Here is a 110,835-nt window from a genome sequence, read left to right as displayed (position 1 = left end):
TCGCCCCGGTGCAGGGCCAGCACCTCGGCCGCCCAGGGCGCCACCACGAGGTGCGCGGTGGTCGCCGCGTCGAAGAAGGCGAACATGATGCCCTCGGTGACCGGGAGCCGTGCCGGGTCCCCGTCCCAACGCCCCACGAACACCGTGGTGTTGTTGATGACCGTGAACCGGGTCAGCCCCTCGATCACCAGCCCCGTCTCCTCGAGGAGCTCCCGGGCGATCCCCTCCTCCGGTGTCTCGTCGCCCTCGCGCGCGCCGCCGGGCAACGACCAGGTGCCCGGATCCCAGATCGCCTTGTACGCGTCCCGCAGATGCAGCAGGTACTGCCCCCGCTCGTTGACCAGGAGTGCGGCCGTCTGGCTCGGCTCGGTGTCCATGGGATCCCCCCTCGTATCCAAGGTGCCGTAGATCGTGTTACGAAGAACCATGCCTGCTCACGAGGGACACCACACCTACGACGCCGTAGTCGTCGGCGGCGGACACAACGGCCTGGTCGCCGCCGCCTACCTGGCCCGGGCCGGACGGTCCGTGCTGGTGCTGGAACGGCTCGACCACACCGGCGGCGCCGCCGTCTCCACCCGCCCCTTCGCCGGCGTCGACGCCCGGCTGTCGCGCTACTCCTATCTGGTCAGCCTGCTCCCGCAGAAGATCGTGCGGGACCTCGGCCTGCGCTTCCGCGTCCAGGGGCGCACGATCTCCTCGTACACCCCCGTCGAGCGCGGCGGACGGCCCACGGGACTCCTCGTGGGCGGGGGAGAGGAGCGCACCCGGGAGGCCTTCGCGCGGCTGACGGGCGGGGAGCGCGAGTACGCGGCCTGGCAGCGCTTCTACGGCATGACCGGGCGCGTCGCCGAGCGGGTCTTCCCCACGCTCACCGAACCCCTGCCCACCCGGGACGAACTGCGCCGCCGCGTCGACGACGAGGAAGCCTGGCGGCTGCTGTTCGAGGAGCCCATCGGGACGGCGGTGGAGGAGAACTTCTCCGACGACCTCGTCCGGGGTGTGGTCCTCACCGACGCGCTCATCGGCACCTTCGCCGACGCCCACGACGCCTCCCTCAAGCAGAACCGCTGCTTCCTGTACCACGTCATCGGCGGCGGCACCGGCGCCTGGGACGTGCCCGTCGGCGGCATGGGCGCCCTGACCGACGCACTGGCCGCCGCCGCGCGGGACGCGGGCGCCGTCCTCGCCACCGGACACGAGGCCGTACGGATCGAGAGCGACGGCCGCACCGCCGAGGTCACCTACCGCACCGCCGACGGCGAGGGCGTCGCCACCGCCCGGCACGTCCTGGTGGGCGCCTCCCCGCAGGCGCTCGCCGCGCTCACCGGCGACGAGCCGCCCGCCCCCGCCGAGGGCGCCCAGCTCAAGGTGAACATGCTGCTCAAACGGCTGCCGAGGCTGCCGGACCGGTCCGTCGACCCGCGCGAGGCGTTCGCCGGCACCTTCCACATCGCCGAGGGCTACGAGCAGCTCGCCACCGCCCACGCCCAGGCCGCCGCCGGTGAGCTGCCCACCGCCCCGCCGTCCGAGATCTACTGCCACTCCCTGACCGATCCCACGATCCTCGGCCCCGACCTGGTCGCACAGGGCTACCAGACCCTGACCCTGTTCGGGCTCCACACCCCCGCCCGGCTCTTCGAACGCGACAACGACTCCGTACGCGACGAACTGCTCAAGGCCACCCTCGCCCAGCTCGACGCCCACCTCGCGGAACCCCTGGCCGACTGCCTCGCGTCGGATTCCGACGGGAGCCCCTGCATCGAGGCGAAGACCCCGCTCGACCTGGAACGCGACCTCGGCCTGCCCGGCGGCAACATCTTCCACCGCGACCTGTCCTGGCCGTACGCGGACGAGAGCACCGGCCGCTGGGGCGTGGAGACCCCGCACGCGAACATCCTGCTGTGCGGCGCGGGCGCGGTGCGCGGCGGAGGGGTGAGCGGAGTGCCGGGGCACAACGCGGCGATGGCGGTGCTTCAGGCCCCGGAGGGTCAGCGGTCGCGGTGAGAATCTGACGGGGTATCAGAAAACCCCTTCCGTCGTCGCACCGGCTGCGGCATCCTGCGCCCATGCAGACGGAGCTGAGCAAGCAACTGGGAGTCGAGCACGCCGTCTTCGGCTTCACGCCGTTCCCCGCCGTCGCCGCGGCCATCAGCCGCGCGGGCGGCTTCGGCGTGCTCGGCGCGGTCCGCTACACCGCCCCCGACGACCTCAAACGCGACCTCGACTGGATCGAGGCGCATGTCGAGGGACGGCCGTACGGGCTCGATGTCGTGATGCCCGCGAAGAAGGTCGAAGGCGTCACCGAGGCCGATGTCGAGGCGATGATCCCCGAGAGCCACCGGCAGTTCGTGCGGGACACCCTCGCCAAGTACGGGGTGCCCGAACTGGCCGAGGGCGAGGCGTCCGGCTGGCGCATCACCGGCTGGATGGAGCAGGTCGCCCGCAGCCAGCTCGACGTCGCGTTCGACTACCCGATCCGGCTGCTCGCCAACGCCCTCGGCTCCCCGCCCGCCGACGTCGTCGCCCGCGCCCACGAGCGGGGCGTCCTGGTCGCCGCGCTCGCCGGGAGCGCCCGGCACGCCCGCAAGCACCAGGAGGCGGGCATCGACATCGTGGTGGCGCAGGGCTACGAGGCCGGCGGCCACACCGGCGACATCGCCTCGATGGTGCTCACCCCGGAGATCGTGGACGCCGTCGACCCCCTCCCCGTCCTCGCCGCCGGCGGTATCGGCAGCGGGCGGCAGATCGCCGCCGCCCTCGCGCTCGGCGCCCAGGGCGTCTGGCTCGGCTCCCTCTGGCTGACCACCGCCGAGGCCGACCTGCACTCGCCCGCCCTCACCCGCAAGCTTCTCGCGGCCGGCTCCGGCGACACCGTCCGTTCCCGCGCCCTCACCGGGAAGCCCGCCCGTCAGCTCCGTACCGAATGGACCGACGCCTGGGACGACCCGCACGGACCCGGCACCCTCCCCATGCCCCTCCAGGGCCTGCTCGTCGCCGAGGCCGTCTCCCGCATCCAGAAGTACGAGGTCGACCCGCTGCTCGGCACACCCGTCGGCCAGATCGTCGGCCGGATGAACGAGGTCCGAGGCGTCCAGGAGGTCTTCGACGACCTCACCCGCGGCTTCGAACAGGCCGTGGACCGCGTCAACCGCATCGCCGGAAGGAGCGGCCAGTGACGAGCACGAGCACACCCCCCACGGGCTTCTGGGCCCAGGCCACCGCCGACCCCGACCGCACGGTCCTGATCGCGCCGGACGGCCGGGAATGGACCGCCGGACGTCTGCACGCCGCCGCCAACCGGCTCGTGCACGGACTGCGCGCCGCCGGGATGGAACGCGGCGACGCCTTCGCGGTCGTCCTGCCCAACTCGGCCGAGTTCTTCACCGCCTACCTCGCCGCCACCCAGGCCGGCTTCTACCTCGTCCCCGTCAACCACCACCTCGTCGGCCCCGAGATCGCGTGGATCGTCTCCGACTCGGGCGCCAAGGTCCTCGTCACCCACGAGCGGTTCGCCGACGAGGCCTGCCGCGCCGCCGACGAGGCCGGCCTGCCCACGAGCCACCGGTACGGCGTCGGCGAGGTCGAGGGATTCCGGCCCTACGCCGAACTCCTCGACGGGCAACCGGAGTCGGCGCCCGCCGAGCGGACCCTCGGCTGGGTCATGAACTACACCTCGGGTACGACGGGCCGTCCGCGCGGCATCCGGCGCCCGCTGCCCGGAAAGCTCCCCGAGGAGGCCTATCTGGGCGGCTTCCTCGGCTTCTTCGGCGTACGGCCGTTCGACGACAACGTCCATCTGGTCTGCTCACCGCTCTACCACACGGCCGTACTCCAGTTCGCGGGCTCCTCCCTGCACATCGGGCACCGCCTGGTCCTGATGGACAAGTGGACCCCCGAGGAGATGCTCCGGCTGATCGACACCCACCGCTGCACGCACACCCACATGGTCCCGACCCAGTTCCACCGGCTCCTGGCCCTTCCCGAGGCCACCCGGCAGGCGTACGACGTCTCGTCCATGCGGCACGCCATCCACGGCGCCGCGCCCTGCCCGGACCACGTCAAGCGCGCGATGATCGACTGGTGGGGCGAGTGCGTCGAGGAGTACTACGCGGCCAGCGAGGGCGGCGGCGCCTTCGCGACCGCCGAGGACTGGCTGAAGAAGCCCGGCACGGTCGGCAGGGCCTGGCCCATCAGCGAGCTGGCGATCTTCGACGACGACGGAAACCGGCTCCCGCCCGGTGAACTCGGCACGGTCTACATGAAGATGAGCACCGGCGGCTTCTCGTACCACAAGGACGAGACGAAGACGCGGAAGAACCGCATCGGCGACTTCTTCACGGTCGGCGACCTCGGTGTCCTTGACGAGGAGGGCTATCTCTTCCTCCGCGACCGCAAGATCGACCTGATCATCTCCGGCGGCGTCAACATCTACCCCGCGGAGATCGAGTCCGCGCTTCTCGCGCACCCGGCCGTCGCCGACGCCGCCGCCTTCGGCATCCCGCACGACGACTGGGGCGAGGAGGTCAAGGCGGTCGTCGAACCGGCCCCCGGCCACGAGCCGGGCCCGGACCTCGCCGCCGCCCTCCTCGCCCACTGCGCCGAGCGTCTCGCCGGCTACAAGCGCCCCAAGTCCGTCGACTTCATCACCGAGATGCCCCGCGACCCCAACGGCAAGCTGTACAAGCGGCGGCTGCGGGAGCCCTATTGGGAGGGACGCACGCGGCCGGTGTGATCCCGCCGTGGCCCTGTTCGCAGCGCCCCCTTCGACTAACCTGGTGTGACGTGACGTCAGGCGTCAGGGGGCGGCCAGGTGAGGGCGACCGGCGGACCGGGAGTGGGGGAGTGGCCCGCGCGGCTGCCGCCGGTGGCGGTCGATCTTCTGCCGGGCGTCGTCGTGCTGGCGGCGATGGTGGCGGTCCGCCTCGCGGAGGCGCCGGAGTCCGGCGGCCCCCTGCCGGCGGGCCTGGCGCTCGCCGCCGTGATCGCCGGCAGCCTGGCGGCGCGCCGCCGGTGGCCGTTGACCGCGTACGCGATCGGCACGGCGGGCCTCGCGGTGGAGGCGCTGTGGGTGGGGCCCGGTCAACTGACCCCCTTCGCGAATCTCTTCGGCGTCTACTCCCTCGGCCTGTACGCGACCCCCGGCAGGGCCGTGCTCGGCACCCTGCTCGTGCCGCCCGGGGTGCTGGCGCACTTCGCACCCCGGGACCAGAGCGCCGCGGCGCCGGTCGCCGTCGTCTTCGTGTGGCTGCTGGTGTGGGCCGTGGGGTACGGCACGGCCCGCCGACACCGGGAGGCGCGGGAGCGGCGGGCGCTGGCGCGCCGCGAGGCCGTCCTCGGTGAGCGGGTGCGGATCGCCCGCGAACTGCACGACATCGTCGGACACTCCGTGAACGCCATGCTGGTCCAGGCGGGCGCCGGGCGGATGGTCCTCGCCACCGAGCCGGAGCGCACCCGTGAGCTGCTGCTGAGCGTCGAGCGGACCGGCCGTGACGCCCTCGCCGAACTCGACCGGCTGCTCGGTGTGCTGCGCGCCGAAGAGGGTGGCGGCAAGGGCGAGGTCGGCGACGGGGTCGACGAGGACTGGGCCGGGCTCGGGCGGCTGCTGCGGCCCCTGGCCGACGCGGGACTGACGGTCCGGCTCCGGGTCGCGCCGGACGCCCGTGATCTGCCGCCGGACGTGCGGTCGTCCGTCCACCGGATCGTGCAGGAGGCGCTGACCAACGCGCTCCGGCACGGCCGCGCCCGGACCGCCGAGGTCACCGTGCGTCGGCAGGACGACGGCGACGGTCGGACCCTCCTCGTGCGGGTGGTCGACGAGGGCGACGGACCGGTGCCGCACTACCGGCCCGGCCGCGGCCTGCGGGGGATCGGCGAACGCGCCGCCGCCCTCGGCGGGCACGTGGAGCACGGCGGTGCCGTCGGCGGAGGATTCGCCCTGAGTGTCGCGCTGCCGCTGCGATGACCCTCCGCGTCCTGCTGGCCGACGACGACCCCCTGCTGCGGGTGGGGGTCGCGGTGGTGCTCGGAGCCGCCGGCATGGAGGTCGTCGGCGAGGCGGGCGACGGGGTGCGGGCGGTGGAGCTGTGCCGCGCGCTCGTCCCGGACGTCGTCCTGATGGACGTACGGATGCCCGGCTTCGACGGCATCGAGGCCACCGGCCGGATCGTCGAAGCCGGTCTGCGGACCCGGGTGCTGGTGCTGACCACGTTCCCCGACGACACCTACGTGTGGCGGGCCCTGCGCGCGGGCGCGCACGGTTTCCTGCTCAAACGTGCCTCACCCGAACGGCTGGTGGACGCCGTCCGCACGGTGGCCGCCGGAGAGACCCTGCTGGACCCCGGGATCACCCGGCCCCTCGTGGACCGCCTCGTCACCGACGAGCGGGGCCCGCGCCCGGCGGTCGACGCACCGGACCGGGACCGGCTGCGCCATCTGACCTCCCGGGAACTGCAGATCCTGCGCCTCGTCGCCGAGGGCCTGTCGAACGCCGAACTGGCCGGGCGGCTGGGCATCGCCGAGTCGACCGTCAAGACCCACGTCAAACGGATCCTGCACAAGATCGGCGCCCGGGACCGGGCCGGCGCCGTCGTGATCGCCTTCCGCAGCGGCCTCGTATGACCCCTGCCGTACCCCCGTGGGGGTACGGCGCGCCACCCCACCGGAGGGACGCCTCACGCCGGGGCCCGCCCTACCGTCGGCACGCAGAGTCACACGACGCGGGGGTGCGCATGGCTGTTCCGGGTGTTGTCGCGGGCGAGGTGTGGCGCGCCGTGCGTCCCGTCGACCGGTACCAGCGGCTGCTGTGGTGGTGCGGGACCGCGCTGGTGGCCTCCGGTGCGGTGCACGGCGTCGTGGCCGTCGTCGACTTCGAGCCCTGGTGGGGGCCGGTGTCCTGGCGCAAACCGGTCGTGTTCGGGCTGTCGTTCGGCCTGCTCGTGTGGACCGTGGTGTGGATCGTGCGGCACCTGCCCGCGCGCTGGTGGGCGCGGGTCGCGGCGGGGCTGGTCGTCTTCACCTCCGTGACCGAGGTCGCGCTGATCACGGCGCAGCGCTGGCGCGGCACCGCGTCCCACTTCAACCAGTCCACCGGCACCGACTCCGCCATCTGGTCCGTGATCGGCACCCTGACCCTGCCGCTGATCCTCGGCATCCTCCTGCTGCTGGTCTTCGCGTTCTTCCGGTTCGACGGCGGCGCCGCTTCCAAGATCGCCGCGCTCGTGGGGCTGACCGCCGTGCTGGTGGCCGGGGCCATCGGCCAGAAGATGGCCGCGATCGGGGAGCGGACCTTCGACGAGACGGGGCAGGTGCCCTACGAGCTGGTCTTCGGCGCCGCGGGCAGCGCCAAACTCGCCCACGCCGTCGGCCTGCACGGCCTGCAGTTCCTCGTCCTGCTGGCCGTCCTGTGCGAGGCGGGCCGGCTGGGCACCCGTGCGGCGGCCGCCGTGCTGGGCGCGGCGGCTCTCGGATACGCCGCCACCTTCGGCGCGATCACCGCGACGGCCTACGCCGGGCGCGGGCCCCTGCACCCCACCGCCCCCATGGCGGTGCTGCTGGGCACCGGGCTCCTGACCATGGCGGGGACCACGATCGTCGCGGTCCTGAAGGCGTCCTGGAAGCGCGGGGCTCAGTCGCGCTCCGCGTCCACCTCCGCCTCGTACGCGAGCAACGTGTCGACGAACACCCGCCGCTGATCCGGCGTCAGCGGCGCCAGCGCCCTGCGCCACGCCGTCGCCCCCGGCGCGAGCCACGCCGAGATCGCCGGCTCGTGGTCGGCCGCGAGGGCGACGATCCGCCGGCGCCGGTCCCGCTCGTCCTCCCGCCGCTCCAGGATCCCCTTCCGGCTGAGGTCGCCGATCAGCAGGCTCACGGTGGTCGGGGCGACCTCCAGCCGGGCGGCGAGTTCGTTGACCGTCATCGGCCCGTCGAACAGCAGACACGCCAGCAGCGAGAGATGGCGCGGGGCCAGCGAGAAGGACCGCAGCGCCTCCGGCACCGGGATCCGCTTCGCCCTGCCCACCAGCCGCGGCATGAGCAGCAGCAGCTCACGGACGGTCGCGTCGACGCCGTCGTCGGCACCGGAGGCGGGCATGGACATCGGACACCCCTCGCATTACCTTTGTGAGTAAAGGCTTTGTGGTCAAAGCTGTTTTGTCCAGCAAGTCGAATCGCCATCGTACGCATCGAAGCGAACGGAGATCCGCATGCCGCACTACACCGTGCACCTCACGGAGGACGCCCTCGACGGCACGGTCGAGGCCGAGTTGATCCGTGCCCTGGCCGACGCCGTGGGATCGGTCTACGGAGAGCGCCTCCGCGGTCTCGTCGGCGTGGACCTGATCGGCATCCCCCGGCACCGGCGGGGCATCGGAGGCATCCCGACCGACAAGATCGCCCCCTCGGTCACCCTCAGCATGCGCGAGGCCGCCTACCACCTGCCCCAGGTCCCGGACGCCGTCCCCCGTCTCATCGGCGCCACGACCGACGCGGTGGCCGCCGTCCTGGGCGAGGACGTCCGCGCGCAGACCATCGTCAGCATCGCCGGCGTGCCCGACGGGCGCACGGGCGTGGCGGGCGCGGTCGCCTGACACCGGCACGGGGCCACGCGACTTGACCTGCCCGGGCGGCCCCCCGAGGATCATGTGCCATGACGCCCGGACACGGCAGTACGGTCGACGGCGTGCTGCGGCGCAGCACCCGCCGCACCCCGGCACGCGTCGCGGTCGAGTACCGCGACCGCACCTGGACCTACGAGGAACTCGACGACGCCGTCTCGCGCGCGGCGGGCCTCCTGCTCGGCGAGGGGCTCGCCCCCGGCGACCGGGTCGGCGCCTACGGCCACAACTCCGACGCCTACCTCATCGCCTTCCTCGCCTGCGCCCGCGCCGGGCTGGTCCACGTCCCCGTGAACCAGAACCTCACCGGCGACGACCTCGCGTACATCGTGGCGCAGTCGGGCAGCGCCCTCGTCCTGGCCGATCCGGACCTCGAGGACCGACTCCCGGACGGCGTACGGACGTTGCCCCTGCGCGACGCCGACGACTCGCTCCTCGCCCGGCTGGCCGCCACCGAACCGTACGACGGCCCCGAGCCGCGCACCGAGGACCTGGTGCAGCTGCTGTACACGTCCGGAACGACGGCACTGCCCAAGGGCGCGATGATGACCCACCGGGCGCTGGTGCACGAGTACCTCAGCGCGATCACCGCCCTCGACCTGAGCGCCGGCGACCTCCCCGCGCACTCCCTCCCGCTGTACCACTCGGCGCAGATGCACGTGTTCCTGCTGCCGTACCTCGCGGTCGGCGCCACCAACCTCATCCTCGACGCACCGGACGGGGAGCGGCTCTTCGACCTGATCGAGGCGGGCCGCGTCGACAGCCTCTTCGCCCCGCCCACCGTGTGGATCGGCCTCGCGAACCGCCCCGACTTCACCACTCGCGACCTGAGCGGGCTGCGCAAGGCGTACTACGGGGCCTCGATCATGCCGGTGCCCGTCCTGGAACGGCTGCGGGAACGCCTTCCGAAGCTCGGCTTCTACAACTGCTTCGGGCAGAGCGAGATCGGCCCGCTCGCCACCGTGCTCGCCCCGGACGAGCACAAGGGCCGTATGGACTCCTGCGGCCGCACGGTCCTGTTCGTGGACGCCCGGGTCGTGGACGAGGAGGGCGAGGACGTCCCCGACGGCACGCCCGGTGAGATCGTCTACCGCTCCCCGCAGCTGTGCGAGGGCTACTGGGAGAAGCCCGAGGAGACCGCCGAGGCCTTCCGGGACGGCTGGTTCCACTCCGGGGACCTCGCCGTGCGCGACGCCCACGGCTACTTCACGATCGTCGACCGGGTGAAGGACGTCATCAACTCCGGTGGCGTGGTGATCGCCTCACGTCAGGTCGAGGACGCCCTCTACGCGCACGGGGCCGTCGCCGAGGCCGCGGTGATCGGGCTGCCCGACGAGAAGTGGATCGAGGCGGTCACCGCCGTGGTCGTCGCGCGCGAGGAGGTCACCGAGGACGAACTCATCGCCCACGCCCGGGAGAAGCTCGCCCCCTTCAAGGCCCCGAAGCGGGTGCTGTTCGTGGACGAGCTCCCGCGCAACGCCAGCGGGAAGATCCTCAAGCGGGAGCTGCGCGACCGGTTCGGGTCATGACTCCTTCGGGCGCTCGTCCACGATCCGCCTGATCTTCCCCACCGACCGCTCCAGCGACTCCGGTTCGACGATCTCGACGGCCACCGACACCCCGATGCCGTCCTTCACGGCCGCCGCGACAGCGCGCGCGGCCGTGTCGCGGTCCTCCGGGCCGGCGCCGGGGCGGGCCTCCGCGCGGACCGTGAGGGCGTCCAGCCGGCCCTCGCGGGTCAGCCGGAGCTGGAAGTGCGGTGCGACGCCCGGCGTGCGCAGCACGATCTCCTCGATCTGTGTCGGGAAGAGGTTCACCCCGCGCAGGATGACCATGTCGTCGGTGCGCCCGGTCACCTTCTCCATCCGGCGGAAGACGCGCGCCGTCCCGGGCAGCAGCCGGGTCAGGTCCCGCGTCCGGTAGCGGACCACCGGCATCGCCTCCTTGGTGAGGGAGGTGAACACCAGCTCGCCCTCCTCGCCCTCCGGCAGCACCTCGCCCGTGATCGGGTCGACCACCTCCGGGAAGAAGTGGTCCTCCCAGATGTGCAGCCCGTCCTTCGTCTCCACGCACTCCTGCGCGACCCCCGGACCCATCACCTCCGACAGCCCGTATATGTCGACCGCGTCGATCGCGAACCGCTCCTCGATCTCCTGACGCATCCGCTCCGTCCACGGCTCGGCGCCGAAGATCCCCACGCGCAGGGAGGTGGCACGCGGATCGACGCCCTGCCGCTCGAACTCGTCCAGCAGGGTCAGCATGTACGACGGGGTCACCATGATGATCCGGGGCTCGAGGTCCTGGATCAGCTGGACCTGACGGGACGTCATGCCGCCGGACGCGGGGATCACCGTACAGCCGAGGCGTTCGGCGCCGTAGTGCGCCCCCAGGCCACCCGTGAACAGGCCGTAGCCGTACGCCACATGGACCGTGTCGCCAGGGCGGCCGCCGGCCGCGCGGATCGACCGGGCCACCAGGTCCGACCACAGGGACAGGTCGCCTTCCGTGTAGCCGACGACCGTGGGGCGGCCCGTCGTGCCGCTGGAGGCGTGGATGCGGCGGACGCGGTCGCGGGGGACGGCGAACATCCCGTAGGGGTAGTGCGCGCGCAGGTCCGCCTTGGCGGTGAACGGGAAGCGCGCCAGATCGGCGAGGGAGCGGCAGTCGTCGGGGTGGACGCCCGCCTTGTCGAAGGACTCCCGGTAGAAGGGCACCTGTGCGTACGCGTGCCGGAGCGTCGCCCGCAGCCGCTCCAGCTGCAGCGCCCGCAGCGCGGCCCCGTCGAGGCGCTCGCCCTCGTCCAGCAGGTCCCTCGCATCCGCCATGGAGTCCTCCCTCACCGAAAACCGTACCAATCCGGGCGACCGATCATTCGGTCGAGCTATTGGTGATCAGTAATCCAGGCCGACGGGCGCCGAGCAAGGGGTCGGTCACGGATTTCCGTTGCGGTCCGGCGGGCGGGATGCCGAGGATCGGGGCATGCCGACCTTCACCGCGCCCGACGGAACCCGCCTCGCCTACCACGTCCGGGGTGAGGGCGAGCCCCTCGTCGTCCTGCCCGGCGGGCCCATGCGGGCCTCCGCCTACCTCGGCGACCTGGGCGGGCTCACCGCCCACCGCCGGCTGATCCTCCTCGACCTGCGCGGCACCGGCGGCTCCGCGGCACCGGCCGATCCGGCGACGTACCGCTGCGACCGGCAGGTCGACGACGTCGAGGCACTGCGCGTCCACCTCGGGCTGGAGCGCGTCGACATGCTCGCGCACTCGGCGGGCGGGAGCCTCGCCCTGCTGTACGCGGCGCGCCATCCCGACCGGGTGGCCCGGCTCGCGCTGATCACCGTCACCCCCTGGGCCCTGGGCGGGCGGGCCACGGCGGAGGACCGGCTCGCGGCGGCGCGGCTGCGCGAGGACGAGCCCTGGTTCGCGACGGCCTTCCCGGCGTTCGAGGCGTGGCTGGCCGGCGCGGACGACCCGGACTGGGCAGCCTTCGCCGGCTTCTTCCACGGCCGCTGGGACGACACCGCCCGCGCCCTCGAGGCCGCCACCGACGAGCAGACGAACGAGGAGGCGGAGGCACGCTTCCTCGACCCGGAGGCCTTCGACCCGCCGGCCCTGCGAGCCGCCCTCGCCGAGGTGACCGCCCCGGTCCTCGTGCTCGCCGGAGGGCTGGACGGCGGGCCCCGCCCGGAGCTCGCCCGGCTGGTCGCCGACGCCTTCCCGGGCGCCGAGTTCGCCGTGCAGCCGGGCGCCGGCCACTATCCGTGGCTGGACGACCCGGAGTGGTTCGTCGGCCGGACCCGCGCCTTCCTCGACGGGGCCGCTCTGCCCTCGGCAGAGCGGGCCGCGAGGTGAACGGCCCGCTGGATAGCGTGCTCGGCATGCACACGATCAAGGCCAACGGAGTCTTACTCGCCTACCGCGTCCGGGGCCCCGAGGACGCTCCGCCCGTCCTCCTGCTGCACTGCCGGGGCGCCGACGGCGCCGACTGGACGACGGTCGCCGAACGACTGGCCTCGGAGCCGGGAGCGCGTCGCGTGTACGCGCCCGACCTGCGCGGACACGGGCACAGCGAGCGGCTGGGGGACACTCCGGGGGCGTACGGGTACGAGGCGATGAGCGACGACATGCGCGAGTTGCTCGCCGCCCTCGGCATCGAACGCGCCGACGTGGTCGGCCACTCGCTGGGCGGCATCGTGGCGTACCTGCTGGCGCAGCGCTCCCCGGACGTCGTACGGCGACTCGTGCTGGAGGACGTGCCCGCGCCGTTCCCCTTCGACCCGCCCCGGCCGCCCACCCCGCGGCCGGACGGGGAGCTGTCCTTCGACTGGGCGATGGTCCCCGCCACCGACGCGCAGGCCAACAGGCCGGACCCGGTGTGGTGGGAGCGGATGGCGCGGATCGCCGCACCCACGCTGGTGGTGAGCGGCGGTCCGGCGAGCCACGTTCCGCAGGACCGGGTCACGGCGGTCGCCGAACGGATCCCCGGCGCCCGGCTGGTGACCGTGGACGCGGGCCACCTCGTGCACGAGACCCGGCCGCAGGAGTTCCTCGAGGCGGTGGAGGGCTTCCTCGCGGAGTGAGACCGCTCAGCGGCTCTCCGCCACCGCCACCTCCCGCGCCCACCGGTAGTCCGCCTTCCCGCTCGGCGAACGCCGGATGGCGTCGGCGATCACCAGCTGGCGCGGGATCTTGTAGCCGGCGAGCCGGGCCCGGCAGTGGGTCTGGATGTCCTCCAGGGAGGGGCGCGGCGCCCCGGCGCGCACCTGCACCACGGCCGCCACATGGTTGCCCCAGGTCGCGTCGGGCACCCCGGCCACCAGGGCGTCGTACACGTCCGGATGCGACTTCAGCGCCTGCTCGACCTCCTCGGGATACACCTTCTCGCCGCCGGTGTTGATGCACTGGGAGCCGCGGCCCAGGACGACCACGACGCCGTCCTCGTCGACGGTGGCCATGTCGCCGAGCAGCACCCAGCGCTCGCCGTCCTTCTCGAAGAAGGTCTCAGCGGTTTTCGCCGGGTCGTTGTAGTAGCCGAGCGGGACGTGGCCGTGCTGGGCGACCCGGCCGACCTCACCCGGGGCGATCGGCTCATGGGTCACCGGATCGACCACCTGGGTACGGGAGTTGACGCGGATACGGAAGCCGCGCTCGGGGCCGGAGTCCTCCGTCGCGGTGCCGTTGAAGCCGGACTCGGAGGACCCGAAGTTGTTCAGCAGCATCGCGTTCGGCAGCAGCGCCCGGAACTGGCGGCGGACCGTGTCCGACATGATCGCCCCGGACGAGGACACGCTGAACACCGACGAGCAGTCGGTGCCCTTCATCGGCCCCTCCAGCGCGTCGATCAGCGGCCGCAGCATCGCGTCGCCCACCAGGGAGATGCTGGTGACCTTCTCCCTCTCGATGGTCCGCAGCACCTCCTCGGGCACGAACTTGCGGTGGATCACGACCCGTTGGCCGAAGTTGAAGGCGATGAAAGCGGTGAGGGTGGACGTGCCGTGCATCAGCGGGGGAGTGGGGAAGAAGGTGATGCCCGTGCCGCCGGCCGCCACCCGCTCGGCGATCTCCTGCGGCTTCTTCACCGGCTCCCCGGTGGGCGCGCCCCCGCCGAGCCCCGAGAAGAACAGGTCCTCCTGGCGCCACATCACACCCTTGGGCATGCCGGTCGTGCCACCGGTGTAGATGATGAACTGGTCGTCGCCCGAGCGGGCCGGGAACCCGCGCTCCGGTGAGCCGCCCGCCTCGGCGTCCGTGAAGCCGGTGACCGCGGTGAGGCCGTCCTGCGCCGGTCCCACCTGGATCAGGTGTCGCAGCGCCGGAGCCTGCGGCAGGGCCGCCGCCACCCGGTCCGTGAACTCCGCGTCGAAGACCAGCCCGACCAGATCCGCGTCCCGGTAGAGATAGACCAACTCCTCTTCCACATAGCGGTAGTTGACATTGACCGGAACGATCCGGGCCTTCAGGCAGCCCAGTACCGTCTGCAGGTACTCGACGCCGTTGTAGAGATGCAGGCCGACGTGCTCGCCCGGGCGGATCCCGCTGTCGAGGAGGTGGTGGCCGATCCGGTTGGCCGCCGCGTCCAGTTCCGCGTACGTCAGCCGGTGCTCCGTGCCCGTGCCCGGATGGTCGACGTACACGAGCGCCTCGCGGTCCGCCGCCACGTCGACGACCGACTCGAACAGGTCGGCAAGGTTGTACTCCACCGCTCCTCCTGACCTTCGGTGCCCGGCTCCACCAACGGTTCGCCGGTCATCAGAGCAAAGGGGGCGCCAAGTGGGAAGGGTTCGCGTCCTAAAATCTGACTGTCAGTCAGAAATAGAAATCTGACTGAGTGTCAGAAAACCCTTGAAGTGCCTCCTCGCCTCCTGCAACCTGTTCTCGTTCTTTCCGAGGGGAGATGGGTGATGGGCGGAACCGAACACCTCACCGTGCAGCGCGAAGGCGCCACACTCGTACTCACGCTCAACAGGCCGGAGGCGAAGAACGCGCTCTCGCTCGCCATGCTCGTCGGCCTGTACGACGGCTGGATCGAGGCCGACGAGGACGACTCGGTCCGCTCGATCGTCTTCACCGGCGCGGGCGGCACCTTCTGCGCCGGCATGGACCTCAAGGCCCTCGCCGGCAAGGGCATGGAGGGCGAGCACTACCGCGACCGGCTCAAGGCCGACCCCGACCTGCACTGGAAGGCGATGCTGCGCCACCACCGGCCGCGCAAGCCCGTGATCGCCGCCGTCGAGGGGTACTGCGTGGCCGGCGGCACCGAGATGCTCCAGGGCACCGACATCCGCGTCGCCGGCGAGTCCGCCACCTTCGGCCTCTTCGAGGTGCGGCGCGGACTCTTTCCGATCGGCGGCTCCACCGTCCGGCTGCAACGCCAGATCCCGCGCACCCACGCCCTGGAGATGCTGCTCACCGGACGCCCGTACAGCGCGCGGGAGGCCGCCGACATCGGCCTGATCGGCCACGTCGTCCCGGACGGCACGGCCCTGGAGAAGGCCCTGGAGATCGCCGAACGGATCAACGCCTGCGGTCCGCTGGCCGTCGAAGCGGTCAAGGCGTCGGTGTACGAGACCGCCGAGATGACCGAGACCGACGGTCTCGCCGCCGAACTCGTCCGCGGCTGGCCGGTCTTCGACACCGCCGACGCGAAGGAAGGCGCCCGTGCGTTCGCGGAGAAGCGGGCGCCTGTCTACAAGCGGGCGTAGCGCTCCGCCGGGTTCGGCCGTTTTTGACGCTGCGGGCCGTCCGTGGCTGGTCGCGCAGTTCCCCGCGCCCCTGGGGTGGCTCACTCACCGACCCTGCTCAGGCACCGCCCCCGCCGTCCCTCAAGGAGGCAAGCACCCGATGCCCGAAGTCCTCAAAGCTCCCCTCGTCGTCGAGTTCCCCTTCACCCGTTCCCTCGGGCCTGTCCAGAGCGCCTTCCTCACCGGGCTGCGTGAACAGGTCGTCCTCGGGGTGAAGACCACCGACGGCCGCACCCTGGTCCCGCCCGTCGAGTACGACCCCGTCACCGCCGACGAGCTGCGTGACCTCGTGGAGGTCGCGCCCACCGGCACGGTCACCACCTGGGCCTGGAACCACGAGCCCCGCCGCGGTCAGCCCCTCGACACGCCCTTCGCCTGGGTCCTGGTCCGCCTCGACGGCGCCGACACCGCCCTCCTGCACGCCCTCGACGCCCCCGGCCCCGAGGCCGTCCGCACCGGAACGCGGGTGCGGATCCGCTGGGCCGAGGAGCGGACCGGCGCCATCACCGACATCGCCTGCTTCGAGCCGTACGACGGGGAGGCGGCCCGGCCCGCGGGACACACGGGGGAGTTCGAGGACGCGGTCGCCGGGATCGTCGCCCACGCGCGCCTCGACTACACCTACTCGCCCGGCCGCGCCCAGACCGCCTACATCAACGCCCTCGCGGAGCACCGGGCCGTCGGCGAACGCTGCCCCTCCTGCCGCAAGGTGTACGTCCCGCCCCGCGGCGCCTGTCCCACCTGCGGCGTGGCCACGGCCGAGCAGGTCGAGGTCGGGCCGGGCGGCACCGTCACCACCTTCTGCATCGTCAACATCAAGGCGAAGAACCTCGACATCGACGTCCCGTACGTCTACGCCCACATCGCCCTCGACGGCGCCGGCCTCGCGCTGCACGGACGCATCGGCGGCATCCCGTACGACCAAGTGCGGATGGGGCTGCGGGTGGAGCCGGTGTGGACCGAGGGCGGCCGCTACCCGGACCACTACCGGCCGACCGGCGAGCCCGACGCGGACTACGAGACGTACAAGGAGCTGCTCTGATGCGGGACATCGCCGTCGTCGCCTTCGCCCAGTCCGACACCCTGCGCACCAGCGAGGAGATGTCCGAGGTCGAGATGCTCATGCCGGTGCTGCACGACGTCCTCGCGCAGACCGGCCTGAAGACCGCCGACATCGGCTTCACCTGCTCGGGCTCCAGCGACTACCTCGCGGGCCGTGCCTTCTCCTTCACCCTCGCCCTCGACGGTGTCGGCGCCTGGCCGCCCATCTCCGAGTCCCATGTCGAGATGGACGGCGCCTGGGCGCTGTACGAGGCGTGGACGAAACTGCTGACGGGCGACGCCGACACCGCGCTGGTGTACTCCTACGGCAAGTCCTCGCCCGGGTCCGTGCGGGACGTGCTCACCCGGCAGCTCGACCCCTACTACCTCGCCCCCCTGTGGCCCGACTCCGTCGCCCTCGCCGCCCTCCAGGCGCAGGCGCTGATCGACGCGGGCGACACCGACGAGCCCGCCCTCGCCGGGATCGCCGCCCGCAGCCGGGCCGACGGGGCCGACAACCCGCACGCCCAGCTGCGGGGACCGGTGCCGCACGGCGACTATCTCGTACGCCCCCTGCGCACCGGCGACTGCCCGCCGATCGGCGACGGCGCCGCCGCCGTGATCCTCGCGGCGGGGGAGCGGGCCCGGGAACTGTGCGAGCGCCCCGCCTGGATCCGGGGCATCGACCACCGCGTCGAGGCCCACGCGCTCGGCGTGCGCGACCTCACCGACTCGCCCTCCACCCGGCTGGCCGCCGAGAAGGCCGGCGCCTTCGAACGGCCCGTCGACACCGCCGAACTGCACGCGCCGTTCACCGCGCAGGAAGTCGTCCTGCGCAAGACGCTGGGGCTCGGCGACGAGGTCCGCGTCAACCCGTCCGGCGGTGCGCTCGCCGCCAACCCGATCATGGCCGCCGGGCTCGTCCGCATCGGCGAGGCCGCCGCCCGTATCCACCGGGGCGAGTCCGACCGGGCCCTCGCCCACGCCACGTCCGGCCCGTGTCTGCAACAGAACCTGGTCGCCGTACTCGAAGGGGATCCGCGATGAGCAAGGAGCCCGTGGCCGTCGTCGGAATCGGCCAGACCAAGCACGTGGCGGCCCGCCGGGACGTCTCGATCGCGGGGCTCGTCCGCGAGGCCGCACGACGCGCCCTCGAGGACGCCGAGCTGACCTGGGCGGACATCGACGCCGTGGTCATCGGCAAGGCGCCCGACTTCTTCGAGGGCGTGATGATGCCCGAGCTGTACCTCGCCGACGCCCTCGGCGCGGTGGGCAAGCCGATGCTGCGGGTCCACACGGCGGGATCCGTGGGCGGCTCCACCGCGCTCGTCGCCGCCAACCTGGTCGCCGCGCGGGTGCACGGCACCGTGCTGACGCTGGCCTTCGAGAAGCAGTCGGAGTCCAACGCCATGTGGGGACTGTCCCTGCCGATCCCCTTCCAGCAGCCCCTGCTGGCGGGGGCCGGCGGCTTCTTCGCGCCGCACGTGCGCGCGTACATGCGGCGCAGCGGCGCGCCCGACACCGTCGGCTCGCTGGTGGCGTACAAGGACCGGCGCAACGCGCTGAAGAACCCGTACGCCCATCTGCACGAGCACGACATCACCCTGGAGAAGGTCCAGGCCTCGCCCATGCTGTGGGACCCGATCCGCTACTCGGAGACCTGCCCGTCCTCCGACGGCGCTTGCGCGATGGTCCTCACCGACCGGGCCGGCGCCGCCCGCTCGCCGCGCCCGCCGGCCTGGATGCTCGGCGGTGCGATGCGCAGCGAACCGACCCTCTTCGCCGGCAAGGACGCCGTCTCCCCGCAGGCCGGAAAGGACTGCGCGGCCGACGTCTACCGCCAGGCCGGCATCGGCGACCCGCGCCGGGACATCGACGCCGTCGAGATGTACGTGCCGTTCTCCTGGTACGAGCCGATGTGGCTGGAGAACCTCGGCTTCGCCGCCGAGGGCGAGGGCTGGAAGCTCACCGAGTCCGGCGTGACCGAGCTCGACGGCGACCTGCCCGTCAACATGTCGGGCGGGGTCCTGTCCACCAACCCCATCGGCGCCTCCGGCATGATCCGCTTCGCCGAGGCCGCCCTCCAGGTGCGCGGACAGGCCGGGGAACACCAGGTGGAGCGGGCCCGCAAGGTCCTCGGACACGCGTACGGCGGCGGCTCGCAGTTCTTCTCCATGTGGCTCGTGGGAGCGCGACCACCCGAGTCCTGAAAGGTACGCCTCACGTGCTCTGTCGGCGCCCGGTACCGATCGCTAGGCTGGCCCGCGGACGACGAACCGGGAGGAGCACGGACGTGGCCGAGAGCACCATCCAGCAGCAGCCGCTCACGGGCTGGGACAAGCCGGAGCTGGACCTCAGCAACGCCGAGTGGCAGTCCAGCAGCCGGGGGCGGGGGGATGTCCAGATCGCCTTCGTCGAGGGATTCATCGCGATGCGCAACAGCGAGCGCCCGGAGAGCCCCTCCCTGATCTTCACCCCCGCCGAGTGGGGCGCCTTCGTGTCGGGGGCACGGGAAGGGGAGTTCGACCTGACCTAGGTCGCCGGCCCGCCCGCCGAGGCGGGCCGAACGGGGGTGTTCCGCCCGTTTTTCCGGACACGCGATCCCGTACGTCCTGCTGGGGCCCCGCCTGGGCAAGGCTGGCCCCAGCAGGACGAAGGTCGCATTCCGGAGGTGAGGACCATGAGCACCCTGCCGGTCGTCGCGGCGGTCGACGGTTCCGACGACAGCCGGCGCGCCCTGGACTGGGCCCTCGACGCCGCCCGCCGCCGCGGGGCACCACTGCGCGTGGCGCACGTACGCCACCACTCCGCCTGGACGCAGTCCGGTGCCCCCGTCGTCGTCCCCCCGCCGCCGCAGGACGATCCGGTGCTGGCCGACGTCCGGGCCCGGCTCGCCGAGACCGAGGACCCGCCGCCCACGGAGTACGCGGCACTGGACGGAGCCCCCGGCGCGCTGCTGCCCGAACTGGGCGCCGCGGCACAGCTACTGGTGCTCGGCTCGCGCGGCCGCGGCGGCTTCGCGAGTCTGCTGCTCGGCTCCAACGGACTGACCGCGGCCCGGGACGCCGAGTGCCCGGTCGTGGTGGTGCCCCGGCCGGACCGCGAGGTGGACGACACCTTTCCGGCCGGGCCGGGTCCCCGCGTGGTCGTGGGCCTGAAGGTGGACGGCCCGGACGACGCCACCCTCGACCTCGCCTTCACCGAGGCCGCCCTGCGCGGCGCGCGCCTCGAGGTGGTCGCCGCCTATCCGTGGCCGATCCAGTCCTGGGCCGCGCCCGGCGACCTGGCCGCCCCGGTCTACGACCAGGAGGCCATCGAGCACGAGACCCGCACCCTCGCCGACGGCTTCCTCGCCCCGCACCGCACCCGGCACCCCGGGGTGCGCGCCGAACCCCTTCCCCTTCCCGGCGACGCGGCGGGACTCCTCGTCGCCGCCTCCAAGGGCGCCGCTCTCGTCGTCGTGGGCCGCCACCGCCGCCGACTGCTCGTCCCCGCCCGCATGCTGGGCTCGGTCACCCACGCCGTCCTGCTGCACGCGGCGAGCCCGGTGGCCGTGGTGCCCCCGGCACCGGCCGAGGAATGACAGCCGACGCTCATGGCAGGCCGGTCACCCATCGTCAGCGCCATGGAGGACGCACCCCACCGGGACACCCGGCTCGCCCTCGACCTCGCCCTGACCGTCCGGCACGACGGCGACGGCGGGATCGCCGACGACCTGGCCGACCCCGCCGGCCTCACCACCTGGGTCCGTGTCCGCCCCGAGCTCATCCCCGGCGCCGACGCGTACACCGCGGACGCCGCCGCCCTGACCGCCGTACGCGAGCTGCGCGCCGCCGTCCGCGCCCTCTTCGCCCACGCGGTACGCCCCGGCGCACCGAGCCCCGCCGACGCCCACCGTCTCCTGCCGGTGCCCGAGGCTCTGCGCCGCCTGAACGCGGCGGCCGCCATCCCCACGGTTCCCGTCCTGGCCTGGGCCGAAGGCACCGACCCCGTCCTGCACCGGCGCCCCACGGCCGCCGCTCCCGACCTCACGGCGACCCTCGCCCAGGCCGTCATCACCTTCCTCGCCGGCCCCGACCGCCCCCGCCTCCGCGCCTGCCACGCCCCCCGCTGCGTCCGCTACTTCCTCAAGGACCACCCCCGCCAGGAATGGTGCACACCGTCCTGCGGCAACCGGGCGAGGGTGGCCCGCCACCACGAACGCCACAAAGGAACGGTGAGCTGACGGCCGAGGGCCAGGTGTCTCACATAAGGGCGCGGGGCTGTGTCCATATGCGGCTCCGCCGCGTGGGCGCGAACAGCCACGAACAACCCGCACCCGAACGACGACCCCGACCCTCCCTCGGCCCCACCGCCGGACGGCACCCCGTACCATTACGGCATGTCGTTCCTCCGCCGCCGCAGCGCCACCCCCGCCGGCCCCGACTTCGACGTGCTGGCCATGGACCCGGGCGACTGGCCCGGCAATCTGGGCGCCGGCCTGCTGCCCGCCCCCGACGGCAGCTGCCAGGGCGTCTTCCTGCGCTACGACCTCTTCGGCGGCCGCGGCCCCGCGATGATCATCGGGAACCTCCCCGAGGGCTCCCCGGCCCGCGAGGTCGCCGAGGGCGAGGTCCCCTTCGAGGTGGCCCAGCTGCTGGTCGCGCTGGAGAACGACGAGGAGGTGACCGTCGTCGGCACCGAGGACATGCCGGTGATGCAGGGCGACAACCTCCTCATCGTGCGTCGGCTGAAGCTCTCCGAGGGCCGGATCTCCTGCGTCCAGTTCGACCGCAGCGACAACGTCCTGGTGACCATCGCCGCCTGGGACCGCCCCATCACCGACGACCTGTACGCCCTGCTGAAGCCGCTCCCGGCGGAGCTTTTCCAGCAGGGCTGAGGCGTCAGCCCGCCGGGACGATCGTCACGTCAGCGGCCCGGACGAACGCCACCCGGTGGCCGAACTGGATCTCGTAGTACAGGTCCCCGCCCCTGACCACCCGATGGGTGCCGATGTCGTAGCCGGACGCGTAGAAGTACTCGCCCGGCACCCGGTCACCGGCCACGTACCGCTGGCCCTGCGGCAGGGTGTACGGCAGCGGGGAGACCGCCTGGACCGGGACTCCCGCCGGGTACGCCGACGCCTCCGGATAGGCGCGCCCGTACACCGGGACACTCTCCCGGCCAGCCCGCGGGGTGATCAGCACCCCGGTCGCGGGCACCGCGACGGGCCTGTTCGGCGGGTTCCGGAACCAGGCCTTCTTCCCCAGGTACCAGATCGCCGTCCAGTTGCCCCAGGTGTCGGCGACCGCGTACTGCTGGCCGGTGGAGACCCGCGAGGAGATGTCGTTGACCCCGGGGGTCGGGGTGGTACCCAGGCCGGCGTCCTTGATCAGGGCCGCCTTCTCGTCGTGGTCGGCGTACAGCCGCACCTCGCTGGAACCGTGGACCGCGCAGGTCTGCCCCTTGACGCAGTCCTGGTACACCGGCTGGTTGGTGGCGTAGTCCGGCCGGATCGTCACGACGCCGCTGCCCGCCTGCCCGGTGGCCGTGAAGGGCCGGCCCAGCAGCTCGAAGTAGTGCTGCCAGTCCCAGTACGGGCCCGGGTCGGTGTGCATACCGGGGACGGTCGCGGCGGTCGGGCCGGGCACGGTGTCGTGGCCCAGGATGTGCTGCCGGTCCAGCGGGATGCCGTACCGCGCCGCCAGGAACGCCACCAGACGCGCCGACGACTTGTACATCGCCTCCGTGTACCAGGAGTCCGGCTGGGCGAGGAAGCCCTCGTGCTCCAGACCGATCGAGTGGGTGTTGACGTACCAGTTGCCCGAGTGCCAGGCCACGTCCTTCACCCGCACGTGCTGGGCGATGTGCCCGTCGGTCGAGCGCAGCGAGTAGTGCCAGGAGACATAGGTGGGGTCCTGGACGAGGTTGATGACCCCCTCCCAGCCGCCCTCGGTGTCATGGACGACGATGTACCGGATGGGTGAGGACGTGGGCCGGTCGGCCTCGTCGTGGTTGCCGTGGTCACCGTCGCCGAACGCCTCGTACGGTGCCGGGATCCGCTCGCAGAACACCGCCGCGGGGCACTCCGTGCCCTCGGCGGACGGCTGGCGCAGACCTGCCCGGTCCAGCTGGGCGGTCCGCGGCTCCACCCCCGGCTGCGCGGCCAGCGCCACCAGTTCCCCGGTGTCCGTGACCCGCCGCTCGCCGGTGCGCATCACCTCGTAGACGTCGTTCGCGTACACGGCGGCGGTCGCGCTGTCGTCCGCGCCCGAGAACCGCGCCACCGCCCCGTACCAGTCCGCGGGGTCCTCGCTCAGCGGCTCGCCCAGGTACTCCTGGGCGGCGGCGAGCAGGGCCGCGCCGCCCGCCACATTGGCGGCGGGGTCCGTGCGCAGTTTCTCCGCGCTCAGGCCGGTCAGCTCCGCCGCCCTGGGGAGCGTCCTGAGCCGGGCCGGGATCTCCTCGTCGGCCGGCGGCCGCACGTCGGGGTGGTGGGCCGGGCGGGCGGAGTCGCCGCGGGCGTCCTCCGTGCGCTCGCTGTGGTGCGGGACCGAGGCCAGGGCGGTGCGGACGTCGGTGAGGTGCATCGGGCCGTAGCCTCCGGTCACGCTCGGCGCGCCGCCGTGCGCGTCCCAGCGGGACTGGAGGTAGGAGACGCCCAGCAGCACGCTCTGCGGGACGTGGTACTCGGCGGCCGCGGCGGTGAAGGCCTGCTGGAGACCGCCCGCCTCCGCTTTCGCGGCTGAGGGCGCCGCGCCGAGCAGCGGCAGCAGGAGAGCCGCCGAGGCGACGGCGACGGCGGCTCTGTGGGTGTGGATGTACGGTCCTGGGGGAGTGACGGGTCCTGGCAATGCGGCCTCCTCAGTGCGCGATAACCCGTCAATAATGCGCACATAAAGGACATTTGCTCTGGCAAGGCGGTTTCGGCGAGTCCTCTGCCGCCACCAGGAGAGGGCCTGAACAGACGAAAGGGAGAGGGTCCGGACATACGGAGGTCCGCGGGGCGCCCCCTTCGGGCGCACCGCGGACCTCCGTCCCCTCAGCGAGTGCCGACCGCCGCGCGCACGGCCCGGCGGGCCAGCTGGCAGTCGTCGTGCAGCCGCCGCAGCAGCAGCCGCTGTTCCTCGCCGGACGGCGCGGCACCCGGGTGGGGCGCCCCCGGGGCCGTAGGGGCCGAGTCGTGCATCGAACGCTGCACGGCCGTCTCGTAGGTACGGATCTCCCGGGTCAGGACCAGCATCAGGTTCACCAGGAAGGCGTCCCGGGAGGCAGGTCCCGCCGACTGGGCGATCTGGCTGATCTGACGGCGCGCCACCGGCGCGTCACCGAGGACCGACCACAGCGTCGCCAGGTCGTAGCCCGGCAGGTACCACCCCGCGTGCTCCCAGTCCACCAGCACTGGACCGGCCGGTGACATGAGGATGTTCGACAGGAGGGCGTCGCCGTGGCAGAACTGGCCCATGCCCTGCCGGCCCGCGGAGGCCGCGATGCCGTGCAGCAGCTTCTGCAGGTCGCCCATGTCCCGGTCGGTGAGCAGACCCAGCTCGTGGTAGCGGGCGATCCGGGCGGCGTAGTCCAGCGGTGCGTCGAACGTGCCCGCCGGCGGCCGCCAGGCGTTCAGCCGGCAGATCGCGCCGAGCGCCGCCCTGATGTCCGCCCGCGGCGGTGCCTCGGCCGGGTGCCGCTGCAGGGCCGCCACCCGCCCCGGCATCCGCTCGATCACCAGGGTGCAGTTGTCCGGGTCCGCCGCGATCAGTCTCGGCACGCGCACCGGGGGGCGCTGCCGGACGAACGTGCGGTACGCGGCTATTTCGTGCCGGATCCGCTCGGCCCACACGGGCGAGTGGTCCAGTAAACACTTGGCGACGGCCGTGCTGCGTCCGGTCGTGCCGACCAGGAGCACCGAGCGCCCGCTGCGGCGCAGCACCTGGACCGGGGCGAACTCCGGGCAGATCCGGTGCACCGAGGCGATCGCCGTACGCAGTTGGGCGCCCTGGGGGCCGGACAGGTCGAGTCGCCCGCTGAGCGGTTGCGTGCCGAGCCCCGCGGGGCGGCGGACGCCGCCCGCGCCGAGCACGGGGGCCGCCGTTCGCGCGGGGGCGAGGTAGGGGCCGCCGCCGCCCGGGCGGGGGTGCAGCGACCGGGGCGGGGCGGACACGGAGGACGATGCTGCGTACATGGGCGGAACAGATCCCTTCGTGTGCCTTCGAGTCAAAGCGCTGCCCCGACCGACCACCCGGGTGCACCCTGGGGAATGTCCCTCGGCGACCGGGTCGGGGTGGCGCGTTCCTACCTGACACCCATGGCCCAGTGGCACACCATCTGGCGGACCCTGGCGAACCCTGGCGAATAGTCGCCCGGCAACTTTCACCGGGCTACTGTCAACTCAGCCGAGAACCTGGGGGCTTGACGTGAGCGGACAACCCAACACCCGCCTGGCGGATCTGTTCGGCCTGGCCGGCTGGTCCAAGGGTGAACTCGCGAGGCTGGTCAACCGGCAGGCGGCGGCCATGGGCCACCCCCAGCTGTCGACCGACACCTCCCGGGTGCGGCGGTGGATCGACATGGGAGAGATCCCGCGCGATCCGGTGCCGCGGGTGCTGGCGGCCCTGTTCACCGAGCGTCTCGGCCGTGTCGTGACCATCGAGGACCTCGGTCTGGTCCGGCACGGGCGTACGGGGAAACGGCCGGGCGGCGGGAGCGTGGAGCATCCCGACGGCGTGCCGTGGGCGCCCGAACGGACTGCCGCGGTCCTCACCGAATTCACGGGAATGGACCTCATGCTCAACCGACGCGGCTTGGTGGGCGCGGGTGCCGCGCTCGCCGCGGGATCAGCACTCAGCAGTGCCATGTACGAATGGCTGCACACCGACCCCACCCTCTCCGCCGACGCTCCCGTCCTCGACAACCCCCTCCATCATGCCGACCCCGCTGGGTTCGACCGCTACGAGGCCGCCCCCATCGGGACGGAGGAGATCGAGGAACTGGAGCGCTCGGTCGAGGTGTTCCGAGCCTGGGACGCGGCCCGCGGAGGCGGGCTGCAACGCAAGGCCGTCGTGGGACAGCTCAACGAGGTGGGCGGCATGCTCGCCTACCATCACCCCGGTCATCTCCAGCGGCGCCTGTGGGGCGTCGCCGCCAACCTCGCCGTCCTCGCCGGCTGGATGTCGCACGACGTCGGCCTCGAACCCACCGCCCAGAAGTACTTCGTCATCGCGGCCCATGCCGCCAGAGAGGGCGGTGACCGGCCGCGCGCCGGTGAGGCGCTCTCCCGTGCGGCCCGCCAGATGGTCCACCTCGGCCGGCCCGACGAGGCCCTGGACCTGATGAAGCTCGCCCAGTCCGGGTCCGGCAGCGCGGTGCTGCCTCGCACCCGGGCGATGTTCCACACCATCGAGGCCTGGGCGCAGGCGTCGATGGGCAAGGGCCAGGCCATGCGCCGCACCCTCGGCCAGGCGGAGGACCTCTTCGTCTCCCACAAGTCGGATGTGGAACCGCCGTCCTGGATGCAGACCTTCAAGGACGAGGATCTGTACGGCATGCAGGCCCTGGCCTACCGCACGCTGGCCGAGTTCGAGCCCCAGGCGGCCGTGCACGCCCAGTACTACGCGGAGAAGGCCCTGGCGCTGCGGGTCGACGGACGGGAGCGGTCGAAGATCTTCGACCACCTGTCCATGGCCTCCGCCTGCTTCATCGCGGACGACCCCGAACAGGCCGACCGCTACGCCCGGCTGGCCCTGATGTCGATGGGCTCGAACTCCTCCCGTCGCACCTGGGACCGGCTGCGCGAGATGTACCGGCTCACCGCGGAGTACGCGAACTACCCCAGCATCAGCGAACTGCGCGAGCAGATCAGGCTGGCGCTGCCGAAGCCGAGGGGGGGACGGGGCGGCAACACCGCCCAGGCGTGAGTGAGTTGGCGGTCGCGACCGGATGACCCAACCCCACCGGACGACCGAACCACACAGATAACGGAACCACGTTGATCACGGGGTGACCCGGGCGACGAGCACACAGGCGTCGCCGTCGCGCTCGGTCCCGCCGAACTCCTCCACGACCATCCGTACGCCGTCCTGTGCGGTGCGCGCGTCGTGGAAGCGGGGTGCGAGGTCGAGGAGTCGGTGCGCCCTGTCGCCGGGCACCAGTCCGGCGGTGTGCAGCAGGAGCAGGTCGCCCGCTTCGAGGGTCTCCTCGGCCTGCCCGTAGGAGGCGCCCGAGGTGGCGCCCAGGAGTACGCCGTCGGGTGTGCCGAGCCAGCGCCCCGTCCCGTCGCGGAACAGCAGCGGGGCGGGGTGTCCGGCCTGCGCCCAGGTCAGGGTGCGGGTGTCGGGCCGGTAGCGGCAGCACAGGGCGCTGGCCAGGGCCGGCTGGACGGTGGCGTCCAGTAACTGGTTGAGCCAGGACATCAGCTGGGCGGGTCCGGTGCCGGCCATGCCCATGCCGCGCAGAGCGCCCAGGATCATCGCCGTGTCCGAGGTGACGGCCGGGCCGTGACCGGTGAGGTCCCCGACGCTCAGCAGTGTCTGGCCGTCGGGGAGTTCGAGCGCGTCGTACCAGTCGCCGCCGATGAGCGAGCTCGTCGCGGCGGGCAGGTAGTGGGCGGCGAGGTCGAGGGACCGGGCGCCCTGGTGCGGGAGCCGCAGGGCGCCGCGCCCGGGCGGGAGCACGGCCTCCTGCAGCTCGACCGCGAGCCGGTGCTCGGTCTGCGCGCGATGCCGGTGGAGCTGCAGCGAGTCACGGGTCTCGCGCACCTCGCTCTGACTCCGGCGCAGTTCGCTGACGTCCCGCAGCACGGCCCACATCGAGGCGGTGCCGCCGTCGGCGTCGAGCACGGGCTCGCCCATCATGTGCACGGTCCGTGTCTCGCCGTCCGGGCGTACGAGGCGGAACTCGCCGTCGATGGGCCGGGCGTCCACCAGACAGTCCGTGACCATCGCGGTGAGCTGGGGCCGGTCCTCGTCGAGCACGAGGGACGGCAGTTCGTCCAGGGTGAGCGCGGGAGCGGCCGGGTCGCGGCCGAGGATGCCGTAGAGCTCCTCGGACCACACGGCGTCGTCCGTCAGTAAGTTCCACTCCGCGCTGCCGACCCGGCTGAGCAGCGAGTCCTGCCGGGCACGGGCCGGTGCGGCGGTGTGGGGGGCGGGCACCGGCGGCGGGCCGTCCCGCAGCTGGGCCAAGTGGGCGTCGAGGTCCTCGAGTTGATGCAGCGCCAGGTCGTACAGCGCGCGCTGCCAGCGGTCCTGCGGGTCCGTCGTGTCGCCGCCCTGCGCGTCCCTTCGTACGGCGTCCACGTCGCCCTTGAGCCGCCGCGTCTGCGTGATCAGCGCGTCGACCGAACCGCGCCCCGGCGGCTGGGCGGCGGGGTGGTCCGCAGAGAGATGGGACGGCATGACGTACTCCGATGCGGGGACGGTACGACGAACGGGGACGGAAGGGCCGTTACGACTGTTGCACAGCCCGCGACGCCGTGTAAGGGATTTGGCAACACACGATTCGGTGGTGTCTCTGGCATATGCCAGCGTCCCCGCGGCGGGGTCGCGGGGGTGCTGGTCGTACGCCGTCGGGGGGACCAAGTCGTAGGTGACGTACGTGACTTGGGGGACTGGGGAGGCCTGAGAGGTGACTGTCAGTCGGGTGTTCGACGGTCGTCTGTTCCATGAACCAAGGCCGTGATGCAGATCACATCAATTGGGGTCCGGTTTTGCGTAATGCGACGGGCACCTCCGAGGTCCTACAAGCATGGACATCACCCTCGAACAGTCGGTCCGCGCCCGCCTGATCACCGCGGAGGACAAGGAACTGCCCGTTCCCGCCACGCTGCGCTACGCCTCCGACGACCCGTTCGCCGTGCACCTCGACTTCCCCGCGGAGGTCTCCCTCGCCGACGAGGCCGCCACCTGGACCTTCGCCCGCGCGCTGCTGGAACAGGGACTCGGCGGTCCGGCGGGCACCGGTGACGTGCACATCTGGCCGTGCGGCCCGGTACGCACGGTGGTGGAACTGCACTCGCCGTTCGGGATGGCCCTGCTGCAGTTCGACACGCCCGCCCTGCGCCGCTTCCTGCTGCGCAGCTACGCCGTGGTCCCGGCGGGACGGGAGGACGTCGGGGCCGCGGTCGACGAGGGGCTGCAGGCCCTGCTCGGCAATGTCTGAGGCGCGCCGCCGTCAGTCGCCGTGCCCGGTGTACAGGGCCGGGCGCGCGGCGAGGACGACGTCGACGCGCCGGCCGCTCTCCAGCGCCCGGACGCCCGCCTCGGCGACGGCGGAGGCCGCGTAGCCGTCCCAGGCGGTCGGGCCGGTGACCCGACCCTGCCGGGCGGCGTCGACCCAGGTCTGCACCTCGCGGTCGTAGGCCGCCACGAAACGGACCAGGTAGTCCTGCGGCACCTCCACGGCCGCGCCGCCCCGTGCGGTCACGAGCATCCCGTGGTCGTCGCCGATGCGCGCGCTGCCCGCCTCGCACACGGCCTCGCAGCGCACCTGGTAGCCGAAGCCGCAGTTGACGAAGACCTCCACGTCGACCAGGGCGCCCCCCTCGGTCTCGAACAGCACGAACTGCGGGTCGAGCAGCCCCTGAGGGGCGCCGGACGAGGAGCGCGGCCGCACCACGGTGACCGCGGTGAGCTCCTGGCCGAGCAGCCAGCGGGCCGCGTCGATCTCGTGCGACACCGAACTGTCGATCAGCATCGCGCTGGTGAAGTCCGGCGGCGAGGAGACGTTGCGGTGCACGCAGTGCAGCATCAGCGGCCGCCCCAGCCGTCCGTCGTCCAGCAGCGCCTTGAGCCGGCGGTACTCGGCGTCGTGGCGCCGCATGAACCCGACCTGCGTGAGCCGCCGGCCGAGGCGTGCCTCCGCCTCGACGACCCGCAGGGCCCCCGCCGAGTCCGGCACCATCGGCTTCTCGCACAGCACCGGAAGCCCCCGGGCGAGCGCCGCGCGCAGGGCCTCCTCGTGCGCGGGGCCGGGCGAGGCGATCAGCACCGCCCCGACACCGGGGGCGTCCAGCGCGGCCTCCGGCTCCGTGTGGACCGAGACCCCCTCGATCCCCGCCACGGCGTCCTTCGCCCGGGCCGCGTCGGGGTCGGCCACGGCCGCCACCCTGGCTCCGCTCACCACGCGGTCGAGACGCCGTATGTGGTCGGCCCCCATGTGCCCGGCCCCCAGTACCGCGACACCCAACAGGTCACCCACGTGCCCTCTCCCTCCCGGCCGACGATCACGCCGTAGCGTACGCCGGGCGGGAGGGGGTGAGACGGGCGTGGGGCGGGCGGGCGACGGTGCCCTCCGGCGGGCCTCAGTACCGCAGGACGCCCGCGATGCCGTCCGCGTCGCCCAGGGTGCCGTCCGGTACGAAGCGCACGTCGGCGCCCGTCTCCAGGCACTGCTCGACGATCTCGTCCACGATGTCCTCGCGGGCGTCGAGATCGCCGCTCACGGCCGGGATCAGGTGGTCGCCGTCGTCGCGTACGGTCACCCGGTAGTTCTCCTCGACGGCCAGCAGCCGGACCCGGCCCTCCCGGGCGCTCTGCCACACCTCGTCGACGCCGGCCGCGAACTCCTTGCGGCCGAGGGCCGATACGAGGGCACGGCTGACCGTGTCCACGCTCCTGCGCGCCTCGGCGGCGACCGTCGGCCGCACCGCCTGCCACACCGCCTCCGGGGTGCCGTGCGACAGTCCGCCGTGCGGGATGTGCATCGCGGCCCTGGTGACGGTGCCGATCTCGTCGAGGGCCGACAGCGCCGCCTGCTCACCGGTGACGTACAGCGGCCGCGGGGCGAGCCGCAGCAGCCGGTTCATCGCCGTGTCGGCGTCGCGCAGGAAGTGACGGGTGCCCTCGTCGCGGAACATGCTCGGGGTGTCGCCGATCTGCTCCCGGCGTTCGGCGTCGAAGTTCTCCTGCGCCCTGGTCAGCGGGAAGCCGCCGGCGTGCTCCTCGGTGACCCGGTCCGGCCCGCCGCTCCACAGGGTGACGCGGTCGGCGGAGACCGACAGCACCCAGTACGGCCGCTCGGCGGCCTGCGCGGAGACCAGGTTGCGGGTGAGGAAGGTGTCCGAGAGCACGACCCGCTCCGGCACGGGGCGGGCCAGCGACCAGACCTGGTGCTCGCCCGGCGCGGCGAAGATCACCAGACCGTCCTCGGTGTACGTCAGATCGACCTCCGCGAGGGCACGGTCGAGCTGCTCGGCGACGTCGGCGCGCCGCTCACGGGTGACCGCCGGGTCGGACTCCAGCTGTTTCTTCGCGTCGGCCACGACATTGCGCAGCCGGACCCGGTCCTGGGCGTTGTCCGGCTCCCGGCGGTGCGTGGGGGTCAGCACGGACACCGCGGGATAGGGGCGCGGACGGCGCAGTTCGGAGAGGGTCGCGGGGCTGAGTGCGTGCTCCATATGAGCACCATAGGACCGTTTCCCGCATGGGGCATTCGGGGTAACCCGGGCAAAGTCGTGAGCAGGTCGTTCCGTTGGCCCAGGCGTCGGCACGCCGGCGTGCCCTTCCTCGATTTCCTCGGTGCGCGACGGTGACGACGACCCCGGCTCCCGGTTACCGTACGCGTCAGTAACCCGGACATGCCGCAGGAGGCCACCATGCCGCAGCTCGAAGTCGACGGCGCAGCCCTGACGTACGACGACGAGGGTCCGCGCGACGGCGGCGCGGTGCCCCTGGTGTTCGTGCACGGCTGGACGGCGAACCGGCGTCGCTGGGACCACCAGATCGCCCACTTCGCCGAGAAGCGACGGGTGGTCCGGCTGGACCTGCGCGGCCACGGGGAGAGCAGCGGGGCGGGCGTGAAGACCGTGGCGGAGCTGGCGAAGGACCTGATCGCGGTCCTCGACCACCTCAAGATCGAGCGGTGCGTCCTGATCGGCCACTCGATGGGCGGGATGATCGCGCAGACCGTCGCCCTCTCCCACCCCGAGCGGGTGGAGCGCATGGTCCTGGTGAACTCCATCGGCCGGATGGCGTACAACCGGGGGCGGGGCCTGCTGATGGCCGCCTCCACCCTCGTGCCCTTCAAGCTGTTCGTCGCCGCCAACATCCAGCGCGCGTTCGCACCCGGCTACCCGCGCGACGAGATCCGCGCGTACGTCAAGTCGTCGGCCGACACCCCGCGCGAGGTCGTCATGACGCTGTACGGCGCCATGCGGGCCTTCGACGTCCTGGACCGGGTCGGGGAGATCCAGGCCCCCACCCTCATGATCCACGGCTACCACGACATCCAACTGCCCGTGCAGCAGATGCTGCGGATGGCGAAGGCGTACCCGGACGCCACCGTGCGCATCCTGGACGCCGGCCACGAACTGCCCGTGGAGAAGCCGGCCGAGCTGACGGCGGCGATCGACCGCTTCGTGAGCTGAGCTGAGCTGAGCTGAGCGGAGCTTGGCCGGGCCGAGCTCCGCCCGGCCCGGCCGAGCCGATCGTCAGCCGGGGCCGTCCGGGTCCGCCGCGGCCCAGTCCGCCGCCCAGGAGGCCGGCGGCCCGGCGCGCAGGGCGCCCGGCTCCAGCCACTCGTACAGCTCGGCGTAGGAGCGGACCGTCGTCGCGTCCGTACGACGTGACAGGTGCCCGGGGGTGAGCGCCCCCGGCTCCGGTACGCCCAGCGCGGCCATGATCCGCACCGCGCTGCGGACCGTCTCCCGCTGGTAGCGGTGGACCTGCCGGGACTTGTCGCCGACGTCCAGGGCCCAGGTCCGCCACGGATCCTGGGTGGCGACGCCGACCGGGCAGGTGTTGGTATGACAGCGGCCGGCCCGGACGCAGCCGAGCGCGGACATCATCGCGCGGGCCGCGTTGGTGTAGTCGGCGCCCTGGGCGAGCCGTCTGACGACGTCCGCGCCCGTGGCGACGCCGCCGCTCGCGCCGATCCGGATCCGGTCCCTGAGACCGCTGCCGACGAGCGCGTTGTGCACGGTGATCAGCCCCTCGGTGAGCGGCATCCCCGGCCGCTTCGCGCGCCCCGGCGGCCCGGCGCCCGTTCCGCCCTCCGACCCGTCCACCACGACGAAGTCGGGTGTCACGCCCTCCGCGAGCATGGCCTTGCACAGCGCGAGGACCTGCCGCCGCGACCTCACGCACAACTTGACGCCCGTCGGCTTGCCGCCCGCCAGCTCCCGCATCCGGGCCAGGAACAGCACCAGCTCACGCGGCGTCGAGAACACCCGGTGGTACGGCGGCGACACCACCGGCCGGCCCTGCACCACGCCCCGTGCCCGCGCGATCTCCGCGCTCACCTTGGCCCCCGGCAGCACCCCGCCGCCGCCCGGACCGGCGCCCTGCGAGATCTTCAGCGACACGCACCGCACCTCGGGCAGCGCCGCCTTGTCCGCGAACTCCCGTGCCTCGAAGCCCCCGTCGGAGGTGCGGCAGCCGAAGTACCCCGTGCCGATCTCCCAGACGAGGTCCCCGCCGCCGCGCAGATGGTGGTCCGACAGCCCGCCCTCCCCGGTGTCCTGCGCGAAACGGCCCAGCGCAGCACCCCGGCTCAGGGCACGGACCGCGCGCGCGGACATCGCCCCGAAGCTCATCGCGGACCCGTTCAGCAGCGCCATGTCGTACGGCAGCCTGCAGTCGGGTCCGCCCACCCGCACCCTCGGCTCCTCCTCGGGCGGCGGGAGCGGGCTCGTCGACGGGACGAAGAACTCGTACGCGTGCCGTGCCGTGCCGGGCGGGCTCGCCGGCTCCCGCACCGGGTGGCGCAGCCGGCCGACCAGCGGATGGTTGCGCAGCAGCGCGCGCCGGCGCTGCACCAGGTCCCACGCGCCCAGGACGGCCAGGGCGAGCAGCGGACCGGCCGCGTACCACCACCGGGGGGACACGGCCGACGACGCGACCAGCGCCCCGGCCGCGCAGAGGACGACGAGCAGCCACGGCGCGTACCGGCGCACTCAGCCGCCGTCCACGTCGGGCCCGCAGGAACTGCCGCTGGGCGGCAGGGAACCGTACAGCAGGAAGTCGTCGACCTTGCGGTGCACGCACTTGGACGACCCGTAGCCGGTGTGGCCCTCGCCCTTGTTGTCGAGCACCACGGCCGAGTCGCCCAGCCGCTCGGCCGTCTCCACGGTCCAGCGGTACGGCGTCGCCGGGTCGCCCCGGGTGCCGACGAGGAGCATCTTGGGGGTGTCCAGGTCCTTCACCTCGTCGCGGATGAAGTCGGTGCCCCTGGGCCTGCCGTAGCAGAGCAGGACCTCGGTCAGGCGGTACTGGCCGAAGACCGGGGAGGCCTTGTCGTAGTCGGCGCGCAGCCGTTCGAGGTCCGAGGCGACCTGCTCGGCGCCGGGGCGGTCGGGGTTGTCGGCGCAGTTGATCGCCATGAAGGCGGCGGGCAGGTTGTCGAGGGGGATGTCCTCGGGGTCGACCAGGGGAGTGGGGGAAGGCTCGGTGCCGCCCGGGGGCCGTGTCGAGGAGGTGCCCGAGGCCCGTGTCGAAGCGGTGACCGGGGGCCGTACCGGAGGAAAGGTCATGCCGCCGGTGGCGAAGGCCATGACACCGCTGGCGTCGCCGTCCTCGACGAGCTGGGCGAGCGCCCGCTCCAGCGAGGGCCACAGCTCCTTGCTGTACAGGCCCTGCCCGAGGGCGGCCACCAGGTCCTGGCCGGTGAAGTCGGCGCCGAAGTCCGTCGGCAGCGGATCCTCGTCGAGCGAGCGGACCAGCCGGACCACCCCCTCGCGGGCCGTCCGCGCGTCCTGGCCGAACGGGCAGGCGATGTCCTTCACACACCAGTTGACGAAGTCCTCCAGGGCCACCTGCTGGCCCCGGGCGCTCGCGAGTCCCTGCTCGGCGAGCGGCTCGGTGAGGGTGTCGACGCCGTCGAGGGCCAGCCGGCCCACCTTGTCCGGGAACCGGGCCGCGTAGACCGCGCCGAGCCGGGTGCCGTACGAGAAACCCAGGTAGTTGAGCTTCTTGTCGCCCAGTGCCTGGCGCATGACGTCCATGTCCCGGGCCGCGTCGATCGTGCCGATGTGCGGCAGGACGGGCCCGGAGTTCTTCTCGCAGTCGGCCGCCGCCCGCTTCAGCTTGGCCATCAGCGCCCGGGGATCGTCGAGCGCGGAGTCGTAGTCCAGGGCGCCGAGCCCTTCACCGCCCTCCGCGTCCCCGCAGCTGACCGGTGAGGAGCGGCCGACGCCCCGGGGGTCGAAGGACACCACGTCGTAGTCGTCCGTGAGTTCCATGAACTCCTTGCCGCCGTAGGCGAGCTCGGGCACCCCGGGACCACCGGGGCCGCCGAAGTTCAGCAGCACCGAGCCCCGTTTGTCGCCGGTGGCCCGGTAGCGGGCGATGGCCAGGTCGAGGGTGCCCGCCTCGGGGTGCGCGTAGTCGAGCGGGACGGTCACCTTGCCGCACTGGAGGTCCTCGGGGGCGCCGTCGAGTTCGTCGCACGCCGACCAGGCGACCTTCTGGTCGTAGAAGCGGGACAGGCCCGAGCGGTCGTCGTCGGCCGAGGCGGCCGTCGGCAGCCTCGTGCCCACCGTCGGCAGCCCTGTGCCCAGCAGAGTCAGTGCGGCGCCCGTGGCGAGCGCGCAGCGGCGCCGTCCGGGCCGCGTCGACAGCATGGCCAGCATCAGTGCCTCCAGGGGCGCCCCGCAGCGGACCGGGATACGGCGCCCCGGCTCACGATAGGCGGCCTCCGGAGGGCTCGCCTCCGGACGGGCGGTCGCCCCGGGGGAAGACGAGGGGGACCCCTTTCCGGGCGGTGCGAGGACGTTCGACGAGAGGCGCCCGATGGGGTGAATGGTGGTTTGGGCATAACTTGGTCGGTTCGCCCGCGTTTTATCTGGTGCGGGCGAGTGCCCGCGACATGTCTGGAAGGCAGAGACCCCATGAGACGGGCTACCCGAAACGGTGTGATCGCTGTAGCAGCAGCCTCGGGCGCGATGGCCGCGGTGGCGATGCCGGCGTTCGCCGACTCCACCGCCGCCGGGACCGCGGCCGGCTCGCCCGGCGTGGCCTCCGGCAACGGCGTTCAGTTGCCGGTGAACATCCCGGTCAACCTGTGCGGCAACACCGTGAACGTGGTCGGCTTGCTGAACCCCGCGTTCGGCAACAGTTGCGCGAACAAGGGCGGCGCGCCGAAGCACGCACCGGGCTCCGGAGCCACCGCGCACGGTGACGCCAAGGGATCGCCGGGTGTGGCCTCCGGCAACGAGGTGCAGGCGCCGGTCGACGTGCCGGTGAACGCGAGCGGGAACAGCGTTGACGTCGTCGGCATCCTGAACCCGGTGTTCGGCAACGAGTCCGTGAACGGCCCGGTCGACAAGCACCCCCACCCGGGCAAGCCCGCGCCCGTGCCCCCGACCCGCCAGCCGTCGGCTCCCGAGCCGGAGCCCCAGCGTCCCGCCCCGGAGTCGGGCCCGAAGACCGTCCCGCACGCCCGGGCACCCCAGGCCCCGGCGGCCGAGCGGACCGTGTCCTCGCTCGCCCATACGGGCGCCGACGCGACCCTGCCCGCCGTCGCCGGCAGCGCGGCCATGGTGCTGGCCGGAGCGGTCCTCTACCGCCGGTTCCGGACGAGCGCGCAGAGCTGAGCCGCGGCCGAGGGATCCGCAGGCCCCCGCCGAACGGGGGACCTGCGGTCGCGCTCAGCCGCCGTGGAACCGCCGGTGCAGCGCGCGTACTTCCTCGACCAACGCCGGAACCGGCCCCTCCACGACCACCCCGGGCGCGACCTCATGGACCGGCAGGGTCCGCACCGGTGGGGCCGGCACCCCCAGCTCGCCCAGCCAGGAGGCGAGCTGGGCGGACGAGGCGACGTACACGATCCGGCCGAGGCCGACCCATGCGTGGGCCGCCGCGCACATCGGGCAGTGCTCGCCGGAGGTGTAGACGGTGGCCGCCGCCCGCTCCTCGGGCGTCAGACGGGCCGCCGCCCAGCGGGCCAGCTCGAACTCGGGGTGTCGGGTGCGGTCGCCGCCCGCCACGCGGTTGTGGTCCTCGGCGAGCACCGTGCCGTCCCCGCCGACCAGCACCGACCCGAACGGCTCGTCCCCGGTCTCCAGCGCCTCGCCGGCCAGCTCGACACAGCGGCGCAGATACGGCAGCTCGGCGTCCTCGATCATGGCGTACGGCTCTCCTCACGGCGGGGCGATCTCCGGCGCGGCCCAGCCTAGGCCGCGAGAGGAGGGGCGGGCGGCGGTAATTCCGTTGTGGGGGCGGCGCCGGGATGCTGGAGTGGCCGTATGGATCATGCCGCGATACTCGCCCTGTACGACCGGGACATGCGCGAAGGCGCCCGCCCCGAGAGCTCCGACGCCCGCGTCGAACGGATCGGCGGCGTGGTCCGCCACGTCGGCGGCGAGGGCGGCTGGAACGGCGTCCTGTGGTCGGACCTGGACGCCGCGGGCGCCGACGCGGCCATCGCCGAGCAGGTCGCCTACTTCACCGGGCTCGACAGGGAGTTCGAGTGGAAGCAGCATGGGCACGACCAGCCCGCCGACCTGGGGCGACGGCTTGCGGACGCGGGGTTCACGGCCGAGCCGGAGGAGACCCTGATGATCGGCGAGACGAGCGAACAGGTCGTCGAGGCCGCACTGCCGGACGGTGTGCGGATCGTGCCCGTGACCGACCGCGCGGGCGTCGAGCTCATGGTCGAGGCGAACGAGAAGGCGTTCGGCCATGATGCCTCCTTCCTGCGGGACCTCGTGCTCGCCCGGCTCGCCGCCGCCCCGGACGCGATCGTCGCCCTCGTCGTCCTCGCCGGTGACGAACCGGTGAGCTCGGCGCGGATGGAGCTGATCCCCGGCACACGGTTCGCCGGCCTGTGGGGCGGCGGCACCGTCCCGGCCTGGCGCGGCCGGGGCATCTACCGCGCACTGGTCGCGCACCGCGCCCGCATCGCCGCCGAACGCGGCTACCGCTACCTCCAGGTCGACGCCTCCGACCAGAGCCGGCCCATCCTCGAACGCCTCGGCTTCGCCGCGCTGACCACGACCACGCCGTACGTCTACGTGCCGTAGTGGCCTGCCGGTCTCCTCAGTGGGACCGGCGTGCGTTGAGCCGGGCGGCCTGGCGGGTCAGGTGGTCGCGTTCGGCGAGGTTGGGTGCCTTGCGGGCCGCCTCGGCGTACAGGCGTGCCGCCGTCGGCAGGTCGCCGTCGCGTTCGTGGAGGTAGGCGGCGACGGCGGTGTGGCGGGGGAGTGAGTCGTCCAGTGCCGCGAGAGCCGCCAGGCCGGCGCGGGGTCCGTCGGCCTCGCCGACGGCGACCGCGCGGTTGAGGCGGACGACGGGGCTGTCGGTCAGCCGGGTGAGCTCGTCGTACCACTCGACGATCTGCACCCAGTCGGTCTCCTCGGCGGTGGGCGCGTCGGCGTGCAGGGCGGCGACGGCGGCCTGGGCCTGGAACTCGCCCAGCCGGTCACGGGCCAAGGCGGCCTGGAGGATCTCGACGCCCTCGGCGATCGAGGCGGTGTCCCAGCGGCCGCGCTCCTGCTCGGCGAGGGGTACGAGGCTGCCGTCGGGTGCGGTCCGGGCGGCGCGCCGGGCGTGGTGGAGCAGCATGAGGGCGAGCAGCCCGGCCACCTCGGGGTGGTCGATCGCGGCCGCGAGCTGCCGGGTGAGCCGGATGGCCTCCGCGGCGAGGTCGACGTCGCCGGAGTAGCCCTCGTTGAAGACCAGGTAGAGGACGCGCAGCACGGTGGCGACATCGCCGGGCCGGTCGAACCGCACGCCGGAGACGGTGCGCTTGGCGCGGCTGATCCGCTGGGCCATGGTCGCCTCGGGGACCAGGTAGGCCTGGGCGATCTGGCGGGTGGTGAGGCCTCCGACAGCGCGCAGGGTGAGCGCGACGGCGGAGGAGGGGGTGAGGGAGGGGTGTGCGCAGAGGAAGTAGAGCTGGAGGGTGTCGTCCGCCGAGGGCGTGGGGCCGGGCGGTGGCTCCTCGTCGACGCGGTCCTCGCGTCGGCGGCGGGCGGTGTCCGCGCGGGTCGCGTCGAGGAAGCGGCGCCAGGCGACGGTGACCAGCCAGCCCTTGGGGTCCCGCGGCGGGTCGGCGGGCCAGACGCGGACCGCCTCGACCAGCGCGTCCTGCACGGCGTCCTCGGCCGCCGCGAAGTCTGCTCCGCGGCGGACGAGGATCGCCAGCACGCTCGGCGTGAGGCTCCTCAGCAGGGCCTCGTTCATCAATGGCACTCGGTGATGGTGGGCGTCGCGGTCAGGAACGGGCGCAGCTCCAGCCACTCGTGGATCGGCTTCCCGCCCGCCCCGGGGGCGGCCGACAGCTCCCCGGCCAGCTCGACGGCGCGCTCGTGGCTGTCGACGTCGATGATCATCCAGCCGGCGATGAGGTCCTTGGTCTCGGCGAACGGGCCGTCGGTGACCGGCGGGCGCCCCTCACCGTCGTAGCGGACCCAGCTCCCCTCGGGGGCCAGCGCCTGGCCGTCGACGAACTCGCCGGTCTTCTCCAGCCGGTCCGCGAAGTCCCGCATGTACTGGATGTGGGCCGAGATCTCCTCGGGCGTCCACTGGTCCATGGGGACGTCGTTGACCGGGGTCGGGGCGCCGCGGTAGTGCTTGAGCAGCAAGTACTTGGCCATGGTGGGTCTCCCTCGGTGCTGGTGCGACTCATTTTCGTCGCGTTCACAGCGGGGACGGAGCGGGCCACGGCTTCTCGACATCTCCGGCCGAAGTTTTTTTCTGGCGGATCCGCCGGATCCGGCGGATCCGGCGGCACCTGGCGGCACACGTCCGGGGTCGAGCGAGGACGGCGGTCACTCCGGGTCGTACCCCGACCGCGGGCACGCCGGGCCGACCCCGCTCGCCCGACGCCGGGTGTGCGTGACGGCGGTGCGGGCGGCGGTGTCCGGCCGGCCGGTGTCCGGCGCCGTCATCGGCGCGGCGTGGTCAGCGGCGCGCCTTCGACCGGTCCAGTGCCGTCACGCCGACCGCGGCGAGAGCGATCTGGATGAGCCACTCGACCCAGTCGACGCCCTTGGTGTCGGCCACGCCCAGGCCCGCGGCGATGGCCGAACCGATGAGCGCGGCCACGATGCCGACCAGGATCGTCCACAGGACGCCGATGCGCTGGCGGCCCGGAACGACGAGCCGGCCCAGGACACCGATGACGATGCCGATGAAGATGGCGCTGATGATGCCGTCGATCTCCATGTCCGCCCCTCCTCTGCGAGGCCCGTTGTAGTGCTCCTTGTACTTCCTGTAGTCCTTGTGCCCGCTGCGGGGTGGGGCAGTCCGTTCCGGTTGCCACCGGGGGCGATTGCCGACGGAATCGTCCGTTTCGTCGTCGGTCTCGTCGTCCGCGTTATTGCCCGCGCTTTCTGTTCACGGCCCCGCCATGCCATGTACCTTTCAATCGTTCCACGCGTGTAGAACCCTCCACTGCGGGGTCTACGCGCGCAGATCGGCGCCCGCACCCTCGTCTCCCCACCCTTCACGGAGGTTCGCCGGATGCTTGGATCACAGAGATCCCGCCGTAAGGTCACCACCGTCCTGGCCGGCTTCGGACTGCTCGTCACCGGAGCCGCCCTCCAGGTCAGCACCACCGCCACCCCCGCCCACGCGGCCACCCCCCACCGCATCCTGTTCGACAACGCCCACGCCGAGACGGCCGGCAACGCCGACTGGATCATCTCCACCAGCCAGCCCGACCCGCTCGGCGAGGACTCCTCGCCCTCCGCCGAGACCGACTGGACCGGCGCCATCTCGTCCTGGGGCGTCGCCCTGCAGAAGACCGGCGACTACAGCCTGAAGACGCTGCCCTCGGGCTCCAGCCTGACGTACGGCGGCAGCGCGACGACCGACCTGTCGAACTTCGACACGCTGGTCCTGCCGGAGCCGAACACCCTCTTCACCACCGCCGAGAAGACGGCGATCATGAACTTCGTGAAGAACGGCGGCGGCCTCTTCATGATCTCCGACCACACCGGCGCCGACCGCAACAACGACGGCGAGGACGCGGTCGAGATCCTCAACGACCTGATGACGAACAACAGCGTCGACTCCACCGACCCGTTCGGCTTCTCCATCGACTCGCTCAGCATCAGCTCCGACTACCCCTCGGCGATCAGCGACAGCAGCAACCCGGTCCTGCACGGCTCCTTCGGCACCGTCACCAAGAGCCTCATCGCCAGCGGTACGACGGCCACCCTCAAGCCGGCCGACAATTCCAGCGTCAAGGGCCTGCTCTACCGCACCGGCTACTCCGGGAACACCGGCGCCTTCTTCGCCACCAGCACCTTCGGCAGCGGCCGCGTCGCCTTCTGGGGCGACAGCTCGCCCATCGACGACGACACCGGCCAGTCCGGCAACACCCTCTACGACGGCTGGAACGACTCCGGCGCCACCAATGCCGCGCTCGCCCTGAACGCCACCGAGTGGCTCTCCGGAGCGAGCGGCGACGACGGCGGTGACGACGGCGGTTCGGGCTCCTGCACCTCCGCGCAGCTCCTCGGCAACAACGGCTTCGAGTCCGGCGCCACCACCTGGAGCGCCACGAGCGGTGTCATCACCAACTCCTCCAGCCAGTCGGCCCGTACGGGTTCCTACTACGCCTGGCTCGACGGTTACGGCACCGCCACCACCGACACGCTCTCCCAGTCGGTGACCATCCCGTCCGCCTGCACCACCGCCACGCTCAGCTTCTACCTGCACATCGACACGGCGGAGACCACCACCAGCACGGCGTACGACACCCTCAAGGTCCAGGTCCTCAACAGCTCCGGAACCGTCCTGAGCACGCTCGCGACCTACTCCAACCTCAACGCCGCCAGCGGCTACACCCAGCGCAGCTTCAGTCTGGCGAGCTACGCCGGCCAGACGGTCACCCTGAAGTTCACCGGCACCGAGGGCTCCACCCTCCAGACGTCCTTCGTCATCGACGACACGGCGCTCAACGTCGCCTGACGCGGGTCCGGTCGGGTCGTCCTACGGGGCGACCCAACCGGTGAGGGCGACCAGCTCGCGGGCGATGTCGGGGACCGACCGCCCGTCGGTCGTCACCCGGTGGGCGTCCGCGGGTGCCCGCTCGTCGAGCAGCCGCGCCTTGCGGATGCTCCCGGTCAGTTCGCTCGCCAGTTCCGATCCCAGCTCCCGCCCGGTGAGCCGCTGTTCGGCGGTCTCGTCGGTGGCGGTCAGGAGCACCCGCACGAGCCGCACGCCGTCTCCCATGGCCCGCCGGAACGAACCCGCCGACTCGTCCAGGACGCACACCGTGTTCGTGTAGACGAGCCGCCGGTGGCCGAGCTCGGCGTAGTTCCCCCACACGGCGGTCAGATTGCGCTCCCCGATGACGGCCCGGGTGGGATCACCCTCGGGGGCCGGGTGCACCTGGCCCATGAAGTCCCCGTCGATCACGGCGTGAGGGACTCCGGTCGCCCGCAGCCGCGCCGAGACCTCCCATCCCACCGTCGTCTTGCCGACCCCGGCGCGTCCGCCGATGAGCAGAGCTTCCGCATGATGCATGCGATCAGCCTGGTCGAACACTCCCGGGATTGACATGCAGGTAATTGCCTGCATAACGTTGAGTGTGCGATCGGGAGACGAGCCGGGGACGGACCCGGCCATGGACAAGGTCTTCAAGGCGCTGGCCGACGACACGCGCCGGCGCCTGCTGGACCGGCTGCACGAGCACAACGGGCAGACGCTCGGCGAGCTGTGCGAGCGGATCGACATGACACGTCAGTCGGTGACGCAGCACCTGGCCGTGCTGGAGGCCGCCAACCTGGTCGCGACGGTGCGGAGGGGGCGGGAGAAGCTGCACTACCTCAACCCGGTCCCGCTCCACGAGATCCAGGAACGGTGGATCGACAAGTTCGAGCGCCCGCGGCTGCGCGTGCTCTCGGACGTCAAGCGACGAGCCGAGGAAGCCATGACCGACAAGCCCACATTCGTCTACGTCACCTATATCGCCAGTACGCCCGAGCAGGTCTGGGACGCCCTCACCGACGCCGACCTCACCGCCGTCTACTGGGGGCACGGCAACGTCTCCGACTGGCGGCCGGGCTCGCGCTGGGAACACGTGCGCACCGACGGCTCCGGCATCGCCGACGTCGTCGGCACCGTCGTGGAGAGCGAGCGTCCGACCCGGCTGGTCACCACCTGGGCCGCGCCCGACGAGGAGGGCCGCCAGGACCGGCACTCCCGCGTCACCTTCGACGTCCGTCCGCACGCCGACATCGTCCGCCTCACCGTCACCCATGAGGACCTCAACGACGAGGGCGAACTCGCCGACGTCTCGGGCGGCTGGCCGGCGGTGCTGTCCAACCTCAAGTCGCTCCTGGAGACCGGCAGCCCGCTGCCGCAGGAACCGTGGTCGGTGCCCGGTCACTGACGCGAAATGGCGGCTCGCCGCCCCGCGTGCGCGGGCCGGCGGGCCGCCGTTCTGGTTCCGGGGGAGTGGGGGCTACGTACGCGGGGCGCTCCTCGCCGCCGTGAAGGCGCACATCATGCCCAGGATCACTGCCAGGGCGCCGATGATGATGTTGTTCACCGCCACGCCGGCGTCCGGGCTGTCCCCGACGATCCACGGCGCGATGATCATCCAGACGCCGAGCGCGCACATGGCCCAGCTCAGGCCGTACATACGGGCCGGAGCGGCGGTGAACCCGAGGGCCAGTAGACCGATCGCGACACCGACGATCAGGTTGTGGGTCATGAGGGCGGGCTGACTGCTGGAGTAGTGGAGTACCCACGGGGAAACGGCGCAGTACAGACCGAGCAGGAACACCGGTCCGTCCACGAGCGCCACGTCGCGGCCGCCGAGCATGCGCTCGTAGCGGGCCCGCATTTCGGATACGTCAGGGTGGGTCGATATGTCACTTCTTCCTGGCGAGACGTTGGCCATCACTCGTCTCCTTCGACTTGCTGGCCCGACCGCGTCTTCTGCGGTGTGCGGTAAGCGCCGCGCACCGACATTCTGCGCTTATTCCGCCTTTATGTGTAGAGGTCGGAGGGGGGTGTGGACCGTCCCCGGAGAGCACCGACCCCGACAGGTGCTTCCGCGGGGGGACGCGGTTCGGATGCGCGGAGGCGCCGGGAAGGTCACATCCGTCTGGGTGCGGGATTGCAGCGTTTGTGCGTCGAAAGTCAATTCGAGGGATGGAAGGGTGGGGGCGTCAGCCCTCTCCGGCGGGCTCCAGGCGGACCCGCAACCGCTGCATGCCGCGCCGGGCGTGGCTCTTGACGGTGCCCAGGGGCCAGCCGGTGCGCTCCGCGATCTGGGTCTGGGTGAGGTCCTCGTAGAACGTCAGCCGCAGCACGCGCTGTTGCGGCGCCGGGAGCCGGGCGAGCTCGCCGCGCACCAGGACGCGGTCGAGAGCGGCCTCGGGGCGGTCCCGGTCGGGGTCGTCGAGGACGAGCACGGAGCCGGCCGCGGAGACGAGGTGGAGGCGACGCGTCCGGGCAGCCAGGGAGTCGGCGATCCTGCGCCGGGTGATCCCCACGATCCAGCCGCCCAGGCTGCCGCGCTCGGGCCGGTAGCCCGCACGGCCCCGCCACACCCCCAGGAACACCTGCTGACTGACGTCCTCGGCCTCCTTGGCGTCCCCCAGCGAACGCCGGGCCAGCGTGAGCACCAGGGCGGACCAGCGGCGGTAGGCGGCGGCGAGACAGGCCTCGTCACCCGCCACCAGACCACGGGCGATCTCCTCGTCGGCGAGCGGCTCCCCGGCGGTCACGCGTACGGGCGGTACGGCGAGGGGTGGCTGCGGGCTCATGACGACGGCTCCTCACGTCGGGCGGCCCCTCCCCGGGCCGGTGCGGAACGTCCTGCGGGGCGTGCCCCGTGAGGTCATCGTGCGAGCCGCGCGAAGGGTGTCTCAACACGCGTCGTTTCTGCGTCGTATCGCCACCGTATGGTCGGGGTATGAGCGACTCCACCGCCTCCGACGACACCGGCCTGACCACCGGCGCCCTGGCCCGCCGCCTGGGCGTGGCACCCACCACCCTGCGCTCCTGGGACCGGCGCTACGGCATCGGCCCCGCCGTCCGCGCGGACGGACGCCACCGCCGCTGGCGGCCGGGCGACGTGGCCGTACTGGAGACGATGTGCAGGCTGACCTCGGCCGGAGTGCCGCCTGCCGAGGCCGCCCGCGCCGCGCGGGAAGGTGCCGAAGCGGCCCGCGCCGGAAAGGAGGGCGCCCGGACCGACCTCACCGGGAGGCGCGGTGCCGCGGCGCCCGCGGAGGAGCCGACAGGTGGTGCGCGGGAGCGGGCCGGGGCAGCCGGCGGGCTTCCGCTGGCCGGAGACGTCCGGCAGGAGTGCCGGGGGCTGGCCCGCGCCGCCGTACGGCTCGACGCACCGGCCGTCGCCGAGCAGCTGACCACGGCCGTCGAGCGGCACGGCCTGACCGATGCCTGGCACGAGGTGATGGTGCCGACGCTGCACGCCGTGGGACGCAAGTGGGCCTCGTCGGGCGACCGGTACGTCGAGGTCGAGCACCTGCTGTCCTGGCACGTCTCCACCGCCCTGCGCCGGGCCACCCGGCCCGCCGTACCGCGGGACGCCACCGACGGGCCGGGGCCGGTGGTCCTGGCCTGCGTACCGGGCGAACAGCACACCCTGCCGCTGGAGGCGCTCAACGCCGGACTCAGCCGACTCGACGTGCCCACCCGGATGTTCGGCGCGGCCGTGCCCGCGGAGGCACTGTCCGCGGCCGTCCGGCGGCTGGGCCCGGTGGCCGTCGTCCTGTGGGCCCAGGCCCGCTCCACCGCCAGCCTGGCCCTCGCCCGGCACGTCGCGGCGACCCGCTGGGGCGTACGCGGGGCCCGCCGCACGCCGGCCGTGGTGCTCGGCGGCCCCGGCTGGGCCGGCCGCCCCGCCCCCGGCCTGCCCCGGCCGACAGGACTGGACGACGCCCTCGACACGCTGGCCGGGGTGTACGACGCCGCGTGAGGCAGGCGGCACGAGGGCCCGTCAGCAGGCTGACGGGCCCTCGCTCGTTCATTCGTTCACCGTCAGCCCAGCTTCTTCAGCAGTTCCGCCGCGAGCGGGGCGGACGAGGCCGGGTTCTGGCCGGTGACCAGGTTGCGGTCGACGACCACGTGGGGCGCCCACGGCTCGCCCACCCGTACGTCCACGCCCGCCTCGGTCAGCCGGTCCTGCAGCAGCCACTTCGCCTTCTCGCCGAGGCCGGCCAGCAGTTCCTCCGCGTTGGTGAAGGCGGCCACCCGGTAGCCGGCGAAGGCGTTGGAGCCGTCCGGCGTCACGGCGGCCAGGAGCGCGGCCGGCCCGTGGCAGACGACACCGAGCGGCTTGCCCGAGCCCAGCGTCTCGACCAGCACCCGGCCGGAGACGGGGTCGACGGCCAGGTCCTCCATCGGGCCGTGCCCGCCGGGGTAGAAGACGGCCGCGTAGTCGGCGAGATCCACGTCCTCCAGCCGCACCGGCCGCTGCAGTTCCGTCATCCCCGCGAGCGCCCCGGCGATCCGGTCGGCCGCCTCCTGGCCGCCGTTGGCCTCGGCGGCCAGGCTGCCCTTGTCCACCGGCGGCACCACACCGCCGGGCGTGGCGACGACCACCTCGTGGCCCGCCGCGCGGAAGGCCTCGTAGGGCGTGACGGCCTCCTCCGCCCAGAAACCGGTGGGGTGCTGGGTGCCGTCGGCGAGCGTCCAGCGGTCGCTGCCGGTCATCACGAAGAGGATCTTGGCCATGGGGGTCTCCGGAAGGGTTCGGCCGGCGCTCCGGCTGTGGAGCGTCGGTGTGTGCGTACCTCGAACCTAGATCGGCGACGCATAGGAATCCAATGAGGATTTCAATGCCGGACATAGGCCAAGCTATGGCAGGAGCAGGAATAATCGGGGCCGTGGAGCACACCGACCACCTGGACCTCAATCTCCTGCGCACCTTCCTCGCCGTGTACCGCTCGGGCTCGTTCACCGGAGCGGCGCAGCTGCTCGGGCTGTCCCAGCCGACGGTGACCACCCAGATGCGCACCCTGGAACGCCAGGCCGGACGGGAGCTGTTCGAACGGCTCCCGCGCGGTGTCGCCCCGACGGCCGTCGCCGACGAGCTCGCCGCCCGGGTCGCCGCGCCCCTCGACGAACTCGCCGCCGTCACCGGCCCGGACCCGGCGCGGGCGGGCCGGGCCGACCCCGTGCATCTGGCGGGGCCGGCCGAACTGCTGTGCACCCGCGTGCTGCCCGCCCTCGCCCCGCTCGTGGCCGAGGGCGTCCGGCTGCGGGTCGCGACCGGGCTGACCGACCACCTGCTGGAGGAGCTCCGCGCGGGACGGCACGACCTGGTCGTCGCCACCCTCCGTCCCCGTGGCCGCGCCCTCACCGCCGTCCCGCTGACCGACGAGGAGTTCGTCCTGGTCGCCGCCCCGTCCTGGGCCGAACGGCTGCGCGGACGGCTCGCCGCCGAGGGACCCTCCGCACTGCACTCCGTGCCCCTGGTGACGTACGCCGAGGACCTGCCCATCGCCCGCCGCTACTGGCGGCACGTCTTCGGCCGGCGTCTGTCCTGCCCCGCCGCGCTCACCGTGCCCGATCTGCGCGGGGTACTGGCCGCGGTCGTCGCCGGCGCCGGTTTCACCGTGCTGCCCCGCTACCTCTGCCTCGACGAGCTGGCCTCCGGCGCCCTCGTCCCCCTGCACACCCCGGACGACCCGCCGATCAACACCGGCTACCTCGTCCAGCGCCCCGGCGCCGTGGAGAACCCCGACGTACGCCGGGTCCGCGAACTGCTGCTGAGCGCCGGACCCGGCTGGTGAGGGCGTACGCCCGGCGCCGGGCTCCTCAGTCGCGTCCGCGCGCCCGCTTGAAGCGGGCCAGCCCGTCGGCGAGGTCGATCACCGGGTCCGGGTAGTCGAAGGCCGCCCGCTCCAGCCCCGGCAGCTTCCACGGCTCGTGCACCGCCGGACCCTCCAGCTCCGCCAGTTCGGGGACCCAGCGCCGTACGTACGCCCCGTCGGGGTCGTAGCGCTTCGCCTGGGTGACGGGGTTGAGGACCCGGTTGGGCCGGGAGTCGGTGCCGGTGCCGGCCATCCACTGCCAGTTGAGCTGGTTGCTGGCCACGTCCCCGTCGACCAGCAGTTCCAGGAAGTGCCGGGCTCCGACGCGCCAGTCGACGTACAGCGTCTTGGTGAGGAAACTCGCCGTCAGCAGCCGTCCCCGGTTGTGCATCCAGCCCTCGTGGCGCAGCTGCCGCATCGCCGCGTCCACCACCGGGTAGCCGGTACGGCCCTCCCGCCAGGCCGCGACGTCCTCGCCGGCCGTGCGCTCGGAACGCCAGCGGTCGTGCTTGGTGCGGTAGTCCGCGGTCGCCGCGTCCGGCCGGGCCGCCAGCACCTGGCGGTGGAAGTCGCGCCAGGCCACCTGCCGTACGAACGCCTCGGCGCCCGGCCCGCCGGCCGACCGCGCCCGGTGCACGAGCTCGACGGGGGAGAGGGTGCCGAAGTGCAGATGCGGTGAGAGCCGGGACGTCGCGTCGCCGGCCAGGTCGTCGTGCCGGTCCTCGTACGCGGCGACGCCCGAACGCAGCCAGGCGGCCAGGCGCGTACGGCCCCCCGTCTCGCCGCCCGGCGCCAACGCCGACGACACGCCGGACAGGGCCTTGCGGTCGGGCAGCTCCTCCGTGCCGACGCCCTCCGGTACCCGTACGACCCTGGGCGCACCGAACGCCTCCCGCAGCCGGTGCCGCGACCAGTGCCGGAAGTAGGGCGTGAAGACCGCGAAGTGGTCGGAGGAGCCCGGGGCCAGCACACCGGGGTCCACCGCGGTCGTCACCGTGCCGTGAACGTGCAGACGCACGCCTTCCGCCTCCAGCGCGCGGCGCAGCCGCTCCTCACGGCGCTGGGCGTGCGCGCTCACGTCCGCCGCCAGGTGGACCTCGTCGGCGTCCGCCTCGCCGGCCACCCGGCACACCTCCTCCACCAGGTTCCCGGACCGCACCACCAGCCGGCCGCCCCGCTGCCGCAGACCCGCGTCGAGATCGCGCAGACAGTCGGCGAGGAAGGCGAGCCGGTTCGGAGCGGTGAATCCCGCGCGGTCCACCGCCCGGTCGCGCACGAACAGCGGCACCACCTCACGCGACCCGTCGAGGGCCGCCCGCAGCGGAGGGTGGTCGTGCAGCCGCAGGTCGGAGGTGAACAGGACGACCGAGACGTTCATGGGCGGCGCTCCGGGAGAGGGGATTTCGGACTACCTCCCGCTTCCGCCCAACGGGGTCCGGCGGATGCGCCTGCGGGCGCACGGCGTGGGTTTTCGGGCGGGCGGGTGGTGCGGGCGGGTGGCGAGGCGTGCCGCGGGGCGTCGGGCTGAGGCGGGGCGGTGAGCTGTCCGGCGAGGTGAGGTATGGGGCGGGGCCGGGCGGGAGGCTGTGGCGTATGCGGGCCTGCGGGGCGGGTGCCGGGCTGTGGCGGGGCGGGGTGTTCGCCTGTGGCGGGGGTGGTTCTCGGGCGGGGTGTTCGCCTGTGGCGGGGGTGGTTCTCGGGCGGGGTGTCCGCCTGTGGCGGGGGTGGTTCTCGGGCGGGGTGTCCGCCTGTGGCGGGGGCGGGCTCTCGGGGCGGGCGTCAGTCGGCCGGTACGCGCTGCGGTGTCGGGGGTGTCGTGTCCGCCAGGGCCGCACGGGCGATGTTGCGGGCCATGCCGCCGAACACCAGCGCGTGGAACGGCGACACGCTCCACCAGTACGCGTGGCCGAGGAGTCCGTGCGGATGGAACAGGGCGCGCTGGCGGAACCGGGTGCGGCCGGAACCGTCCGTCTCCGCGTACAGCTCCAGCCAGGCCAGTCCGGGCAGCCGCATCTCCGCCCGCAGCCGCAGCAGGCGCCCCGGTTCGATCTCCTCGACCCGCCAGAAGTCCAGCGAGTCGCCCACCCGCAGGCGCGAGGCGTCACGGCGCCCCCGGCGCAGGCCCACCCCTCCCGACAGCCTGTCCAGCCACCCCCGTACGGCCCAGGCGAGGGGGAAGGAGTACCAGCCGTTGTCGCCGCCGATGCCCTCGATCACCCGCCACAGCGAGGCCCGCGGCGCGTCCACGCACAGCTCGCGGTGGTCGGCGTAGAGGCTGCCGCCGGCCCAGTCGGGGTCGGTGGGCAGCGGGTCGCTGGGCGCCCCGGGCAGGGAGGCGGACGACCAGCGGGTGCTGACCCGCGCCTCGCGCACCCGCCGCAGGGCGAGCCGGACCGCCTCGTCGAAGCCGACCGGATGACCGGGCGGATCCGGCACGTACCGGGCGATGTCGTGCTCACGGCAGACCACCTCGTGGCGCAGCGACTCGGTGAGCGGCCGGGCGATCGAGGCAGGCACGGGCGTCACCAGCCCGACCCACTGGCTGGACAGGCCGGGGGAGAGCATCGGCACCGGCAGGATGAGCCGCCGCGGCAGGTTCGCCCCAGCGGCGTAACGGACCATCATCTCGCGGTACGTCAGGACGTCGGGGCCGCCGATGTCGAAGGCGCGGCTGACGTCGTCGGGCATCCGTACGGCGCCGACCAGCGCGCGCAGCACGTCCCGGACGGCGACCGGCTGGATCCGGGTGTGCACCCAGCTGGGGGTGACCATCACGGGCAGCCGTTCGGTGAGGTAGCGCAGCATCTCGAAGGACGCCGAACCCGAGCCGATGACGACCGCCGCCCGCAGCACGGACGTGGGCACGCCCGAGGCGAGCAGGATGCGGCCGACCTCGGCGCGCGAGCGCAGATGCGGCGACAGCTCACGTTCCGGAACGCCGTACGGGGTGAGGCCGCCCAGGTAGACGAGGCGGCGTACGTCCGCGGTGCGCGCCGCCTCCCCGAAGATCCGCGCGGCCCGCCGGTCGGTCTCCTCGAAGTCCTTTCCGGTGCCCAGGGCGTGCACCAGGTAGTACGCGACGTCGACACCCCGCATCGCCGCCGCGACGGAGCCCGGGTCGGTGACGTCCCCGCGGACCACCTCCACCCGGCCGGCCCACGGATGGTCGCGCAGCCGGTCCGGGGAGCGGGCCAGACAGCGCACCCTCAGGCCCGCCGCCAGCAGCTCCGGGACGAGCCGGCCGCCGATGTACCCCGTGGCGCCGGTCACCAGACACAGGGGCCCGGTGCCGTGGTCGTCTGCCGTCATGACTGCTCGGTCCTCAGCGTCGGTGTCCCCCCGTGTCGCTGTCCCCTGGTCATCGCTTCCCTCCGGAACACGGTCACGGATGCGCCGGCCCGGGAGGGCGCGGTCATCACCTCCGCCGGATGGCGTCCCGTCCGCATGAACATGCTCCCGCCGATCCGGGGCAGACGCACCGCAAGGGAGTCGTCCGGTACGCACACGAAGGTGGAGGTGTCTACCGCTATGCGCGCGAAGGTGTTGGAACGCTTCCCGGCGGGAGCCCCGCGCGGATCGTGGCCGGCGGAGGAGTACGCGGCGCGGCTACGGGCCGAGGGCCGACCCGCGACGGTCGTCATGGACCTGAAGTCCGACGCCTTCCTCGTCGTGGTCCCGGCGCACGACGAGGAGTGAGGCCCGGGCCCGGGCCTGGCACCGACTCCGCCGCGCTGCAGCATCAGCAGCACCCCGGTCGTGTCCCCGGCGATCGGCCGGTACGTGAGCGCGCCGCGCCGTGAGCGCGGCGAAAGGGGGTCCGCCCGGCCGAAGGCTGGGGGAGGATCACCGGCCACGCTGAAGTCCGGCAGAACCGTCGCCCCCAGCCTTTCGGCGACCGTCAGCTTGCCCATCTCCGAGCCGTCCGTGGAGTACGCAGAATGCGGGCCCATTCCACGGCTGTTCAAGGGTTTCCCCGTCGCATCTGCGTGAAATTCAATGGTCCGCGATTCGAGACCGGTCGGGTTTTCCTTGACTGCCGTCACCGGCGGCTGTCACGATCGACCGCATGAAGATGCGACTGGACCTCACGCGGCGACGCCATGTCGACCTCGCACGCGTCTCCAGCGCCTCCTGTCGCGCCGCGGCCTGATACTCCCTTCTCCGAGATCCGCCGCGCTTTTCCTTTTCCCGCTGAATTCATGACGCCCACGCACTCGAACAGCGTACGCATTCCTTGAATTCGGCGTGCCCGAAAACATTTCGCAACAGGAGTTCCGCAGGCCCGCCACGTCCGGGCGTCCCGGGCTCCTTCGAAAGAGGACCCATGGCCACCGTCCTGTCCGTCTCCGGCAGCCCCTCCGCCTCCTCCCGCACCGGCCTCCTGCTGCGCCATCTCGACCAGCGGCTGACCGCCCAGGGCCACCAGGTGATCCCGCTCGACGTCCGTACCATCCCGGCCGAGGCCCTGCTCGGCGCGGACTTCCGCCACCCGGCGATCGTCGAGGCCACCGAGCTGTTCGCGCAGGCGGACGGCGTCGTCGTGGGCACCCCCGTCTACAAGGCGTCGTACTCCGGTGTCCTCAAGGCGCTCCTCGACCTGCTCCCGCAGTACGCGCTCACCGGCAAGACCGTCCTGCCGCTGGCCACCGGCGGCTCCACCGCCCATGTCCTGGCCATCGACTACGCCCTGCGGCCCGTCCTGAACTCCATGGGCGCCGCCCACATCGTGCAGGGCTGGTTCACCCTCGACAAGGACATCGCCGCCCACGACGACGGCACGGTCACCGTCGCCCCGGCCACCGCCGAGGCGCTCACCCAGGTCGTCGACCAGTTCTCCGCCGCCCTCGGCCGCACCCCGTACCTGGCCGCGGCGAGCTGAGCGCACGATGTCCGCCCATGTCATCGCCGACGACGCCGAGGCCCTCGCCGTCGCCGCCGCCCTGGCCGGCGACCACGGCGGCGCGGACATGAGCGCCCAGACCCTCGCGGAGATCGTCCGACTCCTCGGCACCGCCGACGCCGGCCTCGCCCGGATCCCGCAGGGCCACTTCGCCCACGTCAAGGTGATCCGCTGTCAGGGCACCGAGGAACAAGGGAAGTTCTTCTTCGCCGAGCTCCTCGCGGGCCGCCGCTTCGGCAACGCCCAGTCCGAGGCGGGCAGCACGGCGCCGTGGCCCAGTTGCTGCTGAACGGCACCCGGCCGCCCCGCCACGGCCTTCTCCAGCACCCCGTCGACCCGCCGGGCCTCCTCGGCGACACTCTCGATCGGAGCCCCCACGTGTCCCTCACCTTCCACTGGTTCCTCCCCACCAACGGCGACAGTCGCCACGTCGTCGGCGGTGGCCATGGAACCCCGGCCACCGCCTCCGGACGGGACCGGCCGCCGACGGTCGCCTATCTGAGCCAGATCGCCCGCGCCGCCGAGGACCTGGGCTTCGTGGGCGCCCTCACCCCGACCGGGGCCTGGTGCGAGGACGCGTGGCTGACCACCGCCATGGTCAGCCAGAACACCGAGCGCCTGAAGTTCCTGGTCGCCTTCCGGCCCGGGTTCGTCTCGCCGACGCTCGCCGCGCAGATGGCGTCCACGTTCCAGCGCCAGACCGGCGGACGGCTGCTGCTGAACGTCGTCACCGGCGGCGAGAGCCACGAGCAACGGGCCTACGGCGACTTCCTCGACAAGGACGACCGGTATCGCCGTACGGGTGAGTTCCTGGAGATCGTCCGGGGCCTGTGGGAGGGCAAGACCGTCGATCTCGCGGGCGAGCACCTTCAGATCGAGGACGCGAAACTGGCCCGGGTGCCGGACCCGGTTCCCGAGGTGTACTTCGGGGGGTCCTCGCCGATCGCCGGCGAGGTCGCCGCCCGGTACGTCGACGTCTATCTGACCTGGGGCGAGCCGCCCGCCCAGGTCGCGGAGAAGATCGCCTGGATCAAGGGGCTCGCGGCGCGGCACGGGCGCACTCCGCGGTTCGGCATCCGGCTGCACGTCATCACCCGCGACACCTCGGCGCAGGCGTGGGCCGAGGCGGACCGGCTGCTCGCCGGGTTCGACCCGGAGACCGTGAGGTCCGTCCAGGCCGGGCTGGCACGCAGCGAGTCCGAGGGACAGCAGCGGATGCTCGCGCTGCACGGCGGCAGCCGGGACGGGCTGGAGATCCATCCCCACCTGTGGGCCGGGATCGGGCTGGTGCGGGGTGGTGCGGGGACCGCGCTGGTGGGGAGCCACGAGGAGGTCGCCGAGCTGATCAAGGAGTATGCGGCGCTGGGGATCTCGGAGTTCGTGTTGTCCGGGTATCCGCATCTGGAGGAGGCGTACTGGTTCGGGGAGGGGGTGCTGCCGCGGCTGGCCGATGAGGGGTTGTGGCAGCACCCGGCGGGGAAGCGGGTTTCGTCGGTGCAGGTGCCGTTCGCCGGCTGACAGGGGTGTTCGAGTGCGTTCGCGGGTGCGGGTGACTGGTGGCTGGTCGCGCAGTTCCCCGCGCCCCTAAAAAGCCAGGGAGTTCAGAAGCGCCCTTCGCGACTCCGCCGTCTGGCCCTGGACCAGGAGGAACAGGGCCTCCCTCGCCAGGCGTTGGGCCCTGTTCGTCAGGAGCATCGAGCGGCCGCCGCCCGACACCACGGCCGCGGTGGTCGCCGCCTGCATCACCTCGTGGGCCCGGGTCCTGAGGGCCAGGCGTTCCTCCAGGTGATCGTGGGGCTTCGCGGTGTCGACGAGGGTGTACGCCCGGTCGCGGACCTCCGTCAGACGGGCGCGCAGGTGTGGTGCCGCGTCCTCGTCGACCAGTGCCAGGGCCGCCTCCGCGATGCCGAAGACCGCGGGGTTGGCGTTCACCGTCCTGAGGCGGTCCGTCGCCGTCCAGCGGTCGTGCGGGGTGCGCAGGGCCACCGCGTCCTCCGGGAGCCAGAGGCCGTCCAGCTCCAGGGACACCGTGCGGGCGGCCGTGAGGGCGGCCAGGCGCAGCGGGGGCGAGGCCCGCAGGCCCGGCTGCTCCCGGGCCTCCGCGAAGGCGAACAGCGCCTCGTCCGCGTCCGTGACGCCGGCGAGCAGCATCACGTCGTTCAGGCCCCACCCCGTGTACCAGGGCACCGTGCCGTCGAAGCGCCGGCCGCCCCGCTCCCGGCGGACCCGGACGGGCGTGTGGGGGAAGGCCCGCAGATGCGCGTACGCCACCCCGGACAGCAGTTCACCGCTGGCCAGCCTGCCCAGCAGGCGCTCGCGCACCGGGCCCTCGCTCTTCGCCAGGGTCAGCACGGGCGTGTGGTGCTGGGTCTGTACGAACCAGGTGGAGCAGCACGCCCCGGCGAGGATCTCCGCCGTCTCGCGCACCACCGCGCCGGAGGCCGCGGCCCCGCCGTACTCCTGCGGGGCGTTGAGGCCGAGCAGGCCGGAGCGCCGGATCTCCGCGAGGTGGCTGACCGGCACCTCTCCCTGGTCGACCTGTTCGGCGTGCGGGGCGAGGAGGTCGTCGGCGAGGCGGCGGGCCCGGGCGACGAGGGGATGCGGTGCGGTCATGGACAAGATTCTTTCCCGTTTCGCGGTGCGGGGTGTCGATCCGGGGGACCGCTGTTCGTGTAGGAGGTGAGAGAAACCGACGATGTCGAGGAGGACGTCATGACGTACTACCTGCTCAGCGTGGTCCAGCCGACCGGCGGAGAGCCTCCGCCGCCCGACGAGCTGGACGAGATCATGCGCAGTGTCGCCGCCTTCAACGACGAGCTGCGCGAGGCCGGGGTCTGGGTGTTCTCCGGTGGGCTCCATGCTCCGGAGACGGCCACCGTGCTGCGGCCCGAGGACGGTGAGGTGCTCATCACCGACGGGCCGTACGCCGAGGGCAAGGAGTATCTCGGAGGCCTGTGCCTGATCAGGGCCGGCGACCTCGACGAGGCCCTGGACTGGGGCCGCAAGGCCGCTCTGGCGACCACCCTGCCCATCGAGGTGCGCCCCTTCGCGGACGCGCACTGAGCCCGGAGCAGGCCGATGCGGGCCGCAGCCGGGAGGCCGCGCGATGAGTGACGCCGTCGACGTCGAGGCCGTCTTCCGCGCGGAGTACGGCCGGGCCGTCGCCGTCCTGGTCCGCCACCTCGGTGACATCGACCTCGCCGAGGAAGCGGTCCAGGACGCCTTCACCACGGCCGTACGGCGCTGGCCGGAGACCGGGATGCCGCCGAGCCCGGCCGGGTGGATCATCACCACCGCCCGCAACCGGGCCGTCGACCGGCTGCGCCGCGAGGCCGGCCGGGACGCCCGGCACGCCGAGGCCGCCAAGCTGTACGCCCCCGACCCCCCGGTGGAGGAGGGCCCCGTGCGGGACGACCGGCTCCGTCTGATCTTCACCTGCTGCCACCCCGCCCTCGCGCCCCGGGCGCAGGTCGCCCTCACCCTGCGGCTCCTCGGCGGCCTCACCACCGCCCAGATCGCCCGCGCCTTCCTCGTCCCCGAACCGACCATGGCCCAGCGCCTGGTCCGCGCCAAGGCGAAGATCCGTGACGCCCGCATCCCGTACCGCGTACCGCGCGACGCCGACCTGCCCGACCGTCTCCAGGGCGTGCTCACCGTCGTCTACCTGATCTTCAACCAGGGGTACGAGGGTGATCCCGGCCTGTGCGCGGAGGCTGTACGCCTCGGCCGGCTGCTCACCGAGCTGATGCCGGACGAGCCCGAGGCCACCGGCCTGCTCGCGCTGATGCTGCTCGTCGAGTCGCGCCGGGCCGCGCGGGAGGACGCCGACGGCACGCTCGTACCGCTGCCCGCACAGGACCGCGGCCGCTGGGACCGGGCCCTGATCGCCGAGGGGCAGGACCTCGTCCGCCGCTGTCTGCGCCGCGACCGGCCGGGGCCGTACCAGATCCAGGCCGCCATCCAGGCCGTCCACAGCGACGCGCCCACCGCGGAGGCCACCGACTGGGGGCAGATCCTGCGGCTCTACGACCAGCTGACGGCTGTGGCCCCGAGCCCGGTGGTGGCCCTGAACCGGGCCGTCGCGGTCGCCGAGGCCGAAGGCCCGCAGCCGGCCCTCGACCTCCTGGACACGCTCGACCTCGACGGCTACCACGTCTTCCACGCGGTCCGCGCCGACCTGCTGCGCCGTCTGGACCGCCCCGCCGAGGCCGCGCAGGCCTACGAAGCCGCCCTCGCCCTGGCCGAGAACCCGGCCGAGCGCGCCTACCTCGAAACGCGTCTGCGCGGTCTCCGGGCCTCGGGAATGTATTTTGGTCCATGAAAGGTTGGCGTATACACCGAGCTTGCCGCTCGCCCCCGAACCAAGGGCCGCAGGGCCCGTGCACCCCAGCGAGGCATCGTGACCACCGCCCCCACCCCCGAGCAGCCCGCCGGCCCCCTCGTCGCCCCCGAGCGGCCCGCCGACGTCGTGGCCCGCCTGCGCGCCACCTTCCGCACCGGCCGCACCCAGCCCGTCGCCTGGCGCACGGACCAGCTGCGCCGCCTGCGCGCGCTGCTCACCGAGCAGGGCGCCGACCTGGCCGCCGCCCTCCACGCGGACCTGGGCAAGAGCGCCACGGAGGCCTACCGCACCGAGATCGACTTCACGATCCGCGAGATCGACCACACCCTCGACCATCTCGACGCATGGCTGCGCCCCGAGTCCGCCCCGGTCCCGGCCCACCTGGGCGCGGACGCGCGCGCGTGGACGCAGTACGACCCCCTCGGCGTCGTCCTCGTCATAGCGCCCTGGAACTACCCCGCCCAGCTCCTGCTCGCCCCGCTGGTCGGCGCCCTCGCCGCCGGTAACGCGGTCGTGGTCAAGCCCAGCGAACTCGCCCCCGCCACCTCCGCCGCCCTGGCCCGGCTGCTGCCCGCCCACCTCGACACCGAGGCGGTCGCCGTCGTGGAGGGCGGCGTCCCGGAGACCACGGAGCTGCTCGCCGAGCGCTTCGACCACATCTTCTACACCGGCAACGGCACCGTCGGCCGGATCGTCCTGCGCGCCGCCGCCGAGCACCTCACCCCCGTCACCCTCGAACTCGGCGGCAAGTCCCCGGCGTTCGTGGACCGCGACGCCGATCTCGCCGTCGTCGCCGACCGGCTGGCCCGCGGCAAGTTCCTCAACGCGGGCCAGACCTGTGTCGCCCCCGACTACGTCCTCACCGACCCGGAGACGGCCGCCGCCCTCGAACCCCTCCTGACAAACGCCGTCGAGACGCTCTACGGCACCGACCCGCAGACCTCCGCCGAGTACGGCCGCATCGTCAACGAACGCCACTTCGACCGGCTCGCCGGCCTCCTCGACTCCGGCCGGACCGTGGTCGGCGGCCGCCACGACCGTACGGACCGGTACATCGCGCCGACCGTCCTCGCCGACGTCGACCCCGCCTCGCCCGTCATGCGGGAGGAGATCTTCGGCCCGATCCTGCCGATCGTGACCGTCGACGGCCTCGACGAGGCGATCGCCTTCATCACCGACCGGGACAAGCCGCTCGCCCTGTACGTCTTCTCCGGCTCCGACGCCACCCGGGCCCGCATCGCCGCCGAAACCTCCTCCGGCGGCCTCGGGTTCGGTCTCCCGCTCGCCCATCTCACCGTCTCCGACCTGCCGTTCGGCGGCGTGGGGGAGAGCGGCACGGGCAGCTACCACGGCCGGTACTCCATCGAGACCTTCAGCCACCGCAAGGCGGTGCTGGAGAAGCCGCTCGGCTGACCCGTACGGGCGGAAGCGGACACGAGCGGGACGAAGTAGTCCACGAAGCGGCAACAACGGCACCGGACTTGGCCCGGAACGGCACGGTCCGTAGTCCGAAGCGGCCAATTCCACCGGACTTTCGAATCCGGCATGCACGAAACGCCCGCGCCGGACGCCGTGGGGGCAGAAGGTGAAACCGTCGCCTTCCGGGGCTCATGGGCCCCGAACCCCCAGCGGAAGGACCGAAGGGTCCGTGAACGACCAGTTCGAACAGCTCGCCCGGGACCTGGCGCTGTCCCTGCTCGCCCTCCGGGTCTTCGGGCCCGGAGTCGTCACGCTCGCGCGCCGGGTCGTCGCCGCACTCGTGCGGGTGGGCGTCCGGGAGATGGACCACCGGCTCCCGGGAGGCGACCGGTGACCCAGGAGGAGCTGCGCCCCACCGGAAACCCACGGGCGCCGGAGAAACTGCCGCTGGACTTCAGCGCCTTCCACCAGATGCACCGGCCGCGCTACGTCCGCGAGGCCGAGCGCTGTCTGCGCTGCCGCGCGGACGCCGAGGAGGCCGTGGACGAGGCGTTCGTCCAGCTCGCCCGGGAGTGGCCGCAGATACTGCGCGCCGAGAACCCCGCCGCCTACGCGTGGCGGGTGATGAAGAACCGCGTCATCGACCACGCCCGGGCCCGGGGCCGGCGCGCCACCCTCATGGACACCGCCGTCTTCGAGACGGTGACCCTGCAGGTCGCCGAGGACGCCTTCGAGGTGATCGAGCAGAACCTGCGGCTGTTCCACGCGATCTCCGCCCTGCCCGAACGCCAGCGGGACGTCATCCGGCTGCGCTACTGCGAGGGCTACAGCACCGCCGACGTGGCGTTCCACCTGGGCATCACCGAGGCCGGGGTGCGCTCCACCGAGCGCTACGCCAAGCGCCGTCTGCGGGAGATCTACACATCGTGCGCCGAGGAGGAGGCGGAGCGTTCATGACCTTCGACACCGTGAGCGACATCGACGGCCTGCTGGCCGGGGCACGCCTCGTGCCCACGGCCCCCTACCGCCGCTCGGACATCGAGGCCGCCGAGGCCCGGATCGCCGCCCGGATCGCGGCCCGGGGCACGGAGGAGCCCGGGGCCCGGACCTGCCCCGGGCAGACCGCCGCCCGCCGCCCGCCGAGGCTCCACCCCTCGGCCCGGGACCTGCGCGCCCTGTGCGAGGCGCTGCTGACCCGCGCCGACGCCCTGCGGGGCCTCGGCAACTTCCTCGGCAGCGCGCTGCCCGAGCCCCCCGGCGCCCGGATCCTCGGCGGCATCCTCTACCTGGCCGGCTGCGAGGACAGTGCCCGCTTCTGGTGGCAGTACGGCGCCGGCGCCTCCGACACCGTCTCCTCGTACTGCCTCTACCTCCACCACCGGTCACTGGGGGAGGACGAGGAGGCGGACTGGTGGCTGCGCCACACCGAGATCACCCCCGCCACGCTGAGCCGGGAGGCCACCGAGGTGGAGCTCGCCACCGCGCTGCACGTGCTCAGGGGCCTGCGGCGCGGCCGCCGGGTGCTGCCCAAGGCCCTGCGCGCCCTGGTGGAGTACGTTCCGGCCGTGGTGGGCTTCGTCGACGACGACCTGGACCTCCCGCTCCCGGAGGGCGATCTCGCCGACCTCGTGGAGGAGGTCGTCGTCTCCGGCGCGCCGCCCGCCGGGGAACGCCGCCGGACCCGGCCCCGCCCTCGGCTCGAACGCCGGGAGTCGGCCGTGCACACCGTGTCCTCGGCCACCCCCCGCACGGCCCGGCGCTGGAGCCAGGACGTCCAGGAGGCGCTGCGCAAGTGCGAGGAGACCGTGGCCTGCTGACCGCCCGCAGGCGGCGGCCGCTCCCGGTCACGACGGCGCCCACCCCCACCGCGTCCCGCGTCACCCGCCGCGGCGGCGGCCCGCGCGCCTCGCATCACGTGCGGACCGCCGTCGGCCGCACCCCGAACCAGGCGCAGGGCACGCGGTTCCGGCGGGGACCCGGTCTTCGCCGCGAACGCCTCCGCAGCCGCTTCGGGCACGTCCCCGCAGCCGTACGCCGTCACCACGTCCTCGACGATCACCACGTCCCGCGTGTCGCCGAACGCCGGGGGCCCGGCCGCCCCGGGCCCGGGTCCCGTCCGCCCCCTGAGCCCCGGTTCCCAAGCCGACGGAAGCGACTGGCGTCCGTTACGTTTTACGTATAACCTCTCCCGTCAATCACCTCCGCCGCACGCCTCCCGAAAGGCCCCGATGCCACACATCGCCCTGGTCACCCTCGTCGTCGACGACTACGACGAGGCGATCCGCTTCTACACCGACGCGCTCGGCTTCCGGCTCGTCGAGGACGAACCCCGGCCCGACGGTTCCCGCTGGGTCGTCGTACGGCCGGGCGAGGGCCAGGAGGGCACCGGGCTGCTGCTCGCCCGTGCCAAGGACGACGCCCAGCGGGAGCGGATCGGCGACCAGACCGGCGGCCGCGTCGGCTTCTTCCTGCACACCGACGACTTCGCCCGCGACCACGCCCGGATGCTCGCCGCCGGCGTGACCTTCCTGGAGGCGCCCCGCCACGAGCCGTACGGCTCCGTCGCCGTCCTCCAGGACCTGTACGGAAACCGCTGGGACCTGCTCCAGCCCGCCACCACCGCCTGAGAACCACCTGCCGAGGAACACGCACATGACCGCGCCCCGCATCGACACCGACACCCTCCGCCGGCTCCCCAAGGCCGTCCTGCACGACCACCTCGACGGCGGCCTGCGCCCCGCCACCGTCGTCGAGCTCGCGGAGGCGATCGGCCACACCCTGCCCACCACCGATCCCGACGAGCTGGCCGCCTGGTACTTCGAGGCCGCCAACTCGGGCGACCTGGTGCGTTACATAGCCACCTTCGAGCACACCCTCGCCGTGATGCAGACCCGCGAGGGCCTGCTGCGCGTCGCCGAGGAGTACGTCCTCGACCTCGCCGCCGACGGCGTCGTCTACGCCGAGGTGCGCTACGCGCCCGAACTGAACGTCAAGGGCGGGCTGACGCTCGACGAGGTCGTGGAGACCGTGCAGGAGGGGCTCGCGGCCGGTATGGCGAAGGCCGCCGCGGCCGGCACCCCTGTCCGGGTCGGCACCCTGCTCTGCGGCATGCGGATGTTCGACCGGGTTCGTGAGGCCGCCGACCTGGCCGTCGCCCACCGCGACTCCGGTGTCGTCGGCTTCGACATCGCCGGCGCCGAGGACGGCTTCCCGCCCGCCGACCACCTCGACGCCTTCGAGCACCTGCGCCGGGAGAGCGTCCCCTTCACCATCCACGCCGGCGAGGCGCACGGCCTGCCCAGCATCCACCAGGCCCTCCAGGTCTGCGGCGCCCAGCGCATCGGCCACGGCGTGCGGATCACCGACGACATCGTGGACGGCAAGCTCGGCCGCCTCGCCGGATGGGTGCGCGACCGCCGGATCGCCCTGGAGATGTGCCCCACCTCCAACCTCCAGACCGGTGCCGCGGGCTCCATCGCCGAGCACCCGATCACCGCGCTGAAGGACCTCGGCTTCCGCGTCACCCTCAACACCGACAACCGTCTGGTGTCCGGCACCACGATGACCCGCGAGATGGCGCTGCTCGTCGAGGAGGCGGGCTGGGGCGTCGAGGACCTGCGCACGGTCACGGTGAACGCCCTGAAGAGCGCGTTCATCCCGTTCGACGAGCGCAGGGCCCTCATCGAGGACGTCGTCCTGCCGGGTTACGCGGCCGCGCTCTGAAGCAGCCCGCGGACATAGGCGGCCTGTCCGACGTGCTGCAGATCGTCGGACAGGACGCTGACCAGCCGTACGCCCAGGGTCACCGGCGGGTCCCAGCGCACGTCCACGACGCGCTCGAGATCCGCCGCCGTCAGCGTCCGCAGCGCCTTGTGGCTCCGCTCGTGCACGGCGTCGTAGTACCCGGTGAGCAGGTCGGGATCGTCGACCCGCACCTTCGCGACCTTCGCCGGGGTGTGCCCGTACCCGGTGTCGTGGCGCGGCAGGTCCAGTCCGAACCGTTTCTCCCAGTTGTCGGCCCGGCCCAGCCACACCTGGTCGAGGTCGAAGGCGTCGGAGACGTGGTCGTCCTGGACCCGGGTGAGATGCCAGACGAGCCAGGCGATGGAGTTGGTCTCGGAGGTGGGCCGGGCGTTGAGGTCGTCGGGGTCCAGGCCCTCGACGGCGGCGTGGACCTCTTCCCGGATGCGGTTGAAGCCGTCGATGAGGATGTCCTTCGCATGCATACGTCCACCATCGCGCAGGCGCCGCCCGCCCGCCGCTTCTTCGACCGCCCTCGGAGGGTCGTCCCTCAGGGGGGCGGTCCCGGAGCCGGCGACCGCCGTTCGGACCACTCCGGGCGGCCCTTGAGGTGATTGCCGTGCGCCCCATGACCCGGGCGGCCGCCGCAGGGGTACGACGTCCACGACGTTCACGACGTCCGGCAGAGGACGGACGCAGACCCCCGTGAGGAGTTCGGCGATGTACGCAGCGGTTCGGCGGTACGAAGGGGTGACCGATCCGGTGGAGGCGGGACGCCTCGTGGCCGAGGGGTTCGTGCCGCTCATGCGCGAGGTCTCCGGCTTCGTGGCCTACTACTGGATCGACGCCGGGGACGGAGTGATGGTGTCGACCAGCGTCTTCCAGGACGAGGCCGGTGCCGAGGAGTCGATCACGAGGGCGGCGGACTTCGTGCGCGAGAACCTCGCGGCACTTCTTCCCAACCCTCCCCAGATCATGGCCGGCGAGGTGGTGGCCTCCGCCTGACGGGCGCCGGCCCGGCCGCTCAGGCCTCCCCGGCCTCCAGCAGCCCCATCAGCGCCCGCGCCGCGGGGCTCATGGCCGCGGCGGGCGGCAGCAGGGCGACCGTCTCGTAGACCGCCTCGCCGGTGCCCTTCAGGGGCAGCGCGGTCAGCGCCTCGCGCTTGTGCCGGAAGTGGCGCGGTACGACGGCGACGCCGAGGTTCTCGTCCACCAGGTCCAGCAGACTGTGCACGTCGTTGACCTCCAGCGCGACCGTGCGCCGCACGTCCGCCGCCGCGAACGCGGCGTCGGTGGCCCGCCGTGGCCCCCAGTCCGGGTGGAAGTCGACGAAGACCTCGCCCGCGATGTCCCGAGGGGCCGGCCCGGCGGCCGCCCGGGCGAGACGGTGGTCGGGATGGCACAGCACGTACATCGGTTCGCCGGCCAGCGGTACGCAGCGCAGCTGGTCGGTGTCCGCCTGGGTGCGGTAGGCGAAGGCGAGGTCGAGCCGGCCGGCCGCCACCTCCTCGCCGAGCGCGCCCGAGCCGGTCTGCCGCAGCCGGATCTCCACGTCCGGGTGCCGCCGCCGGAACGCGGCGAGCAGCCCCGCCACGTTCACCCCCGCGATGCACTGCTCGGTGCCCACGGAGAGCGTGCCGCGCACCACGCCCTGCACGGCGGCCACCGCCTCGTGAGCCGCCCGCACCTGCGCCAGGATCCGCTCCGCCTCCGCCAGCAGCGCTCGCCCCGCCTCGGTCAGCGTCACCCGCCGGGTGGTCCGTACGAACAGCGGTGCCCGCAGCTCCCGCTCCAGCGCCCGGATCGACGCCGACAGACCCGACTGGGACACCATCAGGCGTTCGGCCGCCCGGGTGAAGTGCTGGTCCTCGGCGACCGCGACGAAGTGCTGGAGATGACGCAGTTCCATGATTGAGAACCCTAGTCGCACAATTCCATCGGATTCTTCTGTTGGACCGCTGTACGGCGGTCAGGGAACAGTGGACCCGGAAGATCGTGTGCCAACCCAGATGGAGTCGCGTTGTACACCGCACACCCCGACCGCTACGCCGACATGCCCTACCGGCGCACCGGACGCAGCGGCCTGAAGCTCCCCGCGCTGTCGCTCGGACTGTGGCACAACTTCGGCCCGGACCGCCCGGCCGAGACCCAGCGGGCCATCCTGCGCCGCGCCTTCGACCTCGGCGTCAACCACTTCGACCTGGCCAACAACTACGGCCCGCCGCCCGGCGCCGCGGAGTCCGCGCTCGGTCACTTCCTGAAGACGGACTTCGCGTCCTACCGGGACGAGCTGGTCATCTCCACCAAGGCCGGCTACCTGATGTGGCCCGGCCCGTACGGCGAGTGGGGCTCCCGCAAGTACCTGCTGTCCTCGCTCGACCAGAGCCTCACGCGGATGGGCCTGGACTACGTCGACATCTTCTACTCGCACCGCCCCGACCCGGAGACTCCCCTGGAGGAGACGATGGGCGCCCTGCACTCCGCGGTCCAGCAGGGCAAGGCGCTGTACGTCGGCGTCTCCAACTACTCCGCGGAGCAGACCCGCGAGGCCGCCCGCATCCTCGGCGAGCTGGGCACCCCCCTCCTCATCCACCAGCCCCGCTACTCGATGCTCGACCGCCGCCCGGAGAGCGAGGGCCTGCTGGACGCCCTGGACGAGCTCCAGGTCGGCTCGATCGTCTTCTCCCCGCTGGAGCAGGGCCTGCTGACCTCCCGCTACCTCGACGGCATCCCGGAGGACTCGCGCGCCGCGAGCGACAGCCCCTTCCTGAACTCGGACGCGCTGACCGAGGACCTGGTGGGCAGGCTGCGCGCCCTGGACGACATGGCCAAGTCCCGCGGCCAGTCCCTGGCCCAGCTCGCCCTGGCCTGGGTGCTGCGCGGCGGGCGGGTCACCTCGGCGCTCGTCGGCGCGAGCAGCGCACGGCAGATCGAGGACAGCGTCGGCGCCCTGGCCAACCTGGACTTCGACGCCGAGGAACTCGCCCGCATCGACGCGGTGATCAACGGCTGAGTCACTCGGTCAGCCGAGGGGAGGAGCGCATCGTCGGCCAGGGCGCGATCCGGCCATGGCCGACGAATCCACGGTGTCACCGGCCGGTTACCAGGAGAAACGCCTCGCAGGTGAGCGGAGGGACCGCATCCGGAGCCGGATTTCGGCCAGGAACGGCGGTGAATATGCCAAGAGACTGGCCGGAAAGTCATGGTGACAGTGTTTTAGAAGTGAACATACTCGAACGTCAGGGGCACTCCGCCCCACAGGAGCCGCACGGAAAGCGAGGCAGGGCCGGCACACGAGCACTCGGGGGAGTGGAGACATGCACGACGAATTCCTGTGCCATGTCACGGCGTACGGAGTCTGCGACGGCCGCCGTATCGGCGTGCCGCTCGGCACCTATCGCGCGCCGACGCTGGCGCTCGCGCTGTGGTGGTTACGGGACCGAGCGTTATGGATGGCCGAGCGCCTGGATCCGCGACCGGACAGCCCGCACGTTCCGCCCGGCGCCCTCGTACCGGTCGCCGACACCGTCCCCGACGTCCCCGCCCTGCTGCGGGCCTGGTGCGCCGATGTCGACCATCAGGAGTTGGTGGCCGACGAGTTGGCGGGCGGACGGCTGGTGCGGGTCGCGGTGAGCGACGAGACCACCGAGTACGAGCTGCTCGCCGAGTCCGTGGACGCGCTGCGCATGCAGCGGACGGTTCCCGCGCTCGTCCTCCCGGTCGGCTGACGTCCGCCCGCCGCGGCACCGGCGCCGCACGCGGCTCGCAACCCACTGGGCGTACAGGGGTGCGAATCGATAGAATTCCGGCATGGTGGAGCGGCCGGTCGCCCCGACTGCGCCCGAACTCGTGCTGGAGACCGAGACGGGCTCCACGGTGTTGATCCCGGGCCACGCCTATCACGTCGGCCGCGACCCGCTCAGCGACATCGTGATCGACGACGCCCGGGTCTCCTGGCGCCACGCCGTGCTGCGGCCCGACGGCGACCACTGGACCCTCACCGACGAGCAGAGCACCAACGGCACCTGGGCCGACGGTCGCCGGGTCCGGGAGTGGGAGGTCGGCCCCGGCAGCGTGATCCGCTTCGGCAGCCCCACCGACGGCCCGAGCGCCGTCCTGGCGCACCGGCCACCACCGGTCCCGGAACGCCCGTCGGCGGTGTCCAGGCCCGACCGGACCGGCACCTTCCGCCGCCCCACCACCGTACGGCCGCTGCCCGCCCGTACCGTCCGCATCGGCCGCGCCGGCGACAACGACCTCGTCATCGAGGACCTGGTCGTCTCACGCCGGCACGCCGAACTGCGCGCCCTGCCCGACGGCACGTACGAGATCGCCGACCTCGGCAGCCACAACGGCACCTACCTCAACGGCTTCCCCGTCTCCGTCGCACCCATCGGGCCCGGGGACATCGTCGGCATCGGCCACTCGGCGTTCAGCCTGGTCGGCGACGAACTGCAGGAGTACATCGACACCGGTGAGGTCTCCCTCGACGTCCAGGACCTCACGGTCGCCGTCGACCGCGGCCGCAGGATCCTGCTGGACCACGTGTCGTTCCCGGTGGGGGAGAAGTGCCTGCTCGCCGTCGTCGGGCCGAGCGGCGCCGGGAAGTCCACCCTGCTCAACGCGCTGACCGGCCAGCGCCCCGCCGACCACGGCACGGTCGTCTACGACGGCCGCGACCTGTACCACGACTACGCCGAGCTGCGTCAGCGCATCGGTCTCGTCCCGCAGGACGACATCCTGCACGCCCAGCTCACCGTCCGCTCCGCCCTCGTCTACGCCGCCGAACTGCGCTTCCCCCAGGACACCGCCCGGACCGAGCGCCGGGAGCGGGTCGAGGAGGTCATCCGCGAGCTGGGCCTCGAACAGCGCGCCACGCAGCCGGTGCACAGCCTCTCCGGCGGCCAGCGCAAACGGGTCAGCGTGGCACTGGAGTTGCTCACCAAGCCGTCACTGCTCTTCCTCGACGAGCCGACCTCCGGTCTCGACCCCGGCATGGACCGGTCGGTGATGCACATGCTGCGCGGCCTCGCCGACGACGGCCGCACCGTCATCGTCGTCACGCACAGCGTGCTCAGCCTCGACGTCTGCGACCGGCTCCTGGTCCTCGCCCCCGGCGGCCGGATCGCCTACTACGGACCGCCCGGGGACGCCCTGTCCTTCTTCGGCTTCACCCAGTGGCCGGAGGCCTTCGAGGCCTTCGAGCGGGACCAGGACCGGGACTGGGCCGGGGAGTACCGGGGCTCGTCGTTCCACCGGCGGTACGTGGTCAACTCCAGCGCCCAGCCGCGTCTGCCGCGCGAGGGCCCGGTCATCCTGCTGCCCCCGCCCCGGCCCCGCAGCCGCGTCGCCCAGCTCGGCACCCTGGTCCGCCGCTACACGGCCGCGCTCGCCGCCGACCGCACCTTCCTGGCCATCATGATCGCCCTGCCGTTCGTGATGGGCGCCATGGCCCGCGCCCTGGCCGGCGGCGAACTCACCCGGGACACCGCCATGAACGCGCTGCTGATCCTGTGCGTCGGCGGCGTCCTGACCGGCGCGGCCAACGCCGTGCGCGAACTCGTCAAGGAACGCGTCATCTACCGGCGGGAGCGGGCCGTCGGCCTGTCCAGATCGGCGTACCTGATGTCCAAGGTCGTCGTCCTCGGCACGATCACCGTCGTCCAGGCGGTCGTCCTCACCCTCGTGGCGCTGCTCGGCGTCGACCTCAACGCCCCCGGCGGCCAAGGCGTGCTGATGCCTCCTCTGATCGAAATCACCGTCGCGGTGGCCCTCCTGGCGTTCACGGCGATGATGCTCGGCCTGGTGGTATCCGCGCTGGTGCGCAAGGAGGAGGTGACGATGCCGCTCCTGGTGCTGCTCGCCATCGTCCAAGTGGTCTTCTGCGGAGCCCTGTTGAAGCTCGACGGAGTGCCCGCCCTGCAGCAGCTGTCCTGGCTCGTGCCCTCGCGGTGGGCGCTCGGCGCGATGGCCGGCACCATCGGCCTGTCCCGGATCGTGCCGGGTGACATCACGGGCGACCCGCTGTTCGAGCACTCGGCGGCGGTGTGGCTGCTCGACGTGGGCATGCTCGTCGTGCTCTCGGCCGTCTTCGGCTTCGCCGTCTCCCGGCTGCTGCGGCGGCACGAACCCGCCGTGATGCGGAAGTAGGCGCTGCCCATGACGAGCCCCGGCTTCCGGCCCACGCATGTCGTCCCCCAGCAGGGCCTGCCCGCCTGGGAGGCGCCCGACCCCGCCCGGCCCACCGTTCCCCTGGACGCGCTGCTCCCGGTCCGGCTCCTGGAGCGGCGCGGCGACTGGGGGCACGTGCTGTGCGCCAACGGCTGGGAGGCCTGGGTGGACGGCCGCTGTCTGGTCGCCGTACCCCAGGACCCGCCCGCCGCCGACGGACCGCCCACGACCGTCGCCGACCCGCGGCCCCTGCTCGCGCGGGCCGAGGAGGACCTCGCGCGCTACCGGGCCGCGGTGGAGGAACTGGCCGCCGGCAGCCTGGACGGCGAGTCGTTCCGCCGCCGTACACAGGGGCTGCGGACCGGGCTGGTCGTCGACGGCGAGTCCGTGTGGCTGTACGACTCCGCCCAGGGGTGCTGGGTCTACGGCGACGGCACCCGGCTGAGCACCTACGCGACCGACCACGCGCCCGACGCCACCGGAGGCACCGGGCACGCCACCACCCGGGCCCCGTTCGCCGACGGAGGACCCTGATGGGGACCAGCGCGTTCTCCGGGCGGCCCTCCGACCTGATCGGCCGGCAGGTCGCCGGGTACCGCGTCGAGCGCGAGATCGGCCGGGGCGGCATGGCCGTCGTCTTCCGCGCGCGGGACCTGCGCCTGGAACGCACCGTCGCGCTCAAGCTGCTCGCCCCGGAACTGGCCCGCAACGACACCTTCCGTAAGCGCTTCACCCATGAGTCCCGGGTGGCCGCCGCGATCGACCACCCGCACATCGTGCCGGTCTTCGAGGCCGGCGAGACCGAGGGTGTGCTGTACATCGCCATGCGCTACGTGGAGGGCAGCGACCTGCGGCACCTGCTCGACCGGCAGGGCCCGTTGCCGCTGGCGACGGCCGTCCGGATCGCCGCACAGGTCGCCTCCGCGCTGGACGCCGCCCATGACCACGGGCTGGTCCACCGTGACGTGAAGCCCGGCAACATCCTGGTCTCCCGGGGCACCGACAGCGACCACCCCGAGCACGTCTACCTCACCGACTTCGGCCTGACGAAGAAGTCGCTGTCCCTGACCGGGTTCACCACCGTCGGCCAGTTCGTCGGCACCCTCGACTACGTCGCCCCCGAGCAGATCTCCGGCCGCCCGGTCGACGGCCGCTGCGACGTGTACAGCTTCGCGTGCGTCGTCTACGAGACCCTCGCCGGGCATCCGCCGTTCCGCCGCGAGGAGGACATGGCCCTGCTGTGGGCCCACCAGGAGGACGAGCCGCCCCCGCTCACCGAGTCCCGCCCCGACCTGCCCCCACCGGTCGACGCCGTGTTCGCGAAGGCCCTGGCCAAGAGTCCCGACGACCGCCACGACACCTGCCGCGCCTTCGTCGCCGCACTGCGGGCCGCGGGGCGGGGCGACCACGGCGCCGGCCACCCGCGGACGGAGGTCGTCGGCCTCCCGGCCACCCCACCGAACCCCCCGGACTGGGCCCGGCCGGTCTTCCGCGACCGTCGGACCTGACCCGGAGGCGGCCGCCGTCAGCTCCGGGCCGTGGACGGTCGCGGTCGGTCAGCTTCGGCCCGTGGACGGCCGTGGTCGGTCAGCTTCGGCCCGTGGACGGCCATGGACGGTCGCCGTCGGTCAGCTCCGGCCCGGCGGCGGTCGGGTCTGGCCCCGTCGGTGCACCGGGCGTGCCAGCAGGGCGCCCAGGAATCCGGTGACCAGCCCCCACAGGGCGGCCAGGCCGAGGGCGGACCACACCTCGGGGTGCAGGGACAGGTCTCCCGAGAGACCGGCGAGGTCGTTGATGCCCAGCACGGTCAGGCCGTAGTGCGCCGAGACACGGCCGACCAGACAGATCGTCAGCACCGTGAGCACCAGCGCCACCGCCATGTGCACGGCGTGCCGCCAGGCGCGCATCCTCGCGGGGGAGCGGGCCGCCATCACGAACGCCGCTCCGAGCAGCAGCACCGCGTCCACCACGACGAGCCACCACACCCGGCCGTCGTACTCGGCCATGGTGCTCAGGTTCAGCGCGGCGGTCTCCTCGCCGCGCAGCACCTGGTCCAGCACATGCGGCATGGGCAGCCCGAACGGGCCCTCCACCCGGCCGTTCCAGGTGGCGCCCAGCCCGATGGTGAACGCCGGCCACACCAGGTTGGGCAGCCCGAGGAGGACCACCGCCAGGGTCTCCGGCGCGTGACCGCGCGTCGCCGCGACGACCAGGGCGACGACCAGACCCACGGCGACACACGTGAGCAGCAGCCCGACCATCGCGTACGCGGCCGGCCGTACCGACTCCTGGAAGCGCAGCAGCCGGGCCGGCAGCGGCGCCCCGCGCGAGACCAGCAGCGCCAGCAGCAGCACACCGGCCAGCCACAGCAGCCCGATCACCAGCGTGAGCGGTACGTCCGTGGTGAAGCCGACCTCAGGGTGGACGCCGAACAGGTCGCCCAGGTCGTTCAGCGTGTCGTCGCCGAGGGAGACCTCGAAGGTCTGCCGGGCGGCGAGCGCCAGGGCCAGCAGACCGAGCAGCCACACCACGGCGATCCGGGCCGCCCAGCCGGCCAGTTCCCGGGCGCCGGCGACGGCCCGGTGCCGCAACGGCCGCAGGAACCCGGCGGCGACGACGAGCGCCCCGACGAGGGCCACGGACAGCGGAATCACCGTCAGACCAGCCTGGGTGTCGGCGAGTCCGCCGGCGTTCCCGGACAGCTCCACACTGCCTCCGACGGCCGTGACGACGGTCGCGGCGACCACTCGGGGAAACGCGTCCTGCGGCAGGTCCGAGGCCCCCGCCGCCCACAGCCCCAGCGCGGCCACGACCACCATGGCCGCCAGCCCGGCCAGCGCCACGCCGACCGCGCTCACCCAGCCGTGGCGGCGGACCGCCCGGTCGGAGCTGTGACGGCCGACCGCCTGGTCGGAAGGGGTGTGCGGGCTCACCCTGCCACGCTAAGCAGCACCCGGAGCGCCCGCCTGTCGAGCGGGTCCGTCCGCGTCCGCTTGCGGGCGGCACCCGACCGGAGCACACAATGAAATCGATGTGGCAGAAAGCGGCGCATGTCCGAAGTGGGGGGACATCACGCTCTGCGTGGTCGGATGAGACCGGTCGGACGAGCGCCGCGGGACACCCACTTCGGGAGTGCGTGTGAGCGTCGAACCTCCGTCCTCCGGCCGCCCCACGGGACCGCCCTCCGGCCCTCTCTCGGGCCCCCCGCAGCCACCCCCCTCGGGACCGCCCGCCGAACCACCCGGCGGTGTGTCCTCCGGCGGTTCCTCCGGCGGTTCCTCGGGCGGCACCTTCCCGCACGGCGAGCCCGAACCGGAGCCCGAACCCGAACCCGAACCGGACGCCGGCCGGCCGTGGTGGAGATCCGCACCCCGTCTCGCCCTGCTCTCCACCGCCGTCGTGGCCGCGGTCGCCCTCGCCGTCGTCCTCACCCTGCCCGGCAGCGGCGGCTCGGACCGCGCCGGCAAGATCTTCACGCTGGCCGCGGCCAACACCGGCCCGGACCCCTTCACCGAGTCCACCGCCACCGACAGCACCACCTCGACGGCCTCCCCCGCCCCTGCGCAGGGCCAGGCCGAGCCCGCGAGCAACACCCTCAAGGGCGTCGACGGCGCCGCCCCCGGGGTGTACGGCGGCACCCGCAAAGTGGCCAGCTGTGACGTGGAGAAGCAGATCAGGGCCCTCCAGGCGGATCCCGCCAAGAACCAGGCGTTCGCCTCCGTGGCCGACGTGCGGCCGGCCGAGGTGCCCGCCTACCTGCGGTCGCTCACCCCCGTACAGCTGCGCATGGACACCTGGGTCACCAACCACGGCTACCGCGACGGTGCCGTCACCACCTACCAGGCCGTCCTGCAGGCCGGCACGGCCGTCCTCGTCGACGAGTACGGCGTGCCCCGGGTGCGCTGCGCCTGCGGCAACCCGCTGTCCAAGCCCATCCCGCAGCGGACCGAGCCGGAGCGCACGGGCGACACCTGGCCGTCGTACAGCCCCACGAAGGTCGTCGTGGTCAGCCCCGCCCCGACGCCGGTCAAGGAATTCGTCCTCTACGACCCGGACCACGCCCACCACTGGTTCGCCCGTCACCGGGGCGACACGGCAGGCGAGGAGGACCGGCCCGCCCCCACGCCGAAGAAGCCCCTGCGGTTCGTGATCATCACCCCGCCGCCGACGGGCCCGTCCCGCTCCGGCGAGTCCCCTTCGGGGTCGCCGTGCGACCCGAAGCGAGACCGCTCCTGCGCGTTCTCCGAGTCGCCGAGTTCCTCATCGCCGTCGTCCGAGTCCCCCGGTTCCGAGTCCTCGAAGGACGAGCCCTCGAAGGACGAGTCTTCGAAGCCCGAGCCTTCGAAGGAAGAGTCCTCGAAGCCCGAGTCCTCGAAGCCCGAGTCCTCGAAGCCCGAGTCCTCGAAGCCCGAGTCCTCGAAGCCCGAGCCCTCGAAGGACGAGTCCCCGAAGGAAGAGTCGCCGGAGGAGACGCCGCCCCCGCCGTCGCCCGAGCAACCGGAGCAGTCGGAGCAGCAGGAGTCGCAGAGCGCGCCTGCGGACACGGCCTCCAACGCTCCTCCTCCGGCCCCCGAGTCGAACGCCGACTCACCCGCCATGTGAGGCACCCCATGCCCTCGGCGCACACGGGGTGCCCCGGACGGGGACTGCGCCGCGCGGCACGGGGTACGAGCACAGGTGCAGCAGCGTCCGGCCAGTCCGGCTTCCCAGAGAGAAACGCATGATCGAGCACCTGGACGGGGCAGTGATACCGACTGGTTTCGACGTACCCGTGGAACCCCTGCGGCGAGCGGCGCACTTCACCGGTGAACCGGGATGCATCGCCGAGGCCCGCAGCTTCGCCGCGCACTTCGTCGACCAGCTCAGGACCGAGTGGTGCGCACGCATCGGCGAGCGTGCGAGCGGCGAGGTGATGCTCGTCGTCAGCGAACTGGTCACCAACGCCGACCGGCACAGCAACGGCCCGTACATCCTGGAACTGGAGGGCACGGACTCCGCCGTGACGGTCTGCGTCTACGACAGCAGCGACGCACTGCCCCTGCGGTTCCCGAAGGACCCCGAGCGGGTCGGCCGGCACGGGCTGGAGATCGTGCACGCGCTGGCGGCCGAGGTCACCGCCGAGCGCGTACCGGTCGGCAAGCGCGTCCGCGCCCGGCTCACGCTCGGCGAGTGACCTCCGCGGGTTCTCCTTCTCTCAGGCGCAGCCCAGCTCGCCCAGCATGCCCTGGCGCAACCGGGTGATGATCCGCTTGATCAGGCGGGAGACATGCATCTGGGAGCAGCCGAGCCGCTCGCCGATCTCCGCCTGGGTGGCCTCCTCCACGAACCGCAGATGCAGGATCTGCCGGTCGCGCTCGCTGAGCTCGGCCATGAGCGGGGCGAGCGACTGGAAGTCCTCGACCAGCCGCAGCCCGTCCTCCTCCACGCCGATGAAGTCCGCGAGCACCGCCTCGCCGTTCTCCGGGCCGTCGCCGGTGAGCGCCGCGTCGAGCGAGGAGGAGTTGTAGCCGTTGGCGGCGATCTGCGCCTCGACGACCTCGTTCTCCGGGAGGTTCATCAGCGTGGCGAGCTCCGCCACGGTCGGCTCCCGGTCGAGGCGGCTGGCCAGCTCGTCGCGCGCCTTGGCCAGCTCCACCCGCAGCTCCTGCAGCCGCCGCGGCACGTGCACCGCCCAGGTGGTGTCCCGGAAGAAGCGCTTGATCTCGCCGACGATGTACGGCAGCGCGAAGGACGTGAACTCCACCTCGCGGGAGATCTCGAACCGGTCGATGGCCTTGATCAGGCCGATCATCCCGGTCTGGACGATGTCCTCCATGTCGTCCCCGCGCCCCCGGAACCGACCGGCCGCGAACCGCACCAGGGACATGTTCATCTCGATGAGCGTGTTGCGGGCGTACTGGTAGTCGTGCGTGCCCTCTTCGAGTTCGGTCAGCCGCTTGAAGAACTGGCGGGACAGCTCCCGTGCGTCGCGCGGAGCCACGCTCCGCGGGTCCTCGACTCCCGGCAACGATGCTCCACCCGTGCTGGTCCTGGCGCTGTCCTCGACGACCTGAGCCTCCGACCCGATCACGGCGGTGTGCATTACCTCTCCCCACGAAAGTCACGGTTCGACGTCTTCTGTTCTCGTTCCGTGAGCGGACGCGCATGGGCCCGACCCGCTCACGGGGGCGGGTACCCCGAGTTCGCCGGGCCATGCGTCATGAAGGGAACGGCTCACTCCGCGCGCCGACCGGAAGCCACCGCTCCGCTGCTTTCACCGCAGGCGGAACGCAAGGCCCTTCCCGCCGCGGCCCGGACTCCTAGGCTGGAGCGGTGAGCAACCGAGCGCCGAACCAAGCCCGAGTGATCCCGCTGCGCCCGCCCGCCGAGCGCCCGGCCCCCGAGCGGTCCGCCGCCCCCAGAGATCCCCTCTGGCGGGACCTGGTCGGAGACGTCCTGCGCCGCGAACGCCAGGCCCAGGAACGCACACTGAAGGACGTGGCCGACGAGGCCCGTATCTCCATGCCGTATCTGTCCGAGGTGGAGCGCGGCCGCAAGGAGGCATCCTCGGAGGTCCTCGCGGCCGCCGCCCACGCCCTCGGCCTGAGCCTCGGCGACCTGTTGGCCCGCGCCCAGGGCGAACTGGTCCGGCTCGACAGCCGGCGCCCCGGCCGCAGCCGTACGACGACCACCTCCTCGTACGACGGTCTCTGCCTGGCCGCCTGACGCACCGGCGCGGACCGGCGTCTCACACCGTCGCGAGACGCCGGCTCAGCACCTCGTCGGCCAGCCCGTACGCCACCGCCTCCGGTGCGGTGAACACCTTGTCGCGGTCCATGTCCGCGCGCAGGGTGCCGAGGTCGTGGTGGGTGTGCCGGGCGAGCACCTCCTCGACCTGGGAGCGGATGCGGACCATTTCCTTCGCCTGCAACGCCAGGTCCGAGACCGTGCCCTGGCGGCCGCCGCTGGCCGGCTGTCCGAGCAGCACCCGTGCGTGCTCCAGCACGAACCGGCGGCCCGGGTCCCCGCCCGCCAGCAGCACCGCCGCCGTGGAGGCCGCCTGCCCGACGCAGAACGTGGAGATCGGCGCCTGCACGAACGTCATCGTGTCGTAGATCGCCATCAGCGAGGTGAACGAGCCGCCGGGGGAGTTGAGGTAGATCGCGATCTCGCTCTCCGGGGCCGCCGACTCCAGATGGAGGAGTTGCGCGATGACGACGTTGGCCATGCCGTCGTCGATCTCGGTGCCGAGGAAGATGATCCGCTCCGACAGCAGCCGGCTGAACACGTCGTAGGACCGCTCGCCCTGCGGGGTGCGCTCGACGACGTTCGGAATCGTGTAGGTCCCCATGTCACAGCCCCATCCGTCGCTTGGAGGCGGCCGGGCGGACGTCGGCGAGGGACTCCACCACCCGGTCCACCATGCCGTACTCGCGGGCCTCCTCGGCCGTGAACCAGCGGTCGCGGTCGCCGTCGCGGGAGATGGTCTCCGGGGACTGCCCGGTGTGCTCGGCGGTGATCCGCTCGATGGTCCGCTTGGTGAACTCCAGGTTCTCCGCCTGGATCTCGATGTCCGCGGTGGTGCCGCCGATCCCGGCCGACGGCTGGTGCATCATCACGCGGGCGTTCGGCAGCGCGTACCGCTTGCCGGGCGCGCCGACGCTGAGCAGGAACTGGCCCATGCTGGCCGCGAACCCCATCGCCAGCGTGGAGACGTCGTTGGGGATCAGCCGCATCGTGTCGTAGATGGCCAGCCCCGCGTGCACCGACCCGCCCGGGCTGTTGATGTACAGAGCGATGTCGGTGCGCGGGTCCTCGGCCGAGAGGACCAGCAGCTGTGCGCAGACCCGGTTCGCGGACACCTCGTCGACCTGGGTGCCGAGCAACACGATGCGCTGGGCCAGGAGCTGGGCGGCGAGATGGTCGTCGAACCGGCTGGGCGGGGTGTCGCCCTCCTCGGCCCGTGGCGCGAACGTGGTGAGCGGAGTCATCGGTTCTCCTCGTGGTCGTGGCGCGTGGTCGCGCGGATCCCGTCGACTCCACTCTTGACCTCGGACGACTCCGGCAGCCGGTTTCTCTGCCCGGGGCAGATTCGCCACGGGCAGAGGCATGTCCCGGTGACGTCAGCCCGTCTCGCGCAGCTGCCGGAAGAACGCCCGTACGTCGTCCACCAGCAGATCGGGCTCCTCCATGGCCGCGAAGTGGCCGCCGCGGTCGAACTCCGTCCAGCGCACCAGGTGCTCCGTCCGCTCCGCCCGCGGCCGCAGCGGGATCTGCGGTTCCGCCGGGAACAGCGCCAGCGCGGTCGGCGCGGCCGACGGCTCCCGCGGCGCGGCCACCCGGCCGGAGGTGGCGTGCTGCCGCTCGTAGTAGATCCGCGCGGACGAACCGGCCGTCCCCGTCAGCCAGTACAGCATCACATTGGTCAGCAGCCGGTCCCGGTCGACGGCCTCCTCCGGCAGTTCCTCGGAGTCCGTCCACTCCCGGAACTTCTCGATGATCCACGCGAGTTGGCCGACCGGCGAGTCGGTGAGGCCGTACGCCAGCGTCTGCGGGCGGGTGGCCTGCTGGACGTAGTAGCCGGTGCCCTCCGAGGAGAACTCCACCCACCGGCGCCACGACCTGAGCGTGTGCTCCCGCTCCCCGGGGCTCATGGCGCGAAGCTCCTCGTCCGTGGGCTCCCGGGTGGCCTGCGCCCCCGGCAGCAGGTTCAGATGCACGCCGATCACCCGGTCGGTGTGCGCGCGGCCCAGTTCGCGGGAGATCGCCGCGCCCCAGTCGCCGCCCTGGGCCCCGAACCGGTCGTAGCCGAGCCGGGCCATGAGCTCGGCCCACGCGTCGGCGATCCGGGCCGCCTCCCAGCCGCTGCCGGTGACCGGTCCGGACAGCCCGAACCCCGGGAGGCTCGGTACGACGACATGGAAGGCGTCGGTCGGATCCCCGCCGTGCGCCGCCGGATCGGCGAGCGGCCCCGCCACGTCCAGGAACTCGACGACCGAGCCGGGCCAGCCGTGGGTGAGGACCAGCGGGGTGGCGTCCGGCTCGGGGGAGCGGACGTGGGCGAAGTGGACGTTCGTGCCGTCGATCGTGGTCGTGAACTGCGGCCACTCGTTCAGCCGCGCCTCGGCCGCCCGCCAGTCGTAGGTGTGCCGCCAGTGATGGACGAGGTCCCGCAGATAGCCGGTCGGTACGCCGTACGCCCAGCCCGTCTCGGGCAGCCCCCGTGGCCACCGGGTCCGGTCCAGCCGTTCGTGCAGGTCGTCGAGGTCGCTCTGCGGGATGTCGAGACGAAAGGGCCGGATGCCGCGGTCGGCGCTGGATGACGTCATGCACCGGATGCTAGTTCCGCACCCGGCACGCCCGTCCGGATGAATCCCGGGCCCGACCGATGAGTTCCGCGGCGCGGACCGGTCGACACTGATGACCGCGTTCCACGCCCAGGAGGTACTCATGACCACCGACGGATTCACCACGTGTCTCTGGTTCGACGGCCAGGCCGAGGAAGCCGCCCACCACTACGTGTCGATCTTCAAGAACTCGAGCGTCGGGCACGTCGCCCGCTACACCGAGGCCGGACCGGGCCCCGCCGGAACCGTCGTGACCGTGGAGTTCACCGCGAACGGACAGAAGTTCGTCGCGCTGAACGGCGGCCCGGAGTTCAAGTTCAACGAGGCGATCTCCTTCCAGATCGACTGCGCCGACCAGGAGGAGGTCGACTACTACTGGAACAAGCTGATCGAGGGCGGCGGCGAGCCCGGCCCCTGCGGCTGGCTCAAGGACAGGTACGGCGTGTCCTGGCAGGTCGTCCCCAACGTGCTCAACACCATGATCACCGACCCCGACCAGCAGAAGGCCGCCCGGGCCATGAAGGCCATGCTCTCCATGGGCAAGCTCGACATCGCCGCCCTGCGGCAGGCCTACGACGGCGCGTAGGAGCCCCGCCGACGAGGGCGCGCTAACGGGTCTCGGCCAGGATCTCCCCGATCACATGCCGGGAGTTCTCCGCCAGCGGCGGATTGGTCTCCCAGTAGTACGGCAGCTGGATCAGCGAGATCGACAGGGCCCAGCCCCGGCCGCGCGCCCACTCGTCGTCGTCCGCGCCGACCGCCGCCCGGAAGACACCGCGGGCCGAGGCGGGCAGCAGATTCCAGGCCACGATGAGATCGACGGCCGGATCGCCCACGCCCAAACTGCCGAAGTCGATCACCGCCGACAGCCGGCCGTCCGCGACCAGCACGTTCCCGGGCGACAGATCACCGTGCGCCCACACCGGCGCCGCCGTCCGCCCCGGCACTCGCAGCGCCTCCTCCCACAGGGCCGTGACCGCGTCGGTGTCGACCCGCCCCCGCAACTGCGTGATGGCGTCACGGGTGAACGCGTCCCGCTCGCGCAACGGCACACCCCGGTGGTTCGGGGGCCCGTCCTGTACGTCGACCTCCCGCAGCCCGGCCACGAACGCCCCCAGGTCCGCCGCCAGCAGCTCCGGCTCCTCGACGGCCCCCGCCACCGGATTACGGCCCTCCAGCCAGCGGTAGACGGACCACGGCCAGGGGAAGCCCTCGCCCGGCCCGCCCTCCGCCAGCGGCACCGGCGCGGCGACCCGCAGACCCGGGCCCAGCCGGGCCAGCCAGCGCTGCTCGTGCGCCACGCTCTCCACGGCGCCGGGATGCCGCGGCAGCCGGACCACCTTGTCGGTGCCCAGCCGGAACATCGCGTTCTCGGTCCCGGAGGACGGCAGCCGCTTCACGGACAGCCCCGCCCACCGAGGGAACTGGGCGGCGATCAGCCGGCTCACCAGCGAGGCGTCGAGGTCGACCTCGTCCGGGCGCATCTTCATGGCACACATGCCGCTCATTCCAAGCGATCAACGCCCGTGCCGTCCAACGAAATTGCCGTCACCGGGCGCACGCGTGCGGCGGCTCCCGCCCCCGGGTGAGCCGGGAGCGGGAGCCGCCGCGGAGACCTCAGACCCGGTCGGCCGCGATCAGCAGGTACTGGAAACTGCCGTTCTTGTAGGCGGTCAGGAACGTTTCCTCGATGCCGGTGACCAGATGGTCGGCCTGCCGGCGCAGCTCCCAGTAGGGGATGGCCGCCTCGGTCAGGTCCTCCACATGGACCGGCACCAGCCGGTTGCGGGCCATCGCCCGGAAGTAGGCCGAGCGGGGATGGATGTCGCAGATGTAGTGGGCGTTGATGAGCGACACCTCGCGCGAGGCCTGCCCGTAGGTGTCGTTGTAGCAACCGGTGATGGTGACGTAGCGGCCGCCGCGGCGCAGCAGCCGGGCGTGCTCGCCGAACAGCAGGTCCAGCTCCACGTACATCGTCGACTCGTTGTTCCACGAGGCCGCGTACGCGCCCGTCTCCAGGCCGGTGTCGAGCATGTTGCGGTGGTGGTAGCGCACCTTGCCGTCGATGCCCCGCTTGCGGGCCTGCTCGTTTGCGAACTCGGCCTGCTTGGCGGAGATCGTCACCCCGTCCGCGTGGCAGCCGTAGCGCAGATGCGCCGTGACACTGCCGCCGCCGCGTCCGCAGCCGGCGTCGAAGACGCGGTCGGACGGGGTGAGCGGGCCGAGGCGAGTGGCGAGGAGTTCGGCCTGGGCGTGCTCGAGGCGGTGCAACTCGGTGGTGATCAGCTCCTTGCGCAGGTCCGGATCGGGCTCGTCGAGCACGGACCAGTCGGCGTCACCGACGCCGTAGTGATGGTGGTAGAGATCGTCGATCCGGCCGAGTTCGAGGTTGACCGGGTTCTCCTCGGCGTTCCAGTAGTCCGCGACCCGGTTCTGGTAGATCGACTGGGTCGGCAGCTGCAGCGGCGCGGTGAGGGCGTCCGGGGTCATGGTCAACGGTGACTCCTTGCGGTGCTGTACATGATGTCGTGTCAAAAGGTCGCGGATCACCAGTAGTTGGGCAGGTGATAGCGGTGGGTGTTGGTCGCGTGCCACTCGTGGTTGCCGGCCACCCAGTCCGACAGACCCTGCAGATAGCGCGCGACGAGCGGCGAGGTCGCGGCGAGCACGGCCGACTCCTCCTCGAAGGCGTCCATGATCTGGTTGTGGATGTCGACCGACTTCAGATAGGCGGCCTTCAGCCCGCGCCGGTCGTTGGCGGCCACGACCTGCGGCAGGTTGAGATGGGTGGGGTCGGCCGCCAGCTCCTTGGTGAAGGAGTACAGGTCGTTGACGATCGTGGTGGCGTTGCAGGCGAGCGCCGTGACGCGCTGGATCTCCGGGCGGGCGTAGAGCTGCTCGGGCAGTTCGTAGCCGTCGATCGCGTCGACGATCGACAGACACGGCCGGAAGTTGTTGAACTGCCGCATCGCCAGGTACTCCCAGATCCGCGGCACGTACCGGGTCTCCCCCCAGGCCGCCTCGCCGAGATAGCCCAGGTGCAGCCGTGCGATGTCGTGCACGAACCGGTCGGTCTGGCTGGGTGTGGCCACGGCGGCGTAGTCCTTGATCGCCCAGTGGTACGAGCGCAGGGGACCGTCGGCCTGCACCCCGCGCGCCCACTCCTCCTGGAGGTCGGGCGGCCCGTGGTAGGGATCGAGCGCCGACTGGGCGATGATCAGCCGCCCGCCGAGACCGCTGCGCGAGCCGCCCTTGTCCTCGTCCTCCTCGCAGTAGCAGTTGTCGACGATGTTCTCCGCCAGCAGCAGCTTGCCGGCCACCGTCAGACGGTCCAGATCGGCGGCGCCCGGATGCTGGAGCACCACGGCACGGCCGAACTGGAACCCCGCGAAATCCCCGTCCCAGGCCGCCGGGAACAGGTCCAGCAGCCGGGCCCACTCCTCCAGACGGCGGTCGATCTCCGCGGCCTTCTCCGGGTCGGCCGGAGCGACCTCCCGGTACCGCAGCCCGGGGATCGCGCCGCCGCGCCGGGCCCGCCCGGCGGCCAGGCTCGGCGGGCCCGGCAGCGTGTACCCGGTGCCCGTGGGCGTGCTCATCGCGAACTCCCCGCCGTCACTCGGCCGTCCGGCCGATCTGCACGTTCTCCAGGACCCCGGCCGCGTCGGGCACGAGCAGCGCCATCGAGTAGTAGGCGGTGACGAGGTAGCGGATGATCGAGTTGGGGTCGATCCCCATGAACCGCACGTTCAGGCCGGGCTGGAACTCCTCGGGGATACCCGTCTGGTACAGGCCCACCACGCCCTGGTCGGCCTCGCCGGTGCGCAGCGCGATGATGCTGCTGGTGTGCTGCTCACTGATCGGGATCTTGTTGCACGGGAAGATCGGCACACCACGCCAGGCCGGGATCTCGTGCCCCTCGACGGTGGCCGTACCCGGCACCAGACCGCGCCGGTTGCACTGCCGGAAGAAGGCCGCGATCGCCTTGGGGTGGGCGAGGAACAGCTTGGTCTTGCGCCGCATCGACAGCAGCTCGTCCATGTCGTCGGGGGTCGGCGGCCCGGTGAAGGTGCTGACGCGCTGTCCATAGTCGATGTTGTGGAGCAGTCCGAACTCCCGGTTGTTGACCAGCTCCCACTCCTGGCGCTCCCGGATCTCCTCGACGGTGAGCCGCAGCTGTTGCTGCGTCTGGTCCATCGGGTGGTTGTAGAGGTCGGCGACCCGGGTGTGCACCTTCAGCACGGTCTGCGTCAGCGACAACTCGTACTCGCGCGGCGAGAGTTCGTAGTCGACGAAGCCCGCCCCGATGGTCGGCTCGCCCGTGTGTCCGGCCTGCAGCGGCAGATCGGCCTCGCCCTTGCGGTTCATCGGCCGCCCCTGCTGCGCGGCGTACGCCTCGAGGTGCGCGGCGAGCGACGGCACCCGGCCGACGAACTCCCGCAGCACGTCCCAGGGCAGCGCCAGCAGCACACCCGAGGTCTCCGCGCGGACCGAGGTCAGCCACAGCGGGTCGTCCTGGCCGACGGCCTCCTCGCCGAGCTGGTCGCCGCCGGAGACGACCCCGACGATCTCCTCCTCGCCGTACTTGCCGGCCGTGAAGCGCGTGAACCGGCCGTGCACGACGAGATAGGCCTCCGTGACCGGCTGCCCGGCCTCGAAGATTACCTGCCCGGGCCGGACCTCCCGGGTCTGGAAGCGGGAGGCGAGCTCGCGCAGGGTCCCGTTGTCGGAGTAGCCGCGCAGCACGCGGAGCTCGGTGAGGGTCTCGGGGATGACCCGGACGTGGTCGGCGCCGTTCTGCTCGAACTGCACCCGGCCCCGGCCGACCTTCAGTTGCAGACGCCGGTTGACCCGGTAGGTGCCGCCCTTGACGTCGACCCACGGCAGCGCGCGCAGCAGCCAGCGCGAGCTGATCGCCTGCATCTGCGGTTCGGACTTGTGGGTGGTGGCGAGCTGGCGGGCCGCCTGGGTGCTGAGGCTGGTGAGCTGACCGTCGGCCGAGGGCTCGGGAGCGGGTTCGTCGAGCGCGGGAGCGGTGGCGCTGTCCGGTGTGGACACATTCTCTCCAGAGAGGTGCGCGGAGCTGAGCGGATGGATGGTGAAGATCGCCTTCGGTGATCCGCAGGCACCAGCCAAACACCCTCTGTGACGGACGGGTACGGCGCGAAGGGGGCGGTTTCACGTGTCACGGGTGCACCGCGGGGCGGAAGGCGCCGAAGACGCCCCACGCGCGCTCTGGTGTCCCGCAAGCGCTTCCGAGCGCCGTGATCAGGAGGATTGGGAGAGATCGTTCACCAGAACGGCGGAACCGTCGAAACGGCCGGCGCTCAGGTCCCGCAGCGCCCGCGGGGCCGCCGACAGCGGGTACGCGTGCGTGGTCGCGCGGACCCCGAGCCGGGCCGCCAGCGTCAGGAACTCCCGTGCGTCGGCCCGGGTGTTGGAGGTGACGCTGCGCACTTCCTTCTCGTAGAACAGCTCGCTCTCGTAGCGCAGCGGCGGCACGTCGCTGAGGTGGATCCCGGCGATGGCCAGCACCCCGCCCCGGTCCAGCGCGCGCAGCGCGACCGGGACCAGATCGCCGACCGGTGCGAAGAGGACCGCGCTGTCCAGGGGCTCCGGCGGCATCTCGTAGGCGTCCCGCGCGGACGCCGCCCCCAGCTCCAGCGCCAGCTGCCGCGCCGCGGCCCCGCGCGTCAGCACATGCACCCGGGCGCCCTCGGCCAGCGCCACCTGCGCGCACAGATGGGCGCTGCCCCCGAAGCCGTAGAGCCCGAGGCGCCCGCCCGGCGGCAGCGCGGCCCTCCGCAGCGCCCGGTAGCCGATGATGCCCGCGCACAGCAGCGGAGCGAGCGCCACGTCGTCCAGGTCGCCGGGCAGGGGGTGGGCGAACGCGGCCGGTACGGTCGTGTACTCGGCGTAGCCGCCGTCGGCGTCCCAGCCGGTGTACGCCGAGCGGGGGCACAGGTTCTCGGCTCCCCGGGCGCAGTACCCGCACTCCCCGCAGGTGTGCCGCAGCCAGGCCACGCCCACCCGGTCGCCGGGCGCGAACCCGTTCGCCGCGTCGGCCGGCCCGGCCACCACGCCCACCACCTCGTGCCCGGGCGTCACCCCGGGCCGGCGCACCGGCAGGTCGCCCTCGGTGACGTGCAGGTCGGTCCGGCACACCCCGCAGGCGCGCACCCTCACCAGCAGCTCACCCGCGCCGGGTACCGGCACCGGCCGGTGCACCAGCCGCAGGGGGTCGCCCGTCACGGGCCCCGGATCGGCCACCGCCCACGCGCGCATCGTCCCGTCCGTCATGACCCGCCCCGTCCTGCCGGAGACCGTCCCCTCCCAGTCTGTGCCGGAGGGGCGCGCTCGGCGCGCGCGCCGACGGGCGGGTGACTAGCGTGAGGAACCGGACAAGTCGTCTCATCGGAAGGGCCGCCGTCATGGCCGTGCAACCAGAGGGAACCCCGTGCTGGGCCGACGCGATGTTCAGCGACGTCGAGGGCGCCAAGAACTTCTACGGCGACGTCCTCGGCTGGACCTTCGGCGAGGCGTCGTCGGAGTACGGCAACTACACGCAGGCCTACTCCGAGGGCAAGGCCGTCGCCGCCGTCGTCCCGCCGATGCCGGGGCAGGAAGGCCAGTCACAGTGGTGCCTGTACTTCGCCTCTCCGGACGCCGCCGCGACCGCGGCGAAGATCCGCGCGCACCACGGCGAGGTGCTGATGGAGCCGATGCAGGTCGGCGAGTTCGGCACGATGTGCCTGGCGCGGGAGCCCAGCGGCGCCGTGTTCGGCGTGTGGCAGGCGGGTACCCACGAGGGCTTCGAGGCGCAGGCCGTGCCCGGTGCCTACGGCTGGGCCGAGGTCTTCACCCGTGAGCCCGAGAAGGCGGACACGTTCTTCTCCTCCGTCTTCCCGTACAGCGCGCGGCAGATCGAGGACGACAACGTCGACTTCCGCATGTTCAACGTCGGCGACACCACGGTCCTCGGCCGGATGAGGATGACGGAGGAGTTCCCGCCCGAGGTGCCCTCGTACATCAACATCTACTTCGTCGTCGACGACTGCGACGACGCCGTCGCCAAGGCGACCAAGCTGGGCGGGATCCTGCGCTTCGGACCGATGGACAGCCCCTACGGCCGGTTCGCGGCCCTCAGCGACCCGCAGGGGGCGAGCTTCTCGGTGATCGACCTCGCGAACACGCAGGGTGAGCTGCCGCAGACCAGGCCGGTCTGACCGACCCCGCGCCCGGCCATGGCATGATCGTGCCCATGCGTGAACGTGTTGTGGCCGCGTGCGACGGGGCTTCGAAGGGAAACCCGGGACCGGCGGGCTGGGCGTGGGTGGTCGCCGACGACTCGGAGGCACCGGCCCGCTGGGAGGCGGGGCCGCTCGGCAGGGCCACCAACAACGTCGCCGAACTCACCGCCCTGGAGCAGCTGCTGGCGTCGACCGACCCGGCCGTGCCGCTCGAGGTGCGGATGGACTCGCAGTACGCCATGAAGGCCGTCACCACCTGGCTGCCCGGCTGGAAGCGCAACGGCTGGAAGACCGCCGCCGGCAAGCCGGTCGCCAACCAGGACCTGGTCGTCCGGATCGACGAGCTGCTCGACGGCCGCTCGGTCGACTTCCGTTACGTCCCCGCCCACCAGGTCGACGGGGACCCGCTGAACGACTTCGCCGACCGCGCCGCCAGCCAGGCGGCGACCGTCCAGCAGGCTGCGGGCAGCGCGCAGGGCTCCCCGGAACCGCCGTCGTCCCCGGACACCCCCAAGCCGAAGACCGCGCGCTCCGCCGGGGCCAAGTCACCCCGGCGGAGCGCCGGTTCCTCGTCGCGCACGATCAAGGCCAAGTTCCCCGGCCGCTGTGTGTGCGGGCGTGCCTACGCGGCCGGCGAGCAGATCGCCAAGAACGCGCAGGGCTGGGGTCACCCGGAGTGTCGCGCGGCGGACGCCGGGTGACCGAGGCGGCACCGGTCAGGTGACCGTGCCGCGCCATTGGCCGGTCTCGTGGCCGCGTTCCTCGATGAACTCCTTGAAGCGCTTGAGATCACCCTTGGTCTGCCGCTTCACGAACCCCAGCATGTCGCCGACGGTCTCCTTGAAGCCCTCCGGCTCGTAGTCCATCTGCAGCATCACCTTGGTGTGATCGGCGTCGAGGCGGTGGAAGGTCACCACGCCGGACTGCCGGGCCTCCCCGGAGACCGTCGTCCAGGCGACCCGCTCGTCCGGGATCTGCTCGGTGATCTCGGCGTCGAACTCGCGGTGCACGCCCTTCACGTCCGTGACCCAGTGCGTGAGCGTGTCGGTGCGCTGTTCGATGCGCTCGACTCCGCTCATGAACTCGGGGAAGGACTCGAACTGCGTCCACTGGTTGTAGGCCGTGTGCAGGGGGACGTCGACCTCGATGGATTCCTCGACCTTCGTCACGGTCGTCTCCTCCTTCACTCTCTCGGGTACGTCGCCGCGAGTACCCCCGACCTGCTGGGCGAACCTTTCTGCGATCAGACGGTGTCGAACGTGTAGTGCGGGGTGTGGTCCAGCAGGGCCGCCGGGGTCGTGTCGTTCCAGGGCTTCATCGTCTCGTTCAGGTCGACGACGTCCCGAGTCCCGGCCGCCGGGACGTACGGGGAGCCCGGGTGGCGGCGCTGCCACTCGGCCCACAGCCTGTCGACGTAGGCGTGGTGCAGCCAGAACACCGGATCGTTGGGGGAGACCCCGGTCGCCATCTGCCCGCCGACCCAGACGTGGACCCGGTTGTGCAGATTGACGCCCCGCCATCCCTCCAGGTGGTTGCGGAAGCCGTCGGAGGCGCTGTTCCAGGGCGCCATGTCGTACGTCGCCATCGCCAGCACCGAGTCGACCTCGGCCCGGGTCGGCAGGTCACGAACACCGGCGCCGAGGGAGCGGCGCAGGTAAGTGCGGCCGTCCACACGGACGTTGACCGGCCAGTTCCCGGCCGACGCGGCGAACGGCCCGTCCATCACCTGCCCGTCCCGGCTGCGCCCGGTGCCGCCGAGGAAGTCCGGCGCCCACAGCGAGGACCGCGGGGAACGGTCGGTGGACCAGTCCCAGTACGGCAGCGCCACGGACGCGTCCACCGACTGCAGCGCCCGCTCGAACTCCAGCAGGAATCTGCGGTGCCAGGGCAGGAAGGACGGCGAACGGTGGCCCGTACGCTCGCCGTTGTCGGTGTCGCCGAGGATGAACGCGTTGTGCGTGGTGACGAAGGCGTCGTAGCGGCCGCTGCGCTTGAGTTCGAGGACGGCGGCGACGAAACGCCTCTTCTCCTCGGCGGTGAGGGACGCCTGGTTCTTGCGGACGGTCATGTGCGGGTGCTCCCGGTGTGCTTACGGGCGGGTCAGTGGGCGGAGGGGGCGGGGAAGGGCAGCAGCCGGGCGCCCTGCAGTTCGTCGACCGCGGCACGGGCGGCGGCCCTCGGGGTGGGCACCGGGTCGTAGTGGCTGACCACGCTGATCCAGCTGCCGTCGGCGTTGCGCATCACGTGCAGCTCGACGCCGTCGACGTACACGGCGTAGCCGCCGCCGTGGTGATGGCCGCCCCCGGAGGACGGCCGGCCCTGTATCCGGCGGCCCCGGTAGACCTCGTCGAAGGAGCCGAGGGCGTCGGGGGAGCCGGGGGAGGGGTGGTGGGAGCCGTGGTCGTGGTCGTTCGCCAGTGCGGCGGGCGCGGCGACCATCGTGGCGCCGGCGAGCGCGGTCGCGGCGGTGAGCGCGCGACGGCGGCTGAGTTCGGGCATGCGGAACCTCCTGGGGTGCGTTCGGTTGACGACCCCGCATGCCTATCGAGCGCTCCGAGGGCGGGAGAAATCCTCCGGGAGTGGTTGGCTGCGATCCGGACAATCGCGTACATGTCGTGCAATCTTCAATCAAGATGATCTTGGCGTCGGCGGGGCCCGGATGAGGGTGGAAGGGGCAATTCCTTTCCCTGGAGGTGCCCCTTCCGGTGATCTTTCGCGCGCCACCGTCCCGCCCGTGGTGTGGCTCACGTGCAGAAAGTGGCGGAATCCGGGAGAAGGGGTGTCCGCGAGGGGATTCCGTGCACTGCTACCCTGCGTCGTCAATCCATCACGTCTGGTCATTCCAAGGGGTGTGCGTGAAGGTCGCCTGTGTCGGCGGCGGGCCCGCCGGCCTGTATCTCTCGATCCTGCTCAAGCGGCAGGACCCGTCCCACGACGTCACCGTCTTCGAGCGCAACCCGGAGGGCTCGACCTACGGCTGGGGCGTCACCTACTGGCAGGGACTCCTCGACGAACTCCGTGTCCGCGACCCGGAGTCGGCCCGCGCGATCGAGGAACACTCCGTCGTGTGGAACCAAGGTGTCGCCCACGTACGGGACCTGTCGACCCGTCAGCCCGGCGACGAGGGGCACGGCATCGGCCGCCACAAGCTCCTCGAGATCCTGGCCGCCCGTGCCCGTGCCCTCGACGTCCACCTGGAGTTCGACCACGAGATCACGGCCGAGGACCCGCCGGAGGCCGACCTGGTCGTGGCCGGTGACGGCGTCCACAGCGCCCTGCGCGCGCACCACGCCGACCACTTCGGCGCCGAGCTCACCCCCGGCCGCAACTCCTACGTGTGGCTCGGCACCAGCAAGGTCTTCGACTCCTTCACCTTCGCCTTCGTGGAGACCGAGCACGGCTGGATCTGGTGCTACGGCTACCCCTTCAGCGCCGCACAGAGCACCTGCGTCATCGAGTGCGCCCCCGAGACCTGCGCCGGGCTCGGCCTCGACACCGCGAGCGAGGCCGACGGACTGGCCCACCTGGAGAAGCTCTTCGCGCACATCCTCGACGGCCACCCCCTGATCGGCCGGGCCCCAGCCGACGGCAGTTCCCAGTGGCTGACCTTCCGCACCCTCACCAACCGGACCTGGCGCCGCGACAACCTGGTCCTCCTCGGCGACGCCGCCCACACCACCCACTACTCCATCGGCGCCGGCACCACCCTCGCCCTGGAGGACGCCATCGCCCTGGCCGACGCCCTGCGGGAGAGCCGTGGCATCCCGCAGGCCCTCGCCCGCTACGAACGGGAACGGCAGTCCGCCCTGCTGTCCCTGCAGAGCGCCGCCCGCTACAGCGCCCAGTGGTACGAGAACCTCACCCGGTACATCCACCTCCCCCCGGAGCGGATGTTCGCCCTGCTCGGCCAGCGCCACTCGCCCCTGCTGCCGTACGTCCCGCCCCAGATGTACTACCGCCTCGACCGGGCGGCCGGACAACTGGAGGCCCTGCGCCGGTTCAAGCGCTGGCTCGGACCGAAGATCGCCCGCAGTGCCCACGCCAGGGCCCTGACGCCGGGCAAGTAGCCGCACACCAGGGCCCTGACGCGCGGCAAACGGCCCGGGCCGCCGCCTTCCGGCATTGGGTGAATGGCAATTCACTGATACGGTGAATTGCCATTCACCCATGTTCACGGCCGTACCGGCCGAACGGGAGCCCCCATGGCGTCGCCCGCCCCGATACCCGCCCCGACCAGGGAGTCCGCCGGTCCACGGGCCCGGTCCGCCGTCCCGGTCCTGGCGTACTGCGGCATTCTCATGGCGGTCATGCAGACCGTCGTCGTCCCCCTCCTGCCCGACCTGCCCCGCCTGACCGGTGCCTCGCCCGCCGCGGTCTCGTGGATGGTGACCGCCTCCCTGCTCTCCGGCGCCGTCCTCACCCCGGTCCTCGGCCGCGCCGGCGACATGTACGGCAAGCGGCGGGTCCTGCTCCTCTCCTTCGCCCTGATGGCCGCCGGCTCGGTGATCTGCGCCCTGACCTCCGAGATCGGCGTGCTGATCGCGGCCCGCGCCCTCCAGGGCGCCGCCTCCTCCGTCGTCCCGCTGTCCATCAGCATCCTGCGCGACGAACTGCCCCCGGAGCGCCGGGGCTCCGCGGTCGCCCTGATGAGCTCCACCGTCGGCATCGGCGCCGCCCTGGGGCTGCCCGCGGCGGCCATGGTCGTCCAGTACGCCGACTGGCACACGATGTTCTGGGTCACCGCCGTCCTCGGCGCGACCGGCGTCGCCCTCATCCGGTGGGCGGTGCCTCAGTCGCCGGTGCGCGAGTCCGGCCGGTTCGACGTGACGGGCGCGCTCGGGCTGGCCGCCGGGCTGATCTGCCTGCTCCTCGCCGTGTCCCAGGGCGGCCAGTGGGGCTGGGGCAGCGCCGGGGTCGTAGGCCTGTTCCTCGGGGCGGCGGTCCTGCTGGGGCTGTGGTGGTGGCAGCAGTTGCGCGCCGAACGGCCGCTGGTGGACCTGCGGCTGGTGTCCCGGCCCCGGGTCGGCCTCTCCCATGTGGCCGCGCTGCTGACCGGCTTCGCGTTCTACGCCAACTCCCTCGTGACCGCCCAGCTGGTGCAGGCGCCCGAGGCCAGCGGCTACGGGCTGGGGCTCTCCATCGTCCAGACCGGGCTGTGCCTGCTGCCCGGCGGCGTCATCATGCTGCTGTTCTCGCCGCTGTCCGCCCGGATCTCCGCCGCCCGGGGACCGCGCGTCACCCTCGCGCTTGGCGCCGCCGTCATCGCCGGCGGGTACGCCGTCCGTATCGCCGACAGCCGCGACCTCTGGATGATCATGGTGGGCGCGGCCGTCGTGGCCACCGGCACCACCCTCGCCTACTCCGCGCTGCCCGCACTGATCCTGCATGCCGTCCCGGCCGGTCAGACCGCCTCCGCGAACGGCGTCAACGTCCTGATGCGCACGATCGGACAGGCCGTCTCCAGTGCCGCCGTCGCCGCCGTTCTCGTCCATCACACCAGCCTCGTGGGCGGCGCCCCGGTGCCGACCCTGCACGGCTATCTGCTGGCCTTCGCGATGGCGGGCGCGATCGCCCTGGCGGCCTGCGCGGTGGCCCTGACCATCCCCGGCGACCCGGAACCCGACGGCACCCCGCCCGCCCGCGACCGCACCCCCGCCGTCGGCGACGAGGCGATGGAGGGAGCATGAGTGCCGTGAACACCTCTGCCTCTCCCGTGCCCGCTCGCCGCGACGCCGAGGCGACCAAGGCGGCCATCCTGCGCGCCGCCCGCCACCTCCTCGCCCGCCACGCCCACGCGGACATCACGCTCAAGGCCGTCGCGGAGCGCGCCGGGGTGAGCCCGCCCCTGGTCCTGAAGTACTTCGGCAACAAGGATGCCCTGTTCGCGCGCGTCATGTCCTTCGAGGAGGACGCCGAGGCGCTGCTGGCCGCCCCGCTGGAGGGCCTGGGCCGCCACATGGTCCGGCACGTCGTGGTCAGCCAGCGCGAGCGCGGCGCCGACCCCGTCCTGCGCATCGCCTTCGCGCCCCTGCACGGCGACCACGGCGACGTCCTGCGCGCCAACTTCCGCGCCCAGGTCACCGAACGCCTCGCCGCCCGCCTCACCGGCCCCGACCCGGGCCTGCGTGCCGAACTCGCCCTGGCCGGCCTCCTCGGCCTGGGTGTGATGTTCGGCATCGCCCGGGGTACGGAGCTGCGGGCGCTGGCCGTCGAGGACATCGTCGACCGGTACGGCCCGACGATCCAGGCCCAGCTGACGCCCTGACGCCCTGGCGCCCTGACTTCTCAGGGGAACAGCCGCCCGTGCAGCGGCGCGTGGAACACCCGGTGCGGGTCCAGTCGTTCCAGCGTGTCCGCCGCCTCGCCCCAGGCCGCACCGAACGACTCGGGAACCACCGTGCCCAGCACCTCCTCGTCGCTCCACGCGGCCTCGTCCGTGTACGCCCACCCCTTGGACCACTCCACCCGGGTGAGGGCGTGCGACCCGTCGTACGCCGACAGCAGGAACCGCTCCAACTCCCGGCAGAACGCGTCGGCGTACGGCGTCCCCGGCAGCGTCAGCACGTCCAGCCAGACCGCCGTGTCCCACTCGGGATGCTCCGGGTCGGGCCGCAGCGCGGACAGCGACGGGGCCCGGGCACCCGCGAGGTCGGCCTCCGCCGGATCGTCCAGCCCGGTGACCCGGATCTCCACCGAGCCGTTCACGGGGAAGCGCCCCAGGGCGGCGTACGCCTCGAGTCGCTCCCGGTAGAAGGCGGTGAACTCGGCCACCACACGCTGGACCTGGTCCCGGCCGGTGAGCACCGCGTACCCGTTGGCGTGCACCCGCAGCGTGGTCGGCCTGATGTACAGCAGCGTGTTCTTCGACGGCCCCCAGATGTCCGCCGACAGGGTCGCCACCAGCCCCAGCGAGGCCACGTCGAGCTGCGCGTTGCCGAGCACCGGCGCCAGGTACCAGGCCGCGTCCGACACCATCCGCCCGGCCAGATCCGCCACGACCGTCGGCACGTTGTCGGAGAAGGGATAGGGGTACGGCGAGGTGACGCGCCGTGAGGTGAGCGGCTTCGTCGGCTCGACGGACCACACCTTGAACCACGGGAACTCGGTGAACGCGAACCAGATCGCCTCCACCCGCCCCTCGGCCTCCAGGAAGCCCGCCAGCGTCCGCCCCCGCGACCCGGGTGCCGCGAACAGCTCCTTCGCCGGGATGTCCGTACGGCTCACGCACCGCAGGTTGCTGTTCGCCCCCACCCGCAGGACCACCTCGGTCACCAGCGACCGGCCGAGATGCGTGAGCAGCGCGGCGCAGTCCGCCTCGTCGCGCCGGAACGTCCGCAGCGCGTACGCCCCGCTGTCCGCGTCCCACACCACCGCGGTGAGCGCCAGCACGCGGTTGCTGAGCGAACCGTAGGTCTGCCCGGGCAGCCGCTCCTCGCCGCGCGCCGCCACGGCGGTCCCGTGGGCGTCGACGGCGAGGGCACCGCCCAGGGTGAGATCGCCGGGCGCCGGGGAGGCGGTGACCCCGAGACCGTGCCCTTCCAGGAAGGTGAGCAGGGCCTCCAGCGTGACCCCGGTGCCGGCGCGCACCTCGGCCGCGGACTCCAGGGTCAGGCCGGTCAGATGCGGGGCGGTGTCGACGAGGAGGACGGGCGCGTTTGCCGGTGTGCCCTGCGAGACGGTCAGGGGCGACCAGCCGTGCGAGGCGCCCCGCGCCCGGACCGTCCAGCCGTGCCACCGGGCCCAGTTGACGACGTCGACCACCTGCTGCGGACTTTCGGGCGCACACGCCCACAGCCCGGTCGCGGTGATCTCGCCGTCCCAGTTGCGGTACGCGGTGCGCGACAGCGCCACGTCCGCCGGGAAGTCCGGCAGCTCCTCCGCCGCGACGGCCGGATCGGCGGCCACCAGGACGGGGACGACGGCCAGGGCGGCGGCGGAACGCAGGAAGCCGCGGCGCGTCCAGGAGGAGTCCGCCGACCGCGGATTGCTCTGAAAGTTGCTCAATGAACGATCAGTCACGGACTCACGCTAGGCGCCCGTCGACACGTGACGCCGTCCTGTCGAACAAGTGTCACTCGGGAGAGTGAACGATTCTCCGTGAGAGGCCGGAGCCGTCGGTTCCGCGCCGGGCCGAGGTGGATGACAGACTGACGCCATGGAAGAGCGCGAATTCGGTAGGTCCGGTCAGCACGCATCCGTGATCGGTCTCGGCACCTGGCAGCTGGGCGCCGACTGGGGAGACGTCGACGACAAGGAGGCCCTCACGGTTCTGGAGACGGCGGCCGAGTCGGGGGTGACCTTCTTCGACACCGCCGACGTCTACGGCGACGGACGCAGCGAGCAGAGCATCGCCACCTTCCTCGGCAGCCGTCCCGACCTGCACGTGCTGATCGCCACCAAGATGGGCCGCCGGGTCGAGCAGATCCCCGAGAACTACGTCCTGGACAACTTCCGCGCCTGGAACGACCGTTCCCGCCGCAACCTCGGCGTCGACCGCATCGACCTGGTCCAGCTGCACTGCCCGCCCACCCCCGTCTACTCCAGCGACGAGGTCTTCGACGCCCTCGACACCCTCGTCGAGGAGGAGCGCATCGCCCACTACGGCGTCAGCGTGGAGACCGCCGCCGAGGCGCTCACCGCGATCGCCCGGCCGGGCGTGGCCAGTGTCCAGATCATCCTCAACGCGTTCCGCATGAAGCCCCTCGCCGAGGTGCTCCCGGCGGCCCGGGAGGCCGGCGTCGGCATCATCGCCCGCGTCCCGCTCGCCTCCGGCCTGCTGTCCGGCAAGTACACCAAGGACACCGTCTTCCCGGAGAACGACCACCGCACGTACAACCGGCACGGCGAGGCCTTCGACCAGGGCGAGACCTTCTCCGGTGTCGACTACGCCACCGGCGTCGAGGCCGCCGCCGAGTTCTCCGCCCTCGCCCCCGAGGGGTACACCCCGGCCCAGCTCGCCCTGCGCTGGATCGTCCAGCAGCCCGGCGTGACCACCGTGATCCCGGGCGCCCGCTCGCCCGAGCAGGCCCGCGCCAACGCGGAGGCCGCCAGGCTTCCGGAGCTCTCCGAGGAGACCCTCGCGGCGATCCGGGACCTCTACGACCGGCGGATCAAGGAGCAGGTCGAGGGCCGCTGGTAGCCCCCACGCCCGTTTGAACGTTCAGCGGCCCGGTTACCCGGGCCGCATGGACCAGGACGACCGCAGAACCGGACGCGACGAGACGGAGGAGGAGCGGGCGGACCGCATGTGGGGCGACCTCATCCAGGAGGTCCGCGTGGCCCAGACCGGGGTCCAGATCCTGTTCGCCTTCCTGCTCACCGTCGTGTTCACCCCGAGGTACGCCACCCTGGGCGACACGGACCAGGCCATCTACGTCACCACGGTCGTGCTGGGCGCGGCCGCCACCGGCGCCCTGATCGGACCGGTGTCCCTGCACCGTCTGGTGTCCGGGCAGCGCATCAAGCCGCAGGCCGTGGCCTGGGCCTCCCGGCTGACCTTCGTCGGCCTCCTGCTGCTCCTCGCCACCATGACCGCCGCCCTCCTGCTGGTCCTGCGGCTCGCGACCCACGGCGATCACGTGGCCTGGCTGATCATCGCGGTGGTCACGTGGTACGTGCTGTGCTGGTTCGCACTGCCGCTGTGGGCGCGCTACCGCCATACGGGCCGCTGACGGACAGCGCGGCCAGCTGCCGGTCGTGCAGCCGCCCGAGCAGCAGCACCGACACCGTGGCGCCGATCAGCGCGCAGAACATGTCCCACTGCGTGTCCCACACATCGCCCTGGGTGGCGAGGAACGCGTCCGCCGCCTGTCCGCCGATCACCGCGGCCGCCCATTCGAACATCTCGAAGACGGCGCTGAACGCCAGGCAGGCGCACACCGTCAGCGGCGCCAGCCAGCGGCTCCCGCGCAGCGGTGACGTACGGCTGAGCAGCTCCCGGACCAGGATCGCCGGGACGAACCCCTGCATGAGGTGGCCGAACCTGTCGTACGGATTGCGCTCCAGACCGAACACGTCCCGCACCCAGTCGCCGAGCGGCACCCGCGCGTACGTGTAGTGGCCGCCCAGCGCGAGGACCAGCGCGTGGAAGGCGAGCAGCGCGCACAGCAGTCCGGTGAGCGGGAACCGCCGCCAGGTCAGCACGACCACCGGCAGTCCGACCAGCGCCCACACCGTCTCAAGCAGCCAGGTGGTGGGGTCGTACGCGTGCCAGGCCGACAGGGCCAGGCCCACGACCACCAGCCCGGCGCACACGGCGGGCAGGGAACTGCGCGGTGCGGGACGTACAGCGGACACGGACATCGGGGCGCTCCTTGAAGGATGAACGTCTTCGGAGCCCCCATCGTCGGGCCGCGCGCCGGGCGGCGGCATGAGTACGGCTACTCAGCTCCTCCTGTGTTCCCGCGCGCCCCGCGCAGCGCCGCGATGGCGGAACCGATCGCCTGCTGGAGCTCCTCCAACTGCTGCACCATGTCGTCCTCGTAGAACTCCTGGGCGTCGTCGAAGGTCAGCTCCTCGAAGACCTTCGTCGCCCGCTGCAGGCTGTTGTAGAACTTGGTGCGCCGCTCCGTGACCCGCAGCTCGGGGTCGGCCTCCACGGTCTCCACGACAAGGCTCTTCATCGTGTCGTAGGCGTCGGTCGCCCACTCGCCGGCGTCCTCGCCCTCGTCCAGCTCGTCGATCAGCGACAGGTGCCGCTCGGCCTCCTGGCGCAGCGCGGCGGGCGCGTCGATGGTCTGTCCGGCCGGGGTCTTCACCTGGCCGGACTCGGCGATCTGGCGGACGTAGCCGATGCGGTCGGCGGAGCGGCTCTCGGTCGCCACGGCCTTCTTCAGGTCGTCGGTGCGCACGACGTCCCGCGCCAGCGCGGCCTGGAGCTCGGGGTCCTCCTTGACCCGGTCCAGGAGGGCGGCGCGGGCCGCGCGGGCGGTGGAGGTGTCGGCGAGGATCGCGGCGCGCAGGGCCGTCGGGTTCTCGGCGACCTCCAGCGCCTTCGTCGGCCGGATGCCCTCCGCCTCGGCGGCCTCGGCGATCGCCGTGCCGCGCTCGGAGGTGGCGCTGTTGCGCGAGACGTAGTACGTCAGCCACACGTCGGCGTCCGGCAGCTCGACCTCCTGGCCCGGCGCCAGCTCCTCGAAGTGCGGGACGAGACCGTCGTCGGCGGCCCGGTCCCAGGCCTTGTAGTAGCGCATGACCCGCTCCGGGGAGCAGCCGGCCAGCTCCGCGAACTCCTTCGCCGACACCTTCGGCGTCTCGTCCGCGCCCTGCCCGCCGGGCCGGACACTGCGCGCCACCATCAGCCCGAAGGCCCAGCCGCCGGTGCGCGCGTAGACTCCGAACTCCCGCGCGTCCCGCGCCACAAGGTCGGACAGGGGCGCGGGGCCGTCCTCGACGGAGGTCTCGGGCAGGTCGATCGCCAGGGTCACGGATGCTCTCCTCTGGGGGCTGCGAGTCGTACGAAGGTGCAGACCGGCAGCCTATATGCACCCGTTGGCCATGGTTTGCCATGCGGCGGTGGCCTGCCCGGGCGACGGTCAGCCGAAGGCGTCCCGCAGCGCGGGCAGCAGCGTCTTCTCCGACCAGTCCAGGTACGCGGGTTGCGCGTCCCCGCCGATCTGCACCAGGGCGATCTCGGTGAACCCGGCCTCCGCGTACGGGCGTACGGCCTCGACGAAGTCGTCCGGGTCGTCGCCGCAGGGGATCGAGGAGGCCACGTCGTCGGGTGTCACGAACTGCGTGGCGGACTCGAAGGAGTCCGGGTGCGGCAGTTCGGAGTTCACCTTCCAGCCGCCGCCGAACCAGCGGAACTGCGCGTGGGCCCGCTTCACCGCCGTGTCCCGGTCGGCGTCGTGGCACACGGGGAGCTGCCCCACCCGAGGCTTGCCCGCGCCGCCGTGCCGGTCGAACGCCTCCAGCAGACCCGCCTCGGGCTCGGTCGCGATCACCACGTCGCCGAGCCGGCCCGCGATCTCGCAGGACCGGTCGCCGGACACGGCGATCCCGATCGGCGGCGGCTCCGTGGGCAGGTCCCACAGCCGCGCGGAGTCCACGTCGTAGTGCGTGCCGTGCCGCGTGACGTGCCCGCCCCGGAACAGCTCGCGGATGATCTCCACCGCCTCCTGAAGCATCTCGTGCCGCACGTCCACCGGGGGCCAGCCGCCGCCCACCACATGCTCGTTGAGGTTCTCCCCGGAGCCCAGGCCCAGCCGGAAGCGCCCCTCGGACAGCAGCTGCATCGTCGCCGCCTTCTGCGCCACCACCGCCGGGTGGTAGCGGAAGGTGGGACACGTCACGTACGTCATCAGCGGAATGCGCGAGGTGGCCTGCGCGGCCGCGCCGAGCACGCTCCACGCGTACGGCGCGTGCCCCTGGGAGCGCAGCCACGGGAAGTAGTGGTCCGACGTCACCGAGAAGTCGAAACCGGCCTCCTCGGCACGCACCAGATGGCCGACCAGTTCACGCGGGCCGGCCTGCTCGGTCATCATCGTGTATCCGATTCGCACCATACGGCCCGAGTCCCCGCCGACCGGGGGAGGAAACAGCCGGGGGAAACAGCCGGGACCGGGCCGGCCTCAGGCGGCCGAGCCCGGCCGGAACGTCTTGAGGAAGGTGTCCAGGGCCTCCCGGTTGGCGGCCTTGTCCCAGTCGGCGGCGGGTGTCGTCCAGCGCAGCGAGAAACTGCGGTGCCCACCGAGCAGGAACCCTCGTCCGAAGGTGCGGACCTGCTTGCCGTCGACGTCCATCAGCCACTCCATGTCGGCCGCCTTGTACCCCTGGTACGTCGTCGCCTCGATGGCGCCGATCCGCCGGAAACCCGCCTCGTCGCGCAACCCCGGCTCGACGTCGTCGCGCCAGACGGCCACCGGGTCCGTTCCGGCCCGCGTGCTGAAGGTCACCGCGAGGGTCCGCGGATCGCCGTCGGCGCCGAAGGTGACCCGGTACGCCACATCGGTCTGCTTCCGGGTGTCCAGCCGCTTCCACCCCTTGGGCAGGGCCACGGAGAAGCCCTCGGGCGCGTGGTAGACGCGGTAACCGTCCGGGAGGGCGTCGATGGAGGCCGCGGGGGAGGACGGGGCGGCGGTGGCCGACGGCGCGGGGGCGGAGGCGGTCGCGCCGGACGCGTCGGGCGTCGGCGTGGCTCTGTCACCCGCGTCGCCGGAGTCCTCGCCGGAGGGCGTGGTGGACACCGACGGCAGGGCCTGCGCACCACTGGCCGAGGTGTCGTCGGTGCCGGGCAGCTGGTGGGTCACGGCGAGGGCGGCGACCGCCACCGTGACCACGGCCAGCGCCGTCCCGGCGGCCATGGCCCGGCCGCTCCACTGCGGCCCGATGTGCCGTGCCGCGGCACAGGCACGCCGCAGCCGGGGGGCCGGCATGACGCCGTGCGGGTCCTCGTCGATCACCCGGGTCAGGGCCTGGCGCACGGTCGTCCGGGTCAGCCGTTCCCGGGATTCCTTGCGCAGCAGCCCCTGCACGGTCGGGGTGAGCGGGCCCGCTCGCAGCGGGGTGCGCAGCGGCAGCCGGTCCACACCCCGCAGCGTGTTCTCGGGCCGGTCCCGGTCCCGGAACGGCGGCCGCCCCTCGACCATCGTGTAGAGGACCGCGCCCAGCGCCCACAGATCGGCGGCCGGACCGATCCGCTCGTCACGGGCCTGCTCGGGAGAGGCGTACGACGGTGCCGCCAGCCTCGGGACGAGCGTCGCGCCCGCCAGCCCGAAGCCGGTGAGGACGAGCGGGCCCCGCGCTCTGACGAACACCTGGCCGGGGCTGAGCTCGCCGTGCGTGATGCCCTCGCCGTGCGCGGCCTCCAGGACGTCGAGCAGCTGGAGCCCGATCGTGGCCGCCCTGGCCGGGCCGAAGGGGCCCTTCTGGTCCATGAGCTGGCCGAGCGGCAGTCCGTCGATCCACTCGGTGACGGTCCACAGGGAACCGCCCTCCGCGACCGCGTCGACGACCGTGGCGACCCGGCCGGGGCAGACCCGGGTCATCGTCTCCGACATGCGCACCACCCGGTCTGCGGCCTGGCACGCCTCCTCCTCGCCCAGGTCCGGCGGCAGGCCGATCCGGGTGACCAGGCACGGCCGCGCCCCCTGCACGTCCTCGCCGTACCAGCTGACCCGGTTGGTCTCGCGGTGCACGACATCGAGGAGCCGGTACCTCCCGGCGACCAACTCGTGCGTGGAGACATGCGCCTTGACCATGGTCATCCTTCGCTGAACCCCCGGTGTTCTCCCTTTCCCAGAAGTACGGGGAGTGCGTGGGGGTCCGTTCAAATGGATCGCGACTCCGGCGTGATTCCTGTCTTTCATTCAAAGGTGCCGTGCGTATGTGCGAGGAAAAGAAATTACCAGGGGCCGTCCAGGCGTGTAACCAGCGGTAAACAGGACCTGCGTGGCCCATCCGTGCTAGAGGCGAAAGCGCTCTCGCAGCTCGAGTCCCATTTCGGCCGGGTGCCGCCCGCGGGATTTCCTCCTTTGTCGGCGCGATCCTCGGATCGGCCCGAACCGCCGTGCCCATCCCGTCATGTCCCCGGTCGTCGCATTCCGGGGCGGCCCGGGTGTCAGGCGCCGAAGAGCTGCGTCCAGTACGTGCCCGACGGGCCGCCGCCCGCGTAGCCGACCCCGATGTGGGTGAAGGCGGGCTTGAGGATGTTGGCGCGGTGGCCGGGGCTGTTCATCCAGCCCTCCACCACCTCGGCGGCGGAGCGCTGGCCGCAGGCGATGTTCTCGCCGATCGTCCGGCGGGTGGAGCCCGCGGCGGCGGCCCGGTCCCAGGGCTGGGTGCCCTCCGGTGAGGTGTGGGAGTAGAAGGCGCGCGCCACCATGTCCGCGCAATGCGCCTGCGCGGCGCTGGTGAGCAGCGGGTCCACGGCGAGGGGGCGCAGGCCCTGCCGGGCGCGCTCGCGGTTGGTGAGGTCGACGACCTCGGCGGTCGTGCGGGCCAGGCCGTCCGTGGTGAGGGGGCTCGCCCACAGCGCGGTCCAGTAGGTGGTGCCGCCGCGGCGGTCCGTGGCGTGCCCCAGGGCGGCGTGGGTGAACGCCCGGTCCCGCAGGGTGCGGTGGGCCTGGTCGGTGCGCAGGCAGTAGTCGACGAACTCGGCGGGTGTGCGCGGTCCGGAGACCAGGTGCTCGCCCACGGTGAGGTACGCGTATCCGGCGGCCGTGACCCGCTGGTGGAGCGACACGCCGTCCCGGCCCTCGGTGTCCAGCCGTCCGGCGGCGGCCATGGCGGCGGCGTGCGCCCCGGCCGCCGAGGCCAGCCGGGCGTCGAGGGAGACGGGTGGTGAACCGGCGGCGGCACGGGCCGCGTTGGCGAGGGCGAGGAAGCCGTCGGAGTCGGCGAGGGGTGGCGCGAAGGGGCTTGCCGACGGGGTGGCGACCGAAGACGCGAAGGGCCTGGTCGAGGGGATGGCGACCGAAGGCGCGAAGGGCCTGGCCGAGGGGCCGGTGACCGGCGTCGTGGAGGGGCCTGCCGAGATGTCGGCGGACGGCGCGGAGGTGCTCGGGGAGGGGGTGGCCGACGCCGCCCGTCCTGGTGCCGTGCCCTCGTCGACGACGTCGACCCCGAAGTCCCGGGCCAGCCCCGCCAGTCCGTCCGCGTAGCCCTGTCCGATCGCCCGGAGCTTCCAGGCGGGACCCCGTCGGTACACCTCCGCGAGCAGCAGCACCGTCTCCTGCCGTGGGGCCGGCGGCGCGAACCGGGCGAGGACGCGGCCCCGCGGATCGGTGACCTGGAGGGTGGGTGCGGGCAGCCGGGCCAGCGGGACGCCCGGCTCGGCGGCGCTGATCACCACGGTGACCCGGGTGGCACCGGCCCGCAGCCGGCCCGGCTCCAGCGTGAGCGTGTCGCCCCGCAACCGGGCCCCGGGTGCCGTCGGCTGGTTGTAGAACACGAAGTCGGCGTCGCCGCCGACCCTGCCGCTGTCGTCCGTCACCAGCGCGCACACGTCGAAGGGGCCGGGCACCCGGACCGCCAGGGCACCGCCCGGGAGGGGCACATTGCCCCCGGGGACCAACTCGCTCATCCTGCCGCCCTGGTGTCGTCGTACCCGTCCCGTGGGGTGGTGTCCGGAGAACGGTCACCAGGACCCCGCGGTTCCCGGCGCCCGCCCGCGGGATCAGTGCCCCGCCGTGTCCTCGGCCTCGTCCTGCGGCGCGACGGACCCGCGGGTGGTCGCGTGCTTGCCGCAGAACGCCGACTCCAGGGTGCGCAGCATCGTGGTGTGCACCTTGGCGCTGTTCGAGGCGTTGGCGAGCGCGGCCAGGCTGCGGCGGCCGTCGCCGGAGGTGAACGCGTACGTGTAGTAGCCCTGTACGGCGCCCGTGTGCCCGTACACGGACACCCCGCACGACAGGTCGCGCCGCCGCAGCCCCAGGCCGTAGGACTGGGTGCGGCCCGCGGGGACCCAGCGGCGCATCTCCTTCAGGGCGCCGGCCGACATGAGCCTGCCGCGCAGAAGTGCCGAGAGGAACGTGTCGAGGTCCTTGGTGCTGGAGATGAGGGCGCCCGCGCTCTGCGCCCAGGACACCGTCTGCCGGGTCGCGTCGACCAGAGCCCCGCCGGCGGTGTCCGGGGTGAGATAGCCATGGGTGTGGCGGCCGGGGACGGCCGTGTCGGGGTGGACGTAGAAGGTGTCGTCCAGTTCCAGCGGCTCGATGATGCGCTTGCGGTACGCGGTGGCCACGGGTCTGCCCGTCAGCTTCTCGATGAGCAGGCCCGCGACGACGAAGTTGGTGTTGGAGTAGGAGTAGGCGCCGCCCGGCGCGGTCGTGCGGGGGTGGCGCAGGGAGCGGTCGACCAGTTGGCGGTAGGTGAAGACCTTGGTGCGGACCGCCTCGAAGCCGGAGACGGACCGGGCGAACAGGTCGTCGCTGTAGTCGTACAGGCCGCTGCGGTGGCTCAGGACGTGCCGGACGGTGATCCGGTCGTCGGGCAGCAGCCCCGGCAGATAGCGGTTGACCGGCGCGTCCAGCACCAGCCTGCCCTCGTCGAGGAGTTGCAGCAGGACGACCGCGGAGAACGTTTTGGTGACGCTGCCGATGCGGAAGCGGTCGGCGTTGCTCAGGGCCCGGCGCGTCCTCCGGTCGGCGACACCCACGGCGACCTGGTGCACCGTGCCCCGGTCGTCGAGCCGTGCCATCGCGCCGGGCGCGCCCTGGCTCACCGCCGTGCGCAGCACGCCGCGCAGTGCGGTCAGGTCGGGCTTCGGCGGCGCGGCATGGGCCGGGGTCGGCAGGAGGGACACCAGTGCGGCGCCCGTGCACAGGGCCGTCGTGACGCCTCCGAGCCGTCTCCGCCGGTCCGTCGTCGATGCGAGATCGGTCACATTCACCCGAGGGAACCTCCTTCCGTCGTGTCACATCTCCACAGGCGACGCACAGTTGGTCGCTCGACGATCACCGCGCGTCGCGGATTTGCCAAGTATTGCCATGAAAGCCCCGCAAAGCGATGATTTCGGCTTTACATGCACATGACTCATCCGTAAGGGTGGGGTGCCGGGGCCCGACCAGCCCCCGTGGCGCCCAACGGCGCCATGTCTCACGGCGGTTGGGGATCCCGGCCGTCTGAACGAAGGAACCCTCACCTTTGCGTAGAGCACCCATACGCAGCCTGGCGGTCGCCGTCGCCGTCACCACGGCCGCAACGGGCCTGGCAGGCACGGCCTTCGCGGGCCCGTCCGCGGGGGAGACGCGGGCCACGACCACCGCCGACGCGCAGGGCACCGCCGTGGTGCGGGCCGCCCGCGCCGCCGCGTTCGCCCACGCCTCGGCCACCGGCGTCGGCCAGGACGACGCACTGCAGCCGCAGGACGTGCTGATCGACCCCGAGGGCGCCCGCCACGTCCGCTTCGTCCGGACCCACCAGGGCATGCCCGTCCTCGGCGGCGACCTCGTCATCCACCTCACCAAGGGCCTCGCCTACGCCGGCGTGACCCGTGCCGCCGACCACGGCGTCGACCCCGCCACCGTCAAGGCCAGACTGACGGCCGCCCAGGCCGAGGCGAAGGCCGCCGCCGTCGCCGAGGGCGACGCGCAGAGCGCCGAGCTCGTGGTCGACGCCCGCGGCGGCGCCTCGGCGCTCGCCTACCAGGTCCGGGTGACCGGCAGCGACACCACTGAGGCCGGCGGCTCCCGCACGGTCGTCGTCGACGCCGTCACCGGCAAGGTGCGCAGCAACACGCCCGACAGCGACGAGTTCCTCTCGCCCAAGCTGGTCGACACCCTGCGCGAGCGCGGCGAGACCCTCGACCCGGCCACCGGCACCGCCCCGCTGTCCTCGGGCCTCACCGCCGCTCCCGCGGCCCCCGCCGCCCGCTACCCCCAGACCGCCAAGGGCACCGGCACCTCCCTGTTCGTCGGCAAGGTGCCGCTCACCACCACCCGCACCGCGGCCCGCAGCTACCTGCTCAAGGACCCCACCCACTGGGGCACCGAGACGCGCGACGCCAAGAACAAGGAGCAGGAGAACTTCGCCCGCGGCACGAAGTTCACCAGCACCACCAACAAGTGGGGCAACGGCGCCGTCTCCAGCCGCGCCAGCGCCGCCGTCGACGCCCAGTACGGCGTCGTCCAGACCCTGGACTTCTACAAGAAGACCTTCGGCCGCAAGGGCATCGAGAACAACGGCAAGGGCGCCCGCGCCATGGTCCACTTCGGCAACAAGGTGGCCAACGCGTTCTGGGACCCGGCCTGCGACTGCATGCTGTACGGCGACGGCGACGGCGAGATGTTCAAGAAGCCCCTCGTCGTCCTGGACGTCACCGGCCACGAGCTCACCCACGGAGTCGTCGACGCGACGGCCCGTCTGGAGCCGACCTTCGTCGACGGCCAGGGCAACCAGTACGGCGAGCCGGGCTCGCTGAACGAGTCCCTCGCGGACATCTTCGGCTCCAACGTCGAGTTCAGCGCCAACAACCCCAAGAACCCGCCGAACTACCTGGTCGGCGAGAAGCTGGGCCTGGACCAGAAGTTCCTGCGCCGCCTCGACAAGCCGTCCCTGGACGTCCTCGAGGGCGCGATCGACTACTGGTCGCCCGAGACGTACTACACCGAGGTGCACGCCGGCTCCGGTGTCTCCTCGCACGCGTACTACCTGCTCGCCGAGGGCAGCGGGCAGAAGAAGATCGGCAGCGTCACCTACGACTCGCCGACCTACAACGGCGCCACGGTCACGGGCATCGGCCGGGCCAAGGCCACCAAGATCTACTACCGGGCCCTGACCCGCTACATGGTCTCCACGACCGACTTCCACGACGCGCGCGTCGCGACGCTGAAGGCGGCCCGGGACCTGTACGGCCAGAACAGCGTGGAGTTCAAGACGGTGAACAAGGCCTGGGCCGCCGTCAACGTGACCTCCGCGAACGTGCCGCCCGCCGTGCGCTGACGGCCTCGGCCGGCCCCGTCAGTAGTCGGGGCAGAGGTTGGTGTGCACGGCGTCGACGATCCGCGTGCTCTTGACGCGGCCGAAGCCGTCCGGGTGGCCGGGGGAGGTGAAGCGCTGCATCGCGGTGCTGATCTGCTTCTCCCGGTCACCGGGGTGCTCGTGGATCGTGGCGCACTGGTCGCGGCCACGCTCGACGGCCTTGTCCTCCTTGTCGTGCACGATGTCCGGGTCGATCGCGGTCAGCGCGCGGACGTAGGCGGCCTCGCCGTTGGCGTCGGGGCGGGGCGGCAGGGCCGCCTTGCCCTTCTTCGCCTGCTGGTCCTTCGCGGACGGGCGCGCGCTGGAGTCGCCCGCCCGGTTCTGCGTGGCGGAGGCGGCCGGCGTTGCCGTACCCGTAGCCGGGGCCGTGGTGTGCGCGGCCGGGGCCTGGCCACTGGCCGCCGGCTCCTTGTGGCTCGCGGCCGGTTCTCCCGAGCCGCAGGCGGTGAGGACGGCGGCGGCGAGGGCGCAGGACGCCAGAGCGGCTGCGGTGGTGCGGTGGTTCACGGGACTCCTGGTGCCTGCGGTACGACGGCTGAGCTCCGTGAGCGTATGGGCTGCTTGTATGCCCGCGACGGGCGATCAACTCCCTTGCCGGGGTCGCGATGAGGTGCCAGGGGGCGCACGGATCGAGCCGAAGCGCCCATGGCCCGCGTCCCCGTCAACCCGACGCGTACATGCCCCGAGCCCCCGTCAACCCGACGCACCGCCCTGCGGCACCAGCAGCCCCTCGCGATAGGCGATCGCCACGGCCTCCGTACGGCTCGCCGCGCTCAGCTTGGCGAGGATGTTGGAGACATGGACGCTCGCCGTCTTGCCGCTGATGAACAGCTCCTCCCCGATCTGCCGGTTGCTGCGCCCGAGCGCGAGCAGCCGCAGCACCTCCTCCTCCCGCGCGGTGAGCGTGGCCGACCGGTCCCGGGCCGTGGACGGAGCGTCCGCGAGCCGTCCCCGGCGGATCAGCGCGTCCAGCCGCTCCAGCAGGGGCCCGGCCTTCAGCCGTACGGCGGTCTCCCGGGCGGCGCGGGCCTCGGCGGCCGCCTCCTCGCGCCGGTCCGCCGCCAGCAGGGCCTGCGCGTACCGCAGCCGGCAGCGCGCCTGTTCGTACACGTCGCCGTGGCCGAACGCGGCCACCGCCCGCTCCCACGCCGCCACGTCCGGCCCCGAGGAGGCCCACGCCCACTCGGCCTCGGCGCGGGCGAGCCAGGCCAGGCCCTCGGGACCGTGCGGCGGGCCTGCCTCGCCGTGGGCGGCCACCTCCCGCGCCACTCCATGAGTTCGCCCGCGACCGCCGACCAGCGGCCGGCCGCCGCGTCGTCGCCGGTGAGCCGGGCCGCGGCGGCCGCGTCCGCGACCGGGGCGAGCGCGAGCGCGGTGAGACGCACCGTGACGTCCGGGCGCGTACCGGTGACCTCGGTCAACGCCTCGACGCACGACCGCAGTCGCGCCACCGCGGCCTCGGCATCACCCCGCAGGGCGGCCGCGTCGGTCAGGACGACGCCCGCGACGAGCGTCGCCATCCAGTCAGCGCGACCCTCCAGCAGGCCGCGTGCCCGGTCCGTGACCCCTTCCTCACCGCGCGCCAGGGCCGGGTACAGAGCGGGCCCGACCGCGTACCCGCCGGCCGCGGGCAGCACGGCCAGGTCGCTCGCCGCCGTGCTCAGGCACTCGTCCCACCGGCCCAGCGTGTAGAGCACCAGCAGATGCAGATAGCGCATCTCCAGCGGATACGGCGAGGACAGCAGCCCCGCGCGACGGGCCCGGTCCAGGCCCTCCGCCAGCCAGGGCAGACACTCCTCCGGCGCACCGGCCTCGTAGGCGGCGATGGCCAGGGTGAACAGGGTCCGCATCTCGACGGGGGCGTTGCCCGAGCCCCGGGCCAGCTCGCGGGCGCGCAGCAGATGCCCGCGGGCCGCTGGGGAGCGGCGGCCGCCCTCCTCCAGGTTGGCCAGCGACACCAGCAGGTCGGCCTGCGCGTCCGTCAGCCCCAGCCGCTCGGCGGCGTCCAGCGCCTGACGGGCCACGCGGGCCGCGGTCTCGTTGTCCCCGACGTGACGGGCCGCCAGGACGTGGGTGGCCGCCGCCCACACCCACGTCGGCGACGGCGGGTCGGCGGGGATCATCGCCACCGCCTCGCTGCTGTAGCCGTAGGCGGCCGAGAGACTGTCGACACCGATGAGCGTGCCGGCGAGGGTGTAGCGGACCCGGGCCGCGAGCTCGGCGTCGGTGTCCTGGCCGACGCCCGCGAGCGCGGCCCGGTTCAGGGAGACCGCCCGGTGCGCCTCCCCGGCGTGCGCCGCCGCGGCCGAGGCGCGCAGCATGAGCGTGACCCCGTCCGTCCCCCTGCCCGAGGGCCGGGCGGAGGCCTCCACGGCCGGCCAGAGGTCGAGAGCGGCCTCCAGACGGTGCAGTTCCTCGGCCGGCGCGCCCACGTGCCGGGCGTGGTCGGCGGCCTCCAGGGAGGCGGCGAGCGCCTCCGCCAGGTCATGACTCTCGCGGTGGCGGTGGGCGCGCTCCGCCGCGGTCTCCGGCCGCCGGCCCCGCCCGGCGAGCAGCCGCGCGAACGCGCCGTGCAGTCGCGAGCGTTCACCCGGCAGGAGGTCCGCGTACACCGCCTCCCGGGCGAGCGCGTGCCGGAACGCGTACGTCTCGCCGTCCCCCGGCACGAGCAACTGCCGGCCTATCGCCTCGCGCAGCGCCGACTCGAGCTCCTCCTCGGGCAGTCCGACCGCGTCCCGCAACAGGTCGTGCTCGACGCGCCGCCCGGCGACCGCCGCCGTGCGCAGCACCCGCTGGGCGGTGTCGGAGAGCTGCTCGACACGGATCAGAAGGACGTCGGCCAGCCCGCTCGGCATCCCGCCGTCCTGCACGCCCGTGGCGGCGAGCAGCTCCTCCGCGTAGAAGGCGTTGCCCTCGGCGCGCTCCACGATGCGGCGCACGACGGCCTCCGGCAGCGGCCGCTCCTCCAGCGCGCGCACCAGACGCGTCACCTCCGCGTCCGCCAGCGGCCGCAGCTCCAGCCGGTCGACACCCGGCAGCCGCACCAGCTCGGCCAGCAGCGGCCGCTGGGGGTGCCCCCACGCTGTTCAGGCAGTGGGGGAGGATGCCGGCGGTGCAGATCGTCGGCACGGTAGGAGGCCAGCACCGCCAGTCGGCTCGCGGGTCCCGTGCCCGCCGGACGCTGCAGCAGGCCCCGGCTGAGCAGGAAGCGCAGCAGATCCCGGGAGGACTGGTCGGCCCAGTGCAGGTCCTCCAGGACGAGCAGCAGCGGTGCCACCTCCGACAGGCCGGCCAGCAGCCCCGCCATCCCCTCGAACAGCCGCAGCCGCCCTCCCCCACTGCTTGAACGCGTGGGGGGACCCCCAGCGTCCCGCACGCCTTCCGAGCCCGCCCCGCCCAGCAGCCGCTCGACCACGGGATGCGCGGCGAGCACGGAAGCGAACCGCTCGTCGGCCGCGAGGACCCCCAGGATCTCCGTGAACGGCAGATACGGCAGCCCGACGTCACCGAGGTCGACACAGTGCCCGGTGAGCACGGTCATACCGGCGCGCGCGGCCCCCACCGCCACCTCGTCCAGCATCCGTGTCTTGCCGACCCCGGCGTCCCCCGCGACCAACACCGCACGGGCGTCCCCGGCACGGGCACGCTCCAGCACACCGGAGAGCCGGACGAGTTCCTCGTCCCGGCCGACGAACGGAGAGACGAACACGGTCTGTGACACGCCCCCATCCTCACACGCGCGGGAGGGAACGCGGTGACCAGAGGCCGTCTCAGCGGTGCAGCGACCGCGCCCAGTCCGCCGGCACCCGGCCCGCCGGGCCCGGGGCCGGCTGGTCCACGGGGTGACTGGCCGGGGGTGCCAGCTCCGGGCCGGACTCGTAGAGTTCGTCGGTCGAGTAGTCCCAGAACCACTCCTCGCCGGGCTCGAAGCTGCGCACGACGGGGTGCCCGGTGGCCTTGTAGTGGGCGGTGGCGTGCTGCGCGGGAGAGGAGTCGCAGCAGCCGATGTGGCCGCAGCTCGCGCAGCGCCGCAGATGGAACCACCAGCCCCCGACCGCGTCGCAGTCCACACACCCGGCGCCGCTGGGCGGGACGGACGGGTCGATGGTGTTCGCCTCGGTCATACGGGTTCCTCCGCGGGCTGGGACTCGGGTGCGGGCGCGGTCAGCGGCAGCAGGACCTGGAAGCGGGTGTCGCCCGGCGCGGACTCCACCTGGAGGCTGCCGTGGTGCTTGTTGACGACGATCCGCCAGGAGATGTCCAGGCCCAGACCGGTGCCCTCGCCCACCGGCTTGGTGGTGAAGAACGGGTCGAAGATACGGCTGCGGATGTCCGGCGGGACACCGGGGCCGGTGTCCCGGAACTCCACCAGCAGCCGGTCGCCCTCCCGTGCCGTGCGCACGGTCAGCGTGCCCTCGCCGCCCGCGCTGTTGACGGCGAACACGGCGTTGTCGACGAGGTTCGTCCACACCTGGTTCAGCTCCGCCGGGTAGGCGGGCACCTCCGGGAGCGTACGGTCGTAGTCCTTGACGACCTCGATGCGCTGCCCGATCTTCCCCGACAGCATCAGCAGGGTGCTGTCGAGGAGTTCGTGGACGTCGACGGTCCGGAAGGGGGCGCGGTCGAGCTGCGAGTACTGCTTGGCCGCGTCGACGAGATGGGAGATGCGGGTGGTGGAGTCCTCGATCTCGTACATCAACAGCTCGGTCTCGACGGTGTAGTTGAGCCAGCCCACCGCGTTGGGCAGGATCTCCGCGTCCACGGTCGCCGCGACCTGCTCCAGCCAGTCGACGTCGAGTCCGGCCTGCACGAAGGTGGGCGCGTACTGCCAGCCGTAGTCCATGCCGTGGTCCTCGAGCCACTCGGTGAGCGCGTCCTCGCGGTCCGAGGCCTCCAGCGGAGTGAGCGCCGGCGCCTTGGCGACCCGCTCGGCGGTGCGCTCCTGGACCTCGATCAGACTCGCCAGCGCGTCCCGGGAGAAGGGCCCTTCGGCGATCAGGCCGAGCTTGTGCCGCATCTTCGCCACCCGCTCGCGCAGGGTGGCGGTGGCCCGCACGGCCGCCGCGGCGGGGTTGTTGAGTTCGTGCGTGAGCCCGGCCGACAACGACCCCAGGGCCAGCAGCCGTTCTCGTTGGCCGATGGCCCGTTGCGTGTTCTTCGAGCCGAAGAACAGCCCCTCCAGCAGATGGGCGGCCATCGGGAACCACTCCTGCATGACGGCCGAGAAGGACTCGGCCGGCAGCACGAAGAACCGCGTCGGCTCGGTCACCCGCATCGAGTTGTTGTAGACCTGCGGCACCCGGTCCCCGAGATACGCCTGCATGGCGCCCGCGTACACCCCGCGCTGCGAGGTGCGGCTGACCTCCACGTCGTCCCCGCCGACCCGGCGGTACAGCACGACCGTGCCCTCGATCATCACGTAGAAGCAGGTCGCCGGATCGCCCTCGGTGTAGACGGGCCCGGGCTCGAACCGCTCCACCCGGCCCTCGCTGCACAGCCGTCCGAGCTGCTCCGGGGAGAGCTTCTCGAACAGGAACAGCGAGCTGATCTCCCCCGGGTCGCACGGCATCAACCGCCCGCTCATGACTGCTCCAGATACCGGTGGACGAGCATCACTGCCATGGCTCCCTCTCCGACGGCGGACGCGACGCGCTTCGCGGACTCGGCGCGCGCGTCGCCCGCCACGAACACGCCGGGGACACTGGTCTCCAGATGGTACGGCGGCCGGTCCAGCTCCCAGCCCGCCGGCGGCCGCCCGTCCGGCGTGAGATCGGGCCCGGCCAGGATGAACCCGCGCTCGTCACGCAGCACGGTCCCGTCCAGCCAGTCGGTCAGCGGCGCCGCGCCGATGAACACGAACATCCACTGCGCGTCGACGAGTTCGGTCTCGCCGTTGTTCACGTCCCGCAGGGTCAGCCGCTCCAGATGGCCGACCCCGTGCGCGGACTCGACGACCGTGCCGGGGCGCACGAAGATGTTGGGCGCCTCGTCGATCTGCTGGATCAGATAGTGCGACATGGAGGCCGACAGGGACTCACCACGCACCAGCAGCGTCACGGACTTGGCGCCCCGCGCCAGGTACATCGCCGCCTGCCCGGCCGAGTTGGCGCCGCCCACGATGTACACGTCCTGCCCCTGGCAGGAGGCGGCCTCGGTCAGCGCCGACCCGTAGAACACCCCGCAGCCGGTCAGGTCGTCGCAGCCCGGTGCCGCCAGCTGCCGGTAGGTCACGCCCGTCGCGAGGATCACGCTGTGCGCGGCCACCGCCGAGCCGTCCGAGAACCGTACGACCCGCGCGGACCCGTTGACCTCCAGTCCGGTCACCTCGCGCGCGGTGAGGATCTCGGCGCCGAACTTCGCCGCCTGCCGCCGTGCCCGGTCGGTGAGCTGCGCCCCGGACACGCCGTCGGGGAAGCCCAGGTAGTTCTCGATGCGGGAACTCTGCCCGGCCTGCCCGCCGGTCGCCGACCGTTCCACGAGCACCGTCCGCAGCCCCTCGGAGGCCCCGTACACCGCCGCGCCCAGCCCCGCCGGGCCGCCGCCGATGACGACCAGGTCGTAGAACTCCGCCGTCGGCGTCGTCGCCAGACCCACCTGCGCGGCCAGCTCCGGGGCGTCCGGCTCGACCAGCGGCGTCCCCTCCGGGGTGATCACCAGCGGCAGCCGCCGCCCGTCCGCCCCGGCCGCGGCGAGCAGCCGCTGCCCCTCGGGC

104 protein-coding genes and 4 pseudogenes (2 of these 108 running past the window's edge) are annotated in these 110,835 nt (G+C 72.6%); 58 read left to right on the top strand and 50 right to left on the bottom strand.

Going from position 1 to position 110,835, the window contains the following annotated elements; translation table 11 throughout:
* Positions 1-377, bottom strand: partial view of an NUDIX domain-containing protein gene (locus ACIRF9_RS27590; protein WP_403827448.1) — the 5' portion only. It extends 457 nt beyond the left edge of the window; the window shows 377 of its 834 coding nt (coding positions 1-377); its start codon is at positions 375-377; its stop codon lies off the left edge, out of view.
* A gap of 49 nt (positions 378-426) precedes the next feature.
* On the opposite strand from ACIRF9_RS27590, the gene ACIRF9_RS27585 reads away from it, so the two are divergent.
* The 6 genes from ACIRF9_RS27585 to ACIRF9_RS27560 all read left to right on the top strand — a co-directional run bounded on the left by ACIRF9_RS27585 (position 427) and on the right by ACIRF9_RS27560 (position 7,694).
* A complete protein-coding gene (locus ACIRF9_RS27585) occupies positions 427-2,007 on the top strand; it encodes a phytoene desaturase family protein (RefSeq protein WP_403827446.1) in 1,581 nt (526 codons plus the stop codon).
* 62 nt (positions 2,008-2,069) lie between these two features.
* Positions 2,070-3,179, top strand: a complete 1,110-nt coding sequence (locus tag ACIRF9_RS27580) for an NAD(P)H-dependent flavin oxidoreductase (RefSeq protein ID WP_403827444.1) — start codon at positions 2,070-2,072, stop codon at positions 3,177-3,179.
* Complete coding sequence (locus tag ACIRF9_RS27575) at positions 3,176-4,735, top strand: acyl-CoA synthetase (RefSeq protein WP_403827442.1); 1,560 nt, start codon at positions 3,176-3,178, stop codon at positions 4,733-4,735. The genes ACIRF9_RS27580 and ACIRF9_RS27575 overlap by 4 nt, the downstream gene beginning before the upstream one ends.
* A gap of 78 nt (positions 4,736-4,813) precedes the next feature.
* Positions 4,814-5,965 (top strand): sensor histidine kinase, encoded by a 1,152-nt coding sequence (locus tag ACIRF9_RS27570; RefSeq protein ID WP_403827440.1) that lies wholly within the window; start codon positions 4,814-4,816, stop codon positions 5,963-5,965.
* On the top strand, positions 5,962-6,621 hold the full coding sequence (locus ACIRF9_RS27565; RefSeq protein ID WP_403827438.1) for a response regulator: 660 nt from the start codon (positions 5,962-5,964) through the stop codon (positions 6,619-6,621). Before ACIRF9_RS27570 ends, ACIRF9_RS27565 begins: the two co-directional genes overlap by 4 nt.
* A gap of 110 nt (positions 6,622-6,731) precedes the next feature.
* The gene (locus tag ACIRF9_RS27560) at positions 6,732-7,694 is read left to right on the top strand and encodes a hypothetical protein (protein WP_403827436.1); all 963 of its coding nucleotides are present in this window, start codon (positions 6,732-6,734) and stop codon (positions 7,692-7,694) included.
* On the opposite strand, the gene ACIRF9_RS27555 is transcribed toward ACIRF9_RS27560, so the two are convergent.
* A complete protein-coding gene (locus ACIRF9_RS27555; protein ID WP_403827434.1) occupies positions 7,628-8,098 on the bottom strand; it encodes a MarR family transcriptional regulator in 471 nt (156 codons plus the stop codon). The genes ACIRF9_RS27560 and ACIRF9_RS27555 overlap by 67 nt on opposite strands.
* A 106-nt stretch (positions 8,099-8,204) precedes the next feature.
* Here ACIRF9_RS27555 and ACIRF9_RS27550 point away from each other — a divergent pair, with 106 nt between their 5' ends.
* Together ACIRF9_RS27550 and ACIRF9_RS27545 are read left to right on the top strand one after the other, a co-directional pair.
* Positions 8,205-8,588 (top strand): hypothetical protein, encoded by a 384-nt coding sequence (locus ACIRF9_RS27550; RefSeq protein ID WP_403827432.1) that lies wholly within the window; start codon positions 8,205-8,207, stop codon positions 8,586-8,588.
* 59 nt (positions 8,589-8,647) lie between these two features.
* Positions 8,648-10,144: an acyl-CoA synthetase gene (locus ACIRF9_RS27545; protein ID WP_403827430.1), complete on the top strand. Its 1,497-nt coding sequence runs from the start codon at positions 8,648-8,650 to the stop codon at positions 10,142-10,144.
* On the opposite strand, the gene paaK is transcribed toward ACIRF9_RS27545, so the two are convergent.
* Positions 10,139-11,440, bottom strand: a complete 1,302-nt coding sequence (gene paaK, locus ACIRF9_RS27540; RefSeq protein ID WP_403827428.1) for a phenylacetate--CoA ligase PaaK — start codon at positions 11,438-11,440, stop codon at positions 10,139-10,141. The genes ACIRF9_RS27545 and paaK overlap by 6 nt on opposite strands.
* Positions 11,441-11,594: 154 nt before the next feature.
* On the opposite strand from paaK, the gene ACIRF9_RS27535 reads away from it, so the two are divergent.
* Positions 11,595-12,467, top strand: a complete 873-nt coding sequence (locus ACIRF9_RS27535) for an alpha/beta fold hydrolase (RefSeq protein ID WP_403827426.1) — start codon at positions 11,595-11,597, stop codon at positions 12,465-12,467.
* A gap of 26 nt (positions 12,468-12,493) precedes the next feature.
* Positions 12,494-13,195, top strand: a complete 702-nt coding sequence (locus ACIRF9_RS27530) for an alpha/beta fold hydrolase (protein WP_403827424.1) — start codon at positions 12,494-12,496, stop codon at positions 13,193-13,195.
* Positions 13,196-13,201: 6 nt separating this feature from the next.
* Here the strand turns inward: ACIRF9_RS27530 and ACIRF9_RS27525 are convergent, their stop codons facing one another.
* Positions 13,202-14,815: an acyl-CoA synthetase gene (locus tag ACIRF9_RS27525; RefSeq protein ID WP_403827422.1), complete on the bottom strand. Its 1,614-nt coding sequence runs from the start codon at positions 14,813-14,815 to the stop codon at positions 13,202-13,204.
* 201 nt (positions 14,816-15,016) lie between these two features.
* Between ACIRF9_RS27525 and ACIRF9_RS27520 the strand changes: the two genes are divergently transcribed.
* From ACIRF9_RS27520 to ACIRF9_RS27485, 8 genes are all read left to right on the top strand, one after another.
* Positions 15,017-15,817: a crotonase/enoyl-CoA hydratase family protein gene (locus ACIRF9_RS27520; RefSeq protein ID WP_403827420.1), complete on the top strand. Its 801-nt coding sequence runs from the start codon at positions 15,017-15,019 to the stop codon at positions 15,815-15,817.
* A gap of 139 nt (positions 15,818-15,956) precedes the next feature.
* Complete coding sequence (locus ACIRF9_RS27515) at positions 15,957-16,898, top strand: Zn-ribbon domain-containing OB-fold protein (protein ID WP_403827418.1); 942 nt, start codon at positions 15,957-15,959, stop codon at positions 16,896-16,898.
* Entirely contained in the window at positions 16,895-17,944 is a 1,050-nt protein-coding gene (locus ACIRF9_RS27510; protein ID WP_403827754.1) for a thiolase domain-containing protein, read from the top strand. Before ACIRF9_RS27515 ends, ACIRF9_RS27510 begins: the two co-directional genes overlap by 4 nt.
* On the top strand, positions 17,941-19,107 hold the full coding sequence (locus ACIRF9_RS27505; RefSeq protein WP_403827416.1) for a thiolase domain-containing protein: 1,167 nt from the start codon (positions 17,941-17,943) through the stop codon (positions 19,105-19,107). The genes ACIRF9_RS27510 and ACIRF9_RS27505 overlap by 4 nt, the downstream gene beginning before the upstream one ends.
* 83 nt (positions 19,108-19,190) lie before the next feature.
* On the top strand, positions 19,191-19,433 hold the full coding sequence (locus ACIRF9_RS27500; protein WP_403827414.1) for a DUF397 domain-containing protein: 243 nt from the start codon (positions 19,191-19,193) through the stop codon (positions 19,431-19,433).
* Positions 19,434-19,577: 144 nt separating this feature from the next.
* Positions 19,578-20,480, top strand: a complete 903-nt coding sequence (locus ACIRF9_RS27495; protein ID WP_403827412.1) for a universal stress protein — start codon at positions 19,578-19,580, stop codon at positions 20,478-20,480.
* A gap of 42 nt (positions 20,481-20,522) precedes the next feature.
* The gene (locus ACIRF9_RS27490; protein ID WP_403827410.1) at positions 20,523-21,122 is read left to right on the top strand and encodes a CGNR zinc finger domain-containing protein; all 600 of its coding nucleotides are present in this window, start codon (positions 20,523-20,525) and stop codon (positions 21,120-21,122) included.
* 156 nt (positions 21,123-21,278) lie between these two features.
* The gene (locus ACIRF9_RS27485) at positions 21,279-21,776 is read left to right on the top strand and encodes a hypothetical protein (protein WP_403827408.1); all 498 of its coding nucleotides are present in this window, start codon (positions 21,279-21,281) and stop codon (positions 21,774-21,776) included.
* 4 nt (positions 21,777-21,780) lie between these two features.
* Here the strand turns inward: ACIRF9_RS27485 and ACIRF9_RS27480 are convergent, their stop codons facing one another.
* Positions 21,781-23,730, bottom strand: coding sequence for an N-acetylmuramoyl-L-alanine amidase (locus ACIRF9_RS27480; protein WP_403827406.1), 1,950 nt, complete (start codon positions 23,728-23,730; stop codon positions 21,781-21,783).
* A 188-nt stretch (positions 23,731-23,918) separates the two neighbouring features.
* Positions 23,919-25,058: an aminoglycoside phosphotransferase family protein gene (locus tag ACIRF9_RS27475; RefSeq protein ID WP_403827404.1), complete on the bottom strand. Its 1,140-nt coding sequence runs from the start codon at positions 25,056-25,058 to the stop codon at positions 23,919-23,921.
* Between the two features lie 232 nt (positions 25,059-25,290).
* Between ACIRF9_RS27475 and ACIRF9_RS27470 the strand changes: the two genes are divergently transcribed.
* Entirely contained in the window at positions 25,291-26,790 is a 1,500-nt protein-coding gene (locus ACIRF9_RS27470; protein ID WP_403827402.1) for a hypothetical protein, read from the top strand.
* Positions 26,791-26,865: 75 nt separating this feature from the next.
* Here ACIRF9_RS27470 and ACIRF9_RS27465 read toward each other — a convergent pair whose 3' ends face one another.
* A complete protein-coding gene (locus ACIRF9_RS27465) occupies positions 26,866-28,269 on the bottom strand; it encodes a PP2C family protein-serine/threonine phosphatase (protein ID WP_403827400.1) in 1,404 nt (467 codons plus the stop codon).
* A 349-nt stretch (positions 28,270-28,618) separates the two neighbouring features.
* Between ACIRF9_RS27465 and ACIRF9_RS27460 the strand changes: the two genes are divergently transcribed.
* Positions 28,619-29,032 carry an SsgA family sporulation/cell division regulator gene (locus ACIRF9_RS27460; RefSeq protein ID WP_403827398.1) on the top strand — a complete coding sequence of 138 codons (414 nt, stop codon included), beginning with the start codon at positions 28,619-28,621 and terminating at the stop codon, positions 29,030-29,032.
* A 12-nt stretch (positions 29,033-29,044) separates the two neighbouring features.
* Here the strand turns inward: ACIRF9_RS27460 and ACIRF9_RS27455 are convergent, their stop codons facing one another.
* Positions 29,045-30,070, bottom strand: coding sequence for a Gfo/Idh/MocA family protein (locus ACIRF9_RS27455; RefSeq protein ID WP_403827396.1), 1,026 nt, complete (start codon positions 30,068-30,070; stop codon positions 29,045-29,047).
* 103 nt (positions 30,071-30,173) lie between these two features.
* The gene (locus tag ACIRF9_RS27450; protein WP_403827394.1) at positions 30,174-31,268 is read right to left on the bottom strand and encodes a chemotaxis protein; all 1,095 of its coding nucleotides are present in this window, start codon (positions 31,266-31,268) and stop codon (positions 30,174-30,176) included.
* A gap of 198 nt (positions 31,269-31,466) precedes the next feature.
* On the opposite strand from ACIRF9_RS27450, the gene ACIRF9_RS27445 reads away from it, so the two are divergent.
* Complete coding sequence (locus ACIRF9_RS27445) at positions 31,467-32,237, top strand: alpha/beta fold hydrolase (RefSeq protein ID WP_403827392.1); 771 nt, start codon at positions 31,467-31,469, stop codon at positions 32,235-32,237.
* A gap of 63 nt (positions 32,238-32,300) precedes the next feature.
* Here the strand turns inward: ACIRF9_RS27445 and ACIRF9_RS27440 are convergent, their stop codons facing one another.
* A complete protein-coding gene (locus tag ACIRF9_RS27440) occupies positions 32,301-33,764 on the bottom strand; it encodes a glutamate synthase-related protein (protein ID WP_403827390.1) in 1,464 nt (487 codons plus the stop codon).
* Positions 33,765-35,438, bottom strand: coding sequence for an alpha/beta hydrolase (locus ACIRF9_RS27435; RefSeq protein WP_403827388.1), 1,674 nt, complete (start codon positions 35,436-35,438; stop codon positions 33,765-33,767).
* 258 nt (positions 35,439-35,696) lie between these two features.
* Between ACIRF9_RS27435 and ACIRF9_RS27430 the strand changes: the two genes are divergently transcribed.
* Entirely contained in the window at positions 35,697-36,401 is a 705-nt protein-coding gene (locus ACIRF9_RS27430) for a chaplin family protein (protein WP_403827386.1), read from the top strand.
* A 54-nt stretch (positions 36,402-36,455) separates the two neighbouring features.
* On the opposite strand, the gene ACIRF9_RS27425 is transcribed toward ACIRF9_RS27430, so the two are convergent.
* Complete coding sequence (locus ACIRF9_RS27425; protein ID WP_403827384.1) at positions 36,456-36,932, bottom strand: nucleoside deaminase; 477 nt, start codon at positions 36,930-36,932, stop codon at positions 36,456-36,458.
* 120 nt (positions 36,933-37,052) lie between these two features.
* Here ACIRF9_RS27425 and ACIRF9_RS27420 point away from each other — a divergent pair, with 120 nt between their 5' ends.
* Entirely contained in the window at positions 37,053-37,829 is a 777-nt protein-coding gene (locus ACIRF9_RS27420) for a GNAT family N-acetyltransferase (protein WP_403827382.1), read from the top strand.
* Between the two features lie 16 nt (positions 37,830-37,845).
* Here the strand turns inward: ACIRF9_RS27420 and ACIRF9_RS27415 are convergent, their stop codons facing one another.
* From ACIRF9_RS27415 to ACIRF9_RS27405, 3 genes are all read right to left on the bottom strand, one after another.
* Positions 37,846-38,991, bottom strand: coding sequence for an RNA polymerase sigma factor (locus ACIRF9_RS27415; RefSeq protein ID WP_403827753.1), 1,146 nt, complete (start codon positions 38,989-38,991; stop codon positions 37,846-37,848).
* Complete coding sequence (locus ACIRF9_RS27410) at positions 38,991-39,404, bottom strand: YciI family protein (protein WP_403827380.1); 414 nt, start codon at positions 39,402-39,404, stop codon at positions 38,991-38,993. The genes ACIRF9_RS27415 and ACIRF9_RS27410 overlap by 1 nt, the downstream gene beginning before the upstream one ends.
* Positions 39,405-39,711: 307 nt before the next feature.
* Positions 39,712-39,975, bottom strand: coding sequence for a GlsB/YeaQ/YmgE family stress response membrane protein (locus ACIRF9_RS27405; RefSeq protein ID WP_403827378.1), 264 nt, complete (start codon positions 39,973-39,975; stop codon positions 39,712-39,714).
* A 297-nt stretch (positions 39,976-40,272) separates the two neighbouring features.
* Between ACIRF9_RS27405 and ACIRF9_RS27400 the strand changes: the two genes are divergently transcribed.
* A complete protein-coding gene (locus ACIRF9_RS27400) occupies positions 40,273-41,727 on the top strand; it encodes a hydrolase (RefSeq protein ID WP_403827376.1) in 1,455 nt (484 codons plus the stop codon).
* Between the two features lie 21 nt (positions 41,728-41,748).
* Here ACIRF9_RS27400 and ACIRF9_RS27395 read toward each other — a convergent pair whose 3' ends face one another.
* Complete coding sequence (locus tag ACIRF9_RS27395; protein ID WP_403827374.1) at positions 41,749-42,285, bottom strand: hypothetical protein; 537 nt, start codon at positions 42,283-42,285, stop codon at positions 41,749-41,751.
* Between the two features lie 100 nt (positions 42,286-42,385).
* Between ACIRF9_RS27395 and ACIRF9_RS27390 the strand changes: the two genes are divergently transcribed.
* Positions 42,386-43,153, top strand: coding sequence for an ArsR/SmtB family transcription factor (locus ACIRF9_RS27390; protein ID WP_403827372.1), 768 nt, complete (start codon positions 42,386-42,388; stop codon positions 43,151-43,153).
* Positions 43,154-43,225: 72 nt separating this feature from the next.
* Here the strand turns inward: ACIRF9_RS27390 and ACIRF9_RS27385 are convergent, their stop codons facing one another.
* Both ACIRF9_RS27385 and ACIRF9_RS27380 read right to left on the bottom strand, forming a co-directional pair.
* Entirely contained in the window at positions 43,226-43,666 is a 441-nt protein-coding gene (locus tag ACIRF9_RS27385) for an SPW repeat protein (protein WP_403827370.1), read from the bottom strand.
* A 271-nt stretch (positions 43,667-43,937) separates the two neighbouring features.
* On the bottom strand, positions 43,938-44,537 hold the full coding sequence (locus ACIRF9_RS27380; protein WP_403827368.1) for a sigma-70 family RNA polymerase sigma factor: 600 nt from the start codon (positions 44,535-44,537) through the stop codon (positions 43,938-43,940).
* Between the two features lie 149 nt (positions 44,538-44,686).
* On the opposite strand from ACIRF9_RS27380, the gene ACIRF9_RS27375 reads away from it, so the two are divergent.
* Positions 44,687-45,715 (top strand): MerR family transcriptional regulator, encoded by a 1,029-nt coding sequence (locus ACIRF9_RS27375; RefSeq protein ID WP_403827366.1) that lies wholly within the window; start codon positions 44,687-44,689, stop codon positions 45,713-45,715.
* A gap of 62 nt (positions 45,716-45,777) precedes the next feature.
* Here ACIRF9_RS27375 and ACIRF9_RS27370 read toward each other — a convergent pair whose 3' ends face one another.
* On the bottom strand, positions 45,778-46,473 hold the full coding sequence (locus ACIRF9_RS27370) for a type 1 glutamine amidotransferase domain-containing protein (RefSeq protein ID WP_403827364.1): 696 nt from the start codon (positions 46,471-46,473) through the stop codon (positions 45,778-45,780).
* A 125-nt stretch (positions 46,474-46,598) separates the two neighbouring features.
* On the opposite strand from ACIRF9_RS27370, the gene ACIRF9_RS27365 reads away from it, so the two are divergent.
* Entirely contained in the window at positions 46,599-47,534 is a 936-nt protein-coding gene (locus tag ACIRF9_RS27365) for a LysR family transcriptional regulator (RefSeq protein WP_403827362.1), read from the top strand.
* A 25-nt stretch (positions 47,535-47,559) separates the two neighbouring features.
* Here ACIRF9_RS27365 and ACIRF9_RS27360 read toward each other — a convergent pair whose 3' ends face one another.
* The gene (locus tag ACIRF9_RS27360; protein ID WP_403827360.1) at positions 47,560-48,933 is read right to left on the bottom strand and encodes a cryptochrome/photolyase family protein; all 1,374 of its coding nucleotides are present in this window, start codon (positions 48,931-48,933) and stop codon (positions 47,560-47,562) included.
* Between the two features lie 401 nt (positions 48,934-49,334).
* Entirely contained in the window at positions 49,335-50,864 is a 1,530-nt protein-coding gene (locus ACIRF9_RS27355; RefSeq protein WP_403827358.1) for an SDR family oxidoreductase, read from the bottom strand.
* 219 nt (positions 50,865-51,083) lie between these two features.
* Here ACIRF9_RS27355 and ACIRF9_RS27350 point away from each other — a divergent pair, with 219 nt between their 5' ends.
* Positions 51,084-51,251: a hypothetical protein gene (locus tag ACIRF9_RS27350; RefSeq protein ID WP_403827356.1), complete on the top strand. Its 168-nt coding sequence runs from the start codon at positions 51,084-51,086 to the stop codon at positions 51,249-51,251.
* A gap of 32 nt (positions 51,252-51,283) precedes the next feature.
* Here ACIRF9_RS27350 and ACIRF9_RS27345 read toward each other — a convergent pair.
* A pseudogene (locus tag ACIRF9_RS27345) lies at positions 51,284-51,508 on the bottom strand (LysR family transcriptional regulator); the annotation flags it as partial.
* Positions 51,509-51,621: 113 nt separating this feature from the next.
* Between ACIRF9_RS27345 and ACIRF9_RS27340 the strand changes: the two are divergent.
* The 4 genes and pseudogenes from ACIRF9_RS27340 to ACIRF9_RS27325 all read left to right on the top strand — a co-directional run bounded on the left by ACIRF9_RS27340 (position 51,622) and on the right by ACIRF9_RS27325 (position 53,973).
* A complete protein-coding gene (locus ACIRF9_RS27340) occupies positions 51,622-51,705 on the top strand; it encodes a putative leader peptide (protein ID WP_350284076.1) in 84 nt (27 codons plus the stop codon).
* A gap of 174 nt (positions 51,706-51,879) precedes the next feature.
* Positions 51,880-52,434, top strand: coding sequence for an NADPH-dependent FMN reductase (gene ssuE, locus ACIRF9_RS27335; RefSeq protein WP_403827354.1), 555 nt, complete (start codon positions 51,880-51,882; stop codon positions 52,432-52,434).
* A 7-nt stretch (positions 52,435-52,441) separates the two neighbouring features.
* Positions 52,442-52,717: pseudogene (locus ACIRF9_RS27330) on the top strand (SfnB family sulfur acquisition oxidoreductase); the annotation flags it as partial.
* A 116-nt stretch (positions 52,718-52,833) separates the two neighbouring features.
* On the top strand, positions 52,834-53,973 hold the full coding sequence (locus ACIRF9_RS27325; RefSeq protein WP_403827751.1) for an LLM class flavin-dependent oxidoreductase: 1,140 nt from the start codon (positions 52,834-52,836) through the stop codon (positions 53,971-53,973).
* A 66-nt stretch (positions 53,974-54,039) separates the two neighbouring features.
* On the opposite strand, the gene ACIRF9_RS27320 is transcribed toward ACIRF9_RS27325, so the two are convergent.
* Positions 54,040-55,068, bottom strand: a complete 1,029-nt coding sequence (locus tag ACIRF9_RS27320) for an acyl-CoA dehydrogenase family protein (RefSeq protein WP_403827352.1) — start codon at positions 55,066-55,068, stop codon at positions 54,040-54,042.
* A 99-nt stretch (positions 55,069-55,167) separates the two neighbouring features.
* Here ACIRF9_RS27320 and ACIRF9_RS27315 point away from each other — a divergent pair, with 99 nt between their 5' ends.
* From ACIRF9_RS27315 to ACIRF9_RS27280, 8 genes are all read left to right on the top strand, one after another.
* Positions 55,168-55,518: a YciI family protein gene (locus ACIRF9_RS27315; protein ID WP_403827749.1), complete on the top strand. Its 351-nt coding sequence runs from the start codon at positions 55,168-55,170 to the stop codon at positions 55,516-55,518.
* 43 nt (positions 55,519-55,561) lie between these two features.
* Complete coding sequence (locus ACIRF9_RS27310; RefSeq protein ID WP_403827350.1) at positions 55,562-56,776, top strand: RNA polymerase sigma factor; 1,215 nt, start codon at positions 55,562-55,564, stop codon at positions 56,774-56,776.
* Positions 56,777-56,854: 78 nt separating this feature from the next.
* On the top strand, positions 56,855-58,210 hold the full coding sequence (locus tag ACIRF9_RS27305) for an aldehyde dehydrogenase family protein (RefSeq protein ID WP_403827349.1): 1,356 nt from the start codon (positions 56,855-56,857) through the stop codon (positions 58,208-58,210).
* A gap of 235 nt (positions 58,211-58,445) precedes the next feature.
* Positions 58,446-58,610 carry a hypothetical protein gene (locus ACIRF9_RS27300; RefSeq protein ID WP_403827347.1) on the top strand — a complete coding sequence of 55 codons (165 nt, stop codon included), beginning with the start codon at positions 58,446-58,448 and terminating at the stop codon, positions 58,608-58,610.
* Complete coding sequence (locus ACIRF9_RS27295) at positions 58,607-59,173, top strand: RNA polymerase sigma factor (RefSeq protein WP_403827345.1); 567 nt, start codon at positions 58,607-58,609, stop codon at positions 59,171-59,173. The genes ACIRF9_RS27300 and ACIRF9_RS27295 overlap by 4 nt, the downstream gene beginning before the upstream one ends.
* Positions 59,170-60,033 carry a hypothetical protein gene (locus tag ACIRF9_RS27290; RefSeq protein ID WP_403827344.1) on the top strand — a complete coding sequence of 288 codons (864 nt, stop codon included), beginning with the start codon at positions 59,170-59,172 and terminating at the stop codon, positions 60,031-60,033. The genes ACIRF9_RS27295 and ACIRF9_RS27290 overlap by 4 nt, the downstream gene beginning before the upstream one ends.
* Positions 60,034-60,444: 411 nt before the next feature.
* Complete coding sequence (locus ACIRF9_RS27285) at positions 60,445-60,843, top strand: VOC family protein (RefSeq protein ID WP_403827342.1); 399 nt, start codon at positions 60,445-60,447, stop codon at positions 60,841-60,843.
* Positions 60,844-60,868: 25 nt separating this feature from the next.
* Positions 60,869-61,939 carry an adenosine deaminase gene (locus tag ACIRF9_RS27280; RefSeq protein ID WP_403827340.1) on the top strand — a complete coding sequence of 357 codons (1,071 nt, stop codon included), beginning with the start codon at positions 60,869-60,871 and terminating at the stop codon, positions 61,937-61,939.
* Here ACIRF9_RS27280 and ACIRF9_RS27275 read toward each other — a convergent pair.
* On the bottom strand, positions 61,921-62,442 hold the full coding sequence (locus ACIRF9_RS27275) for a DUF664 domain-containing protein (RefSeq protein ID WP_403827338.1): 522 nt from the start codon (positions 62,440-62,442) through the stop codon (positions 61,921-61,923). The two genes, ACIRF9_RS27280 and ACIRF9_RS27275, sit on opposite strands and share 19 nt — an antisense overlap.
* A 235-nt stretch (positions 62,443-62,677) precedes the next feature.
* Here ACIRF9_RS27275 and ACIRF9_RS27270 point away from each other — a divergent pair, with 235 nt between their 5' ends.
* Positions 62,678-62,962, top strand: a complete 285-nt coding sequence (locus ACIRF9_RS27270; RefSeq protein ID WP_403827336.1) for a hypothetical protein — start codon at positions 62,678-62,680, stop codon at positions 62,960-62,962.
* A 19-nt stretch (positions 62,963-62,981) separates the two neighbouring features.
* On the opposite strand, the gene ACIRF9_RS27265 is transcribed toward ACIRF9_RS27270, so the two are convergent.
* Positions 62,982-63,866 carry a LysR family transcriptional regulator gene (locus tag ACIRF9_RS27265; protein ID WP_403827334.1) on the bottom strand — a complete coding sequence of 295 codons (885 nt, stop codon included), beginning with the start codon at positions 63,864-63,866 and terminating at the stop codon, positions 62,982-62,984.
* Positions 63,867-63,977: 111 nt separating this feature from the next.
* Here ACIRF9_RS27265 and mgrA point away from each other — a divergent pair, with 111 nt between their 5' ends.
* From mgrA to ACIRF9_RS27240, 5 genes are all read left to right on the top strand, one after another.
* Entirely contained in the window at positions 63,978-64,970 is a 993-nt protein-coding gene (gene mgrA, locus ACIRF9_RS27260) for an L-glyceraldehyde 3-phosphate reductase (protein ID WP_403827332.1), read from the top strand.
* 304 nt (positions 64,971-65,274) lie between these two features.
* Positions 65,275-65,685, top strand: coding sequence for a hypothetical protein (locus ACIRF9_RS27255; protein ID WP_403827330.1), 411 nt, complete (start codon positions 65,275-65,277; stop codon positions 65,683-65,685).
* 82 nt (positions 65,686-65,767) lie between these two features.
* On the top strand, positions 65,768-68,107 hold the full coding sequence (locus ACIRF9_RS27250; RefSeq protein ID WP_403827328.1) for an FHA domain-containing protein: 2,340 nt from the start codon (positions 65,768-65,770) through the stop codon (positions 68,105-68,107).
* A gap of 9 nt (positions 68,108-68,116) precedes the next feature.
* Entirely contained in the window at positions 68,117-68,662 is a 546-nt protein-coding gene (locus tag ACIRF9_RS27245; protein WP_403827326.1) for a hypothetical protein, read from the top strand.
* Positions 68,662-69,636: a serine/threonine-protein kinase gene (locus ACIRF9_RS27240; RefSeq protein WP_403827324.1), complete on the top strand. Its 975-nt coding sequence runs from the start codon at positions 68,662-68,664 to the stop codon at positions 69,634-69,636. Before ACIRF9_RS27245 ends, ACIRF9_RS27240 begins: the two co-directional genes overlap by 1 nt.
* Before the next feature lie 120 nt (positions 69,637-69,756).
* Here the strand turns inward: ACIRF9_RS27240 and ACIRF9_RS27235 are convergent, their stop codons facing one another.
* Complete coding sequence (locus ACIRF9_RS27235; RefSeq protein WP_403827322.1) at positions 69,757-71,061, bottom strand: streptophobe family protein; 1,305 nt, start codon at positions 71,059-71,061, stop codon at positions 69,757-69,759.
* 205 nt (positions 71,062-71,266) lie between these two features.
* On the opposite strand from ACIRF9_RS27235, the pseudogene ACIRF9_RS27230 reads away from it, so the two are divergent.
* Positions 71,267-72,514: pseudogene (locus tag ACIRF9_RS27230) on the top strand (DUF6777 domain-containing protein); the annotation flags it as partial.
* Between the two features lie 334 nt (positions 72,515-72,848).
* Positions 72,849-73,301, top strand: coding sequence for an ATP-binding protein (locus ACIRF9_RS27225; RefSeq protein WP_403827320.1), 453 nt, complete (start codon positions 72,849-72,851; stop codon positions 73,299-73,301).
* A gap of 21 nt (positions 73,302-73,322) precedes the next feature.
* Here ACIRF9_RS27225 and ACIRF9_RS27220 read toward each other — a convergent pair whose 3' ends face one another.
* On the bottom strand, positions 73,323-74,210 hold the full coding sequence (locus ACIRF9_RS27220) for an RNA polymerase sigma factor SigF (protein ID WP_403827318.1): 888 nt from the start codon (positions 74,208-74,210) through the stop codon (positions 73,323-73,325).
* 230 nt (positions 74,211-74,440) lie between these two features.
* Between ACIRF9_RS27220 and ACIRF9_RS27215 the strand changes: the two genes are divergently transcribed.
* Positions 74,441-74,833, top strand: a complete 393-nt coding sequence (locus tag ACIRF9_RS27215; protein WP_403827316.1) for a helix-turn-helix domain-containing protein — start codon at positions 74,441-74,443, stop codon at positions 74,831-74,833.
* 22 nt (positions 74,834-74,855) lie between these two features.
* On the opposite strand, the gene ACIRF9_RS27210 is transcribed toward ACIRF9_RS27215, so the two are convergent.
* The 3 genes from ACIRF9_RS27210 to ACIRF9_RS27200 all read right to left on the bottom strand — a co-directional run bounded on the left by ACIRF9_RS27210 (position 74,856) and on the right by ACIRF9_RS27200 (position 77,436).
* Entirely contained in the window at positions 74,856-75,458 is a 603-nt protein-coding gene (locus tag ACIRF9_RS27210; protein ID WP_403827314.1) for a ClpP family protease, read from the bottom strand.
* Position 75,459: 1 nt separating this feature from the next.
* A complete protein-coding gene (locus ACIRF9_RS27205) occupies positions 75,460-76,098 on the bottom strand; it encodes an ATP-dependent Clp protease proteolytic subunit (protein WP_403827312.1) in 639 nt (212 codons plus the stop codon).
* A gap of 132 nt (positions 76,099-76,230) precedes the next feature.
* The gene (locus ACIRF9_RS27200; protein WP_403827310.1) at positions 76,231-77,436 is read right to left on the bottom strand and encodes an epoxide hydrolase family protein; all 1,206 of its coding nucleotides are present in this window, start codon (positions 77,434-77,436) and stop codon (positions 76,231-76,233) included.
* Positions 77,437-77,557: 121 nt separating this feature from the next.
* Between ACIRF9_RS27200 and ACIRF9_RS27195 the strand changes: the two genes are divergently transcribed.
* On the top strand, positions 77,558-78,040 hold the full coding sequence (locus ACIRF9_RS27195; RefSeq protein ID WP_403827308.1) for a VOC family protein: 483 nt from the start codon (positions 77,558-77,560) through the stop codon (positions 78,038-78,040).
* 22 nt (positions 78,041-78,062) lie between these two features.
* On the opposite strand, the gene ACIRF9_RS27190 is transcribed toward ACIRF9_RS27195, so the two are convergent.
* From ACIRF9_RS27190 to ACIRF9_RS27170, 5 genes are all read right to left on the bottom strand, one after another.
* The gene (locus ACIRF9_RS27190; RefSeq protein ID WP_403827306.1) at positions 78,063-78,953 is read right to left on the bottom strand and encodes an aminoglycoside phosphotransferase family protein; all 891 of its coding nucleotides are present in this window, start codon (positions 78,951-78,953) and stop codon (positions 78,063-78,065) included.
* Between the two features lie 118 nt (positions 78,954-79,071).
* Positions 79,072-79,944, bottom strand: coding sequence for a geranyl diphosphate 2-C-methyltransferase (locus ACIRF9_RS27185; RefSeq protein WP_403827747.1), 873 nt, complete (start codon positions 79,942-79,944; stop codon positions 79,072-79,074).
* 56 nt (positions 79,945-80,000) lie between these two features.
* Positions 80,001-81,050 carry a family 2 encapsulin nanocompartment cargo protein terpene cyclase gene (locus ACIRF9_RS27180; RefSeq protein ID WP_403827304.1) on the bottom strand — a complete coding sequence of 350 codons (1,050 nt, stop codon included), beginning with the start codon at positions 81,048-81,050 and terminating at the stop codon, positions 80,001-80,003.
* A 16-nt stretch (positions 81,051-81,066) separates the two neighbouring features.
* Entirely contained in the window at positions 81,067-82,509 is a 1,443-nt protein-coding gene (locus ACIRF9_RS27175; protein ID WP_403827302.1) for a family 2B encapsulin nanocompartment shell protein, read from the bottom strand.
* Positions 82,510-82,719: 210 nt separating this feature from the next.
* Entirely contained in the window at positions 82,720-83,736 is a 1,017-nt protein-coding gene (locus ACIRF9_RS27170) for a zinc-binding alcohol dehydrogenase family protein (protein WP_403827745.1), read from the bottom strand.
* Between the two features lie 146 nt (positions 83,737-83,882).
* On the opposite strand from ACIRF9_RS27170, the gene ACIRF9_RS27165 reads away from it, so the two are divergent.
* Together ACIRF9_RS27165 and ACIRF9_RS27160 are read left to right on the top strand one after the other, a co-directional pair.
* Entirely contained in the window at positions 83,883-84,677 is a 795-nt protein-coding gene (locus tag ACIRF9_RS27165; RefSeq protein WP_403827300.1) for a VOC family protein, read from the top strand.
* Between the two features lie 23 nt (positions 84,678-84,700).
* A complete protein-coding gene (locus ACIRF9_RS27160) occupies positions 84,701-85,402 on the top strand; it encodes a ribonuclease H (RefSeq protein ID WP_403827298.1) in 702 nt (233 codons plus the stop codon).
* A 15-nt stretch (positions 85,403-85,417) separates the two neighbouring features.
* On the opposite strand, the gene ACIRF9_RS27155 is transcribed toward ACIRF9_RS27160, so the two are convergent.
* From ACIRF9_RS27155 to ACIRF9_RS27145, 3 genes are all read right to left on the bottom strand, one after another.
* Positions 85,418-85,870: an SRPBCC family protein gene (locus ACIRF9_RS27155; protein ID WP_403827296.1), complete on the bottom strand. Its 453-nt coding sequence runs from the start codon at positions 85,868-85,870 to the stop codon at positions 85,418-85,420.
* Between the two features lie 74 nt (positions 85,871-85,944).
* A complete protein-coding gene (locus ACIRF9_RS27150; protein ID WP_403827294.1) occupies positions 85,945-86,769 on the bottom strand; it encodes a tyrosinase family protein in 825 nt (274 codons plus the stop codon).
* 32 nt (positions 86,770-86,801) lie between these two features.
* The gene (locus ACIRF9_RS27145; RefSeq protein WP_403827292.1) at positions 86,802-87,200 is read right to left on the bottom strand and encodes a tyrosinase cofactor; all 399 of its coding nucleotides are present in this window, start codon (positions 87,198-87,200) and stop codon (positions 86,802-86,804) included.
* 356 nt (positions 87,201-87,556) lie between these two features.
* On the opposite strand from ACIRF9_RS27145, the gene ACIRF9_RS27140 reads away from it, so the two are divergent.
* From ACIRF9_RS27140 to ACIRF9_RS27130, 3 genes are all read left to right on the top strand, one after another.
* Entirely contained in the window at positions 87,557-88,768 is a 1,212-nt protein-coding gene (locus tag ACIRF9_RS27140; RefSeq protein ID WP_403827290.1) for an FAD-dependent monooxygenase, read from the top strand.
* Positions 88,769-88,903: 135 nt separating this feature from the next.
* Positions 88,904-90,388, top strand: a complete 1,485-nt coding sequence (locus ACIRF9_RS27135; RefSeq protein WP_403827288.1) for an MFS transporter — start codon at positions 88,904-88,906, stop codon at positions 90,386-90,388.
* Positions 90,385-90,966, top strand: coding sequence for a TetR/AcrR family transcriptional regulator (locus ACIRF9_RS27130; RefSeq protein ID WP_403827286.1), 582 nt, complete (start codon positions 90,385-90,387; stop codon positions 90,964-90,966). The genes ACIRF9_RS27135 and ACIRF9_RS27130 overlap by 4 nt, the downstream gene beginning before the upstream one ends.
* Positions 90,967-90,986: 20 nt before the next feature.
* On the opposite strand, the gene ACIRF9_RS27125 is transcribed toward ACIRF9_RS27130, so the two are convergent.
* Positions 90,987-92,720, bottom strand: coding sequence for a cholesterol oxidase substrate-binding domain-containing protein (locus ACIRF9_RS27125; protein WP_403827284.1), 1,734 nt, complete (start codon positions 92,718-92,720; stop codon positions 90,987-90,989).
* Between the two features lie 136 nt (positions 92,721-92,856).
* On the opposite strand from ACIRF9_RS27125, the gene ACIRF9_RS27120 reads away from it, so the two are divergent.
* Positions 92,857-93,840 carry an aldo/keto reductase gene (locus tag ACIRF9_RS27120; protein ID WP_403827282.1) on the top strand — a complete coding sequence of 328 codons (984 nt, stop codon included), beginning with the start codon at positions 92,857-92,859 and terminating at the stop codon, positions 93,838-93,840.
* 46 nt (positions 93,841-93,886) lie between these two features.
* Positions 93,887-94,372: a DUF6328 family protein gene (locus ACIRF9_RS27115; RefSeq protein ID WP_403827280.1), complete on the top strand. Its 486-nt coding sequence runs from the start codon at positions 93,887-93,889 to the stop codon at positions 94,370-94,372.
* On the opposite strand, the gene ACIRF9_RS27110 is transcribed toward ACIRF9_RS27115, so the two are convergent.
* The 6 genes from ACIRF9_RS27110 to ACIRF9_RS27085 all read right to left on the bottom strand — a co-directional run bounded on the left by ACIRF9_RS27110 (position 94,305) and on the right by ACIRF9_RS27085 (position 101,967).
* Positions 94,305-95,003: a DUF2238 domain-containing protein gene (locus ACIRF9_RS27110; protein WP_403827278.1), complete on the bottom strand. Its 699-nt coding sequence runs from the start codon at positions 95,001-95,003 to the stop codon at positions 94,305-94,307. The genes ACIRF9_RS27115 and ACIRF9_RS27110 overlap by 68 nt on opposite strands.
* Before the next feature lie 77 nt (positions 95,004-95,080).
* A complete protein-coding gene (locus ACIRF9_RS27105; RefSeq protein WP_403827277.1) occupies positions 95,081-96,127 on the bottom strand; it encodes a hypothetical protein in 1,047 nt (348 codons plus the stop codon).
* A 108-nt stretch (positions 96,128-96,235) separates the two neighbouring features.
* Positions 96,236-97,207 carry an LLM class F420-dependent oxidoreductase gene (locus tag ACIRF9_RS27100; protein WP_403827273.1) on the bottom strand — a complete coding sequence of 324 codons (972 nt, stop codon included), beginning with the start codon at positions 97,205-97,207 and terminating at the stop codon, positions 96,236-96,238.
* A gap of 66 nt (positions 97,208-97,273) precedes the next feature.
* Positions 97,274-98,908, bottom strand: a complete 1,635-nt coding sequence (locus ACIRF9_RS27095; protein WP_403827271.1) for a serine/threonine protein kinase — start codon at positions 98,906-98,908, stop codon at positions 97,274-97,276.
* Positions 98,909-99,261: 353 nt separating this feature from the next.
* A complete protein-coding gene (locus ACIRF9_RS27090; RefSeq protein WP_403827269.1) occupies positions 99,262-100,725 on the bottom strand; it encodes a CAP domain-containing protein in 1,464 nt (487 codons plus the stop codon).
* Positions 100,726-100,818: 93 nt separating this feature from the next.
* Complete coding sequence (locus ACIRF9_RS27085; protein WP_403827743.1) at positions 100,819-101,967, bottom strand: serine hydrolase domain-containing protein; 1,149 nt, start codon at positions 101,965-101,967, stop codon at positions 100,819-100,821.
* Positions 101,968-102,287: 320 nt separating this feature from the next.
* On the opposite strand from ACIRF9_RS27085, the gene ACIRF9_RS27080 reads away from it, so the two are divergent.
* Positions 102,288-104,084, top strand: coding sequence for a M4 family metallopeptidase (locus tag ACIRF9_RS27080; RefSeq protein ID WP_403827267.1), 1,797 nt, complete (start codon positions 102,288-102,290; stop codon positions 104,082-104,084).
* A gap of 18 nt (positions 104,085-104,102) precedes the next feature.
* Here ACIRF9_RS27080 and ACIRF9_RS27075 read toward each other — a convergent pair whose 3' ends face one another.
* The 5 genes and pseudogenes from ACIRF9_RS27075 to ACIRF9_RS27055 form a co-directional block, all read right to left on the bottom strand.
* Entirely contained in the window at positions 104,103-104,630 is a 528-nt protein-coding gene (locus ACIRF9_RS27075; protein WP_403827265.1) for a hypothetical protein, read from the bottom strand.
* Positions 104,631-104,816: 186 nt separating this feature from the next.
* Positions 104,817-107,844 (bottom strand): annotated as a pseudogene (locus ACIRF9_RS27070) (AAA family ATPase).
* Between the two features lie 49 nt (positions 107,845-107,893).
* Positions 107,894-108,247, bottom strand: a complete 354-nt coding sequence (locus tag ACIRF9_RS27065) for a UBP-type zinc finger domain-containing protein (RefSeq protein WP_403827263.1) — start codon at positions 108,245-108,247, stop codon at positions 107,894-107,896.
* Positions 108,244-109,707: an ATP-binding protein gene (locus tag ACIRF9_RS27060; protein ID WP_403827261.1), complete on the bottom strand. Its 1,464-nt coding sequence runs from the start codon at positions 109,705-109,707 to the stop codon at positions 108,244-108,246. The genes ACIRF9_RS27065 and ACIRF9_RS27060 overlap by 4 nt, the downstream gene beginning before the upstream one ends.
* A protein-coding gene (locus tag ACIRF9_RS27055; protein ID WP_403827260.1) for an FAD-dependent oxidoreductase crosses the window boundary here: on the bottom strand, positions 109,704-110,835 show its 3' portion. Its footprint extends 545 nt past the window's final position; the window shows 1,132 of its 1,677 coding nt (coding positions 546-1,677); its start codon lies beyond the right edge, outside the window; the stop codon is at positions 109,704-109,706. The genes ACIRF9_RS27060 and ACIRF9_RS27055 overlap by 4 nt, the downstream gene beginning before the upstream one ends.

It is taken from the genome of Streptomyces sp. NPDC096132 (assembly GCF_044763345.1).
GTDB lineage: Bacteria > Actinomycetota > Actinomycetes > Streptomycetales > Streptomycetaceae > Streptomyces.
This window is presented reverse-complemented; position numbering and strand designations above follow the sequence as displayed.

Bases quoted from the DNA above. Each gene is read 5' to 3' on its own strand.
- ACIRF9_RS27585 (WP_403827446.1), top strand. From the start codon at position 427: ATGCCTGCTCACGAGGGACACCACACCTACGACGCCGTAGTCGTCGGC.
- ACIRF9_RS27580 (WP_403827444.1), top strand. From the start codon at position 2,070: ATGCAGACGGAGCTGAGCAAGCAACTGGGAGTCGAGCACGCCGTCTTC.
- ACIRF9_RS27565 (WP_403827438.1), top strand. From the start codon at position 5,962: ATGACCCTCCGCGTCCTGCTGGCCGACGACGACCCCCTGCTGCGGGTG.
- ACIRF9_RS27560 (WP_403827436.1), top strand. From the start codon at position 6,732: ATGGCTGTTCCGGGTGTTGTCGCGGGCGAGGTGTGGCGCGCCGTGCGT.
- ACIRF9_RS27555 (WP_403827434.1), bottom strand. From the start codon at position 8,098: ATGTCCATGCCCGCCTCCGGTGCCGACGACGGCGTCGACGCGACCGTC.
- ACIRF9_RS27550 (WP_403827432.1), top strand. From the start codon at position 8,205: ATGCCGCACTACACCGTGCACCTCACGGAGGACGCCCTCGACGGCACG.
- ACIRF9_RS27545 (WP_403827430.1), top strand. From the start codon at position 8,648: ATGACGCCCGGACACGGCAGTACGGTCGACGGCGTGCTGCGGCGCAGC.
- paaK (WP_403827428.1), bottom strand. From the start codon at position 11,440: ATGGCGGATGCGAGGGACCTGCTGGACGAGGGCGAGCGCCTCGACGGG.
- ACIRF9_RS27535 (WP_403827426.1), top strand. From the start codon at position 11,595: ATGCCGACCTTCACCGCGCCCGACGGAACCCGCCTCGCCTACCACGTC.
- ACIRF9_RS27530 (WP_403827424.1), top strand. From the start codon at position 12,494: ATGCACACGATCAAGGCCAACGGAGTCTTACTCGCCTACCGCGTCCGG.
- ACIRF9_RS27520 (WP_403827420.1), top strand. From the start codon at position 15,017: ATGGGCGGAACCGAACACCTCACCGTGCAGCGCGAAGGCGCCACACTC.
- ACIRF9_RS27515 (WP_403827418.1), top strand. From the start codon at position 15,957: ATGCCCGAAGTCCTCAAAGCTCCCCTCGTCGTCGAGTTCCCCTTCACC.
- ACIRF9_RS27505 (WP_403827416.1), top strand. From the start codon at position 17,941: ATGAGCAAGGAGCCCGTGGCCGTCGTCGGAATCGGCCAGACCAAGCAC.
- ACIRF9_RS27495 (WP_403827412.1), top strand. From the start codon at position 19,578: ATGAGCACCCTGCCGGTCGTCGCGGCGGTCGACGGTTCCGACGACAGC.
- ACIRF9_RS27490 (WP_403827410.1), top strand. From the start codon at position 20,523: ATGGAGGACGCACCCCACCGGGACACCCGGCTCGCCCTCGACCTCGCC.
- ACIRF9_RS27485 (WP_403827408.1), top strand. From the start codon at position 21,279: ATGTCGTTCCTCCGCCGCCGCAGCGCCACCCCCGCCGGCCCCGACTTC.
- ACIRF9_RS27475 (WP_403827404.1), bottom strand. From the start codon at position 25,058: ATGTACGCAGCATCGTCCTCCGTGTCCGCCCCGCCCCGGTCGCTGCAC.
- ACIRF9_RS27465 (WP_403827400.1), bottom strand. From the start codon at position 28,269: ATGCCGTCCCATCTCTCTGCGGACCACCCCGCCGCCCAGCCGCCGGGG.
- ACIRF9_RS27460 (WP_403827398.1), top strand. From the start codon at position 28,619: ATGGACATCACCCTCGAACAGTCGGTCCGCGCCCGCCTGATCACCGCG.
- ACIRF9_RS27450 (WP_403827394.1), bottom strand. From the start codon at position 31,268: ATGGAGCACGCACTCAGCCCCGCGACCCTCTCCGAACTGCGCCGTCCG.
- ACIRF9_RS27445 (WP_403827392.1), top strand. From the start codon at position 31,467: ATGCCGCAGCTCGAAGTCGACGGCGCAGCCCTGACGTACGACGACGAG.
- ACIRF9_RS27435 (WP_403827388.1), bottom strand. From the start codon at position 35,438: ATGCTGGCCATGCTGTCGACGCGGCCCGGACGGCGCCGCTGCGCGCTC.
- ACIRF9_RS27430 (WP_403827386.1), top strand. From the start codon at position 35,697: ATGAGACGGGCTACCCGAAACGGTGTGATCGCTGTAGCAGCAGCCTCG.
- ACIRF9_RS27425 (WP_403827384.1), bottom strand. From the start codon at position 36,932: ATGATCGAGGACGCCGAGCTGCCGTATCTGCGCCGCTGTGTCGAGCTG.
- ACIRF9_RS27420 (WP_403827382.1), top strand. From the start codon at position 37,053: ATGGATCATGCCGCGATACTCGCCCTGTACGACCGGGACATGCGCGAA.
- ACIRF9_RS27415 (WP_403827753.1), bottom strand. From the start codon at position 38,991: ATGAACGAGGCCCTGCTGAGGAGCCTCACGCCGAGCGTGCTGGCGATC.
- ACIRF9_RS27410 (WP_403827380.1), bottom strand. From the start codon at position 39,404: ATGGCCAAGTACTTGCTGCTCAAGCACTACCGCGGCGCCCCGACCCCG.
- ACIRF9_RS27405 (WP_403827378.1), bottom strand. From the start codon at position 39,975: ATGGAGATCGACGGCATCATCAGCGCCATCTTCATCGGCATCGTCATC.
- ACIRF9_RS27400 (WP_403827376.1), top strand. From the start codon at position 40,273: ATGCTTGGATCACAGAGATCCCGCCGTAAGGTCACCACCGTCCTGGCC.
- ACIRF9_RS27395 (WP_403827374.1), bottom strand. From the start codon at position 42,285: ATGCATCATGCGGAAGCTCTGCTCATCGGCGGACGCGCCGGGGTCGGC.
- ACIRF9_RS27390 (WP_403827372.1), top strand. From the start codon at position 42,386: ATGGACAAGGTCTTCAAGGCGCTGGCCGACGACACGCGCCGGCGCCTG.
- ACIRF9_RS27385 (WP_403827370.1), bottom strand. From the start codon at position 43,666: ATGGCCAACGTCTCGCCAGGAAGAAGTGACATATCGACCCACCCTGAC.
- ACIRF9_RS27380 (WP_403827368.1), bottom strand. From the start codon at position 44,537: ATGAGCCCGCAGCCACCCCTCGCCGTACCGCCCGTACGCGTGACCGCC.
- ACIRF9_RS27375 (WP_403827366.1), top strand. From the start codon at position 44,687: ATGAGCGACTCCACCGCCTCCGACGACACCGGCCTGACCACCGGCGCC.
- ACIRF9_RS27370 (WP_403827364.1), bottom strand. From the start codon at position 46,473: ATGGCCAAGATCCTCTTCGTGATGACCGGCAGCGACCGCTGGACGCTC.
- ACIRF9_RS27365 (WP_403827362.1), top strand. From the start codon at position 46,599: ATGGCAGGAGCAGGAATAATCGGGGCCGTGGAGCACACCGACCACCTG.
- ACIRF9_RS27360 (WP_403827360.1), bottom strand. From the start codon at position 48,933: ATGAACGTCTCGGTCGTCCTGTTCACCTCCGACCTGCGGCTGCACGAC.
- ACIRF9_RS27355 (WP_403827358.1), bottom strand. From the start codon at position 50,864: ATGACGGCAGACGACCACGGCACCGGGCCCCTGTGTCTGGTGACCGGC.
- ACIRF9_RS27350 (WP_403827356.1), top strand. From the start codon at position 51,084: ATGCGCGCGAAGGTGTTGGAACGCTTCCCGGCGGGAGCCCCGCGCGGA.
- ACIRF9_RS27340 (WP_350284076.1), top strand. From the start codon at position 51,622: ATGAAGATGCGACTGGACCTCACGCGGCGACGCCATGTCGACCTCGCA.
- ssuE (WP_403827354.1), top strand. From the start codon at position 51,880: ATGGCCACCGTCCTGTCCGTCTCCGGCAGCCCCTCCGCCTCCTCCCGC.
- ACIRF9_RS27320 (WP_403827352.1), bottom strand. From the start codon at position 55,068: ATGACCGCACCGCATCCCCTCGTCGCCCGGGCCCGCCGCCTCGCCGAC.
- ACIRF9_RS27315 (WP_403827749.1), top strand. From the start codon at position 55,168: ATGACGTACTACCTGCTCAGCGTGGTCCAGCCGACCGGCGGAGAGCCT.
- ACIRF9_RS27310 (WP_403827350.1), top strand. From the start codon at position 55,562: ATGAGTGACGCCGTCGACGTCGAGGCCGTCTTCCGCGCGGAGTACGGC.
- ACIRF9_RS27290 (WP_403827344.1), top strand. From the start codon at position 59,170: ATGACCTTCGACACCGTGAGCGACATCGACGGCCTGCTGGCCGGGGCA.
- ACIRF9_RS27285 (WP_403827342.1), top strand. From the start codon at position 60,445: ATGCCACACATCGCCCTGGTCACCCTCGTCGTCGACGACTACGACGAG.
- ACIRF9_RS27280 (WP_403827340.1), top strand. From the start codon at position 60,869: ATGACCGCGCCCCGCATCGACACCGACACCCTCCGCCGGCTCCCCAAG.
- ACIRF9_RS27275 (WP_403827338.1), bottom strand. From the start codon at position 62,442: ATGCATGCGAAGGACATCCTCATCGACGGCTTCAACCGCATCCGGGAA.
- ACIRF9_RS27270 (WP_403827336.1), top strand. From the start codon at position 62,678: ATGTACGCAGCGGTTCGGCGGTACGAAGGGGTGACCGATCCGGTGGAG.
- ACIRF9_RS27265 (WP_403827334.1), bottom strand. From the start codon at position 63,866: ATGGAACTGCGTCATCTCCAGCACTTCGTCGCGGTCGCCGAGGACCAG.
- ACIRF9_RS27255 (WP_403827330.1), top strand. From the start codon at position 65,275: ATGCACGACGAATTCCTGTGCCATGTCACGGCGTACGGAGTCTGCGAC.
- ACIRF9_RS27250 (WP_403827328.1), top strand. From the start codon at position 65,768: ATGGTGGAGCGGCCGGTCGCCCCGACTGCGCCCGAACTCGTGCTGGAG.
- ACIRF9_RS27245 (WP_403827326.1), top strand. From the start codon at position 68,117: ATGACGAGCCCCGGCTTCCGGCCCACGCATGTCGTCCCCCAGCAGGGC.
- ACIRF9_RS27240 (WP_403827324.1), top strand. From the start codon at position 68,662: ATGGGGACCAGCGCGTTCTCCGGGCGGCCCTCCGACCTGATCGGCCGG.
- ACIRF9_RS27225 (WP_403827320.1), top strand. From the start codon at position 72,849: ATGATCGAGCACCTGGACGGGGCAGTGATACCGACTGGTTTCGACGTA.
- ACIRF9_RS27220 (WP_403827318.1), bottom strand. From the start codon at position 74,210: ATGCACACCGCCGTGATCGGGTCGGAGGCTCAGGTCGTCGAGGACAGC.
- ACIRF9_RS27210 (WP_403827314.1), bottom strand. From the start codon at position 75,458: ATGGGGACCTACACGATTCCGAACGTCGTCGAGCGCACCCCGCAGGGC.
- ACIRF9_RS27205 (WP_403827312.1), bottom strand. From the start codon at position 76,098: ATGACTCCGCTCACCACGTTCGCGCCACGGGCCGAGGAGGGCGACACC.
- ACIRF9_RS27200 (WP_403827310.1), bottom strand. From the start codon at position 77,436: ATGACGTCATCCAGCGCCGACCGCGGCATCCGGCCCTTTCGTCTCGAC.
- ACIRF9_RS27195 (WP_403827308.1), top strand. From the start codon at position 77,558: ATGACCACCGACGGATTCACCACGTGTCTCTGGTTCGACGGCCAGGCC.
- ACIRF9_RS27190 (WP_403827306.1), bottom strand. From the start codon at position 78,953: ATGTGTGCCATGAAGATGCGCCCGGACGAGGTCGACCTCGACGCCTCG.
- ACIRF9_RS27185 (WP_403827747.1), bottom strand. From the start codon at position 79,944: ATGACCCCGGACGCCCTCACCGCGCCGCTGCAGCTGCCGACCCAGTCG.
- ACIRF9_RS27180 (WP_403827304.1), bottom strand. From the start codon at position 81,050: ATGAGCACGCCCACGGGCACCGGGTACACGCTGCCGGGCCCGCCGAGC.
- ACIRF9_RS27170 (WP_403827745.1), bottom strand. From the start codon at position 83,736: ATGCGCGCGTGGGCGGTGGCCGATCCGGGGCCCGTGACGGGCGACCCC.
- ACIRF9_RS27165 (WP_403827300.1), top strand. From the start codon at position 83,883: ATGGCCGTGCAACCAGAGGGAACCCCGTGCTGGGCCGACGCGATGTTC.
- ACIRF9_RS27160 (WP_403827298.1), top strand. From the start codon at position 84,701: ATGATCGTGCCCATGCGTGAACGTGTTGTGGCCGCGTGCGACGGGGCT.
- ACIRF9_RS27150 (WP_403827294.1), bottom strand. From the start codon at position 86,769: ATGACCGTCCGCAAGAACCAGGCGTCCCTCACCGCCGAGGAGAAGAGG.
- ACIRF9_RS27145 (WP_403827292.1), bottom strand. From the start codon at position 87,200: ATGCCCGAACTCAGCCGCCGTCGCGCGCTCACCGCCGCGACCGCGCTC.
- ACIRF9_RS27135 (WP_403827288.1), top strand. From the start codon at position 88,904: ATGGCGTCGCCCGCCCCGATACCCGCCCCGACCAGGGAGTCCGCCGGT.
- ACIRF9_RS27130 (WP_403827286.1), top strand. From the start codon at position 90,385: ATGAGTGCCGTGAACACCTCTGCCTCTCCCGTGCCCGCTCGCCGCGAC.
- ACIRF9_RS27120 (WP_403827282.1), top strand. From the start codon at position 92,857: ATGGAAGAGCGCGAATTCGGTAGGTCCGGTCAGCACGCATCCGTGATC.
- ACIRF9_RS27115 (WP_403827280.1), top strand. From the start codon at position 93,887: ATGGACCAGGACGACCGCAGAACCGGACGCGACGAGACGGAGGAGGAG.
- ACIRF9_RS27110 (WP_403827278.1), bottom strand. From the start codon at position 95,003: ATGTCCGTGTCCGCTGTACGTCCCGCACCGCGCAGTTCCCTGCCCGCC.
- ACIRF9_RS27100 (WP_403827273.1), bottom strand. From the start codon at position 97,207: ATGGTGCGAATCGGATACACGATGATGACCGAGCAGGCCGGCCCGCGT.
- ACIRF9_RS27095 (WP_403827271.1), bottom strand. From the start codon at position 98,908: ATGACCATGGTCAAGGCGCATGTCTCCACGCACGAGTTGGTCGCCGGG.
- ACIRF9_RS27090 (WP_403827269.1), bottom strand. From the start codon at position 100,725: ATGAGCGAGTTGGTCCCCGGGGGCAATGTGCCCCTCCCGGGCGGTGCC.
- ACIRF9_RS27065 (WP_403827263.1), bottom strand. From the start codon at position 108,247: ATGACCGAGGCGAACACCATCGACCCGTCCGTCCCGCCCAGCGGCGCC.
- ACIRF9_RS27060 (WP_403827261.1), bottom strand. From the start codon at position 109,707: ATGAGCGGGCGGTTGATGCCGTGCGACCCGGGGGAGATCAGCTCGCTG.